This is a genomic window from Stenotrophomonas sp. CS3K5, assembly GCF_059515225.1.
This window is the reverse complement of record NZ_JCAKRX010000002.1, coordinates 228,842-340,501: the sequence shown is the minus strand read 5'-3', so window position 1 is coordinate 340,501 and position 111,660 is coordinate 228,842. Positions and strand designations below refer to the sequence as shown.

The following is a 111,660-nucleotide window of genomic DNA, read 5'->3' as shown; positions in this document are numbered from 1 at the left end:
TTCGATCCCGGCTGGAACGGCGTGGTGGTGGCTGAGGATGGCAACGGGCTGCTGCCGTCCTATCTGGACCTGCGCTTCCCCGAGTCGGACATCCCGGCCCAGGCCCGCGAGCTGTATCGCCGCAACCGTGTACGCCTGATTGCCGACAACAATTACACGCCCGCCCCCCTGATGCGTGCCGAGCACCATCGCGACGCGCCCGCCACCGACCTGAGCCTGGCCGTGCTGCGCAGTGTTTCGCCGGTACACCTGCACTACATGCGCAACATGGGCACCGGCGCGTCGATGTCGGTCTCGCTGGTGCATGAAGGCCAGCTGTGGGGGCTGGTGTCCTGCCACACCGTGCTGCCGCGGCGCCTGCCGTACCACGTGCGCACCGCCTGCGAGTTCATGGGCCAGATCCTGTCACTGCAGATCGCCCTGAAGGAGCGCGCGCGCGCGATCGAAGAGCGCGTGGCGCGCCGTTCGGTGCTAGTCAAGCTGCTCGCACGCATGGCCGGCGATGAGGACTTCATGGCGGCGCTGCGTCACGATGAGGCCAGCCTGCTGTCGCTGACCGGTGCGGCCGGTGCCGCCATCGTGCACAAGGGCCAGTGCCTGCGCGTGGGACAGTGCCCCGCTGCCAACGATGTGCTGGCGCTGGCCGCATGGCTGGCCAGCCAGCAGGCCGGCCAGGAAACCTACTGCACCGAGCACCTGGCCGCTGACTGGGCCCCGGCAGCTGAACTCAGCGACGTGGCCAGTGGCGTGCTGGCCGTGTCCATTTCGCAGCTGCACGACAGCTATCTGATGTGGTTCCGGCCCGAAGTGGTGCGCACGGTGCGTTGGGGCGGAGACCCGCGCAAGACCGCTGCACCTGGCACGCCGCTGTCACCGCGCAACTCGTTCGATGCGTGGAAGGAAACCGTGCACCAGCGCAGCCTGCCCTGGAGCGATGCCGACTGCGACGCCGCGCACGAGATGCGAACTGCGATCGTCGACATCGTGCTGCGCAAGGCCGAGGAAATGGCTGAGCTCAACGAGCAGCTGTTGCGCAGCAACAAGGAGCTGGAAGCCTTCTCCTATTCGGTCAGCCACGACCTGCGCGCCCCCTTCCGTCACATCGTGGGCTATTCGGAGCTGCTGGGCAGCTCGGCCGGTGAGCGCCTCAACGATACCGAGCGCCGCTTCCTGGACACCATCGTGGAATCGGCCAAGTCGGCCGGCACGCTGGTGGATGACCTGCTGAGCTTCTCGCAGATGGGGCGCTCGACGCTCGGCCGGGTCCGCCTGGACATGGCCGCAGTGGTCCAGGATGTACGCCAGAGCCTGGCCCTGGACTATGCCGGCCGCGAGGTACAATGGCACATCGCGCCGCTGCCCGAGGTCGAGGCCGACCCGACGATGATCCGCCTGGTCTGGCAGAACCTGCTGGCCAATGCCATCAAGTTCACTCGCGAGCGTGACTCGACGCTGATCGAAGTCGGCCATGTGCGTGAGGCCGAGGAAGACCACTTCTTTGTGCGCGACAACGGCTGCGGCTTCGACATGCGCTACGTCGACAAGTTGTTTGGGGTGTTCCAGCGCCTGCATCACGTCGAGGAATTCGAAGGCACCGGCATCGGCCTGGCCAACGTACGCCGCATCATCGGCCGCCATGGCGGGCGCACCTGGGCCGAAGGCGAGCCCGGCAAGGGCGCCACCCTCCACTTCACCCTACCCCGTTCCACAGGAGATAACCCATGAGGGACCTGCGGCCGATCCTCCTGGTCGAGGACAGCCCCAAGGATGCCGAGCTGACCCTGGCCGCGCTGTCGCGCTGTCAGCTGCTGAACGATGTCATCCATGTACGCGACGGCGCCGAAGCGCTGGACTACCTGCGCTGCGAGGGTAAGTTTGCCGGCGCCAACCACGGCGGGCCGGTGGTGGTCCTGCTGGATCTGAAACTGCCCAAGATCAATGGGCTGGAAGTGCTGGAACACGTCCGCGGTGATCCGCAACTGAGCAGCACGCCCATCGTCATGCTGACTTCTTCCCGCGAAGAGCAGGATCTCGTGCGTAGTTACGAACTGGGCGTGAACGCCTTCGTGGTCAAGCCGGTGGATTTCAAGGAATTCTTCGACGCCATCCAGGGCCTGGGCATGTTCTGGGGCATCACCAACCAGCCACCGCCGCATCGTCCCAATGGCTCGGGGCAGCACAATGCATGATGGATCACGCCGCAGCGAGCGCCTGCGTATCCTCATGCTGGAGGACAGTGCGCTTGACGCGGAGTTGATCTCCGCGCAGCTGCAGCGTGCCGGCCTGGAGTTCGAGGCCGAGCGGCTGTGGACGCGCAACGCCTTCATCGAGGCGCTCGACAGCCGGCGCTTCGACGTGATCCTCGCCGATCACGTATTGCCCGGCTTCGATGGTGATGCCGCCTTGGCGCTGGCCCGCGAGCGGGTACCGCAGACGCCTTTCATCTTCGTTTCGGGCACCCTGACCGAAGAGCTGGCAGTGCAGGCGCTGACCCGAGGCGCGCGCGATTACGTGGTCAAGCAGCGCCTGCAGCGCCTGCCCGATGCGATCCGTCGTACCCAGCAGGAAGCCCGTGAGCGCAACCAGCTCGCGCAGGCGCAGGCGGCCCTGGATGACAGCCAGGCGCAGCTGCAGCAGGTCACCGACGCGGTGCCGGCACTGATCGCCCAGCTCGACAACGAACACCGCTACCGCTTCGCCAACAAGAGTTTCCTGGACTGGCACGGCATCAGCCTGGCTGAACTGCTCGGCCGCACCGCGCGCGAGGTCAGCGGCATTTCCGCGTTCGAACACGCCCTGCCCAGCCTGGAACGCGTGCTGCTGGGTGAGCGCACCCGCTTCCAGGTTGAGCTGGTGCATCGCAGTGGCCAGTCGCGCTTCGTGCAGATGGACTGCGTGCCGCAGCGCGGCACCGATGGCAACGTGGTCGGCTATATCTGCCTGGGCAGCGATGTCTCGGGCCTGAAACAGGCCGAACTTGCACTGCGTGAGGACAACCAGCTGCTTGAGCGCCAGGTACAGGCGCGCACGGCCGAGCTGCGCGGCAGCAAGCGGCGCCTGCAGGCGATCTTCGAATCCAGCTTCCAGCACCAGGTGCTGCTGGACCTGGACGGCCATGTGGTCGATGCCAACGTGGCTTCGCTGGCCTCTGTCCTGGCCGAGAAGCACGAAGTGGTTGGCCAGCGTTTCGGGCAATCGCCGTGGTTCGCCACCACCGACGACGTCGGCGCCAGGCTGGACCGTGCAGTTGCCGAGGCCGCGCAGGGCCGCAGCTCGTTGCATTCGCTCGACCTGGAGCTGCCCACCGGCCGGCGCAGTTTCGACTTTTCGTTGCGCCCGCTGCTCGATGGCGACGGTGCGGTCACCGCCGTGGTATCCGAGGCGGTGGAAACCACCGCCCGACTGCAGGCCGAGCACGCGCTGCGCCAGTCACAGAAGATCGAGGCTGTGGGCCAGCTGACCGGCGGCATCGCCCACGATTTCAACAACATCCTGACCGTCATCTCCGGCAACGTCGAGCACGCCATGCTGCTGAGCGAGCGCGCCGGCGAGACCGGCGTCATGGTCAGCCGCGCCCTGGACAACGCGCTGAAGGGGGTTGGCCGCGCCGCCAGCCTCACCCAGCGGCTGCTTGCATTCGCGCGGCGCCAGCCCCTGCACAGCCAGGCCGCCAACCTCAATGATCGCCTGATGGACATGCAGGACATGCTGCAACGTGCACTCGGCGAGCTGGTGCAGCTGGAGATCCGCGCAGCGGCCGATATCTGGTGCGTGGAGATCGATGTCAGCCAGCTGGAAGCCTCCGTGCTCAACCTGGCGGTCAACGCCCGCGACGCGATGCCGCACGGCGGGCGACTGACGATCGAGATCGACAACAGCCACCTCGACCACGATTACGCCGCCCTGTTCCCCGATGCACTGCCCGGCGAATACGTGATGCTGCGGGTGCGCGACAACGGCCACGGCATGGACGCCGATACGCTGGCCCGCGTGTTCGAGCCGTTCTTCACCACCAAACAGGTCGGCCGCGGCACCGGGCTGGGCCTGTCGATGGTGCATGGCTTCGTCAAGCAGTCCGGCGGCCACGTCCTCATCGACTCGGTTGAAGGCGGTGGCACCAGCATCACCATGATGTTCCCGCGCTCGGCGCTGGCGCTTCCCAGTGAGCCGGCGCCGGCGCTGCCCGGGCTGGCCGGCTACGAGCCACGCGAGGAAACGATCCTGGTGGCAGAGGACAACGACGATGTGCGCGCGCACACCGTGGATGCGCTCCGGCTGCTGGGCTACCGCGTACTGGAGGCGCATGACGGGCCGTCTGCACTGCGTCTGCTGGAACGGCCGGACACCCGGGTGGACCTGCTGTTCTCGGACGTGGTCATGCCCGGCATGTCAGGCTGGGAGCTTGTGCGCGAAGTGCGTGAGCGCTGGCCGGAGGTGGCCGTCCTGTTCACTTCAGGCTACCCGCGCGACCATGATGCGGTTGGCAGCCAGGGGCGCGTGGCCGCCCTGCTGCCCAAGCCGTTCACCCGCAGCGACCTCGCACAGGCCGTCAGGGGGGCACTGGACGGCGCGGCGCACTGAGTTCAGCCGGCCGGATCGCCTCTTCCGGCGGCGATCCGGTTGATCTCATCGCATTCCACCGCCTGCGGTGGGCGTTGCATGCCGGCCAGCGCGATCATCGCCCGTCCCAGCGCGAGGTTGCTGGTGACCAGCGATGGCGAGAGCGCCCCGGCCAGCTTCATCAACGGCGCACCGCCCCAGTACAGGGGCTTCAGCAGAGCATGACGGGTGCCGGTTCCTGGCACGGGCCGCACGCCTCCGGGACGCAGCATGACGGTACGCACCGGCAGTGCGCGTAGCGCCTCCTCGGCCTGGCCCTTGACCCGCAACGGCATCAAGCGGCTTCGCGGATTGGCACCGGCACCGGATACGTACAGGAAAGTACCCTGTGGATTTGCATCGGCCCAAGTGCGGGCAACAGCAACGGTGGTGTCCAAGGTCACCCTCCGATACTCATCTTCGCCCGTCCCGATCGGCGTGGCGCCGGCGCAATAGAAGCAGGCATCGAACCCCGCCAGATCATCGACCCGCGCATCGATGCGCAGGAAATCCGCCACGACCCGCTCGCTGCCGACCCCCTTGAGACCGCCCGGCCGCCTGACCAGCGCCGTCAGCGCAGCGACCTCGGCAGAGCGCTGGCACGCAAGCGCCACGCCCTGCCCGACCAGGCCTGTTGCGCCGACCAGCAGAACCCGCACTCGCCCTGCGTCGCCCATCACCCACCCGCCTACAGTTTCACGAAGCGCTGGATCTTCCGCGCCAACCAGCCACTGAACACCAGCGGTGCATCCAGCGCAGAGACGCAGATGCAGGGCACACCAGGAGCCGTCACCGGTTGATGCTCGATGTCCTCATCCAGATCGGCCATGTCGCCCGGGGTGAACAGGCCCAGCGCATCGTTGTAGGAGCCCTGCAGAATCTGGGTCAGTTCCGAGCGGCCATGGCTGTGCATCGGCAGGCACTTGCCGGGGGCGATCTTCAGCATGATCAGCGACGGCATCTGCTCGGCGCGGATGCAGTGCACGCCCGGCGCCATCCAGCGCCATGGCAGGCTGCGCAGCGAGCGGCCGAAATACGGATGCAGCGATGCCGGCAAGGCATCGGGATCCGCGCCGGGCTCGACGTGGCCCCGGGGCGCAGGCGCGCGGCCTGGGGCGGCCTCGCCGGCCAGGTCCAGCTGTGCGAGCATGGCGCCGCGCAACTGCGCATGCCGCGATTCCTGCGTCACCGGCTGGGTCTGTTCCAGCAGGGCCGCGCCGATGGCTTCGGCCTCACGCAGCCGCTGCCGGCAGTGTGGGCATTGCTCAAGATGGACGCCTGCCACCACGCTCAACGGCGCAGGCAAGGCGCCGGCGGCGTAGCTCATCAGAGTGGATTCGTGCAGGTGGTGGCGCGGGCTCATGCGCCACCCCCTATCCTCGCCTGCAACTGCAGGAATGCGCGCCGCAGGTGCGATTTCACCGTACCCAGCGGCATCCCCAGCGCCTGCGCGATCTCCGCATGGCTCTTGGCTTCGAAGTACGACATGCGCACCAGCCGCGCCTGTACGGCAGGCAGTTCATTGATGCGCTGGCGAAGCCGCATCTGGTCGGCGAACTGTTCTGCACTGCTGCGCTCCACCAGATCGGCGCTGGCGGCCTCCTCCACCGCCGCCTGCACCTGCATCCAGCCGCGCTCACGGCGCACCCGGTCGATGTGCAGGTTGCGCGCGATGCGGTACAGCCAGGTACTCAGTGCGCCCTGCGCCGGGTCGAAATCGGCCGCACGCAGCCACAGCCGCAGCAGGCATTCCTGGGCCAGTTCCTCGGCCACCGCAGCGGGTGCGCCCAGGCCACGCAGGTAGACGCACAGCCGCGGCATGAAGTGGTCGTAGATGCGCATGAAACAGTCGCGGTCGCGCAGGCGCGCGACACCGTCCATGTCGCCTGTCCAGTTCATCGGCTCGTTGCTCGGCTGCTGGGAACTGGACACGATGCGGGCGGTGTCGAAGTCAAGGGAGGTGGGGGCGGCGTCAGGGTACATCTGCGTTCGCAGCGGGCGGGTGAAGGTTTGCCTCCTCTACGGCAGAAGGGCGCAACTGGATGCAGGCCGCCGTTGCATCCATCTGCCTGGGCCAGCCGTAGGCTCTGCAATCCCCGCCGGAAGCAAGCGCATGCGTATTGTCTGGCTCCTGCTGTGCCTGCCCCAGATGGCCTGGTCCGCCCCGATGCTGCGAACCGAGGGGGTGGCCAGCCTCGCCGATGGCACGCCGGCCTATCGTGAGGTGCACTGGATGCAAAGCACCCAGGAAGGTGCCGAACGCTGGGTACAGTATCTGTGTCCGGAGGGCGCCCCCTTCGCCCGCAAGCGGCTGCCCTCCAGCCACGTGGTGCAGGCCCGCGGCTATCAGCTGCAGGACCGGCGCAGCGGCCAGGAGGCGAGCGTGCGTGTGGATGGCCCCAAGGTGCAGGTGTCATGGAAGGAATCGCAGTCCGCCACGCCGCGCTCGGGCGAGCTCGCGCTACCCGAGGGCGCGGTGGTCGATGCCGGGTTCGACGCCGCGATCCGCCTGCATTGGCAGGCGTTGATGCGCGGTGAGGTGCTGCGCATGCCCTTCCTCGTGCCAGGTCGGCAGCGCTTCTTTCCGGTCAAGGTTGTCCACCGCGGCGCGCTGCGCTGGAAGAACATCGCCGCGCAGTCCTTCGAGGTGGGCCTGGACGCGTGGTATGGAAGCGTCGCACCGCGGCTGGCACTGACCTATGCCGATGCCGATCGACGCCTGCTGGAATTCCGCGGCACCAGCAATCTGCGCGACGGCCAGGGCCGCTACCCGCAGGTTGTGGTGCGCTTTGCCACCGCCCCGGAGCCGCGCGACGAAGCGCAGTGGCGGCACGCATGGGAACAGCCGCTGGTCGCCACCTGCGCTGTTACGGAGAAGTGAATTCCACACGTTCTGCATCCAAACCCGCCGATGCTGCGTAGAGGATGCATACGCCAACCCGGATCGCATGATGGCCGCTGTCGAGTCCCTACCCCGTCGTCGCCATCGCCTGTTGCGCACACTGCAACGGTGGTTTGACACCGGCAGTGCGCCCGACGCTGCAGTCGAGTGCGGCGGGCGCATCGACTGGCTGCGTGCGGTGCCGTTCGCGCTGATGCACCTGGCTTGCCTGGCGGTGATCTGGGTCGGCATTTCGTGGACGGCGGTCATCGTCGCCGCGGCACTCTACGCGGTCCGCATGTTTGCCATCACCGCGTTCTACCACCGCTACTTCTCCCACCGTACCTTCCAGACCTCGCGTGGAGTGCAGTTCGTGTTCGCGGCCATCGGTGCCGCCAGCGTGCAGCGCGGGCCGCTATGGTGGGCCGCGCACCATCGCCACCACCACCGCCATGCCGACCAGCCGTTGGATCCGCACTCGCCGCGCGAGGGAGGCTTCTGGCGCAGCCACATGGGGTGGTTCCTGACCCGTGACGCCTTCGCGACCGATCTGTCACGGATACCGGATCTGGCGGTCTTTCCCGAGCTGCGTTGGCTGGACCGCTTCGATACGGCGGTACCTGTGCTGCTCGCGGCCAGCCTCTATGCCGCCGGTGAAGCATTGCAGCGCTGGGCGCCGGCATTGCACACCGATGGACCGCAACTGCTGGTGTGGGGCTTCTTCATCTCAACGGTGGTGCTGTTCCATGCCACCGTCACCATCAATTCACTGGCACATCGCTTCGGTCGCCGCCGTTTCGAAACCCGTGACGACAGCCGCAACAATCTCTGGCTGGCGTTGCTGACCTTTGGCGAAGGCTGGCACAACAATCATCACTTCTTCCCCGGCACCGTGCGCCAGGGGTTCCGCTGGTGGGAGGTGGACCTGACCTGGTACGGCCTGCGCGTGATGGCGCTGCTGGGCCTTGTGAAAGGACTCAAGCCGATTCCGGCCTGGGTGCTGGCCAAGGCGAGGTACTGACATGCGCATTGCCATTGTCGGATCGGGCATCGCAGGGTTGGCCAGCGCCTGGTGGCTGCACGGAGAACATGAGGTCACGCTTTTCGAGGCGGGCGACCATCTGGGCGGCCACACCCATACCCACGAGGTGGAAGTCGACGGCCTCCAACTGGCCGTGGATACCGGCTTCATCGTCTTCAACCCGCTGCATTACCCGCTGCTGACGGCACTGTTCGATGAACTGGGGGTAGCCTCGCAGCCGACCACGATGAGCTTCTCGATGCACAGCGAGCGCAGTGGCGTGGAGTACAACGCCACCTCGCTCGATGGTCTGTTCTGCCAACGCCGCAACCTGGTCTCGCCGCGCTTCTGGGGCATGCTCTCGGATCTGCGCCGGTTCTATCGTGATGCGCCACGATTGCTGACCGAGGCCGAAGGGCCGACGCTGGGGCAGTACCTGCGCAGCCAGCGTTACGGCAACGCCTTCGTCGAAGAGCACCTGCTGCCGATGGCATCGGCCCTGTGGTCCTCGCCCAGCGCGACCGTGGAGGCGTTTCCCGCCCGCTACCTGGCCCAGTTCATGGCCAATCACCAGATGCTGCAGATTCGCGGCCGCTCGCCGTGGCGGGTGGTCAGTGGCGGCTCCGCGCGGTATGTCGATGCGTTGCGCCAGCGCTGGCGGGTGCATGAACGGCTGAATTGCCCGGTCCATTCCATCGAGCGCATGGCGCACGGGGTGCAGGTGCGCAGCGCTGCCGGCCTGGAGGTCTTCGACCAGGTGATCCTGGCCTGCCACAGCGACCAGGCGCTGGCGCTGTTGACCGATGCCGACACCGCCGAGCGCGAGGTACTGGGCGCCATCCGCTACCAGGCCAACGAGGTGGTGCTGCATACCGACGCCTCGTTGCTGCCGCGCAACCGCAAGGCCTGGGCCGCCTGGAACGCCCATGTGCCGCGCGACACCTCTGGGGCCTGTACCGTCAGCTATTGCATGAACCTGCTGCAGGGCCTGCCGGGGCGCACGCCGCTGGTGGTCACGCTCAACCGCAGCCAGGCCATCGACCCGGACAAGGTGCTGCGCACTCTGCACTACGCCCACCCGGTACACGACCACGCTGCGGTGCGCGCGCAGCAGCGCTGGGTCGAGCTGCAGGGACGGCGCCATACGTGGTTCGCCGGGGCCTACTGGGGCTGGGGCTTCCACGAGGATGGCATCCGCAGTGCGCGCCAGGTGGTGGATGCGTTGCGCGGGCAGATGCAGCAACGTCCGGTGCCGGTACCGGGAGAGGTGGCTGCGTGAGCGCCAGCGCCCTCTACTTCGGCCAGGTGGTGCATCGCCGGCACCAGCCGCACCCCCATCAGTTCCGTTACCCGATCGCGCAGCTGCTGCTCGACCTGGACGAGCTGGAGTCGGTGTTCGCCGGCCGCTGGTTGTGGTCGGTGAACCGCCGCAACCTGGCCGAGTTCCGCCGCAGCGACTACTTCGGCGATGCGGCCAGGCCGTTGGCCGATGCGATTCGTGATCATGCCGCAGCCACCCTCGGCCATCGCCCGGCGGGGCCGGTGCGCCTGCTGACCCATCTACGTTATGGCGGGCATGTCTTCAATCCGGTCAGCTTCTACTACTGCTATGCCGCCGACGGCAGCACGCTGGAGTGCATCGTTGCCGAGATCACCAACACCCCATGGAAGGAGCGCCACGCCTACGTCCTGCCGGCGGCGACCGCCAGCCGCGAAGGCGCTTCGCTGCGCTGGCAGTTCGACAAGGGCTTCCATGTCTCGCCGTTCATGGCCATGGACTGCCGTTACGACTGGCGCTTCAGCATGCCCGGGCAGGATCTGCGCGTGCACATGCAGGTGCTGCAGCACGGCGTGCGCCAGTTCGACGCGACCCAGACCCTGCGGCGGCGCCCACTGGACGGGCGCGGCCTGGCGCGGGTACTGGCCTGCTATCCGCTGATGACCGTGCAGGTGGTGGCGGCCATCCATTGGCAGGCCCTGCGCCTGTGGTTCAAGCGCAACCCGGTACACGACCACCCTTCCCTTGCCGAGAAACCACGATGAACGACGTAACCCCCGCCGTGGCCCTGCCCCGGCCTGGCGCCCTGGATAGCTTCCTGCGCCGGCGACTGCTGGCACAACTGGCACCGATGCGTGGTGGATGCCTGTGTGTACGCGATGCGCTGGGCGAGGTCTGGCTGGGGGAAACGGACGCCGCGCTGCGGGTCACGCTGCACATCGACGATCCGACCTTCTTCCGCAGGGTGGCCGCGCAGGGCAGCGTCGGCGCCGGCGAGAGCTACATCCTGGGCGAATGGCAGTGCGATGACCTGGTCGGGCTGGTGCAGCTGCTGGTGCGCAACCGCGAACTGCTGGACGGCATGGAGCACGGCCCGGCCCGTATCGGCGGCTGGCTGCTTCGCGGATGGGGCCGGTTGCGCCGCAACAGCCGCGAAGGAAGCCGCCGCAACATCGCCGCACACTACGACCTGGGCAATGACTTCTTCAGTCTGTTCCTGTCGCCGGACCTGATGTACTCCTCGGCCCTGTTCGCCAGTGAAACCGAATCGCTGGAGGCGGCCTCGCAGCGCAAACTGGAACAGGTCTGCCGGCAGTTGCAGCTGGGGCCCGGGGACCGGGTGATCGAGATCGGCACCGGCTGGGGCGGTTTCGCCCTGCATGCCGCCCGCCATCATGGCTGCCATGTCACCACCACCACGCTTTCGGCCGAGCAGCACGCGTTGGCCACCGAGCGCGTGCACGCCGCTGGCCTGCAGGACCGCATCACGCTGTTGATGCAGGACTACCGTGACCTGGAGGGACAGTTTGACAAGCTGGTGTCCATTGAGATGATCGAGGCCATTGGCGCGGAGTATCTGGACACCTACATGGCCACCCTGCAGCGGCTGCTGAAGCCCGATGGCCTTGCGCTGCTGCAGGCGATCACCATCGAAGACCACCGCTACGAACAGGCGCGGCGCAGCGTGGACTACATCAAGCGCTACGTGTTTCCAGGCAGCTTCATTCCTTCGATCAACGCGATCATGGCCGCCAAGACCCGCGCCAGCGATCTGCAGCTGATCGCCCAGCAGGACTTCGGCCATTCCTATGCGCTGACCCTGCGCGCCTGGCGCCGGCGCTTCCTGGCCCAGCGGGCGGCGGTGCACGCGCAGGGGTTCGATAAGCGGTTCTGCCGCCTGTGGGAGTTCTACCTGGCGTACTGCGAGGGGGGCTTCCTGGAGCGCTCGATCGGGGTCTCGCACCTGCTGATGGCGCGGCCGGGTCACCGGCCCAGCCTGGCGCCAGGGCGGGAAGGCTGAGATGCGCCGGCCCTGGGTCAACCTGGTGGGCAACCAGCTGGTCTGGCTGTGCGCCGTGGCCGGCGCGGGCCGCGGCTTGCAGTGGCCTGCGCTGCTGGGTGCGGCGTTGTACATCGGCAGCCAGCTGTCGAGCTCTCCGCACGTCCGCCTGGACCTGCGGTTGATCCTGCTTGCCTTGGCGTGCGCCTGGCTGGTGGATGCCAGCGCCGCCGCCAGTGGCACCGTGCGCTATGCCGCAGCGCCGCTGGGCTGGGCGCCACCACCGTGGATCCTGGCGCTGTGGGCGGCGTTCGCGATGACGCTCACCTCGTCGATGCGCTTCCTGCAGCGCCATGCCGCGCTGCCGTTCCTGTTCGGTCTGCTGCTGGCACCGCTGGCCTATCTTTCCGCCGCGCGCGGCTTCGGTGCGGTGCAGTTCATCGCACCAGCCTGGCGTGGGGTGCTGCTGCTCGGCGCAGGCTGGAGCATCGCGCTTTCTTTGCTATGCCTTGCCGCCCGGCGCTGGGCAGCGGCGACGCCACCGCTGGCAGGAGTGTCACCATGAGCGCGCTGCTGTGGGTGCTGCTGTATGCGGTGCTGATCATGTGCTGGGGCTGGGCCTGGCAACGTCGCCACCGCAACATCGGCGTGGTCGATGTGCTGTGGGCCAAAGGCGTAGGCGCATCGGCCCTGCTGCTGGCGGTGCTGGGTGACGGCGCGCTGGCGCCACGGGTAACTCTGGGTGTGCTTGGCGGCCTGTGGGGCAGCCGGCTCGCGCTGCACCTGTGGCATCGCGTGCGCCATGAAAGCGAGGACGGTCGCTACCGCTACCTGCGCGAGCACTGGCAGGGTGATCAACGGCGGATCTTCGGCTTCTTCATGGCGCAGGCGCTGCTGGTGGCCATGTTCGCCCTGCCCTTTGTGGCCGCCGCCGCCCATCCGCGCCCAGGCCTGTCGCCCTGGCTGCTGGCGGCCGTGGCCGTATGGCTGCTGAGTGTGGGCGGTGAAGCACTGGCCGACCACCAGCTGGCACGCTTCCGCGCCGATCCGGCCAACCAGGGCCGGACCTGCCGTACCGGCCTGTGGCGGTACTCGCGGCATCCCAACTACTTCTTCGAATGGCTGCACTGGTTCACATACGTGCTGTTGGCGGTGGGTTCACCGCTGTGGTGGCTGGCCTGGACCGGGCCCCTGTTGATGTACGTGTTCCTGCGCTACCTGAGCGGCATCCCCTTTACCGAGAAACAGGCCCTGCGCAGCCGCGGCGACGACTATCGCGATTACCAGCGCAGCACGCCGATGTTCTTCCCGTGGTTTCCCCGTCGTACCCAGGAGCAGCCAGAATGACCGCCACCGTTGCATTGCCCGCCAACGACACGAAAGAGACCGGCCTGATCGGCTGGGCCGAGCGCGGCCTGGTGCCCGATGCGGCGCTGCGCGCGGGCATCCGCCGCCTGTGCGCGCAGCGACTGCATGAAGAAACACGCGGCGGCATCGAGGCGCAGTCCGCGCGCTTCCGGCAGCGCATTGCCGAGCTGGCCGGCAGCGCGGTGGCACTGCATACCGACGCGGCCAATCGCCAGCACTACGAGGTGCCTGCTGCCTTCTTCCAGGCCTGCCTGGGTAAACGCCTGAAGTACAGCAGCTGCTATTACGCCAGCGGGCAGGAGAGCCTGGACCAGGCCGAGGAAGCGATGCTGGCGCTGTATGGCGAGCGCGCTGCACTGGCCGATGGCCAACAGATCCTGGAGCTGGGCTGTGGCTGGGGCTCGCTGACGCTGTGGATGGCCGAGCGTTATCCAGATGCGCGGATCACCGCCGTTTCCAACTCGCACAGCCAGCGCGAGCACATCCTGGCGCAGTGCGCTGCACGTGGGCTGGGCAACGTGGAGGTGCTCACCTGTGACGTCAACCAGCTGGCGCTGCCCGACGCACGGTTCGACCGCTGCGTTTCGGTGGAGATGTTCGAGCACGTACGCAACTACCCGCAGCTGCTGCAGCGCATCGGCCGCTGGCTGAAGGCCGATGGCGCCCTGTTCGTGCACATCTTCGCGCACCGCACCCTGATGTACCCGTTCGAGACCGATGGCGGCGACAACTGGATGGGCCGTCACTTCTTCACCGGCGGCCTGATGCCGGCGGCCGATACCCTGCTGCATTTCCAGCGCGACCTGCGGCTGGAGCAGCGCTGGCTGCTCGATGGCACCCATTACCAGCGCACCGCCGAGCATTGGCTGGCCAACCAGGACGCGGCACGCGAGCGGGTGATGCCGGTGCTGATCGCCACCTACGGCGAGGCCGCCGCCCGGATCTGGTGGCAGCGCTGGCGGATGTTCTGGATGGCCTGTGCCGAGTTGTTCGGCTATGACGGCGGCCAGCAATGGCTGGTGGCCCACTACCTGTTCCGCCCTCGCTGAGGTGATCCATGCGCCTGTTCTCCTTGCTTCCGTTGCTGGCCGTGGGCCTGTTCGGTTCCGGCTGCAGTGCCCAGGACACCCGTGCGCTGCCACGCCCACCCTCGGTGGATGTGCCACGCTTCATGGGCGACTGGTACGTGATCGCGCACATTCCCTCGTGGCCGGAGCGCGAGGCCTACGACGCGGTTGAAAGCTACGCGTTGCGGCCGGACGGGCGCATCCAGACCACCTTCACCTATCGCAAGGGCAGCTTTGCCGCCCCTCAGCGGTCGATGCACCCGATCGGACGCGTGGAGAAAGAAGGCCAGGGCGCGGTCTGGGGCATGCAGTTCGTCTGGCCCATCCAGGCCGAGTACATCATCGCCTGGCTGGACGATGACTATGGCCAGACCATCGTCGCGCGCAGCAAGCGCGACTACGTCTGGTACATGGCGCGCACGCCGAAGGTGTCCGAGCAGGATTACCAGCAGGCCGTGCAGCGGATCGCGCAGATGGGCTACGACGTGGGCAGGCTGCGGCGCGTGCCGCAATCGATTCGATAGCCGCCAGGCGGCGCAATGCCGCCGCGGCAATCACCTTTTGAGCCCTGAGGCAACGCCCGGCCTGTCCAGGCCCGGGCGGCGCGCGTGCCTTGCCCGTACTTGGCCTGCGGCGAAATCAATGCATCGAATCGACCGGGTTCCGTCGAATCGCACCGCATTTTCCGTGGCTGGCGCCAATCGTCGCTTCCGACCGGCCCCTAGAGTGATCGCACGTCAATGCAACGTGCCGTGGTCCATCGCGCTGTGTTGCCGCCTCCACCCCTCAAGCCCGCAGGAGCGAGACATGGCAACCCCTTCGTGGAACCCGACAGCAGTGTGGTGCGCAGCCACCGTCCCTCATCGTCTTCTGCGAGTAGGAGGGTGATGCCATGAACCAGGTCTATGTCGCTTTATGGGATGGCGACCACTACCTGATCACCCGCAAGCGGGTGTTCAACAGCTGGTGGGGCAGCAACGCCGTCGTCGTGCTCTCTGCCGAGGCGATGGTCGCGGTGCTGGCCATCTGCACCTCCGGTACCGCGGCCACCGAACAGCAGTGGAACCAGGCGGCGGACCTGTTGTCCGATGCCCTGCGCGCCGCTGATTCCGTGGCGCGCGATGGCGAGCGTTCGCTGCCGCAGACCGGCGACGCGCTGGCGCAGGCCCGCGACAACGCGGATCACAGGGCCCCCATTGCCGAGGTGGCATTGCAGACCCTGGCCGCGCTTGAGTTGCTGTACACCGAGCGCCCGGAGACACCGCCGCCTGGAAGTGTGGCGCGCACCACCGTGGCTGAGTTGTCGGCGGCGTTGCAGCCCGAGGCGGGAACCGCGCCGGACTGGGCCGGCGCCCAGGTGCTGGCCGCGCGCCTGGTGGTGGAGGTTCGCGAATGGTCGGATGCGATCGTGCCGGTGCTGGTCAACCAGGCCGGCCAGTGGTCGTTGCCCGGCGGTGGGCGCCTGAACGACGAATGGCGCGAGCACACCGCACGCCGCGAGTTTGCCGAAGAGCTGGGCATCTGGCTGTCGCAGGGACACGCTGCGTGTGACCTGCGTGCACGCGTGTTCCCGGAAGGCGGCGGCAGTTTCTCGCTGGTCCGCTTCCGCACCACACCGCACGAGCTGCAACGGGTTGCGGATCTGGCCGCGCGCAACACCCGCGGCCTGCTCGGCAGTGCGCGCCCTGCGGCAACGGCTGTTTCGGACTGGGAAGTGGACACCGCCGTGCTGGTCGCCACCCGCGATCTGCGCCGGTATCTCGGTGTGCGCATACCGGTATCGGTACCGGGTGCGGCCCGCGCGTTGGCGCGCGCCCGGCGCAGCAGCCAGGCCATCGACTGGTACGGCGCGATCGCCGCACTGCTGGCCCCGCGCTGAGCCGCCCCCCCTGCCCCACTTTCCCTGCGAGGCTCCCCATGAAAGAAAGCACGCCGGAACGCGAGGCGCGTCGCCACATCAGCAAGCAGTTGACCGCGCAGATCAACAACGCCCAGGCGTACCCGGAGGTGCGCTCGGTGGTGGTCAAGGCCCTGTCGGACATCAAGGACCGCCTGCGCAGCCTGGTCAGCACGGTCCGCCGCGATTACAACCTGAGGCCTGAGCAGGCGCTGCTGTTCTTCTACGTAAAAGGTGGCAACGCCCTCGACGCGTTGATCGAACGCCCGGCAGAGCCGCCGCCGACCCTGTTCGACTTCGGCAGGTCCGACTGGGACACCCAGATGGTGATCAATCCCTGGATTCCGATTCCGGCCCAGGACGCCCTGCACGGAGGGGTGGAGGACATCGTGATCGAGGTGATGGGCCCGGCCGGTCTGAACATCGCGCTGGAGATCAGCCTCGCCCCGCCCGCGCAGAACCCCTTGTGCGGCCAGGTGGTGGATCTGACCACGGTCGACATCTACGTTCCGCCGGGCCAATCGTGCCTGGTGACCTGTGACAACCCGCAGACCTTCCGCAAGGTCTACGAGCGCGACCGCGCCGGGCTGCATCTGTTCACCAGCACGCCGTTGAAGGGTATCGGATCGACCAAGGCAGCGACCGCACCATCCAATGCGCCGGTGCTGCCGGCGCCGGCGCCGCAGGTGGTGCCGCCGGTGCAACCCGCGCCAGCACCCCCACCTCCACCTGGGATCATTCTCAACGATGGCATCAAGCCGTTCGTGCTGTATCGCCTGGGGTATACCTGGCATGCGCGTTGGGTGAAGGATCCGCGCGCACCCACCGGCGATGATCCAGTGACGCCACGGCCGATCCTGATGGAACTGATCGATGTCACCACGCCGCGCCGCGACACGGTTGAAGCCATCACGGTGTGGTCGGACATCGTGCGCAACCATCTGGTGATCACCGAAGATGCCGGTGCCGATGAGCGCTGGCGCTTGCCGCTGCCCAGCATGGAGTATCACCTCTGGGAAGGCTTGACGATGCTGTGCGAGATCGCGGCCTATCCGAACTGGCCCGGCGCCGACAAGCTGGACAAGCGCCGCCGCAACGTGCAGCGCATCCACGACTGGTATCTGAATCAGCAGCGTGATCTGTCGGTGTTCCAGCGGGTGATCGACGGCATCTCCGCCACGCCGGTCCATACCGTTGGCGCTGACTGCATGAAGCAGGTCGATGCCTGCATGACGGCGGTGAAGGACGCCATGCGCGACGCCATGGCAGGCGTCGAACAGGGTGCGCTGACCGTCCGGCAACGGAATCAGCTGATGGCGGGGCGCCAGTGGGGCATGCAATGGATGGAAACATTGCTGCAGCGCCTGGGCGCCCCCCTCGGTACCGCCTGCGGTTTCAGCGATGACCTGGCGCTGGTGGCAACACTGGCGCAGAACCCCTACCTGGACCTCAACCGGGTGCCGGTCTCCGGCGTGGACTACGCGGTGGTCATCCGCACCGACTACGCCACGCTGTGCCGTGCGACGATCGCCAACTGCATGCAGGCGCTGGACTGGATTGACGGCCGGCACGTGACCATCGAAGACACCCTGCACTCGACGGTGCGCCCCACCGGCATCAGCTACGAGCGCACGCTGGTGATCTTCCACGCCAAGCGCGCGCCCTCGGCACGCCTGGCCAAGGCGATCATCACCCTGACCACGGCCGATGCGGTGGGCTGCCCGTTCCGTGACTCCCCCACCGGGGCCGGACAGGTCGCCCCGCTGCTGGACATGGACAACCAGCGCAAGGTTGCCGCGTCGATCATCCAGGGCTTCGTGCAAAGGGCCACACTGTCCAAGCAGCACGAGGCGATCCGGACCCTGCTGCCACAGCCGCTCTGAGCTGTGGCATGCAGGCTGCCGGTGCGCCTCAGTGCAGCGGCACCTTCAGCAGCGAAGGCGACGCGGCCGGCGAGCTGAAGGTCACCGCTCCGCCCAGCTGGCTTATGCCGGCGTAGCGCAGATCCACCGTGTCGATCACCAGCGTCAAGCGGCTGCCGGCCGGCAGGCTCCAGCTGCTGGCCTCCAGGCGCAGGTCCAGGGTCTGTGCCTGGCCCGGCGTCGCATCGCGCAGCGTGTAGGGTTTGTGGCTGATCAGCTGTCCATTGCCAAGCACGTCTTCGGCGTAAAGGTAGGCATACAGCGTTGTATTGGCGCGGCTGGGCGTGACCGTGACGCGCAGCTCGGGCGTTCCATCGAGCCGGCGCGCGCTCCACTGCACTGGGCCCTGCCAGACGCCGGCGGCACTGCGGCCCACGAACGGAATGTACGCGCCCGGGGGCAGGTTGATCATCTGCAGGGCGCCTGATGCCATCGCCACGCCCGAGTTGGCAACGGTCAACAGGCCACTGCCGATGCGATAGTTCCAGCCGGTGCTGCGGCCGTTCTCGGCCAGGCCGCCGGTGGGCAGCAGCAGGCCGCCGGGTGCAGTGAGCGCGTAGCTGACGGCGCCATTGCCGGTGGCCTGCCAGCTGGGATAGCGGCTCCACAGGCCCTTCTGCGACTTCAGCTGCACCGCGGCCTGGCGATCGATGCCGTTGTCCACGCCCTTGAGGTAGTGATCGAACCAGTCGCCCGCCTGCTCATAGACTTCATTGGGAATACCCAGCGCACCGAGCAGCTCGTTGAGTGCGTGATCGCCGTGGCGCAGCTGCAGCTGCTTGGGCCCTTGCAGGCGGTTGAAGAAGTCCACCAGCTGGCCGGGCGGGAACAGGCTGTCATTGAAGGCGTTGGCGAGGAACACCGCCGGCCGGTTGGCGTTGATCTCATCCACGCTGCTGGCCGGGCTGCGCTGGGCCGCGACCGGCAACAGCGAATCGACTGCACCCTGGAAATTGCCCAGCAGCACGTTGCGGTTGATGGTGGCCAGCTCGGAGCCCGGGCGTCCGGTGGCCAGCCCGGCCGCCACCAGCAAGGCAATGCCCTGCGCGCTGGGGGTGCGGTTGCTGTACAGCGAGGCCTCCAGGTCGGCCCAGCCGCTCAAGGCGGCCACGACCTTGATGCGTGGATCGCGCGCGGCCGCCAGCAAGCTGGTGCCGGCGCCATAGGAGATACCCGAAACGCCGATCCGCGCCGGATCGGCGCGCGTGTTGTCCAGGGCCCAATCGATCAGCGCACTGACATCTTCGACCGTGGCCGGGCCGGCAATGTCGATGTTGCCGCCCGACTCCCAGAAGCCGCGTGAGCTGTAGCTGATGACGATGTAGCCTCGGCGGGCCAGGGCTTGCGCCACGCCCACGTACTCGGCGCTGGGCACAGCCCAGCTGCTGGGCATCACCAGCAGCGGGAACCGTCCGCTGCCGGCGTCCTGCGGCTCGATGACGAAGGCGCCAAGTGGCGTTCCGTCCCAGCTGTTGATGGTGGTATGGGTGGTCTTGACCGTGGCCGCCCAGGCGGAGGGTGCCAGGCCCGTCAGCAGGATCAACATCAGCACCAGCTTGCGCATCGTCGTCTCTCCCCGTTGTTGGTATGCAACGGGCTGGACCGTACCAGTGCGAATGGTGGCTGGCACCTTGCGACGCAACACGCCGTTGGAGGCATGTTGTCAGGCATTCAATGCTGAACAGGGGGCGTTACCCGCCCCCTGCCCGCGGCCCTCGACTACAGATCGACGCCGAAGCCCATGCCCGCGGACTTCTCGCCATTGCTGAAGGCCCCACCCAGCGAGAACGAAGCGCGCTCGCCGATGCGCTTGCCGTAGCCGATCGACAGCGCCTGCTCACCGCCCTGGAAGCCGGCACCCACCGCAATGCGACCGCGCGGGCTTTGCGAGCCAGCCGCATTGATGGCCATGTTCAACATCGCCGAACTCATGGCGCCCATGCGATCGATGCGCTGATCCTGGTGGCGCAGCCGGCGCTCCATCTCCTGGCGCAGGCCGTTGTTGTCCAATGCGAACTGGGCCAGGCGCTGATCGGTGTAGGCGTTGGCCGTGGTGACCGCCTGCGCCGATTTGGTGTCGGTGTAGCCATTGGCCGACGACAGCGTGGCTGCGCTGCTGGCATCGGTATAGGCGTTGGCGGTGGTGACGGCGGCCGCGGCGCGGGTGTCGGTGTAGCCGTTGGCCGAGGACAGCGTTGCCGCACTGCTGGCGTCGGTGTAGGCATTGGCCGTGGTGACGGCAGCGGCGGCCCGAGTGTCGGCATATCCGTTCGCCGACGACAGCGTGGCGGCGTTGCCGGCGTTCATCTGGTTGAGATTGACCGCATCGGTGCCCTGGGTGGCGGCGGCCACATTGGTCAATTGACGTTCGTTGCCGGCACTGCCGACCGACACCGAGTTGGCACGATCGGCCACCGAGCCGTTGCCGAGTGCAACGCTGTCGTTGGCCGAGGCCACGGCACCGTTGCCCAGTGCGCTGCTGTTGCTACCACTGGCTTCGGACAGACTGCCCACCGCGGTGCTGTTCTCGCCGCTGGCCGTGCTGCCGGCACCGGACGCCGTTGCGAACGAACCGGTGGCGGAGCTGCCGGAGCCGCTGGCGCTGCTGAAATCACCACTGGCGGTGCTGCTGTCACCGATCGCTGCGCTGTTGGCGCCGGACGCGGAGGCGCCCACGCCGACCGCCGCGCTCTGGTCGCCCGAGGCACTGCTGGCGGCACCGACGGCGGTGCTGCCGGTGCCGCTGGCGCTGGCGCCGGTACCAACGGCAGCGGACAGATCGCCACTGGCATCGGCTCCGTTGCCACAGGCCATCGACGCGGCGCCGCCGGCGGTCGCGCCACCACTGGAAACGCCGCCGAACCCATCGTCCAGCTGGCAGGTATCACCGGCCCACGCCGGCGCGGTTGCCATGGCCAGCGCCACGGCAAGGATGTGCTTGTGCATCGTCTTCACGGTACCCCCAAGGTCCATCAAGGAAGGTCTCCGGCCACGGCCGGAAACGCTGGAGAACGAGCCGGCCCCTGCGGGACCGGCCCGGATGCTGCGCGCGCCTTACGGTGTGACCGTCAACGCAACACGCACGGCGGTCTTCGGCGTGGTGGGGTCATTGCTGCCCACGCAGACGAAGCCGGAGTAGTTGCCTGGCGCCAGCCCACCGGCGTTGATCTGCACCTGCGTGGTCTGGTTGGCACCGGCCACGATGCGGCCAAGCGCACGCGAGGGCGTACCGATCCAGCCGGCACCGCAGGCGTTGCTGCCGCCCAGCCCGTAGGCCAGGCCCGGCGCACCGGTGGTGGCCGACCAGGCCCCGCTGCCGTCCGGGTTGATGATCGCGCCGCGGTACACGCTGTCGCCGCTGGTGGCGTTGAACCAGAACCAGCTGGTGGCCAGCGGTGCGCGCACCGATACCACCAGCCAGTAGCGGCCGGCAGGCAGGCTGACGTTCTGCCCGGCGGCGGCCATGTCCAGGTTGATGCTGGCCAGGGTGGCAGACGTGCTCACGCCCGCGCTGCCAACGGTTGCGGTATGCGACCACACTGCCAGTTGCGGGCTCGATTCCGGATTGCCTTCCGGGTTGCCGCCGACGTCGCGGAATATCGACCAGTTGAGGTTGGTCGAGGTGGCCAGCGAGCCGCCGTTGACGAAGCCATCGGCCACGATGCGGGTAATGCCGGTGGTCTCGCCGAGGGTGAAGTCATCGGCGGACAACTGCGCGCGCGCACCGACCGAAGCGGCATCGGTGAAGCGCGTGGAGCGGCGCCCGTTGGCGTTGTTCGGCGCCTGCGCGACCAGCGTGCGGGTGCCTACCCCGGAGTTGTCGATCTGCCATTCCAGCGGCGAACCGCCGGTGTTGGTGATCTGCAGGTTCACCGAGCCACTGCCTCCGGTGGGCAGGGTCAGCGAGCTGGTCGGCGGCGTGGCGGCGATCTGCGGCGGCGGCACCGAAACTGCAATCGGCAGGCGCAGCAACGGCTGGCTGGTGTCACCGCCCTGCGGCGCCACGGTCAGGCGTGCGAACCGCCAGCTGCCATCGTTGGGCACCGCACCGGTGGTGACGATCACCCGAACCGCCTTGCTTTCGCCCGGCGCCAGGGTAAACACCGACGGCGACACCACTGCCGTCAGGCCGGTCACCTTCGCCGTCCAGGTCTGCCGGGTCGGCAGCACGTTGCGGAACACACGGGTGAAGCTGCAGCTGTCCGGGCACTTGCGCTTGCCCATGCTGGCGATGTTGAGCGAGGCCACATCACCGCCGTTGGCGGGGTTGGCGGCCAGGAAGTTGGCCTTGGTCTCGTTCAGCACCAGACCGGCGCGCAGTGCCTGATCGACCTGGATGCGACCGGCGCCCATCGCGAACGGATCGGCCGGGGTGACGCCGTCTTCCTTCATCACCTCCTGGCGCGCGGTCATCATCAGCGCCGAACGCGCTTCCTGCACGGTCCAGTCCGGTCGTGCCTGGCGCAGCAGGGCGGCCGCACCGGCATGATGCGGTGAGGCCATCGAGGTGCCATCCATCAGACCGACCGCGTTCTCCGAGCCGGTCACGCTGGTACCGGCCACCACCGCCAGCACGCGCACGCCCGGCGCGGTCACGTCCGGCTTGACCAGATCGAACACGCCGGCCGGGCCGCGCGAGCTGAAATCACCGAGCACATCCGGTGTGTTGCTCACCTTGGTGGCCGGATAGGCGATGCCGCCGGTAGCGGCATTGCCCACGCTGTTGGCAAAGGTGCGCAGCGCATTGGCGTCGGCCTGGTCGATGGCGAAGGCCGGGATGGTGGCGCCCGCCACGTTGGGCAGGATCGGCGTGGGCTGGTTGTTGGCGATCAGCACCGCGATGGCGCCGGCACCGGCCGCATTGTTGACCTTGTCGCTGAAGTTGCACGAGCCACGCCGGACCACCGCGATCGCGCCCTGGAAGGTGTTGGCCGGGAATGCGGCGCAGCCATCATTGGCGGTGTCGATGCCGGCACTGACCCGCAGCGGCGTGCTGGCGGCAATGGGCGTGGTGAACGGCACGCCACCGGAGCCCTCGGTCAGCAGGATCACACTCAGCTCCGGCGGCACCACGCCAGGCCCGCTTACCGCGGCGTACAGCTCGATGTCGCCGCGCCCGTGGGTAGCCGCGGCGGTGCTGCCGGTCCAGGGTTCCAGATGCCCCAGGGTATTGGGGCCCGGGCCGGAGTTGCCGGCCGAGGTCGCCACATAGATGCCCGCATCGGACGCATTGAGGAAGGCCAGCGACACCGCTTCACCCCAGGGTGCGGTGCCGCCGGCAATGGAGTAATTGATGACATCGACCACGCCGTCGGCCAACGCCTGGTTCACGGCCGCCAGTGTCGAGGTGTTGGGGCACAGGCCACGGCCGCTGGACACCTCGGTGTAGCAGGCGTCGTAGGCGATCAGGTTGGCGCGCGGGGCCACACCGGAAATGTGGATCTGGTTGCCACGGTAGGACGCGGTGTGCGGATTGCCTGCCGCAGTCGACGCGGTGTGGCTGCCGTGGCCGTTGGTATCGCCGAATCCAGGCTCTTCGCGTACATCGGCCACGCCGCACTGGTTGCCCGGTGCGGTGCAGACAAAATCGTAGCCACCGATCAGCTTGCTGTTGCAGCGTCCCTCATCGACGCCACCGGGGGCACAGGTGCCCAGATAGGTGCCTGCGCCCAGCGGATTGATGTGCTCGTAGCCATCTTCGGCGCGGGCAGTGAAAGCCGGACTGCCGAAGTTGATGCCCGAGTCGATGACGCCGACCACGATGCCCTCGCCGCGATACGGCGTCGGGGTGGCATTCCACAGCGCGGTGGCACCGATCAGCCCCGGACCGACATCGGTGTCCTGTTCGTACTCCTTGTACTCCTCCACCAGCTCCACTTCGGGCAGCTGGCGCACCTGCTCGGCTTCCTGCGGATTCATCTGCAGCACCGAGGCGTTGATCGCGTGCTGCATCCGGCGCTCCACGCGCACGCTGCGGCCGAGCGTGGCGTTGATGCGCGCTTCGTGCTGCGCCTGGCGACCGGCCAGGAAGCGCACGTAGTCGCGCGAGCGTGCGCCCTGCACGGCGATGCGCGGGGTGGGCGTATTGCCGGTGGCCGCCGCGGCGCGTGCGGCACTGGCCGAGGGCCGCAGGCGTTCCGGCGCCGCCAGGCCCTGGATGTCGCCCTTGTAGGTGGCCAGCGGTTCCTCGCGGTAGACCACGATGTAGCGGTTGGACAGCTCGCCCAGGCTGCTGCCGGGGCCGGTGGCGGCCGGACCGGCAGGGTTGCCGGCACGCGCATCCACCGAGGGATTGCCGGTTTTCGACTGGGTGGTGGTACTACGCACGCCGACGGCGGCGGCCGCCAGAGCGGCACCGGCCACCAGTGTCAGCGCGACCCATTTGCTTCGTTTGATCCATGCATTGCGCATCGAATACCCCTTCAATGAAAGCCCGAGATGCACGCCGGCGCAGCGCCGGCGCTGTGGTGTCTGGTGCTTCAATTGCTGGTGCCGCGCGTCGTCCCCAACGCTGCACACCTCGCTGCGTCCCCGGCAGCGACCCCGACACTACCCTAAAATTTGACGTGTCGCACAGTTTTTGTCGCACGACGGCGCGGCGCCCCGCTGTACGCCCGGGTATGGACGGCGCCATCGCCCCGCCAACGGCGATCGGCCGCAACCGCTACCATGCGCGCACGCCACACACCGATGCAGGGATGCCATGGAGTTGCGACGTTACGCACTGATGTGCCTGTTGCCTTGCGTGATCGGGCGGGCGGGCGCGGTTGAAACACCGATGGCCGATGCTGCGGCGCATGCTGTTTTCAGGGAAGCCGATGCGCTGTGTCGCGCTGACGACGGCGCGCTGTGGGGCGCATCGCTCTGTGGACCGATGATGCTGGTCGATGCCGCCAGCCGTGAGCTGAAGGCATCGCAGCAGGATGCACAGGGCGCCCTGAGCGCGCGTGGCGCGGTCTTCGTCGGCCAGCTGCCCCCCGATGCACTGGTGGCCAACACCGCCATCGACTGGTCCGGCAAACGCTGGACACAACTGCTGTGGCCACTGCCACAGAATGACGCGCGGCGCCGCACGTTGCTGGCGCACGAGATGTTCCATCGCCTGCAGCCGGCACTACCCATCGCCAGGCCGGCCGAAGGCGGTAATGATCATCTCGACACCCTCGATGGGCGCTATCTGCTGCAACTGGAATGGCGCGCACTGGCCGCCGCACTGTCGGCCAACGACGGCGACGCCCGACGCGTCGCGCTGAGCGACGCCCTCGCCTTCCGGGCCGAGCGCCATCGACGTTTCCCCGCGGCCGCGAAGGAGGAAGCGGCGCTGGAATTGAACGAGGGCCTGGCTGAATACACCGGCGTGCGGGTCGGCAATCCGACACCGGCCGCACGTATCGAGGCCGCGCTGCACGATCTTCGCGCACACGTCGACGACCGCAGCTTCGTCCGATCGTTCGCCTATGCCACCGGCCCGGCCTACGGCCTGCTGCTGGACCAGGCCGCACCGCGTTGGCGCAGCGCGCTCGGCCAGCACGCCCGCGATCTCGGTACGCTGCTTGCGCAGGCGTCGCGCATCGAACCAGCCCTGGACGAACCGGCGATGCGCGCGGCGGCCAACCGCTACGACGGTGCAGCGCTTCACCGCGCTGAAACGCTGCGCGCGCAGCATCGGCAGGCACAGATTGAACGCAACCACGCGCGTTTCGTGACCGGGCCGGTGCTGCGGCTGGATCTGCGCCGCATGCGCATCCAGTTCGACCCCAACAGCGTGCAGCCGTTGCCGGGCAGCGGCGCGGTGTATCCGACGCTGCGCCTGACCGATGACTGGGGCACGCTGCAGGTGACCGACGGTGCGCTGATGCAGAGCGACTGGAAAGCCGTGCTCGTGCAGGCCCCGGCAACGGGCGGGCCGCTTCTGCAGGGTGACGGGTGGTCGCTGCAGCTCGCGCCGGGCTGGGCGGTGGTGGCCGGTGCACGCGCTGGCGACTACATGCTGAAGGCGCAGCCCTGATCTGTTCGGCAGGCAATGCCGGGCCTTAGCACGCGCGCATTTCACCCACCCATCGCCTGATCTGACACGTCGCCAGTGCTTGCGCACTGTCACAGGTTCGCCTTTTCCTCGTTGACCGAAAGACGACAGCTTGTGACGCTTGTGGCACCGCGCGGCCGGTCTGGCCGCTTCGCCGCGGTCACGCTCCACCGCAATCGGCAGCACCCGCATTCCGCATCCGCAGTGCCTCCCCAACGACCTGGCTACGGCCAGGGCGAGGTGGACCGCTGCGCCCTGAATCTTCTGCTGGAGAACTGCAATGCGCCTTGCAAGCTTCGTCTTCGCGTTCGTCCTCAGCGCCTTCGCCGGCGCCACCCAGGCCCAGGTCGTCACCCTCAACAAGGGCGGCTTCGTGCTGACCTACGATTGCAGCATCCACAGCGCCACCCGCTACGAATACACGCTCACCGCTGACACCGGTTCGGCGGCGCGGCCGTCCAGCTTCTACAAGGACCCGGACCTGCCGGCCGGTTGCCTGGGCCAGAACAGTACCGCCTCCTACGCCAGCATCAAGTCCGGCTACGACCGCGGCCATCTGGTCACCTCCAACCACATGGACTACAACGCGACCTACATCCGTCGCGCCAACTACATGACCAACATCGTTCCGCAGGTGTCCAGCTTCAACCAGGGCATCTGGGTGAAGGCCGAGAATGTGGCCGAGTGCTACCGCGACATCGCGCCGGTGGACGTCTACGGTGGCGTGGTCTACGGCGATGCCGCCAACGACTACTTCCTGGCCAGCCATGGCATTCCGACGCCGGAGTTCTTCTGGAAGACGATCATCACCCGCGACCCGAACACCGGTACCGCCAAGGCGATCAGCTGGATCATCCCCAATGAAGCCAACCTGGGCAGCCTGGACAGCTACCTGGTGACCATCGCCGATCTGGAGGAGCTGCTGGGTGCCAGCTACGTGGCCATCAACGCACCGGCCTCGCTGAAGAACATGCTGCCGGCCACCACCTGGCCGCAGCCGGCCGGCTGCGACCTGGGCTGAACGGCGCAAGGGCGGCATCCGGGCATGCGGCCCTGAGCGCATGCCCGGCTTCGGCCGCTGTGGGACAATGGCCGGTCATGGCAGCGCAGCCTTGTTCCAGGAGCTTCAGATGTCCCCCTACCCCTTCGATGCCGTGTTGTTCGACTGTGACGGCGTGCTGGTCGATTCCGAGCCGCTGGTGGCCCGCGTGCTCTCGGAAATGCTGACCGAGCGCGGCTGGCCATTGACCCCGGCCCAGGCCGGCGAGGTCTTCCTCGGCCAGTCGGTGGCCCACCTGGCCGGGCTGATCGAAGAACGCACCGGCAAGCCGTTTACCGAGGCATGGCTGGAGCAATTCCGCCAGCAGCGCAACATCGCACTGGAACGCGACCTGCAAGCCATCCAGGGCGCGCCGGCGGCGGTGCGCGCGATCGCCGCAGCGACCGGCGGGCGTATTGCCTGCGCCTCCGGTGCCGACCTGCACAAGGTCCAGCTGCAGCTGGGCAAGGTCGGCATCCTCGACGCCTTCGGGGGCCACGTCTACAGCGGCCAGGACCAGCCGAACACCAAGCCGCACCCGGACGTCTACCTGGCCGCCGCGGCCGCGCTGGGCGTGGACCCGAAGCGCTGCGCGGTCATCGAAGACACCGTGACCGGCGCGACCGCCGGCGTTGCGGCCGGTGCCACCGTGTTCGGCTTCAGCGAAGGCGGCCCGCACCACAGCACGCCGGAGGCACTGCGTGCGGCCGGTGCGCAGGTGATCTTCCAACGCATGGAGGATCTTCCGGCGCTGCTGGCTTCCTACGCCGCCGACGCTGCGGCCTGAGCCTGCATCACCCCGCAGCACCGGGCGCGGTGCTGCGCCGTCTGCCTGCGTAATGCAACGCGAACAGGTACAGGCCGGTGAACAATTGCAGGAACAACGGCGGCAACGGCGAATAGGTGATCCACGCCGCCGGCTCCCCCTGCCCCAGGCCTCGGGCGATGAAATTGGCGATCACCGCCACAGTGAACACGATCGAGGTCCAGCGATGCACCGGTCGCGACCAGCTGCCGCGGCTCATTGCCGCTGCCTCATTTCGGAACGGGCTTCAATCATCTTCCAGCCGTTGCCGGAGGGGTCACGGAATCCGGCATCGATCGCACCGAAGCGCTCGATCGGTTCCTGGGTGAACTCCACGCCCTGCGCCTGCCATTGCGCATGGCGCGCCCGGCAATCCTCCACGGCCAGCACCAGCGGCGGCATCGCGCCCTTGGCCACCAGCTGCTGCAGGGACAGTGCCGTCGCCGCATCGTGGGTCGGCGGTCCGGGCACGAACAGGCCCAGCTGGAATCCGTCCTGGCCGGGACTGCGCACAGTCAGCCAGCGATAGCTGCCGTTGCGGACATCGCTATGGACTTCGAAGCCCAGTTTGCCAACGTAGAAATCGAGCGCTTCATCCTGGTCGCGTACATACAGGCCGACCGTGTTCACGGTGTTCGTCATGGGACCTCCCTCAGGTGGAGTCCACGTTAGCAACCGCCTGGCGGCGACGCTTCTCCAAAACTGCGATGTTGAGGTCCGGGCGCTGCGCGGCGCGGGCGTGGCATTCGGGAACGTGATCGGCACCTGCATGGCCGGACCGCTCGCGCAGGCGCACATTGCCTGGGCTGTCGCCGGTGATGTCACGGAAGATCCGGCCGAAGGTGCCGAGGCTGGCCCAGCCGGTCTGCGCCGCGATCTCGGTGACCGGCAGATCGGTCTCGCGCAGCAGCGCCACCGCCCGCTCGATGCGGCGGCTGAGCAGATAACGATGCGGCGGCAGGCCGAAGGCCTGTTTGAAGGCCCGCGCGAAATGCGCGGTCGACACCGCACTGACCTCGGCCAGGCGCGAGACCGGCCAGTCTTCGTGGCTGGCACGGTCCATGCGGTCCTTGGCACGCAGCAGGCGGCGCAGCAGTTCCGGGCTCTGGCTCATGGCATCACCGCGCGGGCCAGGTGCTGGCGTGCCGCACGCCGGGCCTGGTCAGCCTGCTCGCCGAGCCAGTCACGGAATGCGCAGACCTTTCCGCTGCGACTACGTGCAGACGGGGCCACGAACCAGAAGCTGCGCCCGTCGCTGGCCACGCCCGGATGTGCCTGCAGCAGGCGTCCACTGTCGAGCTCGGCCTGGAACAGGATCGGCGACCCCAGGGCGATGCCCTGCCCCGCAATCGCAGCCCCGATATCCAGATGCTCGGCGGCAAACGGGCTGACCACGCTCTCCGGCGCTGGCGCCGGAATATGCCCGTGCGCGGCAAACCACAGGGCCCACCAGTCGGGCCGCCCGAGCAGCGGAACATCCAATACCCGACGTCCAAGATCCGCAGCCGCAGGCAGCAGGGAGGGCGCGCACAGCGGAGTGAAAATGCTGGGAAACAGCGGCGTGGCCTGCAGCCCGGGCCACTGGCCATGCCCGTTGCGGATGGCCGCATCGAAGCGCCCGGCGGCCAGGTCCTGCGGCTCGGCCGACAGGTCCAGTTCCAGCACGATCTGCCGATGGCGCGCGCGGAAGCTGCCCAGGCGCGGCGTCAACCAGCTGGTACCAAGTGTCGGCAGCGCGGAGAGGCGCAGATGCGACGCATCCATGCCCGCCGCACGCATGAAGCCGGCACGAAGCGCATCAAAGGCCCGTGTGGCCTCCTGCGCGGCGCTGGCACCGGCTGCGGTCAGTTCCACATGCTGCGCATGTCGCAGGAACAGGCAGGTGCCCGTCTGCGCCTCCAGCCGCCGTACGTGGTAGCTCACCGACGCCGCGCTGGTGTCCAGTTCCTCGGCGGCACGGGCGAAACTGCCCAGCCGCGCCGCCGCCTCGAAGGCGCGGATGGCGACAAGCGATGGCAGCTGGCGTTGGTTCACCATAAGTGTGGCTTAGCCTGAGCCCCGATACCTGTGTGGTCAATCCCCCCCTGCCACCGCAAGCATGGGGCATCTTCGGCGCAGGATCACGCACATGGATCGACGGCAGTTCCTGGCCTCCCTGGCCATCGCAGCGGCCACCCGTGCGCTGCCCTCCGGCACCGCGCCCGCAGGCCCCGCCGAGGATTGGCGATGGCTGCAGGGCAACTGGCAGGTACGCCACCAGCGGCTGAAGGAGCGCCTGGTGGGCGATACGCGCTGGGAGTCTTTCGCTGGCAGCAGTGCGGTCTGGCTGACCCTGGGCGGACGGGGAACCATCGATGACAACGTGATGGCTCTGCCTTCAGGCGCCTATCGCGGCCTCGGCGTGCGCGCCTTTGATCCGGTGTCATCCACCTGGTCGATCTGGTGGATCGATGGACGCAACCCTGGGCGCATCGAGCCGCCCGTACGGGGGCGCTTCGACGCAAACGGCGGCACCTTCCATGGCACCGATCGGCTCGACGGAAGGCCGATCGACGTGCGGTTCCGCTGGCACGACATCCATGGCAAGGAACCGTGGTGGGAGCAGGCCTTCTCCGCCGATGGAGGCATGCACTGGGAGATCAACTGGCGCAACTGGTTCCGCCGAACCGCTGCGGCACCAGCTCCCCTTTCGACGCTACCCGATGCCCCGGCTGATTTCGACTTCCTGGTGGGCCACTGGAACGTCCACCATCGCCGCCTGCGTGCACGCCTGGTAGGCAGCGATGCCTGGGAGCATTTCAACGGAACCCTGCACAACTGGCCGGTACTGGGCGGGTACGGCAACGTGGGCGACAACCTGATGGACGTGCCTGCCGCGCCAGTGCGCGGAATGGGCATCCGCGCCTGGAACGCGCGCAGGCGGCACTGGCTGAGCTGGTGGCTGGATGGTCGCGCACCCACCCGGATCGGCGCCCCCCTGCGAGGCGCCTTCGAGCGCGGTGTCGGAAGGTTCTTCGGTGAAGACCAGCACAACGGTCACGCGGTGCAGACACGCGTGGTCTGGTCGCGCATCACCCCACGGTCGGCGCGCTGGGAGCAGGCCGCCTCCATCGATGGTGGACGCAGTTGGGAAACCAACTGGGTGAGCGATTTCGAGCGACAGGCATGAAGGCGCTGCTGGCCACGGTGCTGCTGGCATCGACGGTGCTCGTGCCCTCACCCTCCCGGGTGCTGAAGTTCCTCGATCCGGTCGAACGTTTCGCGCCCGGCGTTGCATCCACGCGCTATGACGAGGTGCGGCTGACGTTGAGCCCCGACGGCAACACCGCGCTGTGGTTCAGCCGCAACCGCCCCGGCGGTCCCGGCGGCCATGACATCTGGATCTCGCGGCGCGATGGAGAGCGCTGGCGACCGGCGACGCCGGCGCCGTTCAACACGCCTGGGCGTGATTTCGATCCCGCATTCTCTGCAGACGGGCGCGCGGTGTACTTCTGTTCGGACCGCGCAGGCGGCCAGGGCGGTGACGACCTGTACCGGGTCAGCATGGATGGCGACGGCCGCTTCGGCCACCCCGAGAATCTGGGGTCCGCAGTGAACAGCGCAGCAGACGAGTTCGCGCCGATGCTCTCGCCGGACGGTCGTACGCTGTTGTTCTCCAGCGATCGGGCGGGCGGCGCCGGTGGACATGATCTCTACAGCGCCGGCATGCAGGACGGGAAGGCTGCGCCTGCGCGGCGGCTGCCAGGAGACATCAACACCGCCGCGCAGGAGTTCGATGCTACCTTCCTCGACGATGGCCACACGGTGGTGTTCGCGCGCGCCCTGGACTTCGGCAAGGCACCGGTCCGCCAGTTCATCGCCTCCGCATACGGCGGCCGCTACGGCGCGGGCCAGCCCTTGCCCTCGCCGGTGAACGAACCCACTGGCGACAGCTACGGCGCCATGCTGGATGGTTCGCACCCCCGCACGCTGACCTACTCAGCACGACGTCCCGGTGGCGAAGGGCTGGACCTGTACCGGGTCCGCTACCGCATCGAGCCGCCTTGAAGGCGGCTGTTGTCGATGTCTGGCATGGCGGTTCGTCGAGAAGGTGAACACCCCAGGAGAAGATGCAGATGCCGTCTCAACAGTTGCTGGCCTGCGCCTGCGGCCAGGTGCGCCTGACCGTCACAGGCAGTCCCATCGCCACCGTCGAATGCTGCTGCGACAGCTGCCGCAGGGCGGGTGTGCAGCTGCAGTCGCGGCCCGGCGCCCCCGAGGTGCTGGGGCTGCATGGCGAGACGCTGTTCGTCATGCATCGCAAGGATCGCGTCAGCATTGACGCAGGGCACTCCCTGCTGAGCGCGCTCCGGCCATCGACCCAGGGCGGCAGTCGTCGCGTGCTGGCACGCTGTTGCAACACACCGCTGTTCCTGGAGTTCAGCGGCGGCCACTGGCTGAGCCTGTACGGACTGCTTTGGCCCGCATCGGCAAGACCGGCCGTGGAAATGCGCACGATGGTCGGTGACCTTCCCGATTCCTCGGCCCTTCCCAACGATGTGCCGAACCTGAAGACCCGCTCCCTGTGCTTCTACGCCCGCCTGATGAAAGCATGGATCGCCATGGGCCTGCGCAGTCCGCGCATCGAGATCGCCGAAGACCCTCATGGCTGAGTCCGGGCGGATCGAGATCGAGAGCATCACCACGCCCGGCCACACCCAGCGCGTGGATCGCGCCAAGTACATGGCCATGCGCAATGCCCTGCTGGACGCGCTGCCAAAGCAACCGCCGGGGATGACGGTGGCGCAGGCCAAGCAGGCGCTGCTGCCGGGGCTGCCCGCATCGCTGTTCCCGGCCGGTGCAACGGCCGGATGGTGGTTGAAGGCCGTGCAGCTGGACCTGGAAGCCAAGGGCGTGATCGAACGTGTCCCAGGCAAACCGCTTCGACTGTTCAAGCACAGGGCCGCGGACTGATCAGCGCTGCGCAGGCAGCTCCAGCCGGTGCTTGCGGCACAGGCGGTACACCGTCACCCGCGAAATCTGCATCTGCCGGGCGCATTCGGACACGTTGTAACCGGTCTGGCGCAGGGTCTGCAGCAGCACATCACGCTCGGCCTGGCCGCGCGCATCGTGCAGCACCGCACCGGGCAGCACCTGCACCGGTGCGCCCAGCTCCAGATCACGCTCGTTGATCAGCTCGCCCTCGGCCATGATCGCCGCCCGCTGTACCCGGTTCAGCAGCTCTCGGACATTGCCGGGCCAGTCGAAGCGGCGCATCGCCTGGATCGCCGCCGGCGAGAAGCCACGCGCGCGGACGGCATGGCGCAGGCGGAAGCAACGCAGGAAGTGCTCGGCCAGCAGCTGTACATCGGCGCCACGCTCGCGCAAGGGCGGCATCAGCAAGCGCAGCACGTTGAGGCGGTAATAGAGATCACTGCGGAAGCGGCCGTGGGCCACCGCGTGCTCCAGTTCGACGTGGGTCGCGGCCAGCACCCGCACATCGGCGCGCAACGGCTGGCTGCTGCCGACCCGCTCGAAGGTGCCTTCCTGCAGCACCCGCAGCAGGCTGGTCTGCGCCTCCGCAGGCAGGTCCCCCACTTCGTCGAGGAAGACCGTGCCGCCCTGCGCGGATTCGAAGACACCGATCTGCCGCTTGTCGGCGCCGGTGAACGAGCCGCGCTCGTGACCGAACAGCTCCGACTGCACCAGATTGGCCGGAATCGCCCCGCAGTTGACCGCGATGAACGGCTTGCCCGCGCGCCCCGACAGCGCGTGCAGCGCGTGTGCGGCCAGTTCCTTGCCGGTGCCGGTCTCACCGGTCACCAGCACCGGCAGCTCCACCGGAGCAAACTTGTGCAGCACCGTGCGCACCGCATGCAGCGCCGGGCTCTCGCCGATCAGGGCGCGCGGCCCCTGACCGCTGCACCCCGCCTCAGCGGGCGGCTGGTCCGCATCGAACTGCTGGCGCATCGCGCTGACCAGATCCTGCAACCCGAATGGCAGCGTGAAGCGTGCCAGGCAGTGCTGCAGCAACGGCAGCCACGCTGCCGGCATCGCACCTGCGCTGGGCGGCAGAACCGCCAGCCAGGGCAGATGCTGGTGCTGCTCGATCCACGGCATCAGCAGCTGCAACGCGGCTGCATCCAGGTGGCGAAGGTCCAGCACGGCCAGCAGCCGGTCACGCCCGCGCAGCCCGATGGCCATGCCCGGATCAGGATGGATGCTGCGCACGTACCAGCCTGCGGCCGCCAGCGCACTGCGCTCAATCGCCAGCGGTTCACCAAACCAGAGTACGCAACGCGATGTAGAAGCTTCCGGGACCGCCGCCATGCTTCCCCCAGCAACCGGACACCGTCGGCGGACTGTCGAGCAATCACCGGCGTGCCGCCCCCCCACCGGGACTTCCAACGGCCACCACGGCGGCCTTTGTCTGGCGGATCCTAGCGCTGCGCTAAACGGCTGCGCAATGAGCGCCGCGTCAAGATCTCGCCAGCTGAAGCGGCACCGTTGCAGTCGGCGGCCGCACCTGTAACAGGAATGCGACAGGCCGCGCCCCGCCTTGCCCTGCGGCACTTGGTGCTGCGCAATCCCAACACTTTTCCCACACGGTTGTAACACCCTGGCGCCACCCCGGGCGCGCGCGCCGTGGCCATCTGTTGGCGGGCGGGCTTCGTGAAGTTGGCACGGTTGATGCGTCCCTCCGCCGCACCCACCGCGGGAGATCGGCATGGACGGCACTACCCTCATTCGCAGCCTGGCAGCCGCACTGGCGCTGGCCTCGTTGTCGGCTGCCCCAGGCGTCGGCGCCTCCGGTGCCCGCCAGGGGGTGAAGGCGCAGCCGGGCGAAATTGTCCTGTTGCGCGATGTGGCGGCGCGGCCGGCATACCGGATGGCCCCGCCGGGCATGGCCCTGATCGCCGACCCGAAGCCCCAGCGCGAAATTGCCACCTCACTGGGCACCGGAGCCGCAGGCGGCGGAATGGATGAACTCAGCGAGGAAGACTACGCCGGCATGGGCGCCGGCCGCAGCGCCGGGCCTGCAGCGCCACACGGCACCACCGTCGAGCGGGAGACCCAGCAGGCCCTGGGCGGCACGCTCGGCCGCAGCAGCGAGGGCATGCTCGGCAGCAGCCTCGGTGGCGCCATGAGCGGTCCACTGGGCGCGGTCGGCAACAGCACACGCGGCATCGGCGATACCGTCCGCGGTGCGCTTGCGCAGTTCCCGCTGCAGGGCCCGGCCCCGGCAGGTGGCAAGTGAAACGCCACTGCTGGCCGCTGCTGATGGTGGCCCTGGCGCCGCTGCAGGCACACGCCGATGACTACACCGGCATGCTGGCCTACCTCGACGTGACCCGCATCGACGGCCGCGCCCTGGCCGGCGCCAACGGCGCGATCGCGGTGAACCAGGCCGCCGGCGATCTCAACCTGCAGGGCAATCTGCGCGGCATCGCCAGCGGCGCGCGCGCCGACGTGGCCATCAACGCGCAGCAGGTCCAAGGCGGCAACCGCGTGCTGTCGGCGCCGCTGCATGCACGCGCCGACATCGGCGGCGATGCACTGGCGGGCGCCAGCGGCATCGCATCAATCAACCAGGCCAGCGGCATCGCCAACACGACGCTCAACGTCGTCAGCGCGACGCTGGCCCGACAGGGCATACGCGAAACCGACGACACGGCCTTGGCCGCCGAAGGTTCCGCGTTGGCAGGGGGGCGGGACGACGCCGGTCGCGGCGTTGCGACGGGCACCCGCAGCGCCGGTGTAGCCAGCACCGCGCTGCGGGGATTCGACGGAGTCCTGCAACTCAATCAGGTCGCGGGCAGCGGCAACGATACGGCCAACGTACTGGGCCTGGTCGTGCAGGACCGCCCGTGACAACCACCCAAGCGATGCACCATCCGATGAGAGAGAGGGCACCATGAAAGCGACCGTCAAACAGACCATGCTCGCCATGGCGATTGCCACTGCCTCGACCGCCGCTGCGGCCAATGGCTGGGACAACCAGAACGCCAACGCGAACATCAACCACAACCACACCGTCAGCGAGACCCGCAACGACACCCACAACCACACCGACAACGACGTGCGCAACCGCACCGTCAATGTCAACGTACAGAAGCACAGCAACATCCAGGCCGACGAACGCAAGGAAAAGAACAACCACGGCGTCGACGTGAACCTGGAAAAGGACCTGCGCCTGAGTACCGACGTCAATTTCTCCGGTGATCCGAGCATCAGTGGCGACATCGACCTGGACTCGGCCGCGATCGCGGTTATCGACAACCGGCAGTCGATCAGCAACAACGCCACCAGCAACAGCCTGGTCACCAACAGTGCGTCGATCGGTGACAGCGTGGGCGCCGGTGCCTCGGGCAACCTGGGCTTCAACGTCGTCTCCGGCGACAACAATGCGCAGGACAACGCGGCCTCGCTGTCGGCGGCCGACGCCTCCTTCAGCTTCGGCATGGCCGACGCCGAAGTGTTCGTCAACCAGGCCGGCTTCGGCAACGCCACCATGAACTCCGGTGTGACCAACGCCGCGGCGCTGGGTGGCAATGCCTTTGGCGGCGCGTCGGGCAACATCGGGGTGAACATCGCCTCGGGCAACAACAACGAGCAGAAGAACGCACTGGCCGCATCGGTGGCCACCACCGCCGTTGCCCAGTCCAGCATCAGTTCCAACCAGGTCTCCACCGGCAACACGGTCAGCAATGCCGGCTTCGTGCAGTCCTACACCGATACGGTGCAGGTCGGCATGCGCGGTGGCGTCAGTGGCCTGACCCTGGCCTACGGCGCCGGCACCTACCGTGGCACCGGCAACGCCTACCAGATGGCCAACTACTACCTGGATACGTGGAGTGGCGATCTGCCGCACCCGGGTGGCAACAGCACCGGCCACATCGATCTGGACAACGAGATCCAGAACGCCACGATGAACCCCAACCGGCCGGGGGTGGGCGGCCTGGGCTTCGATACGCGTGAAAGCGGCACCAGCCAGTTCGTCGAACTGGGGGTGGCCGACCTGTACGCCAGCCTCAGCGGCACGGTCAGCACCACGCGCTGGGTGAATGTCAATGCGACCAACACCTCGGCACTGTCGGGCAGTGCGTTCTCCGGCGCCTCCGGCAACATCGGTGTGAACGTGGCCGCCGGCACCGGCAACCTGCAGGCCAACAGCCTCGCCCTGGCGGTCGCCCAGCCCAGTACGGGCGGCGGTGGTGGCAACGGCGAGTAAGCGCAACACCCCGGCCGTCCGCCAATGGCCGGGTCCCCGGGAGCCCCTGTTCCTCCTCCCCCTTGGAACAGGGGCTCCCCCCTGCTGACGGAGAACGACATGTCCGGTTGCCGCGCGTGGTTGCTGCTGATGACCCTGTTGCTGCTGGGCACGGGCCCGGCGTGGGCGGGCGATGTGCGCTTCAGCGGCGTGCTGCCCAACGGCGCGCTGCTGCAGCAGAAGGTGGAGAGCATGCAGGAGCGGCGCTACCGCAACGTGGTGCGCCAGCACACTGACTACAGCTGCGGTGCGGCGGCGCTGGCCACCATCCTGCGCCATGCCTACCACCTGCAGACCGATGAAGCGACGGTGATCGAAGGGATGATGGGGGTATCGGATCCTGCGCTGGTAGCCGAGCGCGGCTTCTCGCTGCTGGACATCAAGCGCTACGTGGAGTCGCTGGGCATGCGCGGGCGTGGCTATCGCATCGACGAGGCGCGGCTGCGCACGCTGCGCGTTCCCGGCCTGGTGCTGATGGATGTGCGCGGCTTCCGCCACTTCGTGGTGCTCAAGCAGGTGCGCGACGGCTACGTGGAGGTGGCCGACCCGATTCTCGGCAATCGCAGCCTGGCCCTGCCCGACTTTCTGGCGGCCTGGCCATCACGCGCCGTGTTCGTGGTGATCGGCAGTGATTTCGACCGCAACACCGTACTGCTGCAACCCAGCGAACGGCCCAGTGCACGCGCGCTCTACGCGCGGCAGGGGCCGATCACCGATGCGGAACTGGTCGACTTCGGCTTCAGCCACGCCGATCTGTTCTGAAGGAGGCATGCACATGTTTCGTCAATGTTGCTGGATGGCCCTTCTGCTGGCGACGCCTGCCCTGCCGATCCGGGCAGCGGAGGCCGCCCCCGGCCGTGGCCTGACCGAGATTCCAGACCCGGAACTGAACCTGATGCGGGGGCGCTACACCGTGGGCGGCAACACGGTGGCCTGGTTCGGGGTGACCATGGTGTCGCAGTGGCAGGCCGGCAATGGCGCCGCACTGCAGGGCGCACTGACGCTGGGCATGGATTTCCGCGGCGGCGGCGCCCCCCGGCTGAGCTTCCAGCCCAGCGTGCAGGTCACCGCGGCCGATGCGCCGCTGCCGGACACCTCCGGCCGCAGCATCGACAGCAGCGGGCTGGCCAATGCCAGCGGACTGGTGCAGAGCGTACAGGTGGCCGGCGACGGCAACGTGGCGCGCAATGCGACCACGCTGACCGTGCGCGATGGCGCCGTGCCCGCCGGCTTCACCGACGGCGCGCATTCGGCCAGCGCACAGCAGGCCGGCATCAATGCCACTGCGGCATTGGATGGCAACCAGGCGCGCCTGCTGCTGCAGGTGGATGGGCAGGGCCTGGTGCAGCAGTGGATACGCAACGGCAGTGTCGGCCAGGGCATTGCCCTGGTGGGCGATGGCCAGAGCGCCAGCAACCAGCTGCGGCTGGAGCTGGTACGCGATACCGCGGGTGGCAACCTGCCGTTGAGCCAGAACGTGGCCCAGGCGATTGCACTGAACCGCGGCATGGGGCCGGGCCAGTAACAGCGGCCCGGCATTGGGGGAAGCGAGTCACAACGCAGGGCACGAACATGCACACCCTACTGAGGATCACCCCGCTGGCGCTGGCGGCGCTGGCAGGCACCGCGCTTGCCGCGCCGCCCACACCCGGCGCTGGCGCCGACGACGGCGCCGACGTGCAGGCACTGGCCAACCAGCTGGAGCAGCTGAAGAGCAACTACGCCCAGGAAGTGCGACGGCTGCGCGAATTGGACATGCAGGTACAGGCGATGCAGGCCCGCCTGGCGGGCCGGGCCGGGCCGGACGCCGCCGCTCCTGCGGCGCCGCTGGCACAGGCCGCGGCCGCCGCCGTTCCTCCCAGCAGTGAAGGCTATGCCAGCACTGCCGCCGAGGCACAGCAGGCCAAGCAGGAATCGCGACGCAGCGTGGATGATGTGAAGCAGCAGCAATCGGCGCTGTTCTCGCGTCGCTTCACCCTCGAAAACAGCCTTACTTACGCGCGCTACGATCGCAAGCAGCTCACCCTCAACGGCTTCCTGGCGCTGGATGCGATCTTCCTGGGCAACATCGCCATCGAGAACGTGGAGTCCGATTCGCTCACCTACAACCTGGCGGCGCGCTGGGGCGTCAGCCCGAACCTGACGTTGAACCTGGACGTGCCGTACCTGGCGCGACGCACTGTCTACCAGAAAGGCGGTGCCGGTGGCGCGGCGGCGGCGATCGCCCAGGAAGAGACCAACGGCAATGGCCTGGGTGACATCGGCCTGAGTGCGAACTACCGGTTGTTCGGGGAGCGTGGCTGGCGCCCGGAAACCGTGCTCACCGCAGGGGTGACCGCCCCCACCGGGCGCGCACCGTATGGCCTGGACTGGAAAGTGATCGAACGCGATGACGATGACTACATCCGCTTCGCGGTGCCTCGCGAGCAACCCACCGGCAACGGCGTCTGGCAGGCCAACCTGGGCCTGTCGATGGTGAAGACCGCCGATCCGGCCATCCTGTTTGCCAATGTGGGCTACGTGCACTCGTTCGCGCGCAGTTTCGACGATATCGACAGCAACCCCGACACGGTCAATCCCGGTGAAGTGAAGCTGGGCGGTTCGGTGTACTTCGGCGCGGGCGTGGCCTTCGCCTTCAACGAGCGCACCAGCCTCAGCCTGTCCTTCAGCGACCGCATCAGCGCCCGCGCCTCGACCCGCTTCGAGGGCGGCCAGTGGGTGAAGGTGATCGGCAGCGACGCCAACGCCGCGTCGCTGAACCTGGGCGTGACCTATGCGCTGAACCAGCACACCACCCTGGTGACGCTGCTGGGCATCGGCCTGACGCCGGATGCACCCGACTTCACCCTGGCGTTCAAGATCCCGTACATGCTCTAGCAGCCCCTGCGCTGCACCGGCAGGGGGCGCACGGCCCCCTGCCCCGCGGCATCGACGGTGCCGATCAGCAGATCCGCCGCATCCCGGCCGCGCCTTCACGGGGATCGCCCCGCATTCTTCGTCGATTCCGCCAATCCGGCGGCGTCGTCATTTCCTACGCTGGGCCCACGGTGAAGCACAGGCAGTTCCCCCCAACGCACCGTGACTACCCCGCACTTCCACTTTCCGCAGGAGCAGCACATGGCATTTCCAACCGCGGTAAACGACCAGATCACCGACTCGGTCACCCAGGCCAACACCAAGGTGCTGGGCGATGCGCCCGCCGTGGCAGTGGGCAATCTCTACCAGGCCACCGCACAGGCGCTGGCCAACGCTGCCCACAACGCCACCAACGCGCAGCAGCAGTCCTACGTGACCGCGCAGTCGGCGACCACCATGGGCGTGGCCACGCTGTACTCGATCGATACCGCCACCACCGCTGTGGCCAGCAAGGAAATCCTCAGCACCCGCGTGCGCGGGCTGGGTTCCTGATCCGTCGTCCCGCCGCTGACCCGCCAACCCAAAGGAGCAAGACATGGCATTCCCGACCGCTGTCAACGACCAGATCACCGATTCGGTCACCCAGGCCAACACCAAGGTGCTGGGTGACGCCCCCGCCGTGGCGATGGGCAATCTCTACCAGGCCACCGCGCAGGCGCTGGCCAATGCCGCCCACAACGCGACCAACGCGCAGCAGCAGTCCTATGTGACCGCGCAGGCAGCCACCACCATGGGCGTGGCCACGCTGTACTCGATCGACACGGCCACCACCGGCGTGGCCACCAAGCAGATCCTCGGCGCGTAACGCGCCGGCAGGCAAGGAGCTGATCCATGGCGTTTCCCACGGCCGTCAACGACCAGGTCACCGATTCGGTCACCCAGGCCAACCTGCAGATGCTGGGCGTGGCACCGGCCACGGCGATGGGCACCTTGTACCAGGCCACCGCCCAGGCCCTGGCCAATGCCGCCCACAACGCGACGCTGGCCCAGCAGCAGATGTATGTCACCGCCCAGGCGGCCACCACGATGGGCGTGGCCCTGCTCTATGCCGTCGATACCGGCGCCACCGGCGCCGCAACCCGGAAGATCCTCGGCTGATCCAGCTGAATGTCGTCGATCTCCGTTCCTGTAGTGCAGTCCATCCAAGGAGCTTTCATCATGGCATTTCCCACCGCCGTCAACAGCCAGATCACCGACTCGGTCTCGCAGGTCAACACCAAGGTTCTCGGTGATGCGCCGGCGATCGCAATGGGCAACCTGTTCGTGGCCACCAGCCAGGCGCTGTCCAACGCCGCCCACAACGCCACCAACAACCAGCAGCAGTCCTACGTGACCATGCAGGCGTCGACCACCCAGGGGGTGTCCACGCTGTATGCGATCGACACCGCCTCCAATGGCGTGGCCACCCGCGAAATCCTGGGCCTGCGCTGACGTGTTGGCCCGGCGTGACGTCGCCCACCGCGCCCCCGCCCCGGGTGGCGTCACGCCGGGCCCCTGATTGATGGCCGCGCCGCCTGCCATCGGCTACCTGCTGGATGCCACCAGCAGTGGGTCCGCGCTGGCGATCGGCCTTGCCCCGTCGTTTGCGATGTCCGCCACCTACCTGGCGATGGCCGACAGCATCGGCCTGGCGATGCAGAACGCGGTGGCGAACCAACAACGTGGCCAGGTGACCGCCGGCGCGAGCCTGGCCCAGGTCCTGGCCCTGATCATCCAGAAGGGAGCCGTTCCATCATGAGCAGTGACAACACGGTCAACAGCCAGATCGTCGACAGCGTCAGCGCCGCCGCCACGTTGCTGGTCGGCCAGGCGCCGGCGCAGGCCTTCGGCATGCTGGACATGGTGATGCTGGAGACCCTGGGCACGGCCATGCACAACGCGGTCGCGCGCCAGCAGGGCGCCGGCATGGTCAGCTCGGCGGCGGTGACCGCCGCCTGCGCGAAGATGATCAACGCGCCGTGGCCGGTACCGCCGCCCCCGCCCGCGCCGGCACCGCCCCCGCCACCGAACGTGATCCCGCTGCCCGGCCCGGTGCCGGCCCCACCCTCGCCGACGGCGGTAATCGCCGCGGCCACCGCAGAAGGAAAGACCGCCATCAGCGTCCTGCAGGCACAGACCCACGGTGCCACCGCCGACGCTGCGGCCGCCACCGCCAGCCTGCACACGCTTGAACAGCTTGCAGGCGAAGGCGCGGCGCCCGCGCCCGGCCCTGCGCTCGACTCCACGCCCGGTCCGGATCCGGCAGCGGGTCCCGCCCAGGACCCCGCGCCCGACTCCCCTTCCACCCCGGCGAGCGACGGCACTGATCCCGCCGCGTGACGCCGCGCCGGATGCGTCCGGCCGCCCACCGCCCCTCAAGGAGCCTGTATGGACCCGAGCAACGTCAACGCCCAGGTCATCGATGTGATCAACCAGGTGCAGACGGCCACCATGGCCAGCACCGTGGTCAAGACCAGCGGTGCCGGCAAGGCCTACCAGTCGGTCGCGCAGTCGGCGGCGATCGCCGTCCAGGACGCCGCCGATGCGCTTCGCAACGTCTCCACCATCGCCACCACCGCCGCCGGTGTGGCCATGGCCCAGTACCTGGCGACGGGAGACGAAAAGTATGCGAGGGTACTGACCCAGGCGCAGACCATGATGCAAGGGGCTACCGACGACTTCACACGGGTCGGCAGTGCGGCTGCGACCGTCCTCAAGGATTTTCCGGCCGCATAGGGCCGCAAGGAGAGCCACGCATGAGCGTTTTCATTGACGGTCGTTCCATTCCTCACCTCGGCCAGCTCGGTCCACGCACCCGGCGCGTGCTGCACTTCATCGACGGCGGCCACTACTGGCTGCAATGGGCGATCGATTCCCACGAGCATCGCTACATGTTCCCCGACGAAGGCACGATGCTGGACGGCGTACAGCAGGGCCTGCATGGTTCGCGCATGACGTGGTTGCCGCAGGCTGGCCTGCAGGTCAGCCCCATCAAGCTGCTCAGCCTGGGGAACGACGAACTGGATGTGCTGCGCCAGCTTGAAATGGGCCCGTCCAGCAGCCCGCTCGTCAACGAGACTCACGCGGTACTGACCCGCCACGGTCTGCTGAGCAACACGCAGCTGGAGGCCTTCCGCCCGTTCCTGGTGGCCGTCGACGCCGGCGATGCGCCGCTGCTGCGCCAGCTCGATTTCCGTGAGTCGCTGGCGTTGTACCAGCTGGCCGCTGAGCAGGGCAGCGCGGGCCAGGCGACCGAGGCCCAGGCCGAGGCCGCGCGGTTCGCCCTGCTGCATGCGCGCAGGCCGATCGAGTTCGCCGACTACTATCGCTTCTACCAGCGCGTGCACCCGACCGGCAGCAGCAGCGAACTGCGCATGGAGCGCGCTACGCATGCGCTGCAGACGCTGCTGCCGATGTTGTTCGGTTACCTGGATGGACCGCAGCTTCCCAGCCTGCCGTCGCCGGACCAGGTGCGCGCGGCGATTGCCGAGACCCTGGCCGCGAACCGCCAGATCGGCTACGCGCGCATCTCGCTGGCGGCGCAACAGGTCGCCCTGTTCCTCAACGATGGTTCGGGGCTGCCGCCGGACGGTGAGCGCCTGCGCGAGGCCACACGGCGGCAGCTGCGCAGCGCGCAGGTCTTCCTCAATGAACACCCGGTTGCCCGTGGCCAGCTTGGCCAGGATGGGGCAAGCCTGCTGTTTGCGATCGATGGTTCCAAGGAACAGGCGCGGGTGCAGGTGGAGGACAACGTCATCACCCTGCAGGACTATCGGCGTATCCGTCATTTCACCCACGATGAAGCCGAGCAGGGCTTCGAGGCGGGCGCAGTGTGAGCCCGGACCAGCCTGCCGCGCCCGAAGACGGCGTTCCGGCCGCCACCGCCGCTCTGGCCAGCGCCGCCGGTGTGGCCGTGGCCGCTGGCCGGCTTGCGGCGCGGCAACAGGCGCAACAGATCCTGGCCGATGCCCAGGCGGCATTGCGCCACATCCTGGGCGGCCACCGCGACGGCGCCCCATCCCCAGCCCCAGAAGGAGTTCCTGCGATGACCTTCCCGACCCCGCTGCCCTCACCACCCACCCCGGACAACCCGGGTGGCAAGACACCGATGCAGATCGCGCAGGAGATGGCCGACGCGGCCATGGCCGCCAGCGAGGCCGGCATCCGCGCGGCGATGGCGGTCTCTCAGCAGGCGATCGAGGCCGCCAACGAAGCGGCGCGGCGTGCCGACGAGGCAGCCGAAGAAGCGGTCCGCCGGGCAACCGAAGCGAACGCCAGGTAGCGCCCGCTGCGGCGGTGACTCGGCCCGGCCAGGCTTCCGCCTGCGCCGGGCTTCTTCATTGCTCCGGCGTGCGGCGGTAACTGCGCGGGCTCACCCCGACCACCCGGCGGAAGCTCTTCTCGAAATGGCTCAGGTCACCGAAGCCGACCTGCAGGGCGACATCGGTGATCCGCAGGCGCTGGCCGCCGCGCAGCAGCTGCTTGGCATGTTCGATGCGCAGTTGCTGCAGCAGCAGTTTGAAGGTGGTGCCCAGTTCGCTGCGGAACAGGAACCCCAGGTGCGACTGGCTCACATGCGCCTGGCGGGCCAGGTCGCCCAGGGTCACCGGCTCGGCGGCATGGTCCTTCAGATAGGCCAGCGCCCGTTTCAGGCCGTCATGCAGCCCTTCATGTGCCGACACCGGCGCGGCCGACGCGTCGTCCTGGCGGGTGGCCTCGGCCGCAGGCGGGTCGATCGCCTGCGATTCCGGTACTGGGGCCGCCGCATCGGCGCTGGCCACCAGCCCCGGTGCGTGGCGCAGCACGTCCTCGCGACGGATGCTGCGTCCACCGGTCATCACCGCCAGCCGCACCACCACCCGTTCCATTTCCAGCAGGTTGCCGGGCCAGTGGTGGCTGCGCAGGGTGTCCAGCACGTCACCACCGATGACCTGCGGGTTGAACCCATGCATCTGCAGCGAGCGCGCCACCAGGGCACCGATGTCTTCGGTGCGCTCGCGCAGCGGCGGAATGTCCACGGTGAGGAATTCCAGCCCGGCCAGCAGCGCACGCGAGAACTGCCGCTCGCGCACGCGCTGTTCCAGGTCGGCGCTGGTGGAAGCGATGACCCGGATGGCGTGCACCGGGTCGGCGTCGACCGTTGCCGCCTGCAGGCCGCGGATGCTGTGCGAAAGCTGGCCCTGCAAAGCGGCTGGCAGCTCATCCACTTCATGCAGGTAGAGGGTGCCGCCGCCGGCACGGCTGAACCAATCGGCCGGCTCACCCTGGGGGTGCGCACAGTTGATCTCCACGAACGGCCCGCGCCGTCTCGGCCCGCCGCTGTGCAGTGCCGCGGCCAGCTCCATCTTCTCGGTGCCGAACTCACCGCGCAGCAATACCGGCAGACGACTGGCGGCTGCGCGCTCGACAAACTCTTCCATCCGCTTCAGCGCGTCACAGGCACCGACCAGCAGCAGCGGCCGGCTCAGGGCCTGCTCGGCCCAGGCCTGCGCTTCGTAGCGCTTGATCAGATGCGCACAACGGTGCGCGAACAGCTCGCCCAGCGCCAGCGCCCGGCTGTCCAGACCGCCGGGCTCTCCCTCCAGCTGCAGCTCACCCAGCACCTCCCCGCCGTAGCGGATCGGCACGCGTTGGCTGGCACCGGGTGCCTGCGGCGGCGCTGCAGTCGCGGCGTCCTCCGCGCTGCCGGTGCCGGTGCCACGCAGATGCACGCGCCCACCGCGCAGGGCCTGATGCTGCGAAAACTCCCTCACGAACGCGCCCAGCAGATCGGGCAGGGACCGGTGTGGCCGATAGGCGCGCTGCAACATCTCACTGACTTGCCTGTGCATTGAAACTCCCCTTTCGAATGGCGACCCGGTGCCGTTGCACCAGCCGATCGCGCAATGCGTAGCGTTCTGGCCTCATTGCGTGATGCTGCGATGCCGTCGCCGCACCCCGCGCCAGCCGTTGCATACGCAGATCAACGTTCACGCTGTCCGCCCCCATGCCCCCAGGGAGTTGCCGTCGGTAGCTCGACGATGCGGACGTCGGACGGATCGGGATACCTGCAACACCCTGGCCGGCGTCGCTGCTCCCGATTATCGAAAGCGAGTTTCAGGAAAATCGTGATGATAATCACGTGAATATTCAGAACCGGCTTGGCGCCTCTCGTAGTGGAGGCACCAATGGCAGGCCGAGACGTTGCTTTGGCGCCTGCCAGTGATGACTGGCCATTGCTCAGCGTTCAGCCCGTTTCCAGCGCCGTACGCGCCGTACATAATCCGCGACCCAATCACGGAGATTCACTGCATGGAACGTACCACCGGCACCACCACGGCCCCGAAGAACTACCTGATGTGGGCCATCCTGAGCATCTTCGGTGGCTTCTGGCCGTTCGGCATCGTCGCCACGGTCTACGCCAACCGCACCTCGTCACTGCTGGCCGCCGGCCAGATCGGTGCCGCCACCGTGGCCTCGCGCAAGGCACTGCGCTGGCTGATCGCTTCATTCGTCACGCTTCCGTTGTGCGTACTGCTGCTGGTGGGTTACGCGCTGGTCCTGCGCGCCGGCGCCTGAGCCAGGCAGGACCGTTCTGCGGCATGATGGGCGCCCTGCCATGATCCGGAGTCTGTCATGCCTGTTGGATTCATCGGCCTTGGCGTGATGGGAACGCCGATGGCGGGTCACCTGGCGCGCGCAGGCACCGCCGTGCTGGGCTGGTCGCGCTCCGGGCGTACCTATCCTGCTGCACAGGCGGCGGGCATCGCGGTGTGCGCATCGCTCGACGAGGTGTTCGCGGCGTGCGACACCCTGATCCTGATGCTGGCCCATGACGAGGCCATCGACAGCGTGCTGGACCGTCACGGCGCGGCCTTCCGCCAACGCGTGCAGGGCCGCCTGCTGATCAACATGGGCACCAGTTCCGCCGCGTTTTCACAGGCCCTGTGCGAACAGGTACGCGGTGCGGGCGGGCGCTACGTGGAGGCGCCGGTGTCCGGATCGCGCGTGCAGGCCGAGGCCGCACAGCTGGTCATCCTTCTGGCCGGGGCACCGACCGATATCGAGCAGGCCACAGCCCTGCTGGCGCCACTGGGCCGGCAATGCGTCGCCTGCGGCCCTGTTCCGTCGGCGCTGCGCATGAAGCTGGCGGTGAACCTGTACCTCATCACGCTGGTCACCGGGCTGGCCGAGGCAGTGCACTTCGCCGAAAAGCACGGCATCGCGCTGGAGCGCTTCGCCGAGGTGCTCAATGCCGGCCCGATGGCCAGCGACGTGTCGCGGATCAAGCTGGACAAGATGATCCGCGACGATTTCCAGGTGCAGGCATCGATCACCGATGTACTGAAGAACAGCGGACTGGTGGCCGGTGCGGCGCGCGAGGCCGGCATGCACGCCGCGCTGATCGAGGACAGCGACGCGCTGTTCGCCCGTGCCCAGCAGATGGGTCTTGGTGAGTTGGACATGGCCGCCGTACTGCTGGCCATCCGTGCCGGACGGGCCGGCACCGACCGGCACTGACCCGCGCTGGCCCGGGTTCATCTTCCGGCACCACAGCGGTCGGCGCCCGCTGCTATATTCGGTCCAGCTTGGCAGGCATGGTGCCTGCCTACGAATCTCAGGGAGCGGATCATGGGTCTGGTGCAGGCAGTGAAGGGTGCAGTCGGCGGCGTGCTGGCCGACCAGTGGAAGGACTTCTACACCGTGCCGACGGGGCTGCCGTCCACCGCCGCACTGTTCGCCGCGGTGGCCCAGGGTACCAATGGCGGCCGGGGCTCCAACACCAGCGGCTCGTCCAACATCATCAGCAACGGCTCGAAGATCATTGTGCCGGAGGGCTATGGCCTGCTGCTGTTCCAGGACGGTGCCATTACCGCGTTCGTTGCCGAACCCGGCGGCTACGAGTGGCGCTCGGACGATCTGAATTCGCAGTCGATCTTCGCCGGTGACGGCCTGGTCAGCACCTTCATCAAGCAGAGCTGGGAACGCTTCAAGTTCGGTGGCCAGCCGGGCTCGCAGCAGGCCGCCTATTTCGTGTCGCTGAAGGAACTACCGGACAACCGCTTCGGCACCCAGTCGGAAATCTATTGGGACGACGGTTTCCTCAACACCCAGGTCGGCGCGGTCACGCGCGGTTCGTACACGCTGAAGATCGTTGACCCGATCCTGTTCGTGAAGAACTTCGTACCGGCCAGCTACCTGCGGCCGGGCCAGGTGTTCGACTTCACCGACCTGGACAATGCGGCGGCCAGCCAGCTGTTCAATGAAGTGGTCGGTTCGCTGGCGCCGGCGTTCAGCCTGTATACCAACGATCCCGGCAAGGGCAACCGCATCACCAAGCTGCAGCAGGATTCGCTGGGCTTCGCGCAGAGCCTGTCGGCCGCGGTGGAACAGGGCTACCAGTGGAAGTCCGACCGCGGCCTGGCCATCGTCAAGACCGCGATCGTCTCCATCGAGTACGACGCCAACACCCGCGAACTGCTGAAGACCGTGCAGCGCGCCGATGCGCTGTCCGGTTCGCGCGGCAATTCCAACCTGCAGGCCAGCGTAGCCCAGGGCATCCAGTCGGCCGGCGAGAACGGTGGCGCGGCGGGCCTGGTGGGCGTCGGCATGGCCTCGGGCATGTTCGGCGTGGGCGGCATGCAGCAGCCGGTGACGCCGGCCGCCGATGACCCGGTGGCCAAGCTGAAGAAGGCCAAGGAGATGCTGGATCTGGGCCTGATCACCCAGAGCGACTACGACGCGCTGAAGGCCAAGGCACTGGGCCTGTAACCGGCAGGACGCACGACGATCATGTCCGATTCCCGAAACGGCCCACCGCCGCTGCCCGGATCCGCGCCTGCGACACCGCCGCCGCTGCCGGCGGCGTCGCTCGATGGCCCGGGTTCGCCGCAGGACGTACCTCCCCTGCCCGGCAGCTTTCCGCTGGATACCTCGAAACTGCCACAGGCGATCCGCGATGAAGTGGAAGCGCCCGACCCGCTGGCCATCGATACCTCGGCCCGCGAACTGAAGGACGGCCTCAACCGCTGTCCCAAGTGCGGCGCCACCGACATCCGGCCCAAGCCCGGCACCGACATCCTCATCTGCCTGTACTGCCGTCACCAATGGCAGGGCGAGCGGGTGGAAGAGGCATTCGGGCTGGGCGAGGACATCGACCAGCTGCGCGGCACCGTCATCGCCTCCGGTGCGCGTGACATCGATACCGACACCTCAGCGCTGATGACCTTCAAGTGCAGCGGCTGTGGTGCCGAGGTGACGGTCAACACCGAAAGCACCATGACCGCACGCTGCCATTGGTGCCGGCATGTGTTCGGCGTCAACGAGCAGATCGCCAACGGTGCCGTGCCCGATGCCGTGCTGCCCTTCCATATCAGCAAGGACGATGCGGTGGCGCGCATCCGCCAGTTCGTGGACAAGCGCCGGCTGTTCGCGCTGAAGGCCTTCAAGCAGCAGTTCACCCCGGAAAACGTGGTGGGCGTGTACCTGCCCTACATGATTGTCGACAGCAATGTCAGCGCAGCGGTGGCCGGCAAGGGCGAGATCCAGACCCGCCGCTACGAAGTGGGCAACGACAAGAACAAGCGCACCGTGTATGACGCCGATGTCTACCAGATCGAGCGCCAGGTCGATTTCACCGTCGACGATCTGCAGATGGAATCCTCGGCCGAGCGCGGCAACCTGGATGTCAGCGCCAACACCAACAACATCATCAACACCATCCTGCCGTTCGACACCAAGAACGCGGTGAAGTGGAACGCCTCCTACCTGGCCGGCTTCACCTCGGAGAAGCGCAACGTGGACGTGGAGAAACTGCGTCCGCGGCTGGAGGACCAGCTGCTGTCGATCGCGCGCTCGCAGGTGGAAGCGTCGGTACGCGGCTACAACCGCGGCGTGCGCTGGGAGCAGGAGCAGCTGGAAGTCCACGGCACCCGCTGGGTATCGATGTACCTGCCGGTCTGGCTTTACTCCTACCACCAGCCTGGCCGCAATGGCGGCATGCTGCACTACATCGCAGTGAACGGCCGCACCGGCGAAACCATGGGCAGCGTGCCGGTGCAGCAATGGAAGATGCTGCTGGCGGCACTGGCCGCCGGCACCGTCATCGAAACCCTCGCAATTGCAATCCTGATGGCAACCTCATGAGCGACGACAGTGGCCTCTGGCTGTTGGCGGCAGGCCCGGCCGGCGCAACCGCGCTGTACTGGGCGCTGTACCGCTACTACCGCAATACCGACAAATCGCACGCCTTCGAGCACGAGACCGAGGTCAAGGCCAAACCGGTCACCGGCTCCAACCAGAAGGTGGGCCAGGTGCGGGGCACTGAAGCCACGCGCATCGACGGCGACAACGTGTACGAGTATCGACGGCGCGTGGTCCGCGTGAAACCGGAGCCGTAGAGCCAGGCCGTGCCTGGCTGAGATCCGAAGACGCCCCGACGACGACGGTGAACAGCTTCAGCCGCGGCGCGGTGCGCGCGCCGCTGTCTGTGGCTTGCTTCGCAGATCGTCGCGAAGGCGCATGCCTATACTACCGCCGCTTCCACCCCGGCCATCACTGCGCCAGCCGGTGGAAGCGGCGGGGCTGGATGGCCCCGTCGGGCCGGCCGCCCAGCTGCCGCCGGCCCTGCCAGTGATTTGTAACCCAACGCGGTTCAACCAATCACCAGGGGGAAGGCCATGCGCTACACACGTCGTAATTTTCTTGCCAGCACCGCCAGTGCGTCACTGGCGTCACTGATCGCACCCGGGGCCTGGGCTAGCGGCGCCGCGCCGGCCGACAAGGCCGTGCAGGCTCGCTACCACCGCTACAGCGTCACCAGCCCCGAAGGCCAGGGCATGCTGAAAAGCTACGCGCGCGGCATCGAGGCCATGCTGAAACTGCCGGCGAATGATCCGCGCAACTGGTTCCGCAATGCCTTCGTGCACCTGATGGACTGCCCGCACGGCAACTGGTGGTTCTACGTCTGGCACCGTGGCTATGTGGGCTACTTCGAGCAGACCATCCGCACGCTCAGTGGTGATCCGCAGTTCGCGATGCCCTACTGGGACTGGACCGAGCTGCCGCGCATTCCGCCGGCGATGTTCGATGGGGTGCTGTCGCCTACTGACAGCGCCTATGCCCCCTACACGCGCAACCTGGCGGTGTTCACCCGCTTCATGCGGCCGGCGCTGCAGCGTTACTGGGATTCGCTCGATGCCGGGCAGCGCGGACAACTCAAGCTGCGCGGCTATCTCACCGCAGACGATGTCTGGAACGATGTGACCGGCTACAGCGCCACCGAGAAGACCGGCATCTCCGGCAACGCGGCCTACGCGATCACCTGCGGCGCGCGCTATCTGTGGCGGGAAAACCCCGGCTTCGACGACAAGACGCGCTCGGCGGTTTCACCCGACACCCTCCATGCCGGGCTGTCGCCGGTGGAGTTCTACAACGCCGATGTCAGCCGCAGCTTCACCAGTTCGCGCACGGCCTCACACGTGGTGCAACCGGATGGCGCCACGAAATTCTCGGTGCTCGAAGGCTTCCCGCACAACAAGGTGCACAACTGCATCGGCGGTGTCGGCGCGGTCGATCCCGGCCCGTACGGCAACATGACCAACTTCCTGTCGCCGCTGGATCCGATCTTCTACCTGCACCACGCCAACATGGACCGCCTGTGGGATGTGTGGACGCAGCTGCAGTACCAGCGAGGCAAGCCGATCATGCCGGTGGACGTCGAGCAGCGGCGCCAGTTCATGAACGAGCCGTTCCGCTTCTTCGTCAACGCGCAGGGGGGCTTCGTCGGCGAGCGTCCGGCCAGTGCGTTCTTCTCCACCACGGCCTTCGACTACGACTACATCTACCCGGGCCGCAACGCCCTGCTGAAGACCGCCGCGCAACCGGCCGCCGCCGGTGCGGTGCGGCTGGTGCGCGGCACGCGTTCCGACGGCGCGGTGCGCGTGGCCATCCCCGATGAGGCGGTGCGCGCGCACCTGGCATCGGCAGGGCCACGTCAGCTGATCGCCGAGGTGACGCTGGAACGACCACGCGGGTTGAACAACACCCGCGAGTTCGACGTGCTGATCAACGCGCCCGCAGGCACCACCTCGGTAGCGGCCGACAGCCCCTACTACGCGGGCACCGTATCGTTCTTTGGCCCAAGCATGCCCGGCATGGACCACAGTCATCCCACCACGTTTGCGGTGCCGTTGCCGCAGAAACTGGGGGCACTACAGGCACTCAACGCCGCCGCTGGCGGGGCGAGGACGCTGGAGATCCGTCTGGTTGCGTCGTCCGGCCAGGCGCCGCAGACATTCCCGGTGCTGGATGCGTCCATTCTTGTGGCACCGCAGCAGCCATGATGGCGTACGGCAGGTGCCGGCACTGTCCGGCACCTGCCTTCGGCACGCCGGCCAGGTCCAGCAGCAGGCCGGCAATGATGCCGGTGCGGTCCGTGTCGGCCATGCAATGGAACGTCACCGCGCCATCCTGCTGTGCGGCGATGCCCTGGAACACCTGCCTGGGCGGCGGTTGGCTGTGGCCCAGCCTCTGCACATCGGCCTCGCCGAGAAAATCGGGGAAGTGGGTCATCATCGTCGGCGGCCACGGGCTTCACGTTGGCGGCAGTAGCCTGGGGCGCGACGGCCTGCGGTGCATCGGCGACCAGCGCCTGGGCAAGTCCATCGACGAGGAACGGATCGCCGGCCGCACCCTGCTGCTGCGTGTGCTGGTGGAGGGCCTGGCGATGCGCGCAGTGCGCGATCCGGACCTACCGCCAACCAGGGTGCGCGCCCTGCTGGCCGATGCCATCGGCTGGGTGATGGCCGATTGAGAGCGGCGACCACGGTGGCTCGGAACGCATCGATGTACCATCACGCGTTCTCCCGCCCCGCCGGCCGGATACTCGCCCGGACTCCCGCCCGAGGATCCGGCGATGGCTGCCGTGCTTGCCCGTACCTGCCTGTCCGCACTGTGCTGTCTGGCACTGCCCGCCCTGGCCCAGGACGCCTCGTTCGGCGTGGGCAAACAGACCACCCGCACCGACCAGACTACACAGACCAGCAGCACCCAGACCCAGAGCACTGACGTCTCCGCCGCCGGCAACAGTGGTGCGATGACCACCCAGACCACCACACAGGGCAGCTCACATACCGAGTCACGCAGCGAAAGCAGCGGCATGGATGTCGAGGTCGGTTTCCACGACCGGAGTGACGACTGGGGGCATGAGCACCGCCGCAATGAACGCGATGTACGCGACGGCGATCTGTTCGGCCGCTGGACGCTGGGCCAGGAAAACGGCAGCAGCTGCACCATCGAACTGAAGAACAACGAGTGGTTTGGCGGCTACAGCGCCTACGTGCCCGCCGGCTGCCCGGACGGCTTCTTCTCGGCCAACCGCTGGCTGCTGTCGGGCAACCAGCTGCTGCTGACCGATACCAACAACACCGTGCTGGGCCGATTCCGTGCCTCCGGTGGGGGGCGCTGGTCCGGCGCCCGCGAATCGGACGGGGCGCGCCTGTATCTGAACCCGACGGGGCGCTGACATGTTGCGCAGGCTGCATCTGTTTCCGGCCGGCATTGCCTGCGCACTGCATGCCGCCCTGCTGCTGCCCGTCCTGTCTGGCGCCGGCGCGGCCGCTGCGGCGCCGGCGCTGGCCCCGGTTGAGGCGCGCGTACCGTTCGCCCCCTCGCCGTTCACCGGCAGCGACGGCGCGCGCCACCTGGCCTATGAACTGCACATCAGCAACTTCTACGGGGATACCGGCGCGCTGGCACCGCAGGGACTGGAGGTGCGTGCAGACACCTCCGCATCGCCGTTGCTGCAGCTGGATGCTGCGGCATTGTCAGCATGGGCGCGTCCGGCCGCCGCAGAAGGCGCACCGTTGTCGATCGCTGCCGGCAAGCGCCTGACCCTGTTCATCTGGCTGAGCCTGCCGGCCGATGCACCGCTTCCGCACGTTCTCAGCCACCACATCGATTTCACCACGGACAAGGGCGCCACCGTCTCCCTCGACGGCGCTGCGGTGACCGTCGCTGCGCAGTCACCGCCGCAGCTGGGCCCTCCACTGAAGGGAGGGCGCTGGCTCGCGCACGAAGGCCCCGGGGCGGCGCAGTCGCATCACTGGGGCAGCCTGGTGGCGGTGAACGGTGCGCTGACCATCCCGCAGCGGTTCGCGCTCGATCTGGTGGGGGTGGACGCACAGGGCCGCGCGGTGCACGCCGCCGCCGAGCGCCTGCAGCACACCCGCCACCAGGACTGGGTCGGCTACGCGGCACCGGTCATTGCGGTGGCCCACGGCGTAGTGCGCGATGCCCGCGATGGCGAAACGGAGCATGCACCGCTCACCGCGCAGCCGGAGCCCACATCGCTTACCGCAGCCGGCCTGTTCGGCAACTACGTGGTACTGGAAATCGCGCCCGGCGTGTTCGCCAGCTATGCCCATCTGCGCAAGGGCAGCATCAAGGTCAGGCTCGGGCAAGCGGTGCAGCGCGGGCAGGCCCTGGCCGAACTCGGCCAATCGGGTAACTCGGCGGCTCCGCACCTGCATTTCCAGCTGAGCAACAGCGTGCACTTCGAGGGCTCGGAGGGGATTCCCTATGTCTTCGATCGTTTCCAGTACTTCGGTCCGGAATCGGAGGCGCAGCTGTTCGGGCAAGGGCCAGCCTGGAACAGCCCGTCGCCGCAGCCACGCCGGCAGCAGCTGCCGCTCAACGATGTGGTGATCGGCTTCTGATCGAGGCGATGCGCGCGGACCAAAGACCGCCCTCGCCTCACACTGGCATCACCCGTGCTTGGCACTAGATAACTCCGGGGGCGCTAGCATCGCCGGTGCCGTCGCAGCCTCCCGCCCACGCCCCTGCCCTGTCACGCACCATGGACGAAGCCGACCGACTGCTTGAAATCGACCGACTGAGCCTTCTGGATACGCCGCCGGAGCCGGTGTTCGACGCCATCGTCGCAGCGGCCCGTTCCGCCACCGGAATGACCATGGGGCTGATCTCGGTGGTCGCCGAGCAGCGCCAGTGGTTCAAGGCCAACATCGGCCTGGAAGGTGTCAGCGAGACCTCGCGCGACATCTCGTTCTGTACCCATGCCATCGAGCAGGACACCCTGTTCGAAGTCGCCGATACGCGCCAGGACCCCCGCTTCTCCAGCAATCCGCTGGTCACCGGCGGCCCGTGCATCCGCCACTACGTTGGCATCGCGCTCGGCTCGGCCTACGGCGCCCGCATCGGCACCCTGTGCCTGCTCGACCCGATGCCCGGCGTGCTGTCACCCTCGCAGCGCGAACTGATGGTGCACCTGGCGCGGGTCACCACCCAGGTGCTGGAACAGCGCAGCGCACTGCTGGCACAGGTCGGCCAGGCCAAGGCACTGCATCGCGAACTCAAGCGCAGCGAGGATTTCCTCGAGCGCACCAACCGCGCCGCGCGCGTGGGGGGCTGGGAGCTGGACCTGCACAGCAACGTGGTGCGCTGGACCCGCGAAACCAAGCATATCCACGGCGTCCGCGGCAATTACCAGCCCACACTGGAATCGGCATTGTCGTTCTATCGCGCCGACAGCCGCAGCATCATGCAGAGCGCGGTGCAGCGCTGCATAGACGAAGGCACACCCTGGGAAATACAGGTACCGATGACCACCGCCGACCATCGCGACATCTGGGTGCGCGTGGTGGGCGGGCGGCAGCAGGTCGATGGCCACACACGCCTGGTCGGCGCGATCCAGGACATCACCGACGAGCGCGCCGTGCTGGATGCGCTGGAAGCCAGCGAAACACGCTATCGGCGCCTGTTCCATTACAGCCTGGGCCTGATCTGCACGCATACCCTGGACGGCACGCTGACCTCGGTGAACCCGGCGGCCGTGCAGTCGCTGGGTTTCGAGGAGAGCCAGATGGTCGGGCGCAGCCTCGGCGCGCTGATGCCCGCAGATCGCCGCGACGCGTTCGACGCCTACCTGGCACGCATCGCCGCGGCGCACACCGATTCGGGCGTGATCGAGCTGATCGGCGCCGATGGCCATCGCCGCTACTGGGCCTACCACAATGTGCTCGACGAAGAGGCCGATCCGCCCTATGTGCTCGGGCATGCGCAGGACGTCACTGCGCTGCGCCAACAGGAGCGCATCCTGCGCGAGCTGTCCCAGCGCGACCCGCTGACCCACTGCCACAACCGCCGCTACCTGCATCGGCTCGAGGCCCTGGTTGACGCGAACTGGGCCTGCCTGCTGTTCGACCTGGACCATTTCAAGCAGATCAACGATCTGCAGGGGCATCGGCGCGGCGACGCGGTGCTGGTGGAGTTCGCCACCTTCCTGCGCCGGCCGCTGGCCGAACGCGAAGTCGTGGTGCGGCTGGGCGGCGATGAGTTCCTGGTCGTGCTGGATGCCCCGCCCGCGCGCCTGGCCGCGCTGGAAGGCTGGTACCGGCAGCATGCCGCCGCCGCACCCACGCAGTTCTCGATGGGCAGCGCCGAGCACCGCCCGGGTGAGGCTTTGGCCGAGACCATCCATCGCGCAGATACCCAGCTGTACCGGACACGCGCCCGCATCCGCCAGCAGATGCGTCCGGCGCAGGCGCCCGATTCCGGGCACTGAACGCCGCCTCCCCTGCCGCCGGTGCTAGCGCCCGGCCGCCTCCAGGAACACGCGCATCCGCTCCAGCTCGTCCTGCAACGCCTGGCCAAACACCCGATCGCGCGCCAGCGATCGCCCGGCATAGCCCACGCTCGAGGCCAGCTCGCCGTCGCGCACGCTGAGATTGGCCCAGCCCACCACCTGGTCGTGCCACAACAGCGGCAGGGCGTAGTAGCCGTACTGGCGCTTGGGTGCAGGCGTGTACGCCTCGAACCGGTAGACCCAGCCCCACAACTGCTCGAAGCGGCGGCGATCCCACACCACCGGATCGAACGGTGCCAGCAGGCGCACCTGCTCGTCCGGCGCGTGGCGGCGGGAGCGTGGATTCTCATCCGCCGGCCAGTACCACGTGGTGCCGTCCAGCGTGCAACTGGCAAGTTGCTGCCTGGCCAGTTTCAGCGCGTGCCGGGTCTGCTCGGCCAGATGTGGTGCGCCATAGCCCAGCAGGCGCACCAGATAGGTCAGGCTGGCCGACGGCAGAGGCGCGTACTTGCGCACCACCAGGTTGACCAGCGCCGCCGCGCGCTCGATCTGCGCAGCCTCGCTGGCATCGGCCTCGGCGTGTTCGGCCAACGTGTAGATGCGCGTGCCACTGTCGCGGCGCTGCACGCGCAACAGTCCGCGGTAATGCATGCCGTCAAGCAACTGGGTGCTGGCATTGCTGGTGCCACCCCAGTAGTTGGTCACCCGGCCATGCGCGAAGGCCTGATCGACTTCACGCGGGTGCACACTGCCGCGTTCGCGCACAAAGGCCAGCACATCGGCTGCACGGCGCCGGGTCTGCGCATCCCACACGCGCCGGGACACGCGCGGATGCATCAGCGCCAGATGCTCACGCGGCAGGAAACCGTAGTTGACCAGGCAGTCTTCTTCCACCGGCAGGCGCGCGTAGCGCCGCTCCAGATCTCCCGCGCGGTAGTCCTTCACCCGGTGTCGCAGGGTCAGGTCCTGCGCACGCGCCGGGGCGCGGATCGGGTCGGCCTGTACGAAGCCGAGCCGCCGGATCGCCGCCATCAGCGTGGTGGGTGCGAACAGGGTGCGCGCCACAGCGAAGCGGCGCAGGTCATCGAGGGTGGGCGTGGCAGGCATGGCCGCATTGTAGATCCACGCCATGCGTGGATGGGGTCACGGCGATCGGTCCGCGCCGTCCTCTTTCAAGACCTGCAACGACCCGATCACCAGCGCACGCAGACCCTGCCTGAACTCGGTGATGACCTGGCCATCCTCATCGTCGGCGATCGCGTAGATGGTGTCGGCACCAGCGATGCAGTGGAACGCCAGGGTCGCCAACAACCAGCGCGCCTTGTCGATCGGCAGCCCGTACACCTCGGCCACATGCACCTGGTGGGCGGCGATCTTTTCCAGCATCGGCGTGGTCGCCACCGAACGCCGCAGCAGATACGGCGGCAGCCCGGGATGCGCCTTCACCAGCTCGCACAGCGACGCCACAAACGTCAGCAGGTAGCCCTGCAGTCCGCCCGCGGCATCACGCGATGCGCGCGGGATCTGCCAGCGCTGGAACACGGCATCGGCCACCAGCCGTTTCAACGCCTCCAGATTGGCCACGCGCTTGTACAGCGCGGCCTGGCTCACCGCCAGTTCGGCGGCAACGGTGGCCATGGTCAGGCCGGGCAGCCCCAGGCGGATGCCGATGTCGGCCAGACGCTCGGGGGTGATGGTGGGCGGCCGGCCACGGGGCGGCAGTGCGGGGTCGGGTTGCGTACTCATAGCGTTGGCAGGGTGACAGCAAAGGGACCCTCTTGTCCGCTTCCTGTGATTTAGTTTACTTTACTCAACTAAATGGAAGTGCGCCCGGCTCGTCACCGTGGCCCACACCCGAATCGAGCCGCTGGCTCATCTCCCGCCAGGTCCCCACCCAGCCAACAACCGTGCGCTGCGCCCTCTCCCCGTGCTTGCCGATGGCAGCGCGCCAGGCGCGTTCGCGCCTGCGATCTACAGGAACCTGGCATGACCGTGTTTGATCTACCCGCTTCGCCCGTCCGTCCGGCCATGGCCGCTGCGCGGCTGCCGACACCTCCGCCGCGCGCGGACCAGCGCCATCGCGTTTCGGCCCTCGCGCTGGGCCTGCTGGCCCCGTTCGCCGCGTTGGCCGAATCTGCTGAATCTGCCGAATCGGCACCGTCCACCCTGCCCTCGGTGCAGGTGCAGGAACAGCGGCGGGTCACCAGCGACTACGCGGGCGGACAGGTGGCCGGCGGCGGCCGTGTCGGCCTGCTCGGTGACAAGGACTTCATGGACACACCGTTCAGCACGGTCAGCTATACCGAAGCGTTCATCCGCGACCGTCAGGCCCGGGACATCACCGAGGTCATCGCCGCCACCGACCCCACGGTGTTCAGCAACGGCGTCACCGGCTCGTGGAGCGAGAACTACGCCATCCGTGGCTTCGCCTCCAGTACCAGCGACACCACCTTCAACGGTCTCAGCGGCATGGCGCCGTTCTACCGCACCTCGCCGGAAATGTTCGAGCGCATCGAGGTGCTCAAGGGCCCGTCGGCGTTGCTCAACGGCATGCCGCCGGGCGGCTCGGTGGGCGGCGCGGTGAACCTGGTGCCCAAGCGTGCCGGCGAGCAGCCGCTGCTGCGGGTCAGTGCCAACTTCGCCTCCGATGCGCAGTTCGGCACCCATGTGGACCTCGGCCGCCGGCTGGGCACCGACAGGCAGTTCGGCATCCGCTTCAACGGCGCCTGGCGTGATGGCGACGGCGCCGTCGGCAAGCAGCGCAAGAAGGTGCAGCTGGGGTCGCTGGCACTGGACTGGCGCGGCAGCCGTGCGCGCCTGTCGGCCGATCTGTACAGCGCCGACGACCGCGTTGACGGCCCGGCGCGCGGGGTCGGTCTGGCCCCGGGGGTGGCGATTCCGCGCCCGCCGCGCGGCGATACCCTGATCAACCCGGACTGGGCGTACGTGGACAGCCGGGACAAGGGCGCGATGCTGCGCGGCGAGCTGGACATGAATGACAGCCTGATGGCCTACCTGGCCTATGGCACCAGCAGGACCGACTACCGCTACAACGGCTCGATCAGCGCACAGGTGCTCAACCCGGCCGGCGATTTCAGCACAGTGATCGGCCAGCTGGCGTTCGATATCCGCAAGCAGTCCGGTGATGCCGGCCTGCGCGGCACGTTCCGTACCGGCAGCGTCGGCCACCAGTGGGCCGCCAATGTGACCCACTACCAGCACACCCAGAACGACTATGGCCGCCGCAGCGTGCCGGGCTGGGACTGGACCACCCACCTCTACCACCCGGTGTGGGGGCCGGCCGCGCCGTTCATCGCGCCGCACATCTCGCACACCGAGCTGCGCCTGGACAGCCTCGGCGTCGCCGATACCCTGTCCTTCGCCGATGAGCGCGTGCAGCTGACGCTGGGCGTGCGTCGCCAGCAGGTACTCAGCGAGACCTTCAACGTGGCCACCGGTGCGCGCACCTCGCGCTATGACCAGAGCGCCACCACCCCGGCGACCGCGTTGCTGGTGAAAGCCAGCGAGAACGTCTCGGTCTACACCAACTACATCGAAGGCCTCAGCCAGGGCGCCACCGCACCGATGACCGCGGCCAACGCCGGCGATGTGTTCGCACCCTTCCGCACCAAGCAGAAGGAGCTGGGCCTGAAGCTGGACCAGGGCAGTTTCGCGCACACCTTCAGCGTGTACGAAATCAAGCGTCCGAGCAGCTACACCGACCCGGTCACCAACATCTTCTCGTTTGGTGGCGAGCAACGTAACCGTGGCCTGGAATGGGGCTTCTTCGGTTCACCGCTGGACGGCGTGCGCATGATGGGTGGCCTGGCCTATGTGCAACCGAAGCTGACCCGTACCGCCGGCGGCGTGAATGAGGGCCGCATCGCCACTGCCGTGGCCCAGCGCCAGGCCAAGCTGGGCGTGGAATGGGATGTGCCGGTGCTGCAGGGGCTGACCCTGACCGGGAATGCGACGGCCATGTCCAAGCAGTACATCAGTGCCGACAACCGCCTGTCGGTGCCGGGCCGCACGCTGTTCGATGTGGGCGCGCGCTACAGCACGACGCTGGCGGGCCGGCCGTTTGCGCTGCGTGCCACGGTGAACAACGTGGCCAACAAGGCGTACTGGGGCATGCCGTTGCTGTCGAGCCTGGCACTGGGTGCGCCGAGAACGGTGCTGCTCTCGGCCACGATGGATTTCTGAGGCGCCTGGCCCGTCCAGGACGCGACGTTGCCGGGCGCCGCACCGGCAACGTCGCGGGATCATGCGCCAGGTGCCGGCGACGGCTCGAGCAGTTCATCCAGCATCAGCAGGCGACGGCGGCGGTTCTGCAGTCGATCCAGGAACACACCAATGCCGGAGCCCCCCATGCCGAAGTCGTTGCAGAGGCGATAGTGTGCCGGCCCGGCAAAGGCGATGCCTCCCTCGCAGTCGATCGCGTGTGGCAGGATCGCCTCGGCCTGGTAGAAGGCGGCATGGCCGAAGCGCTCATCGCCGAGAAAATGCGCCATGTCCAGCATGAACTCACCGAAGCCGGCATTGCCGCTGTCCTGCCAGATCTTGTTGGTGACCCGTGGCCGCACCGAATGCGCGCAGTCCAGCGCCGCCTCGCGGAAACGCTCACTGCCGGTAGCGACGAAGTGACGCACGCAGGCCATGCCGATGCCTGCCGATCCGAAACGGGTATGCGGGCTGGCCGGCGCGGCCGGTCCGCTTTCAACGTGCGTGGGCCATACCGTTCTCCCGGCAATGCGCAGGCCATGGGCGAGATCGAAATCCAGTGCATCGGCGGCGGCATCGAGATAGCGCTGCGCGCCGGTCGCCTTGCCCAGATAGGTGAGAAACAGCGCGATACCACTCTGTCCATCGCCCAGCCCCAGGCCGGTGCGGTCCCCGGCCTTCCAGTACACGCCGACGGCACCGCGCTGCCCCTGCTGCAACAACGCATCGCCGATGCGCGCAGCCGCCTCAAGGTAGGCCGGGTCGCGCAACGACCGCCAGGCGTGCAGATTCAGCAGGCCCAGTCCCGCGGCGCCGAAGTACAGCCCGGGCAGCACCCGCGCGGCCGGGTCATCGTTGATCTCGGCCAGCAGGCGGCGCGCCGTGTCCGGGCGGCCTGCGCACATCATCAGCAAGGCGACGCCGCCGCGGCCGGAGTACAGCCCGCTCGGGCATCGTTGCGGGGTGGCGCCGCGTTCGATCCAGTCCAGCACAGCCGGCTGTAGTTGGCCGCCCCGTTGCAACAGGAACATCGCAACGCCGGTCGCGCCGAACTGCAGCGAGACCGGGTTGGTCATGAACATCTGCAGGCCCGCCGGCCACAGGCGATCGCTGCGTGAGAGATCGCAGGTCGAGGCGAGGTAGCGTTCGTAGCCGTCCAGTACGGCAGCAATGCGCGCTCGCGTCTGCGCTGCCGGCGCGGCCACTTCCAGCAGTTGCGCGCGTGTCGGGAACATCAATCTGTCCGGTGCGGGCGCCGGCGCCTTGGCCAGGTGCGCCAACGCACGCGCGATGCTCCAGCGTTCTTCCACGTCCTGAAGCGTCAGGCCCGTCACGATCTCGTGCAGATCGGCGGGCAGGCCCAGATCATCCAGCACCTGGCGCAGCTTGCGCTCAAGCAGGGCCTGTCGGCACAGATCCAGGCCGGAGGCACAGAAGGTGATCATGTCCAGAATGAGCGCGCCGAACGCGTAGTGATCCTCCTGCACCGTAGGGCGCTGCGCTTCCAGCTGCTGCTGCGAGGCGTAGCCCGGCGTCCAGCCCTTGGCCCAGCGCGAGTCGACACCGATCTCGTGCGCGAACTCCAGATCAATGAACTTCACTTCCCCATCAGCGGTGAACATCACGTTGCTGCGGGTCAGGTCGCGCAGCACGACGTCGTGGTCGTGAACGCACTGCAGCGCCTCGCCGATCTGGCGTATCTTCGTGCGGATACGCTCAAAACCGTCGCGCGACCGCTGATCCTCATCGGCGAAGTAGAACGCCATCGCACTGTCCCACAGTGTGATCGCCTCCAGCTGCTCCTGGACCAGGAACCAGTTGTTCCATTCCTTGAACAGGTCCACATACACCGGCACCCGTCCGGTCCCGGACAGTTTCTGCAGGATCCGGGCCTCGCGCTGTATCGCATTGACCATGCCGTTGGGCACATCGCTGCCATCGGCGGCGGAAAAGCCACGTACCTCGCGGATGACGACCTTGCGCCCGGTCGCGGTATCGCGCCCGTGATAGATGCCGCCGGTACCGTTGAACTTCAGCACCCCCTTCACTTCATAGCGGCCGTTGAGGGTGATCGGCCCCTGCGGTGACTGCGGCGCCGCTTCGGCGGCGCGGGTGACCGGATCGATGACGCCGGGCGGCAGCCGGAATGCCGGGCCACGCACGTCTTCCTGCCATGCGCCGTCACTGAGCGGGTAGCCCTGCTGCAGACTGCCGTAGGGATCCGGCCGCGATACGCCGGCATGCGCGCCATACCGGTAGTAGACCACCGTGCTGTCGGCGTAGGGGCGATCGGTCAGCACATGCGGGCCGGCCAGATCGCAGGTGGCCTGATGCAGCTGTGGCAGCAACGCCTGGAACTGCTGCGGGTCCTGCGGGTAGATCGTGATGAACTTGCCCACCTGGAAGCGCGACCATCCCTTGCCCAGCGAAAGCCCGAGCATGAAAGGATCGGAGCAGAACTTGAACGCCACGCCGGCCTCCAGCACCACCGGCAGGATCGCAGACAGTGTGCGTTCGGCGTTTTCAGGAATACTGGACAGATGGATCTTCCAGCCGTGGCTGGCCGCTACGCTCTGTGGGGGACGACAGGTGGTCCAGAAGCCCCGCGCCTGCATCGTCCAGCTGGATGGCAAGCGGCTGCGCGCGATCGCTGCATACTCATCGGTCGGCCGGTAGCGGTCCGGCGATTCAAAATGCAGGCTGTCAGCCAGCGTGTACAGACGTGCCGTTACCTCACTCACTCCACACCTCCTTGTCGACACGGCGGGATCCGCCGTGTCCGCATCGCACGCGCCGCCAGACTGCACCGTCCACCCAGGTGAACGGCGCAGCGACTTCAACCGTTGAAGACTTCGCCACCGGCGCGGCGGAGGCCGGCCGGTGGCAGAAGGTTCAGGGCAGCCCGAGGGACTACGCCTTGTCCGAACCTTCGTCGATGCCCAGGCCCGAGCTGTACCAGGACAGGCAGACCACACACTCGGCTTCAGCTTCCAGCGACTCGATTTCCAGCGACTGCAGAGCAAGTACGTTGTTCATTCTTCACTTCCTTATTTTGTTGGGAGATGAACACTGCTGAATGCGGCGTCGTGATTGATCCTTGTCAACGCCGCCTGAAACTTATAAGCGCGACTCCAAATGCTGTCAAACGCGCTTGCAGCAATTTCAGTTGCGCATGCATCGCACCGTGTGTACGCGCATCGACCAGTGCATTTACAGCATCGGCAACGTGGCATGCCCTGTGCGGGCACGCTGGGGGCGCTATGCTGGCGGCCCCGTTCGTGAGACGCCTGCCATGCGCACCCTGTATCCCGCCATCGCGCCCTACCGCGAGTTCATGCTGCCGGTCAGCGATCTGCACACTCTGCATGTCGAAGAATGCGGCACGCCCGATGGCATCGCGGTGGTGTACCTGCACGGTGGGCCCGGCGCTGGCATCTCGCCCACTCATCGACGCTTCTTCGACCCGGCGCGCTACCGCATCGTGCTGATCGACCAGCGCGGCAGCGGCCGCTCTACCCCGTTCGGCGAACTGCGCGACAACACCACGCAGGATCTGGTGGCCGATATCGAGAAGGTGCGCGAGCACCTGGGCATCGAGCGCTGGCTGGTCTACGGCGGCTCGTGGGGTTCCACGCTGTCGCTGGCCTATGCGCAGGCGCATCCCGAGCGGGCCACCGGGCTGATCGTGCGCGGCGTGTTTCTCGGCCGCGAGATCGAGAACCGCTGGTTCGCCGAAGTCGATGGCGGTGCGCGCTGGATCTTCCCGGAGCGCTGGGACCGCTACGAGGCCCATATTCCCGAGGCCGAGCGCGGCAACATGATCGAGGCGTACTGGGCGCGGCTGGACAGCCCGGATGAGGCGACCCGCATCGCCGCGGCCCAGGCCTGGCTGGGCTGGGAAGACAACGCCGCCACGCTGCAACACCAGGTGGACGCCGAATCCAGCGATGACCCGCTCGATACGCTGGCCAAGGCACGCATCGAAGCGCACTACTTCCGCAATGGCATTTTCCTGGAGCCGGACCAGCTGCTGCACGGTATCGACCGCATCCGCCACCTGCCGGGCGTGATCGTGCAGGGGCGCTACGACATCATCTGCCCCCCGCGCAGCGCCTGGGATCTGGCCAAGGCCTGGCCGGAAGCGCAGCTGCTGATGGTGACCTCGGGCCACAGCGCCAATGAAGCGGCCACGACCGATGCACTGGTGCGCGCCACCGATGCGTTTGCGGACAGATTCTGACGGGGCATCGAGGGCGAACAGCCGCGGATCTTCGGAGAACTCGTGAAGAATGGGCCGGGGACATGGCTGGCGCCCCGCTCCTGGCAGGGTCGAGCACTGGTCGACTCTACCCAGCTGGATTCCTTCAGCCGACACTGAACCCCACCGTGGTCAGCCCGTCCTGGCTGGCCACGAATACTTCACCGCCGTGCAGCATGGCGATGGCCTTGACGATGGACAGGCCCAGCCCGTGGTGACGCTCGCCTCGGTACTCGCGGGCTTCATCCACCCGGTAGAAGCGCTCGAACAGCAACGGCAAGTGTTCGCGGGCGATGCCGTCGCCCTCGTTCAGCACCGCAATGCGGGCACCGCTGCCTTCGGCCTGCAGCTGCACCCGCACCACGCTGCCAGGCCGCGCGTGCTGCACGGCGTTGTGCAGCAGGTTGGTCAATGCACGCCTCAGCAGCGACGGATCGATGCGTGCGCTGGCGTCACCTTCAATGCGCAGGGTCAGCCCCGCCTCCTCGAACAGCAACTCGAGGAACTCCCCGGCCGTGGCCACCTCCTCGGCCAGGGACACGGTGCGGGTGTCCATGGCGATGTCACCCTGCCCGGCACGCGACAAGAAAAGCATGTCGTTGACGATGGCGCGCAGGCGCTCCAGCTCTTCCAGATTCGACTGCATCACTTCCTGCAGGTCGGCGTTATCGCGCGGCCGCGACAGCGCGACCTGGGTCTGGCCCATCAGGTTGGCCAGAGGCGTGCGCAGTTCATGCGCCACGTCCGCATTGAAGGCATCCAGCCGCGTATAGGCGGCTTCCAGTCGATCCAGCGCGCCATTGAAGGCACCGGTCAGGTGACCCAGCTCGGCCGGCAGCCCCGCAGTGTCCAGCCGCTGCGACAGCCGCTGAGGACTGAGTGAGCGCGCTTCGTCGGACAGCGCCCGCAATGGCGCCAATCCCAGCCGCGCGATCCAGTAGCCCAGGCCGGCCACCAGCAGCACGCCCAGCACACCGGCCACCCACAGTGCTACAGCAAACCGCTGCAGTGCATGCGTATAGGGCTCGGAGTCGATGCCGATCCACAGGTCCACCGGCGGCCGCACGCCTTTGCCGGGCACGCGCTCGTAGAGCGTGCGCAGCGGGTGCGCACCCTCACGCTGCAGGGTCCCCATGCCATCGTCATGACTGCCGGGCGGTTGTACCTGCGGCTGCGCGCTGCCGATGCGGAAGGTCGGGTCATCGCTCCAGGCCCACACCAATGTGTCGCGGTCACCAGAAATCAGGTTGCCGACCTTCTCGCGCACCTTGGTCCAGCGCTCACGGGTATCGCACATCGCCACGCTGCCGCTCACCGCGTGCAGCTTGGTCTGCAGCTCGGCATGCTGATAACGCACGACCTGCCGTTCGAGCACGCCATACACACCGATGCCGAGCAGGGTGAACACCAGCAGCGCGGCCACTGCGAACATCGCCGACAGGCGCTGCGCGATCGACCACCTCATCGCGGCCCGTCCTCGTCTTCGCGCACTTCCAGCACATAGCCCATGCCGCGCACGGTGTGCAGCAGCTTGCTGGGGTATGGGCCATCGAGCTTGCCGCGCAAGCGCTTGATCGCCACTTCCACCACGTTGGTATTGCTGTCGAAGTTGATGTCCCAGACCTGCGCGGCAATCACCGTCTTGGACAGGATCTGTCCACGCCGCTGCGCCAGCAGGGCCAGCAGCGCGAACTCCTTGCCGGTCAGGTCCAGGCGTGCGCCGTCACGATAGGCGCGACGTGCCAGCAGATTCACCTGCAGGTCACCCACCTGCAGTTCGGTCGGCTCCTGCTGCCGGCCACGTCGCACCAGTGCCTGCAGCCGTGCCAGCAGCTCGATGAACGAGAACGGTTTGACCAGATAGTCATCGGCGCCCTGCCCCAGCCCGTGCACGCGGTCATCCACGCGATCACGCGCGGTCAGCATGATCACCGGGGTCTGCTTGCTGCGGCGCAGCTCGCGCAGCACGTTGAAGCCATCCATGCCCGGCAGCATCACGTCCAGCACGATCACGTCGTAGTCGAATTCGCGGGCCAGGTGCAGGCCGGTCACGCCGTCGGCAGCCAGGTCCACCGCCCAGCCCTGCTCACCCAGGCCGGTGCGCAGGTAATGGGCGGTCTTGCTCTCATCCTCGACAATCAGCAGTTTCATCCGGGCTCCGTCAGCGCAGCACCTTCCTCTGCCCTGCGCTCGCGACGACGTTGCAGGAACAGCCGGTCCAGGGCCAGGTAGATCACCGGGGTACTGTACAGGGTCAGCAGCTGGCTGATCAGCAGGCCGCCGACCACTGCCACGCCCAGAGGCTGGCGCAGCTCCGAACCGGTGCCAAACCCGATCATCAACGGAATGGCGCCCAGCAGCGCGGCCAGCGTGGTCATCATGATCGGGCGGAAACGGGTCAGGCAGGCCTCGTGGATCGCCTGCAACGGCGACAATCCGCGGTTGCGTTGCGCGTCCAGCGCGAAGTCGACCATCAGGATGCCGTTCTTCTTGACGATGCCGATCAACAGCACGATGCCGATCAACGCCATGATCGAAAACTCCAGCCCCCACAGCCACAGCATCAGCACCGCGCCGATGCCGGCCGAAGGCAGCGTGGACAGGATCGTGAGCGGGTGCACGAAGCTCTCGTACAGCACGCCGAGGATGATGTAGACCGCCAGCAGCGCGGCCAGGATCAGCCATGGCTGGCTGGCCAGCGATTCCTGGAACGCCTGCGCGGTGCCCTGGAAGCGGCCGCTGATGCTGGCGGGCATGCCCAGCTGGACCTGGGCCTGTTCAACCAGCTGCACCGCCTCGCCCAGCGATACACCCGGGGCCAGATTGAACGACAGATTCACCGCTGGCAGCATGCCGTTGTGGCTGATCGACAGCGGCCCGTTGCCCGGCGGCTGTACCTGGGCCACCGCCGACAGCGGCACCATCTGCCCGGTCAATGGCGAGCGCAGGTGGAAGTAGGACAGCGCGTCGACCTCGCCGAGCAGGCCCGGCGCGATCTCCAGGATCACCCGGTACTGGTTGGTCTCGGTCTGGAACTCGTTGATCTGGCGCTGGCCGAACGCATCGTAGAGCACCTGGTCGATGTCGTTGGCGGTCAATCCGAACCGCGCCGCAGCGGTGCGATCGATCTGCAAGCGGGTGACACTGGCGCCGACCTGCTGGTCGTTGGATACATCGCGCAGCTGCGGCAGGCCACGCAGGCGTTCGGTCAGCAGTTCGGCCCAGCGCGACAGTTCGCGACTGTCCTGTCCGCGCAATGCGTACTGGTACTGCGTGCGCGCCGGCCCTGCGCCCAGATTGATGTCCTGCGCGGCGCGCATGTACACGGTGATGCCCGGCACGCTGGCCATCTTCGCGCGCAGTCGGTCGATGAACGCATGCACGTCCACATCGCGGTCGCCGCGATCCTTCAGCACGAACCAGAAGCGGCCGTTGGACAGGGTCTGGCTGCCGCCGGTGGCGCCCACCGCATGATTGTAGGCCTGCAACGCCGGGTCCTCGGCAGCGATGGCGGCCAGCTGCCGGTGCTTGGCAGCCATCTGCTCGTAGCCGATATCCTGCGCCGCCTCGGTGGTGGCGATCACGAAGGCGGTGTCCTGCAACGGGAAGAAGCCCTTGGGGATCATCACGTAGGAGGCCACCGCCGCCGCCACTGTGGCGCCGAAGCCGAGCAGCACCGTACGTTGATGGCCCAGCGCCCATTGCAGGCTGCGGTCGTAGCCGGCCAACAGGCGACCGGCCAGCGTGTCCTGGCCGTCACGATGGGCGGGCATGCGTTTCATCAGGTGCGCGGCCATCATCGGCGCCAGCGTCAGCGAGGCCACGATCGAAATCAGGATCGCCACCGTGATGGTCAGCGCGAACTCGGCGAACAGGCGGCCGACCACGCCGCCCATGAACAGCAACGGGATGAACGCGGCGATCAGTGACAGGCTGATCGAGACCACGGTGAAGCCGATCTCGCCGGCGCCCTTCAGCGCCGCTTCCATCGGTCCCAATCCGGCCTCGCGATGGCGGTGTATGTTCTCCACCACCACGATCGCATCGTCCACCACGAAGCCGACCGCGACCACCAGCGCGACCAGGGTGAGGTTGTTCAGGCTGAAACCGGCCACGTACATCGCCGCGAACGTGGCCACCAACGCGACCACCAGCACCGCACCGACGATCAGCGTGGCCGACAGCTGGCGCAGGAACAGCCCCATCACCAGCACCACCAGCACGATGGTCAGCACCAGGGTCACTTCCACTTCATGCAGCGAGGCGCGGATGGTGCGTGTGCGGTCATTGAGCACCTCCACGTCGACACTGGCCGGCAGATTGGCACGCAGCGCCGGCAACGCGGCCAGCACCGCGTCGGTGGTGCGCACGATGTTGGCCCCTGGCTGGCGGCTGATGATCAGGCCCACTCCCGGCTGCCCGTTCGGCCACGCCTGCACATACGCGTTCTCGGCACCGTCGACCACCTGCGCCACATCGCCGAGCGTTACCGGCGAGCCGTCACGGTAGGCCACCACCAGCTGCCGATAGGCCTGCGCGTCGAACAACTGGTCGTTGGCCTCGAAGGTGGACGTGCGCTGGCCGCCCATCAGCGCACCCTTGGCCTGGTTGAGGCTGGCGTTCTGAGCCACGCCGCGCAGATCCGACAGGGTCATGCCCATCGCCGCCAGCCGCTCGGGCTGGGCCTGGATGCGGATGGCCGGGCGCTGCTGGCCGACGATGTTGACCTCGGACACGCCACTGATCTGGCTGATCGAGCGCGCCAGCCGGCTTTCAGCCAGATCGCTCAGTTCGGTCATCGACATCTGCGCCGAGACCACGCTGAGCACCAGGATCGGGCTGTCGGCCGGGTTGACCTTGCGCCAGGTCGGCAGGTTCGGCAGATCGCTGGGCAGGCGCCCGGCGGCAGCATTGATCGCCGCCTGCACTTCCTGCGCGGCAGTGTCGATGTCCTTTTCCAGATCGAACTGCAGGGTGATCGAGGTGCTGCCCAGCGCACTGGTGGAGGTCATCTCGATGATGCCGGGCACGCCGGTCAGCTGCGTCTCCAACGGCGTGGCGACCGCCGAGGCCATCGTCTCGGCGCTGGCTCCGGGCAGGTTGGCATTGACCCGGATGGTGGGAAATTCCGCTTCTGGCAGCGGCGCCACCGGCAACCGCGGCAACGCGGCCACGCCGAGCAGGATCACCGCCAGCGTCAGCAGCGTGGTGGCCACCGGATGCCTGACGAACCAGCTGGACAGCGAAACCCGCGCGCTCACGGTGCGGCCCCGCGCTTGGCTGCCGGCGCAGACGCGGCCTCGGCAACCACCACGCCCGGGCGCAACCGCGACTGGCCATCACGGACGATCACATCGCCCACCCGCAGCTCGCCCTGCACCGCCACTTTGCCGTTCTCGGATTCACCGACGCTGACCGGCAGCACTTCGACGCTGCCATCGGCCACCACCCGATACACAAAGCTGCCCTCGATGCCGCGCTGGATCGCGGCGGCGTCCACCACCAGCGTGGCCGCGCTCTGCCCGGTACGCACGCGCACGCTGACCAGCTGGCCTGGCCACAGGCGATCATCGGCATTGGCAAAGCGTGCGCGCAGGCGCACGGTGCCGGAGGTTTCCTCCACCTGGTTGTCGATCACCTGCAAACTGCCTTCGGCCAGCAGCTGGCCGCCATCGCGGTCCAGCGCCTGCACCGGCACCACCCCGACCGCAAGGGCCTGGCGCAGCTGCGGTAGCGTGTCCTGCGGCAGCGCGAAGACCACCGAGATCGGATCGGTCTGCTGTACGGTCACCAGGCCCTGGGTATCGCTGGCGCGCACCAGGTTGCCCGGGTCGACCTGGCGCAGGCCGATGCGGCCGTCCATCGGCGCCAGGATGCGGGTATACGACAGCTGCACCTGGGCGGCATCCACCGCCGCCTGGTTGCCACGCCCGGTGGCCTGCAGCTGCTGCACGGTGGCGGCCTGCTGCTCCAGCATCTGCCGCGACACCAGCTGGTCGCTGGACAGGTGCTGCAGGCGCGCCAGATCGGAGCGCGCGGCATCCAGCGTGGCCCGGTCACGGGCTACCGCGGCCTGCGCCCCACCCAGATCGGCGCGGATCGCCCGATCATCGATGCGTGCCAGCAGCTGCCCCTTGCGTACCTTCTGACCTTCCTCGAACAGCACCTCGGTCAGCACGCCATCCACCTGCGGCCGCAACACCGTGCTCTGCAGCGACTGCACGGTGCCCAGGCCATTTCGCCAATGGGCGATGTCCTGTTGTTCGACCCGGCCGGTGACCACCGGCACCGGCGGTGGCGCGCTGGCCGGTTGCGCATCTCCGCGCGACACACCATGGAACAGCATCAGCAGCGAGAGCACGACCAGCAGCAGCGCCCCCAAAGCCAAGTGACGACGACGCAATCGTGCGGACAGCAGCGGAATTCGCATTGTGGGGGTCCATGCCGGTGCCGGCGCGGGGGCTGCGCGGGCCTGTTGCCATCCTCTCCGGCCGGCTCGGGCACCCTGCTGTCGCCTGCCTGACAATTTCGACAGGTGGATCTCCGATAGCTGCGCGCAGGCGCGGGTGAACGGGGTCCCAATGCCAGCGCCGGCAGCGCACGATTCTTCGCGTACCCCTTACAGATCGGCGCCGATCATCCGGCGGTGGGCGCCGTGGTGGCTGCCCCCGCCAACAGGAGCACGCCATGACCGGTTTCCGTTTCGTTCCCGCCGCCCTCGTTGTTGCATCCGGCCTGCTGCTGGGGGCGTGTTCCAAGCCACAGGAGCCCAGCAAGACCGCCGCCGATGAGGTAACCGAGGTAAAGCTGATTCCGCCGTATGAATCGCTGGACAAGGACAAGGACGGCATCGTCACCCTGGCCGAGGTCGATGCGGTGGCACCCGATTGGGCACAGCGCCTGCACGCCTGCGATACCGACCGTGACAAGACGCTGACCCGCGGGGAGTACGACGTGTGCAGGAACACCAGCGGTTCGCACTGATCACGATTATGGCGCGGCCCGGCAGCCGGCTATACCAAGGTATAGCCCGGCTAACCCACGGGCCTCTAGGACTGTCCCATTCAGCGGCGGACAATAGCGCCACTGGCCAGGGCAACCCCGGCCCGCCCCTTCCCTCAAGGAGACGCAGATGGACCCCGACCCTGCCGGGCGCGATGCGCCCCGCACGCCCGCTTGCTGCCTGTTCCTGGTGCCTGGCCGCCGGTCCCTGCCTGCCTGAGTGACGGGGGATCGCCAGGCGCCGCCTGCCTGGAGATCGCCCCATGTCCTACAAGATCCTCTACATCACGTTGCGCCGCCTGATCGGTGAGCGCGATGTCGCCGCCCTGCGCAGCCAGCTGCTGCAGCACGGCCCGGTCATGTTCGCCCGCGCCCTGTCGCTGGGCTCGCCACGCGTGGTGGCCGATGCGCTGTCACTGCTGCCGATCAGCGAGCGCATCAACGTGCTGCGCCACCTGCCCTACCCGCTGCGCGATGCGATGAAGCCGCTGTGCATCGGCGGCAGCCAGCGCCTGCACATGCAGCCATGGTCGCCGGCCGTGCTGGCCATGCGCCACGCCTGAGCTGTTCCATCCCATCCGTTCGTGTTCCGGCCGCGGCCGGCTCTGACATTCGAGGAGTTCCCATGAGCCTGCTCAACGCCTGGTTCAATGCCTTCCTGCGCAGCCGTCGCGCAGGCAATCTGTTCCGCCGCCGCGCAATGCCCGAGGCTGGTTTCGGCCCGGGCAGCGCGGACGCTGCACCGTTCACGCTGACCACCGGCCTGGTCACCCTCGCCCAGCAGGATGAAGTTCGATTGCTGGACACGCTGGCCTCGCATGCCGATGGCCTCAGCGCGCATGAAGCCGAGGCACGCTTGGCCTCGCTCGGCCCCAACGAGGTGGATCACGAAAAGCCGCTGCCGTGGTGGCGGCACCTGTGGCAGTGCTACCGCAATCCGTTCAACCTGCTGTTGAGTGTGCTGGCAGCCGTGTCGTGGCTGACCGAGGACGTCAAGGCGACGATCGTGATCGGTGCGATGGTGCTGCTCTCCACCCTGATCCGCTTCGTGCAGGAAGGCCGTTCCAACCGGGCCGCCGAGCGGCTGAAGGCGCTGGTCGGCAACACCGCGCGCGTGCTGCGACGCAATCCGGGCACCGAGGCGGCCGATGTGGCCGACCAGTACTTCGGCGCGCATCTGCACAGCCGAGGCCCGGCGCGGCTGTTGGACCTGCCGATCCGCGAGCTGGTGCCTGGTGACCACATCGTGCTGTCGGCCGGCGACATGATTCCCGCCGACTGCCGCGTGCTGACCGCCAAGGATCTGTTCGTCGCACAGGCGGCGATGACCGGCGAGTCGCTGCCGGTAGAGAAGTTTGCCCACCCGGGCGACGGCCTGGCCGGCCTGCTGGAGCAGCACAACCTGTTGTTCATGGGCACCAATGTGGTCTCGGGCACCGCCACCGCGGTGGTGCTGGCCACCGGCAACCGCACCTACTTCGGCACGCTGGCCCAGCGCAGCACCGCCACCGACCGTGCGCCGACCGCCTTCCAGGCCGGCGTCAACAGCGTCAGCTGGCTGTTGATCCGTTTTGCGCTGGTGATGGTGCCGTTCGTGCTGCTGATCAACGGCTGGACCAAGGGTGACTGGACCGAAGCCTTCCTGTTCGCGCTGTCGGTGGCGGTGGGCCTGACCCCGGAGATGCTGCCGATGATCGTCACCTCCACCCTCGCCAAGGGCGCGGTGCTGCTGTCGCGGCGCAAGGTGATCGTCAAGCGCCTGGACGCGATCCAGAACTTCGGCGCGATGGAGGTGTTGTGCACCGACAAGACCGGCACCCTCACCCAGGACCGGATCGCGCTGGAGCGGCACACCGATGTGTTCGGCCATGACTCGGAGGACGTGCTGAAGTTCGCCTACCTCAACAGCCACTTCCAGACCGGGCTGATCAACCTGCTCGACCGCGCGGTGCTGGAGCACGTGGAGCTGCAGAGCTCGCTGCGGCTGTCGCAGGACTACCACAAGGTGGATGAGATCCCGTTCGACTTCCAGCGCCGCCGCATGTCGGTGGTGGTCTCCGAACGCGAGGACCACCATGAGCTGATCTGCAAGGGCGCGGTGGAGGAGATGCTGGCGGTGTGCAGCACCGTGCGCGAGAACGGCCAGGACATGCCGCTGGACGAGCAGCGCCTGGCCCGCGTGCGGCAGACCACCGAAGAACTGAACGAACAGGGCCTGCGCGTGGTGGCGGTGGCGATGAAGGAGACCGCCGCCAGCCAGAGCGTGTACTCGCAGGCCGATGAGTGTGCGCTGACCCTGGTCGGCTACGTCGCCTTCCTCGACCCGCCGAAGGAATCGGCCGCACAGGCGCTGCAGGCACTTGCCACGCACGGGGTGGAGGTGAAGGTATTCACCGGCGACAACGAGCTGGTCACCGCCCGCGTGTGCGCCCAGGTCGGGCTGGATGCCGACACCATCCTGACCGGCCCGCAGATCGAGCGCATGGATGACGGCGCGTTGTCGCGGGCGCTGCACCACCACCGCGTGTTCGCCCGGCTGACGCCGCTGCACAAGGAGCGCCTGGTGCGCGAGCTGCGCGCCCAGGGAAAGGTGGTCGGTTTCCTCGGTGACGGCATCAACGACGCCCCGGCGCTGCGTGCGGCCGACATCGGCATCAGCGTGGACAGCGCCGTGGACATTGCCAAGGAGGCCGCCGACATCATCCTGCTGGAAAAGAACCTGATGGTGCTGGAGGAAGGCGTCATCCAGGGCCGGCGCACGTTCAACAACATGCTCAAGTACATCCGCATGACCGCCAGCTCCAACTTCGGCAATGTGTTCTCGGTGCTGGTGGCCTCGGCGTTCCTGCCGTTCCTGCCGATGCTGCCGTTGCAGCTGCTGGTGCAGAACCTGCTGTACGACATCTCGCAGATCGCCATTCCGTTCGACAACGTGGATGAAGAGCTCGTGCGCAGGCCGCTGAAGTGGAATCCGGCCGATATCGGGCGCTTCATGGTGTTCTTCGGGCCGATCAGTTCGATCTTCGACCTGACCTGCTTTGCGCTGATGTGGTACGTGTTCGACGCGCGTACCGCCGCCGACCAGAGCCTGTTCCAGTCCGGCTGGTTCGTGGTTGGCCTGCTGACCCAGACCCTGATCGTGCACATGATCCGCACCCCGAAGCTGCCGTTCCTGCAGAGCATCGCTGCGCCGCCGCTGCTGCTGATGACCGGCTTGATCATGGCCGTGGGCGTGGCGTTGCCGATGAGCCCGTTGGCCGGCTACTTCAAGCTGCAGGCCCTGCCGGCCGGCTACTGGCCGTTCCTGGTGGCGATCCTGTTCGGCTATGCGGTGCTGACCACCGCGCTGAAACGCTTCTACATCCGTCGCTACGGCTGGCAGTAACGGCCCGGCGCCCTGTCCAGGGAGAAACATATTGGACATCAATCCGAACCTGCCGGCGTTCAACGCCGGCGCGACCCTCAGCTCGCTGATCAGCCTGTCGGTGGCCTTCGTGCTGGGCACGGTCATCGGCCTGGAGCGGCAGCTGCGCCAGCGCACCGCCGGCCTGCGCACCAACACGCTGGTGGCAGTGGGCGCAGCGGTGTTCGTCGACCTGGCCGTACGCTTCCATGACCTGTATGGCGGCCCGCCGTCGCCGCTGCATGTGGTGGCCTACGTGATCTCCGGCGTCGGCTTCCTCGGTGCCGGCGCGATCATGAAGGATGGCGCGCAGGTGTCCGGCCTGAACACCGCCGCCACCCTGTGGGGTTCGGCAGCAGTGGGCGCATGTGCCGGCATCAAGCTGCTGCCGGAAGCGGTGATGGCTGCCGTGTTCGTGCTGGCCGCCAATACCCTGCTGCGACCGGTGGTGAACCGCATCCAGCGGCAACCGCTCCCGGAAGCCTTCAGCGAGGCGACCTATGCGATCAACGTGGTCTGCCAGCGCGAGCAGCAGGCCGAGGTGCTCGACCAGCTGTTGCTGCTGCTGGAGCAGGCGCAGTACCCGGTGCGTGCGGTGGACCAGCGCCCCTTCGGCGAACGGGATGTTGAACTCGAAGCGGTGCTGTACGCCACCACGGTCGATGCCGCCGAGCTGGATGCGGTGCTGGCAACCCTGGCCACCACGCCCGGCGTGCTGCAGGGATTCTGGAACGCCAGCCTTGACGGGTAGTGCCGGCCGCCGGCCGGCAACCTCATGGACTCCGGCAACACCATGCAGCTGCCGGCCAGCGGCCGGCACTACCGGGCGCGCGCGTGCCGGCCGACGGCGCTTTGCTATCCTTTCCACCCACGCCAGGGAGCTGTTCCGATGCCATCGCTGTCGCCCCGTCGCCCGCTGGTGCTGCTGGCCCTGATCGTCGTGATGGCGGCGATCTTCCTGCTCGATACCCTCACTGATTATGCCGTCGCGGCGGCCTGCTTCTACGCTGCGGTCATTCTTGCCGCCTCGCGCGTGCTGGGCGCGCGCGGGCTGATCACCCTGGCCATCGCCTGCGTCGCACTCACCGCGCTGAGCTTCTTCCTGACCCGCTTCGGCACCTACCGCATCGGCCTGGTCAATTCGGTGATCGGCATGCTGGTCATCGGCATCACCACCTACCTCGCGCTGAACATGGAAGCGGCCAAGGCGGCGGTGCAGGAAGCGCAGGGCCGGCTGCTGCGGGTCGCGCGGGCGTCCACCGTGGGCGAGCTGACCACCTCCATCGCGCATGAAGTGAACCAGCCGCTGGCGGCCATCGCCAGCAGTGCCGAGGCGTGCCAGCGCTGGCTGGCACAAGACCCGCCGAACGTGAACAAGGCGCGGCAGACCGTGGCCCGGATCCTGGCCGACGCGCACCGCGCCGGCGATGTGATCGCCCGCATCCGTGGCCTGACCCAGGGCGCGGCGCCGGAACGTCGCGCCTTCGACCTGAACCAGGCCGTCGAGGAAATGCTCGCACTCTCGCGCAGCGAGCTGGATCGGCATGGCGTAGTCGTCGCCCTGCTACTGGAGGCCGATCTGCCCCCCGTGCGAGCCGATCGTGTGCAGGTGCAGCAGGTCATCGGCAACCTGATCCTCAACGCCGTGGACGCCATGGAGCCAGTGCCCACCGCCGACAGGCGCCTGTCGCTGCACACCCGGCGCGACGGCCCCTGGATCAGCCTCAGCGTGCGCGACCGCGGCGTGGGCCTGCCGGCCGACCAGCCCGAGCGGGTGTTCGATGCGTTCTGGACCACCAAGTCACACGGGCTTGGGCTCGGCCTGAGCCTGAGCCGTTCGATGATCGAGGCCAACCACGGCCGGATCCGAGCTGAGCGACCCGCCGGTGGTGGCGCCTGCTTCGTGTTCGAGCTGCCCATCGCCACGGAAGCGCCCCATGCGTAAGCCTGCTGCCCCCCCCGCCGATCCGGCACCCATCGTCTACGTGGTCGACGACGATCCGTCGGTGCGCGCCGCGCTGGAAGACCTGCTGGCCTCGATGGGCTTGCAGGTTCGGGCCTTCGCCTCGACCCAGGCCTTCCTCGAGCACGAACGGGAAGATGCACCGGCCTGCCTGGTGCTGGACGTGCGCATGCCCGGCCAGAGTGGTCTGGAGTTCCATCGCACGATGGGCAACCTCGGCCTGCAGCTGCCCGTGGTGTTCATCACCGGCCACGGTGACATCGCGATGGGCGTCAACGCGATCAAGGACGGCGCCATCGAGTTCCTGACCAAACCGTTCCGTGACCAGGAACTGCTGGATGCGATCCACAAGGGCATCGACATCGACCGCCAGCGGCGCCGCGAAGGCGAGGCGCTGGACGCGCTGCAGCAGCGCTGGAACACGCTCAACCCAGGCGAGCGCGAGGTGGTTGATGGCGTGGTGCGCGGCCGCCTCAACAAGCAGATCGCCGGCGACCTCGGGGTCAGCGAAATCACGGTGAAGGTGCGTCGCGCGCAGGTGATGCGCAAGATGGGCGCGCGCACCCTGGTCGATCTGGTGCGCATGTACGACCGCTTGCAGGCAGGCCCGGGCTGACTGCGGTCAGCCGTCTAGCCCGCATCCGGCAGGCTGTACAGCAGCCGGTAGTCGTGGCGTCCCTGGGTGATGCTGATCTCCAGCGTCCCGGCCAGGCCCTGCAGGCCATCGCTGCCCGAATCAGGCACCACCACCACGCTCAGCTCGGGCACGTACCCGGCCGAGCCTTCCACCGGCGTGCGGAATGCCAGCATCTGGCCGACGCTGCTGCCCTGCAGATCGCCATGGAAGATCTTGTCGATCGACAGCACGCCGATCGGGCCGTCGTTGCCGCCGATCGGCAGCAGAGTCACCTCAAAGGTCCCGCGTGCTTCGCCCTGCATCCCGCACCCCCGGTTGATGGATGGATTCCGGCTACTTCTTCGTCGCCAGTACGATCACCCCGGCCAGCACCAGGCCGATGCCGCTCCATTCGCGCAGGCTCGGCCGCTCATCCAGCAGCAGGTAGGCCAGCACGATCACCAGCACTACGCTGAACTTGTCGACCACCGCCACCTTGGCCAGTTCGCCACCCTGCAGCGCACGGAAGTAGAACAACCACGAGGCGCCGGTCGCCAGCGCCGACAGTACCAGGAACAACTGGGTACGCCCGGGCAGCAACAACGGGTTGGACCATTTACCGGTCATCACCACCATCGGCACGATCACCGCAGCGACCACCAATGTGCGGAGGGCCATGGCCAGGTCCGAATCGACCCCCTTGACGCCAATCTTGGCGAACAACGCGGTCAGCGCCGCGAACACGGCAGACAACCCGGCCCACACCAGCCACTGCGGTAGGTTCTGCACGGTCGCCTCGCAGGTCGCCCTCGATGGACGTCCGGCAAACGCTACTCCACCCTGCCATCGGTGGGGCTTCACCTGACCCTCACCCTCGCTACAATGGGCCCAGAATCGCCAGGGGGCGATCTGCAGGGAACGCGTCATCCATGCTCGACCAGGACACCCTCCCCGCCCGCATCGGGCCGGTGGCCCTTGCCCGGGCCACCCTGCCGCGCAGCCGATGGCTGCCGCGCCCCATTCCCTTCGTTGCGCAGCACCCTGCCCGCTCGGCGCGGCAGGTTCCTCATTGCACGCCCTGACCGGAGCCATCGACATGTCCGACAACACCCTCCTTGCCACGCCGGCCGCTGCGGCGCCGATCAAGTACCTGGACCGCGCCATGGCCACCCTGCGCAGCCTGGGCCTGGCTGCACCGCAGGAGAACAACGCGCCTGCCGTCGCGCTGGTCTCGCAGCTGGCGACGCTGGACCAGGGCCGCGTGGTGGCGATCGCACGCGTGCTGCAGCAGTCGGGGCACTTCAATGCCGTGATGCGTGATGAAATCAGCTCGGCCAAGGTCTCCGACCGCTACACCGAGATCATCCGCGCCTTCGACAGCATCCGTGACGATGCCAGCAACATGGTCAAGCAGGTCAGCGACGGCAAGATCGACATGGGCGAGCGCCTGCAGAACCTGTGGATGAAGGTCACCCGCGGCGACATTCCCAGCCGCTTCGAAAAGATCCGCCACACTTTCCTTGACGTCAGCCGCGATTCGGCCGAGCAGCTGCAGCGCGAGTCGCGCGTACTGGAGATGTACGGCGATTTCCGCCTGTCGATCAAGGACGCCGAAATCCAGGCCCACGAGCTGCTGAAACTACAGGAACAGGCGCTGGCCGATGCGCGCGACGTACTGAAGCAGGCCCAGCAGCGCGTGGAATCCGCCGACCCGGCCGCCGATGCCGCCGACACCGGGCGCCTGGTGATGGCGCGCGATGAGGCCCTGCGCAATCAGCAGAACGAGGAATCGCGCTTCCAGCTGGCCAAGGACCTGGCAGAGAACCTGCAGGTCAACTACGCCACCTCCGAGGCGATCATGCTGCGCGTGCACCAGTCGCACGAGGTCAAGCGCCGCGTCAACGAGCGTTCGGTGGTGTTCTTTTCCACCAATGAAACCAGCTTCACCGCCTTGAACCTGGCCTTCACCACGCAGATGGGCCTGCACGAATCCACCCAGGCGCTCAACGCAATGACCGAGGGCACCTCCAAGGGCCTGGAGGCGGTCGCCGGCATCGGCGACGAGGTACTGCACCAGGGCCTGAAGGCCGGCTACGGCGGCACCATCGGTGTCGATTCGGTACGCAAGCTGGTCGATGCGGTGGTGCGTTTCCAGGAGACGTCGCTGCAGGAGATCGAGCAGCTGCGCAGCCAGGCCAGCCGCGATTCGGCGGAAATCGCCAGCTATGTCGAACAGGGCAAGCAGCGCTTCGCCGCTCTGCTGCAGGCACCGCCGAGCCCGGAGCCGCGCTGACGTGAGTGCGACGATGGCACCTGCCGAGCTGCAGGATGCGCTGCTGACCATGGATGTGGTCGACCAGCTGCGCTACCGCAATGCCGAGATGAAGGCACTGGCCGACAGTGGCCACGACAACGCGACGCTGAAGCAACGCCTGCTCGAGCTGTACCGCTCGCAGGGCATCGAGGTTTCCGACGAGATCCTTGAGGCCGGCATCGGGGCCCAGCGCGAACAGCGCTACGTGTACACCGCGCCGCGTGGCTGGAAGGCGTGGCTGGCCAGGCGCTGGATCGATCGCAGGCGGGTGCTCAGATGGGCGCTGATCGTCGCGGCGGCGCTGCTGGCACTCGGCATGGTGCTGCTGCTTGCGCGCGGCTTCGGCGCCTTCGTGCGTGAGGTCAACATCGAGAAGAATGTCCAGGTACTCAACGCCAGGGTCACCGCGCAGCAGCAGGCCATCGGTCTCGCTCGCCACGCGCTGGCCGCGCAGGAACAGGCGCTGCAGGGGCTGTTGCCGCGTACCACGGCCAGCGGTGAGCGCCTGCAACCGCTGACCGAGGGGGCACAGGCCGCGCTGTCTGAAGCGCAGCGGCGCTTCGCCGAGGTGCCGGCAGCGGACACTTTGCTGCCAACCCTGGTGCGCCGCGACCAGGTCACACGGGTCAGCCACGGCAGCACGGCCACCGCCGGCCAGGCCGCTGATTGGGTGGAACAGCAGCGCCAGGCCGCCGAGCAGGCGCTGACGCGGGCACAGCAAGCCCTGCCGGTACTGAGCGAACGGGTCGGCACGCTTGGCAAGGCCGCCGATGCAAGCGAACTGCTCGATGCCACCAACCTGGCCGCCAAGGCCGCACGGCTGACCCCGGATGCCGAACGGCTGCGCGCCCGCATCTACACCGACGGCGACGTGGCCCTGCGTGCTGGCGACATCGCAACAGCTGGCCAGGCCACGGCCACCCTCAAGGAGCTGATCGGCAGTGCCGGCAAGCTGGCCGCGCTCAATGAGCGCCTGGCCCAGCTCAGGACCGACGGCCTGGCCACCGGGGTTGCCGGCGACGACCGCAAGCGCCTGCAGCGTGCGCTGGATCATGCGGCCACCCTGATCCGCGTCGAGACACTGGCCGACGCCGGGCCGGCGCTGGACCAGGTCGCCGGGCTGGTGGCGATGCTGCAGCAGACCCTGGTCTACCGCATCGTCAACCGCGACGATGAGCGCACCGGCGTCTGGCGATACAACGAGAACGCCAATGGCGGGCGCAACTACTACCTGGTGACCGAGGCGCTGGACGAATCAGGCAACGCCGCCACCATCACCGTCCGCAACGAGGAAACCGGCAAGGACGAACAGGTCACGCTGTTTGGCGTGCGCGTGCCACAGGCCACCTACAACCGTGTGGCGGCCGACAAGCAGGACAACGGCATCATCGAAGACGACCAGATCGGCAGCAAGCCGCGCGGCAGCCTGTCGCCGCGCTTCCGCATGCCCACCACCGGCGGCTACATCACCCAATGGTGATGCCTGAGGAACTGACATGACTGACTTGAATACCGCGTTGGCCGACGTCGAAACCGAGATCGCCGACCTGCAGGCCCGCCTGGCCAGCCAGGGCAACCAATGTCGGGAGCTGGTCAAGGAACAGGACGTGCTGCGCGAGCAGACCCGTGCCGATTTCGATGCACTGGCCCGGCTGCAGGCCGAGGCCAGCAACGAGGTTGAACCTGCCGTTGCCCGCGATCTGCTGCTGCAGTCGCGTGCCGACCTGGACCGCCGTGAACGCAAAGGCCGTACGCTGGACGACGAACTGAAGCGGCTGCTGGATGAGGAGCAGGCATTGCAGCAGCGCTCGCTCGATGCCGCAGCCGCGCGTGATGCCGCCGGCGAGCGGCTGCAGCAGCTGCGGGATCAGGTGGAGGCCACACTGCGCAGTGACAGCGACTTCCTGGCCCAGCTGGACACGCTGCAGCTGGCACAGGCGCGATGGGATACCGCTGAGCGCATGGCCGCTTCGGCCCATGCCGAACATGACGCCAAGGCTGGTGCCTACCAGGCCGACCCGATCTTCATGTACCTGCTGTCGCGCGACTTCGGCGGCAGCGGCTACCGTGGCTGGCCGCTGCTGCGCACCGTCGATGGATGGCTGGCCGAGCTGTGCGGCTACGACCGTGCCCGCCGCGAGTACCGTACCCTGACCGAGCTGCCGGGCTACCTGCAACAGCATGCGGCGCAGGCCCGCGAAGAAGCCGAGCAGGCGCACGCCCCGGTACAGGCCGCCCGCGATTCAGCCGCGGCGCTGTCCGGTGGCGGTGTGCTGAGCAGCATCCTGCGGGATGCGCAGGGTGCCTTGGCCCAGGCACTGCTGGACGAACAGCGGCAACGCCAGGCGGTGGATGCCCAGCAGGCGAGGATCACCGACTTCCGCAGCTGGTCCGACACCGAGGGCCGTTCGGTGCTGGTCACCCTGGCGCGCGCCCTGTCCTCGCGCAACCTCGACGATCTGTACCGCCGCGTCGCCGCTACTGCCACGGCCGAGGACGATGCGGTGCTGGAGCGGATCCATGCCCGTCGCCTGCGCCTGGCAGAGATCGAAGGAAGCGTCGGCCAGCACACGAGCGACATGGAGACGCTGAAGGCGTCGCTGGCATCGCTGCAGGCCACCCGCCGCAGCTACCAGCTGGCGCTCGATGCCGAGCGCAGCAGCTATCGCGCCCCGGCCCGCAGCGTCGCCGAGCCGATCATGACCTCGCTGTTCGCCACCGCCAGCAGCCGCCCGCGGCGCTCCAGCACCACCTCTTCCGGCGGCCTGTTCGATTGGGGATCGAGCAGTTCCAGCAGCTCGGACTCCCGTTCGAGTTTCTGGTCGGGCTCCAGTTCCAGTTCCAGCACCCGCTCGGACTCCGGTTCCAGCAGCGGCGGCTTCCGCAGCGGTGGCGGTATCAGCGGCGGTGGCGGCTTCAAGACCGGGGGCGGCTTCTAGCCGCTTGCCTGCTGGATGCGCCGCTTCAGTCGTGTATCCAGCAGCCCCACACCCAGCAGCACCAGGCTGGTCAACCAGCCGGCTGCCAGCAGGTGGGTAAGTGGCAGCAGCAGGCCCAGCACGAGCAGTGCCACGGCGCCGTACAGATGCGAGCGTGGCGCCCGGCCATACACCACGCGCTTGTACAGCGCGCTGCCCAGCAGGTAGATCAGCGGGCCAGCCACCATCAGCGCGGCGTACGCCGGCGTCACCGCCGCCTCCGGGTGGTCCATCACCAGGTCGTTGCCGACCGCGGTGGCAATGATGCCGGCGATCAGCAGCGCATGCACATAGTGGAAGTTGGCGCCCATCCGCCCCGGATCGTCGGCATGGGTGATCGCCTCGGTGGCGTCGCCGCTGGAGATGCCGAAATACAGCCACCACATGGCGAGGGTTCCGGCGAAGGTGGCCAGCACGGCAGACACCACCGCACCGCTCCAGTGCTCCACCTCGCTGAGCACACCGCCGGTGGCCAGCAATGTCTCTCCCAGCGCGACGATGACGAACAGCTGGCAGCGCTCGGCCAGATGCCCACCTTCGATGGTCCATTCGCGGGTGTGCGAGCGGCCCAGCCCGGGAAAGGCAAAACCGAACATCGGCGAAACGTACTCGCAGGCCACCGCCAGCACCCACAGCGCCAGCCGTGCATGGCCCTCGGCCGCCGCACCGGCCAGCCAGAAACAGGCCGACACGCACACCCAGGCCAGCATGCGGCGGAAGTTCGGCGCCAACGCATGCGTGCCTCCCACCTCGTACAGCACAAAGGCGGTGCGCCCCACCTGCATCGTCGCGTAGGCCCCGGCGAACACCCAGGCGCGGTCGGCAAAGGCCTCGGGAATGGAGGAGGACATCAGCAGTGCCAGCAGCATCGTGGCAAACAACAGCCCGCGGATGCGCGGCGCCTGCGGGTCGAACCAGTTGCTGACCCAGCAGGCGTACTGCCAGCCCAGCCAGACCGCAAACCACAGCACCAGCGTCTGCAGCACCCCGGCCAGCCCCAGGTGGTGCAGCAGGTGGTGGCTGAGCTGGGTGACCGCGAACACGTACACCAGATCGAAGAACAGCTCTTCGTAGGTGACCCGGGCGTGGTGGCCATCGCGCTGGCGCAGCGCCGGCAGGCGCAGGGGTGTGCTCATCGGACGCCCTCAGCGCGCCAGGCGCCAGTAGACAAGACCGGCCAGCAGCGCCGGCACCGCAAACACCAGCAGCAGGATCGGTACCTCTTCCCTGAAGGCGTAGCCGGCCCGGCAGACCCCCACCCACAGATTGGCCAGCGCCAGCACCAGCCAGGTGGCAACGAAGGCCAGCAACGCCGCCGGCAACTGCGAGCTGCCCACGCTCCAGAGACGCCCGAACAGCATGAACACCGCCAGCAGCAACACACCGGCGATGATGACCAGAAGTACGTGCATGTCTCACTCCCCTCAGCCCGGGTGCAGGCTGGCACGGGCCGATTCTGCGCGCCAGACGATGATCGTGTTTTCACCCTCCAGGCCCACCGAACAATGGCCTGCATCCGGCATGGATAGCAAATGCGAACCGTTCCCATTAATATCCCATCACCGCGCAGGGATCGTCCTGTTGCGCGCCCCGCCTTTCACCCTCGCCCGTTCCGGATGCACGAGTCGCCCTCATCGCCACTGCCCGCCGCACCGCTGCTGTCGTCACTGGTGCGCCACTACGAGGAACTGGTCGACTACCTGCGCCGTCGCTTCCGCTCGCCCGGATTGGCCCGCGAAGTGGTGCACGAGGTCTGTCTGCGCCTGCTTGAGCGCCCGGCCGTGCAGGACGCACGGCAACCGATCGCGCTGTTGCGCCGCATCGCCCACGATGCTGCGGTCGACCGTTGCCGTGCCGAAGACCTGCGCCGGCACTGGGTGGAGCCGCGCGCCGAACTGCCCGATGGCGCCTGCGCGCGACCCGGGCCGGAACAGCGGGCGCAAGGACAGCAGGCGCTGCAGCGCCTGAGCACCACCATTGAACGCATGCCCTGCCGGCGCCAGCAGGTGTTCATCCTGCACAAGATCCACGAACTGCCGCAGGCCGAAGTGGCACAGCGCATGGGGATCGGCCTGAAGGCGGTCGAGCGCCACCTGCGCCTGGCCATGGCCGATTGCCGACTGCACGCCGGGCCGCAATGAAGCCGGTACCTCCACCGCAGCCGCCGACCGAGCCGGCTGCCACCGAACAGGTGCTGGAGCAGCACCGCGACGCGCTGAAGCAGCGCTTTCCGCTGCCGCCGCCGGCCGCCCTGCAGCGCCGACGCGGCGGACGCATCGCAAAGATCGTCCTGCCCGCGCTGCTGGTGGCCATCAGCGCCGTGTACATCGCCGACCCGGCCTGGCAGGTGCGCGACTACCAGACCGCCGTGGGCGAACGGCGCCAGATCACGCTGCCCGATGACAGCCATGTGCTGCTCGATGCCGGTACCCGGCTGCAGGTACGCCGCCACCTGCGTTCGCGGCAGGTGCTGCTGGCACAGGGCCAGGCGCGCTTCGACGTGCAGCATTCGGCGTGGCGGCCGTTCCAGGTCGAGGCCGGGCCGGTGCACGTGCGCAACTACGGCACCGTGTTCGATGTTGACCGCCAGGGCGACCTGAGCGAGGTGACCCTGTGGCGCGGTGAGGTCGGCGTGCGCGTGGAGGGCGGCGGCGCCGAACAGCGGCTGAAGCCTGGGCAGCGCGTGCTCGCGCAGGCGGGCTCACTGTCGCCGCCGGAGCCGGCCAGCCCGGATCGCGCCGACTGGACCCGCGGCCGCCTGCAGTTCGATCGCCTGCCGCTGTCCGAAGTGCTGCGCATCCTGCAGCGCTATCACGACCGCCCGATCGTGCTGGACGATCCGGCGCTGGGCCCGTTGCAGGTCTCCGGCGTGTTCGATGCCGACCGCGCCGAAACCGCCGTGGCGCTGTTGCCGGAGATCCTGCCGGTGCAGGTGCTTACCGCCGCCGACGGCAGCCTGCACCTGCGCGCGCGCCGGTGATCCTCCCTGCAAGGCCGAGGGTGGGTTGCGCGCCGTCCCATCCGGCAGGTGCTTGAACCCCTCCGAAGGACCCTGCATGACCCGCCCCGTTCCGCCCGCCGCCCTGCGCCGGCTGGCCCCCGCCCTGCTCGCGGCCTGCCTGTGCGCCGCGCTGCCCGTTGCCGCGCAGACCCGCGCCCCCGCCACCGTGGAGTTGCACCTGCCGGCCGGTCCACTGCAGGCGTCGCTGAACGCACTGGCCCGGCAGAGCGGCATCCAGCTGCTGTTTGCCGCCGACAGCACCCGCGGCCGCAATGCGCCCGCGCTGGAGGGCCGCTACACCCCGCGCGACGCGCTGCAACGTCTGCTGGCCGGCCACGCGCTGACCCTGCAGGAACGTTCGCCCGGCGTGTTCGTGGTGAGTGCCGCTGCGGCACCGGCACCGGCACCGGCCCCCGCCAAGGCCAGCGCCCCGGCGCGGGCCACCCCGGCCGCGGGCCCGACCTCGCTGGCACGCGTCACGGTCTCGGCTTCCACCGCGCGCATGCCGCAGGGTGAAACCGCCATGCCCAACACCATCACCGTGCTCACCCGCGAGGACATCGCCCAGCAGCTGGCGCTGGGCTCGGACGTATCGCGCGTGCTGTCGGCGCAGATTCCGGCCTTCGCGCCCGCGCGCGAGAAGATGTCCAACTACGGCGAGAGCATGCGTGGCCGCGGCATCCTCTACATGGTCGACGGCGTGCCGCAGTCCACCCCGCTGCGTGATGGCTCGCGCGATTCGCACACCATCGACCCGGCGATGATCGAGCGCATCGAGGTCATCCACGGTGCCAACGCGTTGCAGGGCATCGGCGGCACCGGCGGCATCGTCAACATCATCACCCGCAGTGCCCCCACCGAGCCCGGCGCGTTCCTGCTGGACAGCAACCTGACCTACAGCAGCGCCCTGCCCAATCGCCATGATGACAACGGCCAGCGTGCCTCGGCCCTGGTGGGCGTGCGCGGCGATCGTTTCGACCTCGTCGCCGGCCTCGCCTACGAGCGCCAGGGCCTGTTCCATGACGGCGAAGGCCGCTCGATCGGTACCAATGCGCAGGGCGAGCTGATGGACTCGACCTCCTCCAACGTGTTCGCCAAGCTGGGCTGGAACCTGGCCGAGGGCCATCGCCTGCAGGTGATGGCCAATCGCTACGAGCTGCGCGGGCTGGACAACTACGTGGCGGTGAATGGTGATTTCCGCACCGGCCGGCCGACCCTTTCGGTGCCCGGCGATACGCCGCTGGACCCGCCGATGAACCGCTCGCGTTCACTGACCGTGGATTACAGCGCCGCCGATCTGCTGGGTGGCCGCTTCCAGGCCCAGGCCTTCGCGGTGGATTTCGAAGGACGCTATGGCGCCAGCCAGTGGGATCCGTGGGGCAATACCGGTGCCAGCGCGGCCTGGGACCAGACCCAGAACGAATCGGACAAGCGCGGCTTCAAGCTGACCCAGAGCTGGACCCGCATTGCCGATACCACGCTGGATGTGACCGTGGGCCTGGATGGCCTGCGCGATCGTACCCACCAGGTGCTGCTGGCCAGCGGCATGAACTGGGTACCGTTGACCACCTACCAGAGCCTGTCGCCGCTGCTGCAGCTGCACTGGTGGCCGACCGATCACCTGATGCTGTCCGGCGGCCTGCGTTACGAGAAGGGCGAGCTGGAAGTGGGTGACTACACCACCCTGCCGCGCTACGGCGCGCGCAAGGTGGCCGGTGGCAAGCCGACCATGAGCGAGACGCTGCCCAACATCGGCGCAGTCTGGTACATCAACGACCGCCTCAATGCCTACGCCTCGTATTCGGAAGGCTACACGGTGGCCGACGTCGGCCGCGTGCTGCGCGCGATCAACCGCGACGGCCAGCGCGTGGACACCCTGGTCGACCTGTCGCCGGTGGTGTCGGACAACCGCGAGATCGGCCTGGAGTACGACGACGGCCGCTTCAGCGGTGACATTGCCTACTACACCTCCGAATCGAAGCTCGGTTCGGTGCTGGTCTACGATGCGGGCATCGACGCCTACAACGTGCAGCGCCAGGCCACCCGCGTGGAAGGCTTCGAAAGCAACCTGCGCGTGCGCCTGGGTGATGCCCGCCTGGGCCTGGGCTATGCGCGCGCCAACGGACGCTACGACGCCAACGTCGATGGCCGCCTGGACAGCGACCTGGCCGGTGTCAACATCGCGCCGAACCGGCTGACCGCGTTCTGGGAACAGAACTGGACCCCGCAGCTGAGTACGCGCCTGCAGGCCAGCCATGCCTTCAACCGTGATTTCGACCAGCTCGGCAACCGCGTGGCGACGTTCAACGGCTACACCACGATGGACCTGGTGGCGCGCTACGCGTTGGACAAGCACAGCTTCACCCTGGGCGTGCAGAACCTGGCCAACAGGCAGTACATCAGCTACTACTCGCAGACCACGCCGTCGAATCCGAGCTACTTCGCCGGCCGTGGACGGGTGCTGAGCCTGGGCTGGCAGTACCGGTACTGAGCCATGGCGCCCTTATGGGAGCCATGAAATCTATGCGCGACGTGATGAAGGAGGCCCATGCTAGTTTCTGGGCCTCCTTCATACGAACATGCATCATGCGCAGTTCCCTGCTTGCTTTCGCCCTCACTGCCACACTGCCTGCCACCCAGACGCATGCCAATGAGGCGCCGCTGCCGCAGCTGCGGGCGTACACCGTGGACGCGTCCTGGCTGCAGCCGATGGCACCGCTGCAGATTGCCGACCACACCTGGCAGATCGGCACCGAGAACCTGACCGCGCTGCTGGTACAGACCAGCGAAGGTGCGGTGCTGCTGGACGGCGGCATGCCGCAGATGGCCGACCACCTGCTGGCCAACATGAAAACACGTGGGGTGGCCCCGCAGGATCTGCGATGGATCCTGCTCAGTCATGCGCATGCCGATCACGCAGGACCGGTGGCGGAACTGAAGCGGCGTACCGCTGCGCATCTGGTCGCCAATGCTGAATCGGCCGTGCTGCTGGTGCGCGGCGGCAGCAACGATCTGCACTTCGGCGATGGGATCACCTACCCGCCGGCCAGCGCCGACCGCATCGTCATGGACGGTGAGACTGTCTCCCTCGGTGGCATCACCTTCACCGCCCACTTCATGCCCGGCCACACCCCGGGCAGCACCGCCTGGACCTGGACCGACACCCGCGATGGCAAGCCGTTGCGCATCGCCTACGCCGACAGCCTGAGTGCACCGGGCTACCAGCTGCGTGGCAACGCCCGCTATCCCCGCATGGTCGAGGACTACCGACGCAGCTTCGCTACGGTGCGCGGCCTGCCCTGCGACCTGTTGCTGACCCCGCATCCGGGCGCCAGCCGCTGGGATTATGCGGCCGGCAGCAAGGCGGCGGTCAACGCAATGAGCTGCAACGCCTACGCCGATGAGGCCGAGAAGAAATTCGACGCGCAGCTGGCCAAGGAAACCGCATCGCACTGATCCTGCAGAGCCGAGCCGATGCTCGGCTTGCCGGCCGCAGACAGCCGAGCGTGGGCTCGGCTCTACAGGGAAGGCGATTACGGGTGCTGGGCGAACGGCTCGGTGCCGCCATCGGTGCGCACCAACTCGACGGTGTATGGCTGCACGTAGCCATCGGGCATTTCCATGCCCGGCGAACCGGCCGGCATGCCCGGCAACACCAGCCCACGCGCAGCCGGGCGTTCGGCCAGCAGGCGCTTGATGTCCGCAGCCGGAATGTGGCCTTCCACCACATAGCCGCCGATCTCGGCGGTGTGGCAGGAGGCCTTGCCGACCGGCACGCCGAGGCGGACCTTGATCGGGTTCATGTCGTCGGTATCGCGCACATCCACCTGGAAGCCGGCGGCTTTCAGGTGGTCCACCCAGACGCCGCAGCAGCCACAGCTGGCGGTCTTGTGCACGATCGCAACCGGCAATGCCGGATCGACCTGGGCCACGACGGCCGGTGCAGGTGCAGGTGCAGGTGCAGGTGCAGCTTCGCTGGCGACCGGAGCGACGCTGGATTCGTCGGCAGCGCGCGCGCAGGCGGCGGTGGTAAGAACGGTGCCCAGCAGCAGGCCGAGGGAGAGAGAACGGTTCATGGAATGATTCCTTTGCAGTAGCGGGCAACGCAGCCCGCCGCCCGCGCGTTGAAGGCACAGGCAGAGACAAGAATGTGTCGTGCAATCGAGACGGACGCAGCACGCCCGCAGGGAATCAACCGATGGGGGGGCGCAACGGATCGAGCATCGGCGGCGGCGCGCGTTGCGATGAACTCGCCGCCAGCGGAGCCTCGCGCCAGGGCGAGGCCGGTGTTCGATTCGCGGTCGCCAGCATGCCCAGGCAGGCAGGCGGGCACTCACACTCTCCGCTCTGGCAGGCCATCGAAGCCGCATCATCGCAGCAGCCAGCCGCGGTCATCGCGGCCGAGTGCGGTGCGGCACAGTGCTCCTGCCCGGCTGTTCCGCTGTATGCAGGCAAGGCAAACGCCAGCGCCGGTGCATTCAGCACCAGGGCAACGAGCAGCATCCATCGCAGCAGCAGGCCAGGCAGGTTCACCCGCCGATGATAGCCGATGCAGATGTCACGCAGAGACCGTTGCCATCGCCCGCATCCGCACTGGAATCGACTTGGCCGCCGGGGTGCCACTGATCCGGTCATGGTAATCCAGCGGCAGCAGCGGATTCAGTTCCGGGTAGTAGCCTGCCAATGCACCGCGCGGCATCGGGTAGTCCAGCACGGTGAGCCCCTCGATGCGCCGGTCCACGCCGTCGGCGCTGATCGTTTCCAGGCTGACCAGTGCTTCCTTGGCCAACCCGCGTGCCAGCCGGTCTTCGATGTTCATGAACAGCACCATGCGGTCGTTGTACACGCCACGGTAGCGATCGTTGTAGCTGTAGATGGTGGTGTTGTACTGGTCATGCGAGCGCACGGTAGCCAGCCGCAGCATCTCCGGGTCGTCCACCGGGTCATCCACGTCCAGCCCGGGCATCAGCAGGATGTTGGCCTTGCCATTGGGCGTGGGCCACACCCGGCGGCGCGGCGGGATGTCCAGATGGAAACCGTGCGCCTGCTGGATGCGCGTGTTGAAGCCGGTATAGATCTCCGGGTACACCGCAGCAATCAGCTCGCGGATGGGCGCATAGTCGTACATGCAGCCTGCCCAGTCGACCCGGCTGTGCGGCAATGTGGCCATCGCCATGCGGCAGACGATCTCCACTTCGGGCAGTACTTCGGCACTGACCGGCTCCAGCACGCCGCGCGATGCGGTGACGTTCGACATCGCATCCTCGATGGTGACGAACTGCTCGCCGGCGGGCGTCACGATACGTTCCGAGCGTGCCACCACCGGCAGGATCAGAGCATCACGGCCATGCACCAGATGCCCGCGGTTGAGCTTGGTGGCGATGCCCACGGTCAGCTCCAGGCCGCGCATCGCCTCATAGGCGCGTGGTGTATCGGGCACGGCATGGATGAAGTTGCCGCCCAGACCGATGAATACCTTGGCGCTGCCGTCCAGCATCGCCTCGATCGACTCGACCACATGATGGCCATGTTCGCGCGGCGGATCGAAACCGAACACCTGCTGCACCCGGTCCAGATAGGCCGGCTTGGGCTTCTCGTCGATGCCCACGGTGCGATCGCCCTGCACATTGGAATGCCCGCGGATCGGGCCGATGCCCGCGCCGGGCTTGCCGAAATTGCCGCGCAGCATCAGCAGGTTGGCCACCTGCTGAAGCAGGCGCGAGCCGTACTGGTGCTGGGTCAGGCCCATTCCATAGCAGATTACCGTGGCCTTGGAGCGGATGTAGATTTCCGCACAGCGGCGGATCTGCGCCTGCGAAATGCCGGAGACCCGCACGATCTCCTCCCAGTCCTGCCCCATCACATCCTCGCGCAGCGCCTCCAGGCCCACTGTGTGTTCGGCCAGGAAGTCGTGGTCGAGCACCCGTTCGCCCTGCGCTTCACGCTCGAACATCACCTTCATCATGCCCTTGATCAGCGCCAGGTCGCCGCCGATGCGGATGTGCACGAATTCGCTGGTGATCTCGGTCGAACCGAACGTAGCCATCTGCACCACGTCCTGCGGCTCGGCGAAGCGGATCAGGGCGCGCTCGGGCATCGGGTTGACCGCCACGATTGGAATGCCGCGTTTACGCGCCTCGACCAGGTTGCTCATCATCCGTGGCGAATTGGTGCCGGTGTTCTGGCCGATCACGAAGATCGCCTCGGCGTGCTCGAAGTCCTGCAGCACGATGGTGCCCTTGCCCACCCCGATGGCCGGCGGCAGACCCCGGCTGGTCGGCTCATGGCACATGTTCGAGCAGTCCGGGAAATTGTTGGTGCCGAACTCGCGCACGAAGATCGAATACAGGAACGCCGCTTCGTTGGGCGTGCGCCCGGAGGTGTAGAACTCGGCCTGATGCGGGCTGTCCAGCGCCTGCAGATGACGACCGATCAGCGCGAACGCCTCGTCCCAGCTGCACGGCACGTAGTGATCGGTGGTCGCGTCGTAGCGCATCGGCTCGGTCAGCCGGCCCTGCATCTCCAGCCAGTAGTCGCTCTGCGCCATCAGCTCGGTGACCGTGTGCTGCGCGAACAGCTCGCGACCAGCGCGGAACTGCGTTGCCTCCCAGGCCAGGGCCTTGGCGCCGTTCTCGCAGAACTCCAGCTTCTTGCGCTGGTCGGCATCGGGAAATGCGCAGCTGGGGCATTTGAATCCGCCCGGCTGGTTCATCGCCAGCAGCGCCTTGGAACCCTTGCCGATCACGCTCTGCTGCAGCAGCACCTTGGCGGTGGCGCCGGCGGCACCCCAGCCACCGGCCGGTTGGTTGTAGGGCTTGTAACGCGGCGGCTTCTGCTCGGACATGTTCGGCGACCCGGTCTGAGGAACTCCACGACGAACGGCCGCACAGTATCGGCCGCCTGCGGGCGCCTTGCCCGCCGCTTCAGTCAATCACGGCGCCCTGCCAGCGCGCCAGAGGGCCGTGCTGCTTTGCGGCCAGCCTGGCATGGCAACGGTTACACCCGCGTCAGCGGTCGGGTACTGCGCTATCCTCGATTTCGCAGGCACTTCGTTGCCTGCGCACCTTCCCTGCCCGGATGCGCTGCATGCCCGACCCGACGCCGCCACACACCCCGCCTGCGGGCACGGCCCAGCGCCCGCTGCATCGCTGGCGTGGCGGACTCCCGCAGCCGCAGCTGGACGTGGTGGCCGAGGAGGTACCGGTTGCGATGCGTTACAACGGTGCCGCGTTCTCGGTGATGATGGCCACGCCGTGTGACCTGGAGGACTTCGCGCTGGGCTTCTCGCTCAGCGAGGGCTTGATCACGGCGCCCGCGCAGCTGCTGGCGGTCGAGGTGAGGCCGCAGCTGGAAGGTATCGAACTGCAGATGACCGTGGCCGCGGATGCGCCCGGCGCCGCGCTGGATCCGGATGAAGAACGCCTGCTGCCCGGTCGTGGCGGCTGCGGTCTGTGCGGTACGCGCCAGCTTGAGGATGTGCTGCGGCCCCTGCCGCCGATCCGCGAACGCCGCACCTACGCACCGGCTGCGCTGCAGCGTGCCCTGGCCGAACTGGCACAGCACCAGCCGATGAATGCGGCGAGCGGCGCCATTCACGCCGCGGCCTGGGCCGACGCCAGCGGGCGGATCGGCTGGGTGCGCGAAGATGTTGGCCGCCACAACGCGCTGGACAAGCTGATCGGCGCCTTGCACCACAACGAGCACGCCATCGACGGCGGCCTGCTGGTGATTTCCAGCCGCGCCAGCTACGAGATGGTCAGCAAGGCAGTGCGTGCCGGCGCCAGCGTGCTGGCCGCCGTGTCGGCGCCGACCGCACTGGCGATCGACCTGGCCCGCAGCGCCGGGCTGTGCCTGATTGGGTTTGCGCGTGAGAGCGGGTTCAATGTGTACACCCATCCAGAGCGGCTGCAGGCCGACGAACCATCTCGGTAGAGTCGACCGTTGGTCGGCCAACTGAGCGAAAGGCAGTCGACCAGCGGTCGACTCTACCGGAACGCGGAACGGTGGGTCAGCGCAATGCCACCTTCGGGAAATCCACCGGCACATCGAAGGCTACGTTGACGTAGTTGGTGAACAGGTTGAGCGCCACGTGCGCCAGGATCTCCACGATCTGCTCATCATCAAAGCCCGCCGCGCGCAGCCCCTGCACGTCGCCGTCTGCGATCTGTGCACGCTGCTGGACCACCTTCAGCGCGAACACCAGCGCTGCCGCAGTGGCCGGATCGCTGGACTGGCCGATCTGTGCGGCCGCCATCTGCTCGCTGCTGGCCCCGGCCTTGCGGCCCAGCGCGGTGTGCGCGGCCAGGCAGTACTCACAGGCGTTGCGGTTGGCGATGGCCACGGCAATCTGCTCACCCAGCAGCGGCGACAGTCGCCCGCCTGCCAAGGCGCCGAACGAAGCCCACATGCTCTGCAGGGCGGCCGGCGAGTTGGCCACGGCGCGGAACATCGCCGGGGTGGCGCCAAAGGCGGCGTGGACCTGGCCCAGCAGGGCCTGGCGATCGGCGGTGGTGTGGGTGGCATCGATCAGGGGGATACGGGACATGGGGAATCTCCTTGGAAACGCGCCCGGGATTGGACGACCCGGCCATCCTAGGTAGACTCCATGGACGATACGTGCCCTATAAGCCACATCCATTGTCCATTCGTCCATGACCTTCTCCGCCGACCCCGTTGGCCGCCCGGCGCCTGATCGCCTCTCCTCCCTGCTGGAGCGCTTCCGCGTGCAGGCCGCGCTGTACCACAGCGGGCCACTGTGCGGGCGTCATGACTTCGCGCCGCAGCCCGGGCGCGCCTTCCTGCACATCCTCCGCCAGGGACAGATGGAAGTCCGGCACCCCGATGGGGATGCGGTCCTGCCACGGCTGAAGATCGACACCCCCAGCCTGCTGCTGTACCCGCAGCCGCTGCACCATGTGTTCCACAACGCACCGCTGGATGGCCCGGACTTCACCTGCGCCACGCTGGATTTCGATGGTGGCGCGCGCAACCCGATCGTGCAGTCGCTGCCGCCGGTGATGGTGGTACCGCTGGCCGCCGTCGGCGAGCTGGACGACACCCTGCGCCTGTTGTTTGCCGAGGCCGACCGCCAGCGCTGCGGGTCGCGGTTGCTGACCAATCGCCTGTTCGAAGTGGCATTGATCCAGATCCTGCGCTGGGTGGTCGATCATCCGGATGCGGCCGGGGTCAGCCATGGGTTGATGCGCGGGCTGTCCGATGCGCGGCTGGCACGCACGCTGGTGGCGATGCACCAGGCGCCCCAGGACGAATGGACGCTGCCACGCATGACTGCAACCGCCGGGATGTCTCGCAGCGCCTTCGCTGCGGTGTTCAAGGAGGTGATGCAGGCCACACCGGCCAGTTATCTGCTGGACTGGCGGCTGAGCCTGGCGTGCGCGCAGTTGCGGGCCGGCGTGGCGGTCAAGCAGGTGGCGATCGAGGTGGGGTTTGCCGATACCGCGTCACTGTCCAAAGCCTTCCGCAAGCGGCTGGGCGCATCGCCGCGTGCGTGGTTGGCCGCAAGCGCAGCACAGGCTGGGTAGATGGATGACAGGTAGAGTCGACCGCTGGTCGACTATCGCGCGAAGCGCGGGGTTTTCGTGGCCTGACCGGAAGGCAGTCGAGCATGGCTCGACTCTAAGTGGCAGCCGACCAGCGGTCGCCTCTGCCACAAGCGATGTCCGCGCGTTGGCCCATGGCCTAACTGGCCTCCCCGTGGTTCTTCGCCAGCAACCCGGCGATGCGCTCGGCCACCTGCGCGCGCACCGCTTCATCCAGCTGGCCTTCGTACATTGCTTCGTAGATCCACAGGCCATCGGCCGCCAGCCGCGCCACGAAATTGTCGAGCGCGGTGGAATCAACACGACCTGCCTCCGGCGCGGAGGGTGCCCAGCGCCGTACCGCCGGCCCCCATGGGCGCTCATCGGCCTGCGGGTCGGCCGATTCGAGCATGAACATCAACTCGGCGCGGGTGGCGCTCTGCGCCGACACCCGCACGAAGGTCTGGTAACGCTCCAGTGCGGTCGCCTCATCCGCACGCTTGCCCAGCAGCGCCTCCATCGACGCCTCCCAGGCCTGCACCAGATGCTCGTCAATGCCGCGCAGCAACGCTTCGCGCGACGGGAAGTGGTACAGCAGGCCACCGCGGGTCAGCTGGGCTTCGGCCGCTACCGACTCGAAGGTCACCGCACGCACCCCGTCACGATTGATCACGTTGACGGCGGCGTCGAGGATACGGTCGCGCTTGCTGGTTCTCATCGCGTCATTTTACGCGATCGGCCGCACCCTCGCGGCCACCGACCCGGCCACGCAGCAGGCGCGCGATGATCGTCGCGCCTGCGGCCAGTACCACGGTGATCGCCAGCAGCACGATCTGGTAACCGCGGTCATAGGCCGCCGCGGCCAGCGCGAACCACTCGCCCTGCCCGCCCGCACGCGCGGCATGCAGCGCCTGGGTGAAGCCTTCGCGGGCCAGCGCCGGCATATCGGCCGAGACCGGCAGGAACGCGCTGTACATCGCCGCGCTGAGGCTGCCGAGCATCGCCACTGCCAACAACCCACCGAATTCGTAGGACACCTCTTCCACCGACGAGGCCATGCCCGCACGGTGGGGCGGCACGTTGTTGAGGATGGCCGTGGACGCCACCGAGATCGCCGCGCCCATGCCCAGGCCGGTGATCGCCATGCCCGCCACCACCCATTCCAGGCCATGCGGGAAGCCGAAGGCCACCACCGCCACACCCAGTGCGCCGGCCGCCAGGCCGCAGCAGATCAGCGGGCGCAGGCCAACCCGATGCAGGATGCTGCCGCCCAGCAGCGCGCTGGGCAGGCTGCCCAACGCTGCCACCGACACCAGCAGGCCAGCCTGCAGGGGCGTGAAACCTGCCACCAGCTGGAAGCGCTGGGTGGTGAGCAGCTGCAGCCCGGCCATCGCGAACAGGGTGAACACCGCCGACAGCGTGCCGGCCAGGAACGCCGGATTGCGGAAGATCGCAAAATCCAGCAACGGGTACGGCAGCTGCTGCTGGCGGCGTGCGAACGCCGCGCCGGAAACCATGGCCAGCAGCAGTGCACCGGCGCCCAACAAGTACGACGGCGGCGTGGCGATCAGCGATTTGATCGCCAGCACCAGCCCGGACAGCGCCGCCAGTGCCAGCAGCGAGGACAGCAGATCCCACCGGCGCGCGGTGTCGCGCTGTCCTTCCGGCGCCAGCAGCACGGTGGCCACGAAGGCGACCACCACCACCGGCACGTTGACCAGGAACACCGAGCCCCACCAGAAGTACTGCAGCAACCAGCCGCCGATGATCGGGCCCAGTGCTGCACCGACAATCGCCACCGAGCCCCAGATGGCGATGGCGATATTGCGCTCGCGTTCTTCGTGGAAGCTCAGACCGATCAGCGCCAGGGTGGCCGGCATCATCGCCGCCGCGCCCACCGCCAGAAATGCACGTGCCGCTATCAGCTGCGCCGCGCTGCCAGCGAAGGCCGCGCCCAGCGAGGCGATGCCGAACACCACCAGGCCGATCAGGAACATGCGGCGATGGCCGATGCGGTCGCCCAGCGTGCCTGCACCCAGCAACAGGCCGGCCATCACCAGCGGATAGGCGTTGATGATCCACAGCGCCTGCCCAGCACTGGCCGAAAGTTCTTCGGTCAGCGTGGGCAGCGCGGTGTACAGCACGGAGTTGTCGAGCGTCACCAGCAACAAGCCGGCGGCAACGCTGAACAACAGCGCCCAGCGACGGGCGCGCGACAGGGCCGGAGCACCGGCCAAGGGCTGGGACAAAGCCATGGGACAACCTGACAAGGAGGGATACCGCCATAACTATACAGGACGTCCTGTATAGTTATGAGGCATCAGTGCAGCGATTCAGGTTGGCTGGCGGGCAATGTTCATGTTCCAGCGCAACCCGGCGTCACCGACAGTCCTGCGGCAACGCAACGATCGCCGCCACCACCGCCGCCTGCATGCCCTGACCCACGGCCGGGTCCAGCTCACCGTCGATGCCGCCATGCTGGCGACGCAGCTCGTCCTCGCACAGACCCCGCACCCGCGCGCGTGCATTGGCGCGCAGGCTGCTGCACCGCCAATAGGTACCGCCCAGCGGCAGCACCGAGTACACCACGCTGTTGCAGGCGTTGTCGGCCCGCTGTTGCAGCGGCAACCCTGCGAAGTCGCGCGGCTCACTGCTGCGCTGCGGGTCGAAGTAGCTGTCGGGGAAGGTACGCGCGTACTGCTCGACATCCACCGCCATGCTGCCACCGGCTGCCAGCGGCATCCGCAGCGGCTGGCCACACCGCACCTGGTCTGCGCGATGCTGGATGTACTGGTAGATCGGCCGATCCAGGGTGGGATCCTGCGACGTCACCGCGCTGACCGCCGCCAGCACCGGCAATGACGCACGGTTGGCCATGCGCGCCAGCAGACCTGCCTGCGCCGGTTGGCAGCGGTCGCGCAGCGTGGCCGCCAACAGGAACAGCACGTCGTTGCGGAAGGCGATGTCTTCCACCAGCCGCTGTTGGATGCGCCGCGCGGCGTCGGCGGCCGGCGCAGGAAATGGCACCGCCATGGGCCGTGGCCAGCACGCCACCAGCACCGCAGCCGCTGCCAGCAGGCCCGCAGCCAGGATCCAGCGCGCACGCATCAGGTGCCGATCGCCGTCAGCGTCGCCGCTGCCGCATCGTAGGAGGCACTGGCGATGTCCGCATCGAAGCGCTTGATCTGCAGGCGCCCGGCCAGCCGGTACGGATCCCACAGGTTACCCAGCGCAATCGGTGTGGCCAGGGTTACATGGATGATCTGGTTCGGCGGCGGTGGTGGCACATGGATGCAGGCCCCATAGAACGGCACGAACAGAAGCTCGTCCACCAACCCGGCATCATTGGTACCCAGCGGCACCACAAAGCCGTCCAGATCCACCGTGCGACCGTCGAGAGCATCGACCACGCGCGAAGAACCGAACTGCCTGGCCCGCTCCGGGCTGGAATGGTCGATCGCCTGACCGGGCGGCGTACCGGAACCGGTGTCGTCGATCAGGCCGCCCACGCCGTCCATGCCGTTGCGCGACAGGCCGATCTGCGGCGGCGGTCGCTGGTAGGTCACCTCATCGGGGCGCAATGCATCCCAGCGCTCGATGGCGGCATCGTGTGCGTCTGCGCTGGCCGCAGGTGCAGCCCGTGCTGCTGTCACGTCATCATCAACGCGCGGCCCGCAGCCGGCCAACGCCAGGCAGCCTGCGAGTACCAACAGATGTCTACGGTTCATACGCCCTCAGCTGCGCATCGCGCATCGTGTAGGCCGAACCGGCCAGTTCGTCATCCAGCCGCTCGGCCTGCAGGGTGCCGGCCAGGAAGAACGGCGAATACATGTCCGGCATCGCGATCGGTCGCGACAGCAGCACATGCACGATCTGGTTCGGCGGTGGCGGCGGCACGTGGATGCAGGCGCCGTAGTACGGCACGAACAGGAATTCGGTCAGGCGCCCGTCCTGCGCAGTGGCCAGTGGCACCACGTAGCCCGGCAACCGCACCGGCCGCTGCAGCACCGCGCCCACGGTGCGGAAGGTGCCGAACTGCGGCATGCGCCGGTTGCCGTTGTGTTCGACCTGCGGGCCCTCGCCGCGCTCCAGCGCCGCCAGCTCGTCACCGGGCATCATCTGCAGCCAATCCAGTTCCTGCTCCTGCATCGCCGCCGCAGGTTCGTGATCGACCACCGGCGACGGTGGCAACGCCTGCACACCGGTATCGACCGGTCGCTGGCAGGCCGCCAGCACCAGCATCATCGGCAGCAGCCGCAGTACGCGCATGCTCAGGCTCCCGGCGACAGGCCATCGGCCAGGGTACGGCGGTAGGCCAGCCACGCAGGCAACAACCCGGCCAGCGCGCTGATCGCCAGTACGCCTGCCACCCAGGCCAGCTCGCGCAGCTCCGGCCAGACATGGGTGATCGACAGGCCGAAGGTGGCCAGGGCCCAGCCGCGCCCAGCAACGCTGGCGGCCACCAGAAGCGCCAACGCCAGCACACAGGCCACCGCGCTGGTGGCCACCGCTTCCACCACCAGCAGGCCGGCGATATAACCCGGCCGCGCGCCGATGGCACGCAGCACCGCCATCTCACGACGTCGCTCCTGCAGCGTGGAAACCAGCAGTGCCACCAGCGAGACCATGCCCAGCAGCACCACCATCGCGCTGATCAGCTGCAACGCCCGCTCGGCCGTGCCCAGCGACTGCCACAACTGCTGCAGGGTCACACCGGGCAATATCGCCAGCATGGCTTCGTCGGGATACTCGTTGATCCTGCGCTGCACCGAGAAGGTCGCCACGCGCGAGTTCAGCCCGAGCATGAAGGCGGTGATGCTGGTCGGGGTCAGATCCAGCTGTCGGGCCTGGTCGGCGCTGACATGCTGGCCGGGCAGCTGCACCCCGGAACGCCAATCGATATGGATCGCCTCGATGGCTGGCAGCGATACCAGCAGCGATGAATCGACCGGCGTGCCCGTGCGCTGCAGGATGCCCGCCACCCGGAACGGCTTGTCGGCATGCCTGGCCAGGGTCACCGTACCGGTGCCGTGGGCCAGTACCACCTCATCACCGATGCCGATCTTCTGCGCGCGCGCTACCTCTGCGCCGATCACCGCATCGTACAGATCGTCGAACGCATGCCCGCGCGTGAATGCCAGTGCGTGGCCCGCGCCGTAGCGGTAGTGCTCGAAGAAGCCGTCGCTGGTGCCGACCACCCGGAAGCCGCGCCAGGAATCGCCCAGCGACAGCGGCACCGCCCACTTCACCTGCGGCAGCGATGTCAGTGCCTGGTAGGACTGCCAGGACACATTGTTGGTCGGGTCGCCGATGTGGAACACCGAGTACAGCAGCAGATTCACCGGCCCCGAACGCGCGCCGACGATCAGATCGGTACCCGAGACGGTGCTGGCGAACCCTTCGTGTGCCTGCGTGCGCACGCGTTCGACGCCCAGCAACAGCACCACGCTGAGGGTGATCACCAGTACCGAAAGGCCCACGCTCAACGCACGACTGCGCAGGCTGGCCCAGGCAAGCTCAAGCATGGGCCGCCCCTGCCTGATTGATCGCCGACAGCGCGACCGTACGGTCGAACAGCGGTTCCAGGCTGTCGTCATGGCTGACCACCAGCACGGTGGTGCCGGCGGCCTGGCATTGCGAGGACATCAGCCGCAGGAACGCGGCGGCCGCCTCACGGTCGAGCGCCGAGGTCGGTTCGTCGGCCAGCAGCAGCGCCGGACGACCGATCAGCGCACGTGCGGCGGCCACCCGCTGCTGCTGGCCGACACTGAGCGTGCCGGCCGGGCGCCGCATCAGCGCCGGGTCCAGTTGCAGGGCGCGCAGCAGGCGCACGATCTCGTGATCCAGCGGTCCACTGATGCGCGCACTGCGCAGCGGAGAGAAACGCAATCCCAGCGCGATGTTGTCGCGCACGCTGAGGAAGGGCAGCAGATTGAACTGCTGGAAGATCACCCCCAGGTGGTCGGCACGGAAACGGTCGCGTGCCGGCCCGCGCATGCCCGGCAGCGCGTGACCGGCCACTTCCAGCCTTCCCCGGCTCGGCAGCAGCACCCCGGCCAGCAGACCCAGCAGGGTGCTCTTGCCGCCCCCGCTGATACCGCGCAGCAGCACGCTGCTGCCCTGTTCAATCCACAGCCGCGGAATATCCAGTACCAGACGCAGCCCGTAGCCGAACTGCACCTCCTCCAGCGCGATCACCGGCCGTACGCTCACGGCGCCAGCACCACGCGCAGATTGCCCGCGTTGAGCACGCTGCGACCCTGGCCACGGTCGGTGGCGGTATGGACGATGACCTCGTGCAGGCCCGGGAACAGTGTCGGCAAGCGCACGACCAGAGCGCGCAACGCCAGCGGGTTCGCACAGCGATACCGCAGGCTGGCGCTGAAGCCGGCATGGCGGTGCTGCCCGGCCGCGGCGGTTGCTTCAAAGCCCTCGGCCTTCGCGCTGCTGCGGGACAGGCGGCAGTGCGCTGCGGTGGGCAGGGTCACCCAGCTGCCACTGCTGAGCACAGCGGTGGCGCGTGCCAGCGCCGCGCGCTCGGCAGCGGTGGCCGGTGCGCGCTCGAAATCGACGATGCCGATACCAGGCGCCTGCAGCTCCAGCGCGAGGGTGGCCTGGTCCAGCGCCAGATCGACGGTGGCCTGGCCGTGGACGTGCGCACCCAGATGGCGAAGTTCGTGGGCCTGCGCGGTGCTGGCAACCAGCAGCAGAAAAAGAGCAGCAGGGCATTTCATGGGGGAGGCTCCAAGTGTTACTATGTAACATTATGGACCACAACCCCACGACGCCCGCAAGAGCCCTGCCCCAGCCGCCAGCATCGGCACGCTGGCATCCCCGCTTCGATCTGGCTGGCGCCGGGCTGTCCCTGGCCTGTGCCGCGCACTGCGTCGCGCTGCCCCTGCTGCTGGCCTTCGTGCCGGCAGCGATGATGGCGCTTCGTTCGTTCCAGCATCCCGGCCACGCGCTGATGACCACCCTGCTGCTGATGTCGCGTTGGGAATGGCTGTTCGCGCTGCTGGCCTCGGTGATCGCCCTTGTCAGCACCCTCGCCGGTTCGCACCGCCACGGCCAACGCTGGCCCCGGCGGCTGGCGGTGGCCGGCACCACGCTGCTGCTGTCCGCATCGCTTTACCCGCCGTTGAAGGAATCGCTGCTCTGGCATGGCCTGGCGACCGCCTGTGGCGGCGTGCTGCTGGCGGCGGCGCACCTGGCGAACCGAAGCGCATTGCGCAGCCGGTAGTGCCGGCCGCTGGCCGGCAGGAATCCGGCATCCCCGCATGGCGTGGCTCTGCCGCAGCCAACGGCCAACGCCGGCCAGCGGCCGGCTCTACCCATCTCTATTCGTCGAACGGGCGCTGCCCCAGCGTCTGCGTCACGTGGTCGACGAAACAGGTGATGCGCCGGTGGGTCGCACTCGTGCTTGCGGCCACAGCCCTGGCCAGTCTGTCCTGGAATGGGCACGCCGCCGCCGGCGATGGGTTGGGCGGCGTTCTGCGGCAGACGGCAGGCATCGTCCACCTGCTGGCGGCCGGCGCCTGGGTCGGCGCGATCGCCGCCATCCTGCAATTGGCGCTGCGCCAGCAGGGCCTGCGCCTGCGCGAACGCACCCATGCGCTGTGGCAGGCCGCGCATGGGTTTGCGCTGCCCGGCACGATCATTGTTGCCACCCTGGCGATGACAGGCACCTACACCTATGTCGATCTCGGTGGCTCCGCACAGACCCTGACCGGCACCGCGCATGGGCGCTGGCTGCTGTTGAAGCTGGCCCTGGTGACCGGCATGCTGGCACGCCTGCAGCAGGACTTCGCGCGGCTGACCGGGTTCTCCGGTGATCTGGCCCACGAACTGCGCACGCCCATCACCAATATGCTCACCCAGGTGCAGGTGGTGCTGGCGCACCCCCGCAGCAACGAGGCCTATCGCGAAACCCTGGCGTCCTGCGCCGAAGAGCTGCAGCAGCTGGCCCAGACCGTGGGTGACCTTCTGTACCTGGCGCAGGCCGAAGCACCCGGTGCCCTGCCCTCACGCGAGCCGGTGCCGCTGGATGCCGTGGCGGACGCGCTGCTGGAGTTCTACGAGCCGCTGGCCGAGGATCGGCAGTTGACGCTGCGCCGGGAAGGCATGGCGAGGGTCAACGGCAACCGGCTGATGCCGCACCGGGCGATTGCCAACCTGCTTTCCAACGCACTGAAGCACGCCGCTGCCGGCAGTGAGGTGCGGATGCGGCTGGCCGAAGCCGAAGGCCTGTGCAGGATCAGCGTTCATAACATCGGCATGCCGATAGCCATCGAGGCGCTGCTGCGCCTGTTCGACCGCTTCTACCGCGGCGAGCGTGGCCGGCATGAAGGCGCCGGGCTTGGCCTGGCGATCACCCGTGCCATCGCGCAGGCGCACGGCGGCAGCGTGAGTGTTGTCTCCGACGAGGCGGGTACCGTGTTCGAGATGGTGCTGCCGGTCGCGCAGCGGCAGGCTCCCTCCACGCATGGCGTGGATCTACTGTAGAGCCGAGCCACGCTCGGCTGCTTTTCGTGCGGAGGCCAGAAGCAGCCGAGTGGGGGCTCGGCTCTACAGTCTGGCCTCCCGTCGCCGGTGCACCCAGTAATACAGCGTCGGCAGCACCAGCAACGTCAGCAGCATCGCCGACAGCAGACCACCAATCACCACCACCGCCAGCGGCTTCTGGGTCTCGGCACCGATCGCATGCGAGGTAGCCATCGGCACCAGTCCGAACATTGCCAGCAGCGCGGTCATCAGCACCGTGCGCAGGCGCTGCAGCGAGCCCTGCACCACCGACTGCAGCAGGTCAATGCCCTGCTCGCGCAGCTGCGCAAACCGACTGAGCATCACCACCCCGTTCAAGACCGCCTGCCCAAACAAGGCAATGAACCCAATCGCCGCCGACACCGACAGCGGAATACCGGTCAACCACAAGGCCAGGATGCCGCCGATCATCGCCAGCGGTACGTTGGCCAGAATCAGGGCCGCACTGCTGATGTCCTTGAAGGCGTCAAACAGCAGCACGAAGATCAGCAGTACCGACAACGGAATCACCCAGCCCAGCCGCTTCATCGCACGCTGCTGATTCTCGAACTCACCGGACCACTCCAGCCCATAGCCCTCGGTCAGCGGCACGTTCGCATCCACGCGCTTGCGCATGTCGGCCACCACGCTACCCATGTCGCGCCCGGCGATGAAGATGCTGACCGCCTTCACCCGCTGTGCGTTCTCACGCGAGATATTGATCGCGCCGCTGGCCATGCGGAAGTCAGCCACGTCGGACAGCGTCACCGTATGCCCATCGCCGATACCCACCGGCACCGTGCGCAGCCGTTGCAGGTCGCGGTCGGCGTCGTCCAGGCGCAGGGTGATCGGGAACCTGCGGTCGCCCTCCCACAGCTCGCCCACCTGGCGTCCGCCCAGCGCGGTCTCGATCACCTCGTCGACGTCGCGTACGTTCAGGCCGTAGCGCGCGGCACGGTCACGGTCGATCTCGATCTGCAGCTGTGGCAGCGAACCGTCGCGGTCGATGAAGGCACTCTCCACGCCATCCACGCCGCGCACCTGGGCCAGGATGGCCTGTGCCTGCCGGTTCAGCACGTCCAGGTCCGAGCCTCTGACCTTGATCACCACCTGGCCCTTGATCTGCGAAATGCTCTCCAGGATGTTGTCGCGCACCGGCTGCGAGATCGAGAACTCCGGCCCCGGAATGCGTTGCTCGAGTGTACGCTGCAGGTCGCTCACCAGCTGCCGCTTGTCCACGCCCTTCGGCCATTCCTTCTCCGGCTTCAACGCCACCAGCGCCTCGATCTGGTTGGCGCCCTTGGCATCGGAGCCGTCTTCCGGGCGGCCGAGCTTGGCCACCACCGTGGACACCTGCGGGAAGGTGCCGACCAGCTCACGGATACGCCGCGACTGCTGCTGTGCCTCGGCCAGGCTGGTGCTGGGATCGAGTGTGGCGGTCAGCCAGATCGAACCCTCGTCCAGTTCCGGCAGGAACTCGGAGCCCAGTCGCGTACCCAGCGCCAGCGTCGCGACCAGCAGCGCCACCGCCGTCAGCACCACCGCACGCGGTCGCGCCAGGGCGCGCTCCAGCACCGGCTTGTACCAACCGCTGAGGCGGTCCATCAGCGGGTTGCCGTCACGCATGCGGTCGCGCCGCAGCCACCAGAAGCAGAACAGCGGCACCACGGTCAGCGCCAGGATCAACGCACCGATCAGCGCCGAGGTCACCGAGTAGGCCATCGGTGCGAACATGCGGCCTTCCTGGCGCTGCAGGGTGAAGATCGGGATGTGCGCGGCGATGATGATCAGCATCGAGAAGAACGTCGGCCGGCCCACTTCCGATGCCGCCGAGAGGATGGTCGAGAAGCGCGTCTTCCGGTCGGCGTCGGGGGGCAGTCTCGATAGTCGCGAAACGATGTGCTCGGTCACGATCACCGCGCCATCGATGATGATGCCGAAGTCCATCGCGCCCAGTGACAGCAGATTGGCCGGCACGCCCCACAGGTGCAGGCCGAGGAACGTCGACAGCAGCGCCAACGGCATCATCGCCGCCACGATCAACGCCGCGCGGGCGTTGTACAGGAACAGCCACAGCACCAGGAACACCAGCACCGCGCCCTCCAGAAGATTGCGGAACACCGTCTTCAGCGTGGTCGAGACCAGCCATGAGCGGTCATAGAACGGCTCGATGCTGACCCCGGCCGGCAGCTGGTTCGCTTCGATCTCGGCGATGCGCTTATGCAGGGCGTCGAGCACATCGGACGGATTCTCGCCCTTGCGCATCAGCACCATGCCGAACACCGCATCATCGTTGTCATCCTGGCCAACCAGGCCCTGTCGGGACAGGCCGGTATCGGCGATGCCAGCCAGATCGCGCACCAGCACCGGCGTGCCCCCACGCTGCGCCACCACCACGTTGCCGATGTCGGCCGGCGAACGCATCAGGCCGACGCCGCGGATCAGGAACTGCTGCTGGCCGCGCTCGACGTAGCCACCGCCCGCATTCGAACTGCCCTTCTCCAGCGCTTCGGCGAACTCGCCGAGGCTGATACCGCGGTCACGCAACTTGTCCAGGTCCGGCTTGACCTGGAACGTGCGCGCGAAGCCACCGAAGCTGATCACATCGGCCACGCCCGGCACCGTGCGCAGGCTGCGCTCCATCACCCATTCCTGCGTGGTGCGCAGCTGGGTGGACGTCATGTGCGGGCCCTTCAGCACGTAGCGGTAGATCTCGCCTACCGCCGAACTCATCGCCTCCAGTTCCGGGGTCACCCCTTCCGGCAGTTCCACGCCCTGCAGGCGCTCGAGCACCTGCTGGCGCGCGAAATAGTCATCGGCCTTGTCATCGAAGGTCAGGATGATCATCGACAGGCCGAACTGCGTATGCGAGAACACCCGCACCGAATGCGGAATGCCGGACAACGCCACCTCCAGTGGCATCGTCACCTCGCGCTCCACTTCCTCGGCGGCACGACCGGGATGCAGCGACACCACGGTCACCTGGGTATCGGAAACGTCCGGGAAGGCTTCCACCGGCAGCACGCGGAACGCGGCGATGCCCGCGCCGATGAACAACAGCAACGCCAGCATCACCATCAACGGCTGGCGCAGGCAATAGGCAATCAGGCGATCGATCATGGCGCGGCATGCCCCGTGCCACTACCGGTGCCCGCAGCAGCCCGCGCGCTGTCCACCAGCTGCTGCAGCAGCAGCCCGCCCTCGACCACCACCCGGCTGCCTGCAGCCAGGCCCTCGCGTACCCACAGGCGACCATCACCGAGTTCCTCGGCATGCACAGCATGGCGCACGAAGCGACCCTTGCCCTCTTCCACGAACACCACCTGCTTGCCATCGATCAGCAGCACCGCCGCATCCGGCAGGCTGACGCCCCCCTCGGCCGGCAACGCCACCTGTGCGCGCACGTACTGCCCGGCCTTGAATCCGCGCGTGCGGTTGTCCAGCTCGGCGCGTGCCTGCACCACGCGGCGCTCGCTGTCGACGAAGTCGTCCACGTGCTGCAACGTGGCGTGCAACGGCGTGCCGTCGGCGCCGGGCACGCTCACCTGCATGCCGGCCTTCAGGCGCCCGGCCAGGCTTTCGGGAACGTCCAGCAGCAGCCACAGGCGGTCCGGGTCACCGATCACCGCCAACGGCTGCTCGCTGTCCGGGCTGACCGTCATGCCCGGGCTCATCCGCCGCTCCACCAGCACGCCATTGATGGGCGCGCGCAACGGCAGGCGCTGATCCACGTGCTGGCCATTGCCATAGGCCTTGGCGAAGGCGGTTGCGCGCGCATGATCGGCCTGGCTGCCGGCGAAGTTCGCCTCGGCCTCATCCAGCTCGCGCCCGGATGCTACGCCTGCGGCGTGCAGCTCGCGGGTGCGTTCCAGTTCCTTGCGCGCCTGCTGCAGTTCGGCGCGGCCACGTGCGCCCTCGGCCTGGGCCTGGCCGAACTCCGGCGAGGTAATCCAGGCGATGACCTGGCCGGCCTTCACCTGCTGTCCCGGCTGCGCCTCGATGCGCGCCACCTGCCCGGGCAGCGGCGTGCGCAGTGCACTGGAGCGCGATTCATCCCAGACCACCCGGCCCGGCAGCTGCAGGCTGGCGCTGGCACCGGCAGTCACCGCCTCGCTGCGCAGCACATCCAGCAGGCGGCTGTCGGCAGGGAACTGGATCTGCCCGGCACTGACCTGCGGCGCATCCTCGCTGTACGACGCCGGCTCACGACCGCAGCCGCTGAGCAGGGTCAGCGCCAGCAACGTCGGGAGCACGGCATGTCGCGCCCGCAGGCAATGGGCGACGGTGGACTTCATCGGGATTCTCCTTCAGCAACGGATGTGGCCGCTTCCCAGCGCGCCAGGGCAATGGCATGGTCGGCGCGCGCTTCGATCAGCGCGGCCTCGAAGTCGCGCCAGCTACGGCGCGCATCCAGCAGATCGGTCAGGCTGGCAGCACCGCGGCGGTAGGCCAGCTCGATGCCCTGCACCGCCTTGAGTGCGGCGTCGGCGTGCAAGCCTTCATAGTCGGTGCGGCGCTGCGCGGCGGCCTGCGCGCTGGCCAGCAGCTGGTCCAGCTCCGCACGCGCTTCACGCTGCAGTACCTGTAGCTCCAGCGCGGCAGTCTCCCGATCGGCTTCGGCGCGCTGGATCGCGCCGCGTGCACGCGACGGGCCGCCCAGCGGAATGGTCAACGACACACCCCAGGTGACACCACTGATATCGGACGGCTCACGTTCGGCCTCCACACCCAGCTGGATATCGCGATGGCGCTCGCTGCGTGCCAGCGCCACACCGGCATCGGCGGCGGCCAGGCGCGAACGCGCGGCCCGCAGGTCGGCACGCTGCTGCGGATCGAATGCTCGTGCATCGGCCACACCGGCGGCGTCCGGCCACGGGTCATCGGCACACAGCTCGCCGCTGTCGTCGCGGCCGAGCAACAGGCCCAGCGTGTGCCGCGCATCGCGCAGGTCCAGCGCCGCCTCGCGTGCGGCGTCGGCCACGGCCAGATCGTCCACCGCCAGCCGCGCGCGGTCCACCGGCGCCATCGCACCGGTGGCCACCTGCTTGTCCGCCGCCGCCATCTGCTGGGCCGAGCTCTGCCGGTTGGCCTCGGCAATCTGCGCCCGCTCCTGCGCGCCCTTCAGCCCGAAATAGGCTTCGTGCAATGCCACCTGCTGGCGGCGACGGGTATCGAGCATCTCCAGCCCGGCCACCTGCAGCAACGCATCGGCCTGGCGGATGCGCAGCGCTCGCTTGCCGCCACGCTCCCAGGTCCAGCCCAGGCCCAGCGTGCTGTCCACACGCTTGTCCTGCCAGCGACCGGGGCCGATGCCATGCTTCGGGCTGATCTTGCTGCTGCCCATCGAAAGCTCGGCTACCGGCCGCAGCGCGGCGCTCTGCGCATCGCCCTGGACCCCGCGCAGCTCCAGTGCCGCCGCACGCAGGTCCGGGTTGTGGGCGTCCATCGCACGCTGCGCGTCGGCCAGCGACAACGCTGACGCCGTGGGTGCGCACACAAGGGCGGCCAGCACGGCCGCAACATGAAGGGAGAAATTCATGCACGTCACGTTAAGGTGACGCACTTGCGCCAAACTTGCCCCAACCTTGCACGAAGCTTGCAATGCGAATCCTGCTGATCGAAGACGACGCCGCCCTGGCCGATGGGCTGATCCGCGCCCTGCAGGGTGCCGGCCATCTGTGCGACCACCTGTCGCGTGGGCTGCATGCACCGGCGGCACTGGCCAGTGCGCCGTATGACGTGATGGTGCTGGACCTCTCGCTGCCCGACGTGGACGGGCTCGATCTGCTGTCGCGGCTGCGCAACGATGGCGTCACCCTGCCGGTGTTGATCCTTACCGCACGCGACGGCGTAGAAGACCGCATCCTCGGGCTGGACCGCGGTGGCGACGATTACCTTGCAAAGCCCTTCGCGCTCGGCGAACTGGAAGCGCGGCTGCGTGCGCTGTCACGCCGGCGCAGCGATGCACCGGCACAGAAACGGCTGGGCCGCTTGTGCTTCGACAGCATCCGCAACGAGGTGCAGGTGGAGGGCCAGCGTGTCGAGCTGACCGCGCGCGAGCTGGCGCTGGTCGAGGCGCTGATGCAGCACCCCGGTCGCACTGTGACCAAGCAGCGCCTGTTCGACGCGTTGTACAGCTGGGACCACGAGGCCAACCTGTCGGTGATCGAGGTGCATGTCAGCCGCCTGCGTCGCAAGCTGGAACAGGCCCGCGCTGGCGTAGGCATCCGCATGCTGCGCGGCCTCGGCTATCGCCTGGAGGCCGGTGGTGACTGAGCGCGTGCACAGCCTGCGCGGCCTGCTGCTGCGCCGCCTGTGGCTGCCGCTGCTGGTACTGATGCTGTGCAGCGCGGTCGGTTCGTTCGCGCTGGCCCGCTTCTATGCCGGCCAGGTCTACGACCGCTGGCTGCTGGACTCGGCGATGTCGTTGTCCGAGCTGGTGAGGGTGCAGGACGACCGCGTCTCCATCGAGATCACGCCGGCGGTCTCGCGCATGTTCACCTGGGACACCGCCGACGAAGTGCATGGCGAGGTGGTCGATGCCGCCGGCGGGCGACTGTATGGGGATCTGCCCGAGGCATTGCCGCGCCCAGCGCTCGCCGCCGACGGCAATGACGCGGTCTACTACGACGCTCGTCTGCGCGGCCAAGCCGTACGCATGGTGGAGGTGGTGGTCAGCGCCGGGCCCGGCCATGAGATCCGCCTGCGCGTGGCCGAGACACTGCGCAAGCGCCATCGGCTGGAGCGCAAACTGCTGATGACCAGCGTTCCGTTCCAGGCCGCGATCCTGGCGCTCGCTGCATGGCTGGCCTGGTCCGGCACCGGCGCTGCCGCACGCCATGCCAACCAGGTCGCGCGCCGGCTGGCGAGCCCCCGCCCGGACCCGTTGGCGCCACTGGACCCTGCACAGGAAGCACCGCGCGAACTGTGGCCAGCGGTGGAAGCCTACAACGCCCTGCTGCAACGCCTGGACGCGATGCAGGACGCACAGCGGCGTTTCGTCAGCAATGCCGCCCACCAGCTGCGCACACCGTTGGCGGCCATGCAGGTGGAACTGGAGAGTTCGCTGCGCCAGCACGACCCGCACGCGCAGCAACTGGCGTTGTCCGGCACCCTGGCCGGGCTGGCGCGGCTGCAACACCTGGTCAATCAGTTGCTGATGCTGAGCCGCTCCGAGGATTCGCAGGGCAGCGTGCTGTCATTGCAGCCCGTTGA

Annotated in this window: 103 protein-coding genes and 3 pseudogenes (2 of these 106 only partly in view); 66 read left to right on the top strand and 40 right to left on the bottom strand. The window is 67.8% G+C overall.

All coding sequences use genetic code 11. The annotated features are described in order from the left end of the window. The 3 genes in view from AC5YGJ_RS04135 to AC5YGJ_RS04125 are tightly spaced (each overlapping or abutting the next) and all read left to right on the top strand, a layout consistent with a single transcriptional unit that may run on beyond the window. Positions 1-1,725, top strand: partial view of an ATP-binding protein gene (locus tag AC5YGJ_RS04135; protein ID WP_496185815.1) — the 3' portion only. It extends 513 nt beyond the left edge of the window; the window shows 1,725 of its 2,238 coding nt (coding positions 514-2,238); the start codon falls outside the window, past its left edge; its stop codon occupies positions 1,723-1,725. After that, a complete protein-coding gene (locus tag AC5YGJ_RS04130) occupies positions 1,722-2,189 on the top strand; it encodes a response regulator (protein WP_496185814.1) in 468 nt (155 codons plus the stop codon). Before AC5YGJ_RS04135 ends, AC5YGJ_RS04130 begins: the two co-directional genes overlap by 4 nt. Continuing rightward, positions 2,182-4,581, top strand: coding sequence for a PAS domain-containing hybrid sensor histidine kinase/response regulator (locus AC5YGJ_RS04125; protein ID WP_496185813.1), 2,400 nt, complete (start codon positions 2,182-2,184; stop codon positions 4,579-4,581). Before AC5YGJ_RS04130 ends, AC5YGJ_RS04125 begins: the two co-directional genes overlap by 8 nt. Positions 4,582-4,583: 2 nt before the next feature. Here the strand turns inward: AC5YGJ_RS04125 and AC5YGJ_RS04120 are convergent, their stop codons facing one another. Genes AC5YGJ_RS04120 through AC5YGJ_RS04110 form a run of 3 tightly spaced genes read right to left on the bottom strand, consistent with a single transcriptional unit; the run spans position 4,584 to position 6,582 of the window. Next, a complete protein-coding gene (locus AC5YGJ_RS04120) occupies positions 4,584-5,276 on the bottom strand; it encodes an NAD(P)H-binding protein (protein ID WP_249843969.1) in 693 nt (230 codons plus the stop codon). Positions 5,277-5,287: 11 nt separating this feature from the next. After that, positions 5,288-5,962 (bottom strand): ChrR family anti-sigma-E factor, encoded by a 675-nt coding sequence (locus tag AC5YGJ_RS04115; protein ID WP_496185812.1) that lies wholly within the window; start codon positions 5,960-5,962, stop codon positions 5,288-5,290. Further along, a complete protein-coding gene (locus AC5YGJ_RS04110; RefSeq protein WP_496185811.1) occupies positions 5,959-6,582 on the bottom strand; it encodes a sigma-70 family RNA polymerase sigma factor in 624 nt (207 codons plus the stop codon). The genes AC5YGJ_RS04115 and AC5YGJ_RS04110 overlap by 4 nt, the downstream gene beginning before the upstream one ends. Between AC5YGJ_RS04110 and AC5YGJ_RS04105 the strand changes: the two genes are divergently transcribed. From AC5YGJ_RS04105 to AC5YGJ_RS04055, 11 genes are all read left to right on the top strand, one after another. Next, positions 6,479-7,480 carry a hypothetical protein gene (locus tag AC5YGJ_RS04105; RefSeq protein WP_496185951.1) on the top strand — a complete coding sequence of 334 codons (1,002 nt, stop codon included), beginning with the start codon at positions 6,479-6,481 and terminating at the stop codon, positions 7,478-7,480. The two genes, AC5YGJ_RS04110 and AC5YGJ_RS04105, sit on opposite strands and share 104 nt — an antisense overlap. Before the next feature lie 70 nt (positions 7,481-7,550). Continuing rightward, positions 7,551-8,501: an acyl-CoA desaturase gene (locus tag AC5YGJ_RS04100; RefSeq protein ID WP_496185810.1), complete on the top strand. Its 951-nt coding sequence runs from the start codon at positions 7,551-7,553 to the stop codon at positions 8,499-8,501. Position 8,502: 1 nt separating this feature from the next. Beyond that, positions 8,503-9,780, top strand: a complete 1,278-nt coding sequence (locus tag AC5YGJ_RS04095) for an NAD(P)/FAD-dependent oxidoreductase (protein ID WP_496185809.1) — start codon at positions 8,503-8,505, stop codon at positions 9,778-9,780. Continuing rightward, positions 9,777-10,544: a DUF1365 domain-containing protein gene (locus tag AC5YGJ_RS04090; RefSeq protein ID WP_249843963.1), complete on the top strand. Its 768-nt coding sequence runs from the start codon at positions 9,777-9,779 to the stop codon at positions 10,542-10,544. The genes AC5YGJ_RS04095 and AC5YGJ_RS04090 overlap by 4 nt, the downstream gene beginning before the upstream one ends. Beyond that, positions 10,541-11,800: a class I SAM-dependent methyltransferase gene (locus AC5YGJ_RS04085; protein WP_496185808.1), complete on the top strand. Its 1,260-nt coding sequence runs from the start codon at positions 10,541-10,543 to the stop codon at positions 11,798-11,800. Before AC5YGJ_RS04090 ends, AC5YGJ_RS04085 begins: the two co-directional genes overlap by 4 nt. Before the next feature lies 1 nt (position 11,801). Further along, on the top strand, positions 11,802-12,344 hold the full coding sequence (locus tag AC5YGJ_RS04080) for a DUF2878 domain-containing protein (RefSeq protein ID WP_496185807.1): 543 nt from the start codon (positions 11,802-11,804) through the stop codon (positions 12,342-12,344). After that, entirely contained in the window at positions 12,341-13,126 is a 786-nt protein-coding gene (locus AC5YGJ_RS04075) for a DUF1295 domain-containing protein (RefSeq protein ID WP_496185806.1), read from the top strand. Before AC5YGJ_RS04080 ends, AC5YGJ_RS04075 begins: the two co-directional genes overlap by 4 nt. Continuing rightward, positions 13,123-14,196, top strand: a complete 1,074-nt coding sequence (locus tag AC5YGJ_RS04070) for an SAM-dependent methyltransferase (protein WP_309340834.1) — start codon at positions 13,123-13,125, stop codon at positions 14,194-14,196. Before AC5YGJ_RS04075 ends, AC5YGJ_RS04070 begins: the two co-directional genes overlap by 4 nt. An 8-nt stretch (positions 14,197-14,204) precedes the next feature. Next, positions 14,205-14,738, top strand: coding sequence for a lipocalin family protein (locus AC5YGJ_RS04065; protein ID WP_409460012.1), 534 nt, complete (start codon positions 14,205-14,207; stop codon positions 14,736-14,738). Between the two features lie 368 nt (positions 14,739-15,106). Then, a complete protein-coding gene (locus AC5YGJ_RS04060) occupies positions 15,107-16,093 on the top strand; it encodes an NUDIX hydrolase (protein ID WP_249843957.1) in 987 nt (328 codons plus the stop codon). Between the two features lie 38 nt (positions 16,094-16,131). Continuing rightward, on the top strand, positions 16,132-17,994 hold the full coding sequence (locus AC5YGJ_RS04055; protein WP_496185805.1) for a hypothetical protein: 1,863 nt from the start codon (positions 16,132-16,134) through the stop codon (positions 17,992-17,994). Positions 17,995-18,022: 28 nt separating this feature from the next. Here the strand turns inward: AC5YGJ_RS04055 and AC5YGJ_RS04050 are convergent, their stop codons facing one another. The 4 genes and pseudogenes from AC5YGJ_RS04050 to AC5YGJ_RS04035 all read right to left on the bottom strand — a co-directional run bounded on the left by AC5YGJ_RS04050 (position 18,023) and on the right by AC5YGJ_RS04035 (position 24,444). Then, positions 18,023-19,597 carry a CocE/NonD family hydrolase gene (locus AC5YGJ_RS04050; RefSeq protein WP_496185804.1) on the bottom strand — a complete coding sequence of 525 codons (1,575 nt, stop codon included), beginning with the start codon at positions 19,595-19,597 and terminating at the stop codon, positions 18,023-18,025. A 155-nt stretch (positions 19,598-19,752) separates the two neighbouring features. Next, positions 19,753-19,992: pseudogene (locus AC5YGJ_RS04045) on the bottom strand (YadA-like family protein); the annotation flags it as partial. Between the two features lie 291 nt (positions 19,993-20,283). Beyond that, positions 20,284-20,847 (bottom strand): annotated as a pseudogene (locus tag AC5YGJ_RS04040) (YadA family autotransporter adhesin); the annotation flags it as partial. A gap of 240 nt (positions 20,848-21,087) precedes the next feature. Continuing rightward, the gene (locus tag AC5YGJ_RS04035) at positions 21,088-24,444 is read right to left on the bottom strand and encodes a S8 family serine peptidase (protein ID WP_496185803.1); all 3,357 of its coding nucleotides are present in this window, start codon (positions 24,442-24,444) and stop codon (positions 21,088-21,090) included. A gap of 292 nt (positions 24,445-24,736) precedes the next feature. Here AC5YGJ_RS04035 and AC5YGJ_RS04030 point away from each other — a divergent pair, with 292 nt between their 5' ends. From AC5YGJ_RS04030 to AC5YGJ_RS04020, 3 genes are all read left to right on the top strand, one after another. Beyond that, complete coding sequence (locus AC5YGJ_RS04030; protein ID WP_496185802.1) at positions 24,737-26,041, top strand: hypothetical protein; 1,305 nt, start codon at positions 24,737-24,739, stop codon at positions 26,039-26,041. Positions 26,042-26,339: 298 nt separating this feature from the next. Next, a complete protein-coding gene (locus AC5YGJ_RS04025) occupies positions 26,340-27,080 on the top strand; it encodes a DNA/RNA non-specific endonuclease (protein ID WP_496185801.1) in 741 nt (246 codons plus the stop codon). 109 nt (positions 27,081-27,189) lie between these two features. Then, positions 27,190-27,885 carry an HAD family hydrolase gene (locus AC5YGJ_RS04020; RefSeq protein ID WP_249843950.1) on the top strand — a complete coding sequence of 232 codons (696 nt, stop codon included), beginning with the start codon at positions 27,190-27,192 and terminating at the stop codon, positions 27,883-27,885. Positions 27,886-27,892: 7 nt separating this feature from the next. On the opposite strand, the gene AC5YGJ_RS04015 is transcribed toward AC5YGJ_RS04020, so the two are convergent. Genes AC5YGJ_RS04015 through AC5YGJ_RS04000 form a run of 4 tightly spaced genes read right to left on the bottom strand, consistent with a single transcriptional unit; the run spans position 27,893 to position 29,940 of the window. Next, on the bottom strand, positions 27,893-28,123 hold the full coding sequence (locus AC5YGJ_RS04015; RefSeq protein WP_309340851.1) for a hypothetical protein: 231 nt from the start codon (positions 28,121-28,123) through the stop codon (positions 27,893-27,895). After that, complete coding sequence (locus AC5YGJ_RS04010) at positions 28,120-28,545, bottom strand: VOC family protein (RefSeq protein ID WP_496185800.1); 426 nt, start codon at positions 28,543-28,545, stop codon at positions 28,120-28,122. Before AC5YGJ_RS04010 ends, AC5YGJ_RS04015 begins: the two co-directional genes overlap by 4 nt. Positions 28,546-28,555: 10 nt before the next feature. Next, entirely contained in the window at positions 28,556-29,017 is a 462-nt protein-coding gene (locus AC5YGJ_RS04005) for a helix-turn-helix domain-containing protein (protein ID WP_249843947.1), read from the bottom strand. Further along, positions 29,014-29,940 carry a LysR substrate-binding domain-containing protein gene (locus tag AC5YGJ_RS04000; RefSeq protein ID WP_496185799.1) on the bottom strand — a complete coding sequence of 309 codons (927 nt, stop codon included), beginning with the start codon at positions 29,938-29,940 and terminating at the stop codon, positions 29,014-29,016. The genes AC5YGJ_RS04005 and AC5YGJ_RS04000 overlap by 4 nt, the downstream gene beginning before the upstream one ends. Before the next feature lie 91 nt (positions 29,941-30,031). Here AC5YGJ_RS04000 and AC5YGJ_RS03995 point away from each other — a divergent pair, with 91 nt between their 5' ends. From AC5YGJ_RS03995 to AC5YGJ_RS03980, 4 genes are all read left to right on the top strand, one after another. Further along, positions 30,032-31,072 carry a hypothetical protein gene (locus AC5YGJ_RS03995; protein ID WP_496185798.1) on the top strand — a complete coding sequence of 347 codons (1,041 nt, stop codon included), beginning with the start codon at positions 30,032-30,034 and terminating at the stop codon, positions 31,070-31,072. Further along, positions 31,069-31,950: a TolB family protein gene (locus AC5YGJ_RS03990; RefSeq protein WP_496185797.1), complete on the top strand. Its 882-nt coding sequence runs from the start codon at positions 31,069-31,071 to the stop codon at positions 31,948-31,950. The genes AC5YGJ_RS03995 and AC5YGJ_RS03990 overlap by 4 nt, the downstream gene beginning before the upstream one ends. A gap of 62 nt (positions 31,951-32,012) precedes the next feature. Then, a complete protein-coding gene (locus AC5YGJ_RS03985) occupies positions 32,013-32,555 on the top strand; it encodes a GFA family protein (RefSeq protein ID WP_496185796.1) in 543 nt (180 codons plus the stop codon). Further along, on the top strand, positions 32,548-32,856 hold the full coding sequence (locus AC5YGJ_RS03980; RefSeq protein WP_249843942.1) for a DUF6958 family protein: 309 nt from the start codon (positions 32,548-32,550) through the stop codon (positions 32,854-32,856). Before AC5YGJ_RS03985 ends, AC5YGJ_RS03980 begins: the two co-directional genes overlap by 8 nt. Here AC5YGJ_RS03980 and AC5YGJ_RS03975 read toward each other — a convergent pair whose 3' ends face one another. Then, positions 32,857-34,212, bottom strand: a complete 1,356-nt coding sequence (locus AC5YGJ_RS03975) for a sigma-54 interaction domain-containing protein (RefSeq protein WP_496185795.1) — start codon at positions 34,210-34,212, stop codon at positions 32,857-32,859. It abuts the gene before it with no gap. Between the two features lie 397 nt (positions 34,213-34,609). Between AC5YGJ_RS03975 and AC5YGJ_RS03970 the strand changes: the two genes are divergently transcribed. The 15 genes from AC5YGJ_RS03970 (at position 34,610) to AC5YGJ_RS03900 (ending at position 44,330) form a co-directional block, all read left to right on the top strand. Next, entirely contained in the window at positions 34,610-35,140 is a 531-nt protein-coding gene (locus AC5YGJ_RS03970; RefSeq protein WP_496185794.1) for a FapA family amyloid fibril periplasmic chaperone, read from the top strand. A gap of 23 nt (positions 35,141-35,163) precedes the next feature. Further along, entirely contained in the window at positions 35,164-35,754 is a 591-nt protein-coding gene (locus AC5YGJ_RS03965) for a FapB/FapC family functional amyloid domain-containing protein (RefSeq protein ID WP_249844989.1), read from the top strand. 43 nt (positions 35,755-35,797) lie between these two features. Beyond that, the gene (locus AC5YGJ_RS03960) at positions 35,798-37,114 is read left to right on the top strand and encodes a FapB/FapC family functional amyloid domain-containing protein (RefSeq protein WP_249843939.1); all 1,317 of its coding nucleotides are present in this window, start codon (positions 35,798-35,800) and stop codon (positions 37,112-37,114) included. Between the two features lie 99 nt (positions 37,115-37,213). Beyond that, the gene (locus AC5YGJ_RS03955; protein ID WP_107230622.1) at positions 37,214-37,915 is read left to right on the top strand and encodes a C39 family peptidase; all 702 of its coding nucleotides are present in this window, start codon (positions 37,214-37,216) and stop codon (positions 37,913-37,915) included. Positions 37,916-37,928: 13 nt separating this feature from the next. Then, positions 37,929-38,678: a hypothetical protein gene (locus AC5YGJ_RS03950; RefSeq protein WP_496185793.1), complete on the top strand. Its 750-nt coding sequence runs from the start codon at positions 37,929-37,931 to the stop codon at positions 38,676-38,678. A gap of 47 nt (positions 38,679-38,725) precedes the next feature. Further along, positions 38,726-40,030 carry a transporter gene (locus AC5YGJ_RS03945; protein ID WP_107230624.1) on the top strand — a complete coding sequence of 435 codons (1,305 nt, stop codon included), beginning with the start codon at positions 38,726-38,728 and terminating at the stop codon, positions 40,028-40,030. A 240-nt stretch (positions 40,031-40,270) separates the two neighbouring features. Further along, positions 40,271-40,561, top strand: coding sequence for a RebB family R body protein (locus AC5YGJ_RS03940; RefSeq protein ID WP_005416648.1), 291 nt, complete (start codon positions 40,271-40,273; stop codon positions 40,559-40,561). A gap of 43 nt (positions 40,562-40,604) precedes the next feature. Beyond that, positions 40,605-40,874 carry a RebB family R body protein gene (locus tag AC5YGJ_RS03935; RefSeq protein ID WP_005416649.1) on the top strand — a complete coding sequence of 90 codons (270 nt, stop codon included), beginning with the start codon at positions 40,605-40,607 and terminating at the stop codon, positions 40,872-40,874. Positions 40,875-40,900: 26 nt separating this feature from the next. Beyond that, positions 40,901-41,167 (top strand): RebB family R body protein, encoded by a 267-nt coding sequence (locus tag AC5YGJ_RS03930; protein ID WP_496185792.1) that lies wholly within the window; start codon positions 40,901-40,903, stop codon positions 41,165-41,167. A gap of 60 nt (positions 41,168-41,227) precedes the next feature. Then, the gene (locus AC5YGJ_RS03925; protein ID WP_005416651.1) at positions 41,228-41,500 is read left to right on the top strand and encodes a RebB family R body protein; all 273 of its coding nucleotides are present in this window, start codon (positions 41,228-41,230) and stop codon (positions 41,498-41,500) included. Positions 41,501-41,570: 70 nt separating this feature from the next. Next, positions 41,571-41,807, top strand: a complete 237-nt coding sequence (locus tag AC5YGJ_RS03920; RefSeq protein WP_107230626.1) for a RebB family R body protein — start codon at positions 41,571-41,573, stop codon at positions 41,805-41,807. Then, positions 41,804-42,388, top strand: coding sequence for a RebB family R body protein (locus AC5YGJ_RS03915; protein WP_496185791.1), 585 nt, complete (start codon positions 41,804-41,806; stop codon positions 42,386-42,388). Before AC5YGJ_RS03920 ends, AC5YGJ_RS03915 begins: the two co-directional genes overlap by 4 nt. A 48-nt stretch (positions 42,389-42,436) precedes the next feature. After that, positions 42,437-42,784: a hypothetical protein gene (locus AC5YGJ_RS03910; RefSeq protein ID WP_107230628.1), complete on the top strand. Its 348-nt coding sequence runs from the start codon at positions 42,437-42,439 to the stop codon at positions 42,782-42,784. A 20-nt stretch (positions 42,785-42,804) separates the two neighbouring features. After that, a complete protein-coding gene (locus AC5YGJ_RS03905) occupies positions 42,805-43,884 on the top strand; it encodes a hypothetical protein (protein ID WP_496185790.1) in 1,080 nt (359 codons plus the stop codon). Further along, the gene (locus AC5YGJ_RS03900) at positions 43,881-44,330 is read left to right on the top strand and encodes a hypothetical protein (RefSeq protein WP_496185789.1); all 450 of its coding nucleotides are present in this window, start codon (positions 43,881-43,883) and stop codon (positions 44,328-44,330) included. The genes AC5YGJ_RS03905 and AC5YGJ_RS03900 overlap by 4 nt, the downstream gene beginning before the upstream one ends. A gap of 55 nt (positions 44,331-44,385) precedes the next feature. On the opposite strand, the gene AC5YGJ_RS03895 is transcribed toward AC5YGJ_RS03900, so the two are convergent. Then, positions 44,386-45,879, bottom strand: coding sequence for a helix-turn-helix domain-containing protein (locus AC5YGJ_RS03895; RefSeq protein WP_496185788.1), 1,494 nt, complete (start codon positions 45,877-45,879; stop codon positions 44,386-44,388). A 460-nt stretch (positions 45,880-46,339) separates the two neighbouring features. Here AC5YGJ_RS03895 and AC5YGJ_RS03890 point away from each other — a divergent pair, with 460 nt between their 5' ends. The 6 genes from AC5YGJ_RS03890 to AC5YGJ_RS03865 all read left to right on the top strand — a co-directional run bounded on the left by AC5YGJ_RS03890 (position 46,340) and on the right by AC5YGJ_RS03865 (position 52,371). Next, positions 46,340-46,606: a CD225/dispanin family protein gene (locus AC5YGJ_RS03890; RefSeq protein WP_496185787.1), complete on the top strand. Its 267-nt coding sequence runs from the start codon at positions 46,340-46,342 to the stop codon at positions 46,604-46,606. 57 nt (positions 46,607-46,663) lie between these two features. Next, entirely contained in the window at positions 46,664-47,548 is an 885-nt protein-coding gene (locus tag AC5YGJ_RS03885) for an NAD(P)-dependent oxidoreductase (RefSeq protein ID WP_496185786.1), read from the top strand. Positions 47,549-47,659: 111 nt separating this feature from the next. Further along, complete coding sequence (locus AC5YGJ_RS03880) at positions 47,660-48,799, top strand: SPFH domain-containing protein (protein ID WP_249843929.1); 1,140 nt, start codon at positions 47,660-47,662, stop codon at positions 48,797-48,799. 21 nt (positions 48,800-48,820) lie between these two features. Continuing rightward, positions 48,821-50,173, top strand: a complete 1,353-nt coding sequence (locus tag AC5YGJ_RS03875; RefSeq protein WP_496185785.1) for a TFIIB-type zinc ribbon-containing protein — start codon at positions 48,821-48,823, stop codon at positions 50,171-50,173. After that, on the top strand, positions 50,170-50,427 hold the full coding sequence (locus tag AC5YGJ_RS03870) for a hypothetical protein (RefSeq protein ID WP_249843927.1): 258 nt from the start codon (positions 50,170-50,172) through the stop codon (positions 50,425-50,427). The genes AC5YGJ_RS03875 and AC5YGJ_RS03870 overlap by 4 nt, the downstream gene beginning before the upstream one ends. Before the next feature lie 279 nt (positions 50,428-50,706). Next, positions 50,707-52,371, top strand: a complete 1,665-nt coding sequence (locus tag AC5YGJ_RS03865; protein WP_496185784.1) for a tyrosinase family protein — start codon at positions 50,707-50,709, stop codon at positions 52,369-52,371. 97 nt (positions 52,372-52,468) lie between these two features. Here AC5YGJ_RS03865 and AC5YGJ_RS03860 read toward each other — a convergent pair. Then, a pseudogene (locus AC5YGJ_RS03860) lies at positions 52,469-52,600 on the bottom strand (tyrosine-protein phosphatase); the annotation flags it as partial. A gap of 343 nt (positions 52,601-52,943) precedes the next feature. Here AC5YGJ_RS03860 and AC5YGJ_RS03855 point away from each other — a divergent pair. The 3 genes from AC5YGJ_RS03855 (at position 52,944) to AC5YGJ_RS03845 (ending at position 56,609) form a co-directional block, all read left to right on the top strand. Then, the gene (locus AC5YGJ_RS03855; protein WP_496185783.1) at positions 52,944-53,552 is read left to right on the top strand and encodes an AprI/Inh family metalloprotease inhibitor; all 609 of its coding nucleotides are present in this window, start codon (positions 52,944-52,946) and stop codon (positions 53,550-53,552) included. A gap of 1 nt (position 53,553) precedes the next feature. Continuing rightward, positions 53,554-54,744, top strand: coding sequence for a M23 family metallopeptidase (locus tag AC5YGJ_RS03850; RefSeq protein WP_496185782.1), 1,191 nt, complete (start codon positions 53,554-53,556; stop codon positions 54,742-54,744). 140 nt (positions 54,745-54,884) lie between these two features. After that, the gene (locus AC5YGJ_RS03845) at positions 54,885-56,609 is read left to right on the top strand and encodes a sensor domain-containing diguanylate cyclase (RefSeq protein ID WP_496185781.1); all 1,725 of its coding nucleotides are present in this window, start codon (positions 54,885-54,887) and stop codon (positions 56,607-56,609) included. 24 nt (positions 56,610-56,633) lie between these two features. Here AC5YGJ_RS03845 and AC5YGJ_RS03840 read toward each other — a convergent pair whose 3' ends face one another. Further along, complete coding sequence (locus AC5YGJ_RS03840; RefSeq protein WP_249843921.1) at positions 56,634-57,761, bottom strand: DNA glycosylase AlkZ-like family protein; 1,128 nt, start codon at positions 57,759-57,761, stop codon at positions 56,634-56,636. Between the two features lie 12 nt (positions 57,762-57,773). Continuing rightward, complete coding sequence (locus AC5YGJ_RS03835) at positions 57,774-58,376, bottom strand: TetR/AcrR family transcriptional regulator (RefSeq protein ID WP_496185780.1); 603 nt, start codon at positions 58,374-58,376, stop codon at positions 57,774-57,776. Between the two features lie 282 nt (positions 58,377-58,658). On the opposite strand from AC5YGJ_RS03835, the gene AC5YGJ_RS03830 reads away from it, so the two are divergent. After that, on the top strand, positions 58,659-60,833 hold the full coding sequence (locus AC5YGJ_RS03830) for a TonB-dependent receptor (RefSeq protein ID WP_496185941.1): 2,175 nt from the start codon (positions 58,659-58,661) through the stop codon (positions 60,831-60,833). Positions 60,834-60,892: 59 nt separating this feature from the next. Here the strand turns inward: AC5YGJ_RS03830 and lanKC are convergent, their stop codons facing one another. Together lanKC and AC5YGJ_RS03820 are read right to left on the bottom strand one after the other, a co-directional pair. Beyond that, complete coding sequence (gene lanKC, locus AC5YGJ_RS03825) at positions 60,893-63,592, bottom strand: class III lanthionine synthetase LanKC (protein WP_496185779.1); 2,700 nt, start codon at positions 63,590-63,592, stop codon at positions 60,893-60,895. A 169-nt stretch (positions 63,593-63,761) separates the two neighbouring features. Continuing rightward, positions 63,762-63,887, bottom strand: coding sequence for a hypothetical protein (locus tag AC5YGJ_RS03820; RefSeq protein WP_012511180.1), 126 nt, complete (start codon positions 63,885-63,887; stop codon positions 63,762-63,764). Positions 63,888-64,143: 256 nt separating this feature from the next. Here AC5YGJ_RS03820 and pip point away from each other — a divergent pair, with 256 nt between their 5' ends. Beyond that, positions 64,144-65,091: a prolyl aminopeptidase gene (pip, locus tag AC5YGJ_RS03815; RefSeq protein ID WP_496185778.1), complete on the top strand. Its 948-nt coding sequence runs from the start codon at positions 64,144-64,146 to the stop codon at positions 65,089-65,091. 124 nt (positions 65,092-65,215) lie between these two features. On the opposite strand, the gene AC5YGJ_RS03810 is transcribed toward pip, so the two are convergent. Genes AC5YGJ_RS03810 through AC5YGJ_RS03795 form a run of 4 tightly spaced genes read right to left on the bottom strand, consistent with a single transcriptional unit; the run spans position 65,216 to position 71,539 of the window. After that, the gene (locus AC5YGJ_RS03810; protein ID WP_409460030.1) at positions 65,216-66,574 is read right to left on the bottom strand and encodes a heavy metal sensor histidine kinase; all 1,359 of its coding nucleotides are present in this window, start codon (positions 66,572-66,574) and stop codon (positions 65,216-65,218) included. Then, positions 66,571-67,260 (bottom strand): heavy metal response regulator transcription factor, encoded by a 690-nt coding sequence (locus AC5YGJ_RS03805; protein WP_107230645.1) that lies wholly within the window; start codon positions 67,258-67,260, stop codon positions 66,571-66,573. Before AC5YGJ_RS03805 ends, AC5YGJ_RS03810 begins: the two co-directional genes overlap by 4 nt. Continuing rightward, positions 67,257-70,370 (bottom strand): multidrug efflux RND transporter permease subunit, encoded by a 3,114-nt coding sequence (locus tag AC5YGJ_RS03800; protein ID WP_496185777.1) that lies wholly within the window; start codon positions 70,368-70,370, stop codon positions 67,257-67,259. Before AC5YGJ_RS03800 ends, AC5YGJ_RS03805 begins: the two co-directional genes overlap by 4 nt. Continuing rightward, a complete protein-coding gene (locus tag AC5YGJ_RS03795; protein ID WP_496185776.1) occupies positions 70,367-71,539 on the bottom strand; it encodes an efflux RND transporter periplasmic adaptor subunit in 1,173 nt (390 codons plus the stop codon). Before AC5YGJ_RS03795 ends, AC5YGJ_RS03800 begins: the two co-directional genes overlap by 4 nt. Positions 71,540-71,796: 257 nt before the next feature. Here AC5YGJ_RS03795 and AC5YGJ_RS03790 point away from each other — a divergent pair, with 257 nt between their 5' ends. The 6 genes from AC5YGJ_RS03790 to AC5YGJ_RS03765 all read left to right on the top strand — a co-directional run bounded on the left by AC5YGJ_RS03790 (position 71,797) and on the right by AC5YGJ_RS03765 (position 78,093). After that, positions 71,797-72,093 carry an EF-hand domain-containing protein gene (locus tag AC5YGJ_RS03790; RefSeq protein ID WP_496185775.1) on the top strand — a complete coding sequence of 99 codons (297 nt, stop codon included), beginning with the start codon at positions 71,797-71,799 and terminating at the stop codon, positions 72,091-72,093. A gap of 281 nt (positions 72,094-72,374) precedes the next feature. Next, positions 72,375-72,674 (top strand): hypothetical protein, encoded by a 300-nt coding sequence (locus tag AC5YGJ_RS03785; RefSeq protein ID WP_107230649.1) that lies wholly within the window; start codon positions 72,375-72,377, stop codon positions 72,672-72,674. Between the two features lie 62 nt (positions 72,675-72,736). Beyond that, a complete protein-coding gene (gene mgtA / locus AC5YGJ_RS03780) occupies positions 72,737-75,496 on the top strand; it encodes a magnesium-translocating P-type ATPase (protein WP_496185774.1) in 2,760 nt (919 codons plus the stop codon). Positions 75,497-75,527: 31 nt separating this feature from the next. Beyond that, on the top strand, positions 75,528-76,265 hold the full coding sequence (locus AC5YGJ_RS03775; protein WP_496185773.1) for an MgtC/SapB family protein: 738 nt from the start codon (positions 75,528-75,530) through the stop codon (positions 76,263-76,265). A 138-nt stretch (positions 76,266-76,403) separates the two neighbouring features. Then, complete coding sequence (locus AC5YGJ_RS03770) at positions 76,404-77,459, top strand: sensor histidine kinase (protein WP_496185772.1); 1,056 nt, start codon at positions 76,404-76,406, stop codon at positions 77,457-77,459. After that, complete coding sequence (locus AC5YGJ_RS03765; protein WP_249843909.1) at positions 77,452-78,093, top strand: response regulator transcription factor; 642 nt, start codon at positions 77,452-77,454, stop codon at positions 78,091-78,093. The genes AC5YGJ_RS03770 and AC5YGJ_RS03765 overlap by 8 nt, the downstream gene beginning before the upstream one ends. A 14-nt stretch (positions 78,094-78,107) precedes the next feature. Here AC5YGJ_RS03765 and AC5YGJ_RS03760 read toward each other — a convergent pair whose 3' ends face one another. Continuing rightward, positions 78,108-78,416 (bottom strand): DUF3224 domain-containing protein, encoded by a 309-nt coding sequence (locus AC5YGJ_RS03760; RefSeq protein ID WP_496185771.1) that lies wholly within the window; start codon positions 78,414-78,416, stop codon positions 78,108-78,110. A gap of 31 nt (positions 78,417-78,447) precedes the next feature. Next, positions 78,448-78,882, bottom strand: coding sequence for an EamA family transporter (locus AC5YGJ_RS03755; protein ID WP_249843907.1), 435 nt, complete (start codon positions 78,880-78,882; stop codon positions 78,448-78,450). Between the two features lie 307 nt (positions 78,883-79,189). On the opposite strand from AC5YGJ_RS03755, the gene AC5YGJ_RS03750 reads away from it, so the two are divergent. The 3 genes from AC5YGJ_RS03750 to AC5YGJ_RS03740 are packed head-to-tail and all read left to right on the top strand — an operon-like array spanning position 79,190 to position 83,346. Next, a complete protein-coding gene (locus AC5YGJ_RS03750; protein WP_409460037.1) occupies positions 79,190-80,386 on the top strand; it encodes a cell surface protein in 1,197 nt (398 codons plus the stop codon). 1 nt (position 80,387) lies between these two features. After that, a complete protein-coding gene (locus AC5YGJ_RS03745; protein ID WP_496185770.1) occupies positions 80,388-81,887 on the top strand; it encodes a DUF6384 family protein in 1,500 nt (499 codons plus the stop codon). A 16-nt stretch (positions 81,888-81,903) separates the two neighbouring features. Then, on the top strand, positions 81,904-83,346 hold the full coding sequence (locus AC5YGJ_RS03740) for a hypothetical protein (protein WP_496185769.1): 1,443 nt from the start codon (positions 81,904-81,906) through the stop codon (positions 83,344-83,346). On the opposite strand, the gene AC5YGJ_RS03735 is transcribed toward AC5YGJ_RS03740, so the two are convergent. Both AC5YGJ_RS03735 and AC5YGJ_RS03730 read right to left on the bottom strand, forming a co-directional pair. Then, on the bottom strand, positions 83,343-84,521 hold the full coding sequence (locus tag AC5YGJ_RS03735) for a low temperature requirement protein A (RefSeq protein WP_496185768.1): 1,179 nt from the start codon (positions 84,519-84,521) through the stop codon (positions 83,343-83,345). The two genes, AC5YGJ_RS03740 and AC5YGJ_RS03735, sit on opposite strands and share 4 nt — an antisense overlap. 9 nt (positions 84,522-84,530) lie before the next feature. Further along, positions 84,531-84,797, bottom strand: a complete 267-nt coding sequence (locus AC5YGJ_RS03730; protein WP_496185767.1) for a hypothetical protein — start codon at positions 84,795-84,797, stop codon at positions 84,531-84,533. A 204-nt stretch (positions 84,798-85,001) separates the two neighbouring features. Between AC5YGJ_RS03730 and AC5YGJ_RS03725 the strand changes: the two genes are divergently transcribed. From AC5YGJ_RS03725 to blaL1, 4 genes are all read left to right on the top strand, one after another. Continuing rightward, the gene (locus tag AC5YGJ_RS03725; protein ID WP_496185766.1) at positions 85,002-85,526 is read left to right on the top strand and encodes an RNA polymerase sigma factor; all 525 of its coding nucleotides are present in this window, start codon (positions 85,002-85,004) and stop codon (positions 85,524-85,526) included. Beyond that, a complete protein-coding gene (locus AC5YGJ_RS03720; protein WP_496185765.1) occupies positions 85,523-86,365 on the top strand; it encodes a FecR family protein in 843 nt (280 codons plus the stop codon). The genes AC5YGJ_RS03725 and AC5YGJ_RS03720 overlap by 4 nt, the downstream gene beginning before the upstream one ends. 76 nt (positions 86,366-86,441) lie before the next feature. Next, positions 86,442-88,877 (top strand): TonB-dependent receptor, encoded by a 2,436-nt coding sequence (locus AC5YGJ_RS03715; RefSeq protein WP_496185764.1) that lies wholly within the window; start codon positions 86,442-86,444, stop codon positions 88,875-88,877. 95 nt (positions 88,878-88,972) lie between these two features. Beyond that, the gene (blaL1, locus tag AC5YGJ_RS03710; protein ID WP_496185763.1) at positions 88,973-89,842 is read left to right on the top strand and encodes a L1 family subclass B3 metallo-beta-lactamase; all 870 of its coding nucleotides are present in this window, start codon (positions 88,973-88,975) and stop codon (positions 89,840-89,842) included. 77 nt (positions 89,843-89,919) lie between these two features. Here blaL1 and AC5YGJ_RS03705 read toward each other — a convergent pair whose 3' ends face one another. Both AC5YGJ_RS03705 and AC5YGJ_RS03700 read right to left on the bottom strand, forming a co-directional pair. Beyond that, on the bottom strand, positions 89,920-90,462 hold the full coding sequence (locus tag AC5YGJ_RS03705; RefSeq protein WP_496185762.1) for a DUF411 domain-containing protein: 543 nt from the start codon (positions 90,460-90,462) through the stop codon (positions 89,920-89,922). 482 nt (positions 90,463-90,944) lie between these two features. After that, positions 90,945-93,230 (bottom strand): FdhF/YdeP family oxidoreductase, encoded by a 2,286-nt coding sequence (locus tag AC5YGJ_RS03700; protein WP_249843897.1) that lies wholly within the window; start codon positions 93,228-93,230, stop codon positions 90,945-90,947. Between the two features lie 242 nt (positions 93,231-93,472). On the opposite strand from AC5YGJ_RS03700, the gene fdhD reads away from it, so the two are divergent. Continuing rightward, positions 93,473-94,318, top strand: coding sequence for a formate dehydrogenase accessory sulfurtransferase FdhD (fdhD, locus tag AC5YGJ_RS03695; RefSeq protein WP_309340946.1), 846 nt, complete (start codon positions 93,473-93,475; stop codon positions 94,316-94,318). 76 nt (positions 94,319-94,394) lie between these two features. Here the strand turns inward: fdhD and AC5YGJ_RS03690 are convergent, their stop codons facing one another. Further along, on the bottom strand, positions 94,395-94,931 hold the full coding sequence (locus AC5YGJ_RS03690) for a carboxymuconolactone decarboxylase family protein (RefSeq protein WP_496185761.1): 537 nt from the start codon (positions 94,929-94,931) through the stop codon (positions 94,395-94,397). Positions 94,932-95,037: 106 nt separating this feature from the next. Here AC5YGJ_RS03690 and AC5YGJ_RS03685 point away from each other — a divergent pair, with 106 nt between their 5' ends. After that, the gene (locus AC5YGJ_RS03685; RefSeq protein ID WP_496185760.1) at positions 95,038-95,928 is read left to right on the top strand and encodes an AraC family transcriptional regulator; all 891 of its coding nucleotides are present in this window, start codon (positions 95,038-95,040) and stop codon (positions 95,926-95,928) included. A 157-nt stretch (positions 95,929-96,085) separates the two neighbouring features. On the opposite strand, the gene AC5YGJ_RS03680 is transcribed toward AC5YGJ_RS03685, so the two are convergent. The 8 genes from AC5YGJ_RS03680 to AC5YGJ_RS03645 form a co-directional block, all read right to left on the bottom strand. Then, positions 96,086-96,643, bottom strand: a complete 558-nt coding sequence (locus AC5YGJ_RS03680; RefSeq protein ID WP_496185759.1) for a TetR/AcrR family transcriptional regulator — start codon at positions 96,641-96,643, stop codon at positions 96,086-96,088. 4 nt (positions 96,644-96,647) lie between these two features. Beyond that, positions 96,648-98,180 carry an MFS transporter gene (locus AC5YGJ_RS03675; protein WP_496185758.1) on the bottom strand — a complete coding sequence of 511 codons (1,533 nt, stop codon included), beginning with the start codon at positions 98,178-98,180 and terminating at the stop codon, positions 96,648-96,650. Between the two features lie 124 nt (positions 98,181-98,304). After that, a complete protein-coding gene (locus AC5YGJ_RS03670; RefSeq protein ID WP_496185757.1) occupies positions 98,305-99,033 on the bottom strand; it encodes a hypothetical protein in 729 nt (242 codons plus the stop codon). Beyond that, positions 99,033-99,653 carry a DUF3299 domain-containing protein gene (locus tag AC5YGJ_RS03665; RefSeq protein WP_496185756.1) on the bottom strand — a complete coding sequence of 207 codons (621 nt, stop codon included), beginning with the start codon at positions 99,651-99,653 and terminating at the stop codon, positions 99,033-99,035. The genes AC5YGJ_RS03670 and AC5YGJ_RS03665 overlap by 1 nt, the downstream gene beginning before the upstream one ends. Continuing rightward, positions 99,643-100,194 carry a DUF3299 domain-containing protein gene (locus tag AC5YGJ_RS03660; RefSeq protein WP_249843889.1) on the bottom strand — a complete coding sequence of 184 codons (552 nt, stop codon included), beginning with the start codon at positions 100,192-100,194 and terminating at the stop codon, positions 99,643-99,645. The genes AC5YGJ_RS03665 and AC5YGJ_RS03660 overlap by 11 nt, the downstream gene beginning before the upstream one ends. Before the next feature lie 2 nt (positions 100,195-100,196). After that, complete coding sequence (locus tag AC5YGJ_RS03655) at positions 100,197-101,450, bottom strand: ABC transporter permease (RefSeq protein ID WP_496185755.1); 1,254 nt, start codon at positions 101,448-101,450, stop codon at positions 100,197-100,199. Continuing rightward, a complete protein-coding gene (locus AC5YGJ_RS03650) occupies positions 101,443-102,138 on the bottom strand; it encodes an ATP-binding cassette domain-containing protein (RefSeq protein ID WP_496185754.1) in 696 nt (231 codons plus the stop codon). Before AC5YGJ_RS03650 ends, AC5YGJ_RS03655 begins: the two co-directional genes overlap by 8 nt. Further along, positions 102,135-102,659: a ZrgA family zinc uptake protein gene (locus AC5YGJ_RS03645; protein WP_496185753.1), complete on the bottom strand. Its 525-nt coding sequence runs from the start codon at positions 102,657-102,659 to the stop codon at positions 102,135-102,137. Before AC5YGJ_RS03645 ends, AC5YGJ_RS03650 begins: the two co-directional genes overlap by 4 nt. 32 nt (positions 102,660-102,691) lie before the next feature. Between AC5YGJ_RS03645 and AC5YGJ_RS03640 the strand changes: the two genes are divergently transcribed. Both AC5YGJ_RS03640 and AC5YGJ_RS03635 read left to right on the top strand, forming a co-directional pair. Beyond that, complete coding sequence (locus AC5YGJ_RS03640; RefSeq protein WP_496185752.1) at positions 102,692-103,165, top strand: MerC domain-containing protein; 474 nt, start codon at positions 102,692-102,694, stop codon at positions 103,163-103,165. A 155-nt stretch (positions 103,166-103,320) separates the two neighbouring features. Next, on the top strand, positions 103,321-104,427 hold the full coding sequence (locus tag AC5YGJ_RS03635; protein WP_496185751.1) for an ATP-binding protein: 1,107 nt from the start codon (positions 103,321-103,323) through the stop codon (positions 104,425-104,427). Between the two features lie 63 nt (positions 104,428-104,490). Here the strand turns inward: AC5YGJ_RS03635 and AC5YGJ_RS03630 are convergent, their stop codons facing one another. From AC5YGJ_RS03630 to AC5YGJ_RS03620, 3 genes are read right to left on the bottom strand one after another with little or no spacing between them, the layout of a single operon-like run. Further along, complete coding sequence (locus AC5YGJ_RS03630) at positions 104,491-107,565, bottom strand: efflux RND transporter permease subunit (protein WP_496185750.1); 3,075 nt, start codon at positions 107,563-107,565, stop codon at positions 104,491-104,493. After that, positions 107,562-108,740, bottom strand: coding sequence for an efflux RND transporter periplasmic adaptor subunit (locus AC5YGJ_RS03625; RefSeq protein WP_496185749.1), 1,179 nt, complete (start codon positions 108,738-108,740; stop codon positions 107,562-107,564). The genes AC5YGJ_RS03630 and AC5YGJ_RS03625 overlap by 4 nt, the downstream gene beginning before the upstream one ends. Further along, on the bottom strand, positions 108,737-109,984 hold the full coding sequence (locus tag AC5YGJ_RS03620) for a TolC family protein (protein ID WP_496185748.1): 1,248 nt from the start codon (positions 109,982-109,984) through the stop codon (positions 108,737-108,739). The genes AC5YGJ_RS03625 and AC5YGJ_RS03620 overlap by 4 nt, the downstream gene beginning before the upstream one ends. 62 nt (positions 109,985-110,046) lie before the next feature. Between AC5YGJ_RS03620 and AC5YGJ_RS03615 the strand changes: the two genes are divergently transcribed. Next, positions 110,047-110,721: a response regulator gene (locus AC5YGJ_RS03615; RefSeq protein WP_249843872.1), complete on the top strand. Its 675-nt coding sequence runs from the start codon at positions 110,047-110,049 to the stop codon at positions 110,719-110,721. Then, positions 110,714-111,660 carry the 5' portion of a sensor histidine kinase gene (locus AC5YGJ_RS03610; RefSeq protein WP_496185747.1) on the top strand. It continues 427 nt past the right edge of the window, so only the first 947 of its 1,374 coding nucleotides appear in the window; it begins with the start codon at positions 110,714-110,716; its stop codon lies beyond the right edge, outside the window. The genes AC5YGJ_RS03615 and AC5YGJ_RS03610 overlap by 8 nt, the downstream gene beginning before the upstream one ends.

Bases quoted from the DNA above. Each gene is read 5' to 3' on its own strand.
- AC5YGJ_RS04130 (WP_496185814.1), top strand. From the start codon at position 1,722: ATGAGGGACCTGCGGCCGATCCTCCTGGTCGAGGACAGCCCCAAGGAT.
- AC5YGJ_RS04125 (WP_496185813.1), top strand. From the start codon at position 2,182: ATGCATGATGGATCACGCCGCAGCGAGCGCCTGCGTATCCTCATGCTG.
- AC5YGJ_RS04120 (WP_249843969.1), bottom strand. From the start codon at position 5,276: ATGGGCGACGCAGGGCGAGTGCGGGTTCTGCTGGTCGGCGCAACAGGC.
- AC5YGJ_RS04115 (WP_496185812.1), bottom strand. From the start codon at position 5,962: ATGAGCCCGCGCCACCACCTGCACGAATCCACTCTGATGAGCTACGCC.
- AC5YGJ_RS04105 (WP_496185951.1), top strand. From the start codon at position 6,479: ATGTCGCCTGTCCAGTTCATCGGCTCGTTGCTCGGCTGCTGGGAACTG.
- AC5YGJ_RS04110 (WP_496185811.1), bottom strand. From the start codon at position 6,582: ATGTACCCTGACGCCGCCCCCACCTCCCTTGACTTCGACACCGCCCGC.
- AC5YGJ_RS04100 (WP_496185810.1), top strand. From the start codon at position 7,551: ATGGCCGCTGTCGAGTCCCTACCCCGTCGTCGCCATCGCCTGTTGCGC.
- AC5YGJ_RS04095 (WP_496185809.1), top strand. From the start codon at position 8,503: ATGCGCATTGCCATTGTCGGATCGGGCATCGCAGGGTTGGCCAGCGCC.
- AC5YGJ_RS04085 (WP_496185808.1), top strand. From the start codon at position 10,541: ATGAACGACGTAACCCCCGCCGTGGCCCTGCCCCGGCCTGGCGCCCTG.
- AC5YGJ_RS04080 (WP_496185807.1), top strand. From the start codon at position 11,802: ATGCGCCGGCCCTGGGTCAACCTGGTGGGCAACCAGCTGGTCTGGCTG.
- AC5YGJ_RS04075 (WP_496185806.1), top strand. From the start codon at position 12,341: ATGAGCGCGCTGCTGTGGGTGCTGCTGTATGCGGTGCTGATCATGTGC.
- AC5YGJ_RS04070 (WP_309340834.1), top strand. From the start codon at position 13,123: ATGACCGCCACCGTTGCATTGCCCGCCAACGACACGAAAGAGACCGGC.
- AC5YGJ_RS04065 (WP_409460012.1), top strand. From the start codon at position 14,205: ATGCGCCTGTTCTCCTTGCTTCCGTTGCTGGCCGTGGGCCTGTTCGGT.
- AC5YGJ_RS04060 (WP_249843957.1), top strand. From the start codon at position 15,107: ATGAACCAGGTCTATGTCGCTTTATGGGATGGCGACCACTACCTGATC.
- AC5YGJ_RS04055 (WP_496185805.1), top strand. From the start codon at position 16,132: ATGAAAGAAAGCACGCCGGAACGCGAGGCGCGTCGCCACATCAGCAAG.
- AC5YGJ_RS04050 (WP_496185804.1), bottom strand. From the start codon at position 19,597: ATGCGCAAGCTGGTGCTGATGTTGATCCTGCTGACGGGCCTGGCACCC.
- AC5YGJ_RS04035 (WP_496185803.1), bottom strand. From the start codon at position 24,444: ATGCGCAATGCATGGATCAAACGAAGCAAATGGGTCGCGCTGACACTG.
- AC5YGJ_RS04030 (WP_496185802.1), top strand. From the start codon at position 24,737: ATGGAGTTGCGACGTTACGCACTGATGTGCCTGTTGCCTTGCGTGATC.
- AC5YGJ_RS04025 (WP_496185801.1), top strand. From the start codon at position 26,340: ATGCGCCTTGCAAGCTTCGTCTTCGCGTTCGTCCTCAGCGCCTTCGCC.
- AC5YGJ_RS04020 (WP_249843950.1), top strand. From the start codon at position 27,190: ATGTCCCCCTACCCCTTCGATGCCGTGTTGTTCGACTGTGACGGCGTG.
- AC5YGJ_RS04015 (WP_309340851.1), bottom strand. From the start codon at position 28,123: ATGAGCCGCGGCAGCTGGTCGCGACCGGTGCATCGCTGGACCTCGATC.
- AC5YGJ_RS04010 (WP_496185800.1), bottom strand. From the start codon at position 28,545: ATGACGAACACCGTGAACACGGTCGGCCTGTATGTACGCGACCAGGAT.
- AC5YGJ_RS04005 (WP_249843947.1), bottom strand. From the start codon at position 29,017: ATGAGCCAGAGCCCGGAACTGCTGCGCCGCCTGCTGCGTGCCAAGGAC.
- AC5YGJ_RS04000 (WP_496185799.1), bottom strand. From the start codon at position 29,940: ATGGTGAACCAACGCCAGCTGCCATCGCTTGTCGCCATCCGCGCCTTC.
- AC5YGJ_RS03995 (WP_496185798.1), top strand. From the start codon at position 30,032: ATGGATCGACGGCAGTTCCTGGCCTCCCTGGCCATCGCAGCGGCCACC.
- AC5YGJ_RS03990 (WP_496185797.1), top strand. From the start codon at position 31,069: ATGAAGGCGCTGCTGGCCACGGTGCTGCTGGCATCGACGGTGCTCGTG.
- AC5YGJ_RS03985 (WP_496185796.1), top strand. From the start codon at position 32,013: ATGCAGATGCCGTCTCAACAGTTGCTGGCCTGCGCCTGCGGCCAGGTG.
- AC5YGJ_RS03980 (WP_249843942.1), top strand. From the start codon at position 32,548: ATGGCTGAGTCCGGGCGGATCGAGATCGAGAGCATCACCACGCCCGGC.
- AC5YGJ_RS03975 (WP_496185795.1), bottom strand. From the start codon at position 34,212: ATGGCGGCGGTCCCGGAAGCTTCTACATCGCGTTGCGTACTCTGGTTT.
- AC5YGJ_RS03970 (WP_496185794.1), top strand. From the start codon at position 34,610: ATGGACGGCACTACCCTCATTCGCAGCCTGGCAGCCGCACTGGCGCTG.
- AC5YGJ_RS03965 (WP_249844989.1), top strand. From the start codon at position 35,164: ATGGTGGCCCTGGCGCCGCTGCAGGCACACGCCGATGACTACACCGGC.
- AC5YGJ_RS03960 (WP_249843939.1), top strand. From the start codon at position 35,798: ATGAAAGCGACCGTCAAACAGACCATGCTCGCCATGGCGATTGCCACT.
- AC5YGJ_RS03955 (WP_107230622.1), top strand. From the start codon at position 37,214: ATGTCCGGTTGCCGCGCGTGGTTGCTGCTGATGACCCTGTTGCTGCTG.
- AC5YGJ_RS03950 (WP_496185793.1), top strand. From the start codon at position 37,929: ATGTTTCGTCAATGTTGCTGGATGGCCCTTCTGCTGGCGACGCCTGCC.
- AC5YGJ_RS03945 (WP_107230624.1), top strand. From the start codon at position 38,726: ATGCACACCCTACTGAGGATCACCCCGCTGGCGCTGGCGGCGCTGGCA.
- AC5YGJ_RS03940 (WP_005416648.1), top strand. From the start codon at position 40,271: ATGGCATTTCCAACCGCGGTAAACGACCAGATCACCGACTCGGTCACC.
- AC5YGJ_RS03935 (WP_005416649.1), top strand. From the start codon at position 40,605: ATGGCATTCCCGACCGCTGTCAACGACCAGATCACCGATTCGGTCACC.
- AC5YGJ_RS03930 (WP_496185792.1), top strand. From the start codon at position 40,901: ATGGCGTTTCCCACGGCCGTCAACGACCAGGTCACCGATTCGGTCACC.
- AC5YGJ_RS03925 (WP_005416651.1), top strand. From the start codon at position 41,228: ATGGCATTTCCCACCGCCGTCAACAGCCAGATCACCGACTCGGTCTCG.
- AC5YGJ_RS03920 (WP_107230626.1), top strand. From the start codon at position 41,571: ATGGCCGCGCCGCCTGCCATCGGCTACCTGCTGGATGCCACCAGCAGT.
- AC5YGJ_RS03915 (WP_496185791.1), top strand. From the start codon at position 41,804: ATGAGCAGTGACAACACGGTCAACAGCCAGATCGTCGACAGCGTCAGC.
- AC5YGJ_RS03910 (WP_107230628.1), top strand. From the start codon at position 42,437: ATGGACCCGAGCAACGTCAACGCCCAGGTCATCGATGTGATCAACCAG.
- AC5YGJ_RS03905 (WP_496185790.1), top strand. From the start codon at position 42,805: ATGAGCGTTTTCATTGACGGTCGTTCCATTCCTCACCTCGGCCAGCTC.
- AC5YGJ_RS03895 (WP_496185788.1), bottom strand. From the start codon at position 45,879: ATGCACAGGCAAGTCAGTGAGATGTTGCAGCGCGCCTATCGGCCACAC.
- AC5YGJ_RS03890 (WP_496185787.1), top strand. From the start codon at position 46,340: ATGGAACGTACCACCGGCACCACCACGGCCCCGAAGAACTACCTGATG.
- AC5YGJ_RS03885 (WP_496185786.1), top strand. From the start codon at position 46,664: ATGCCTGTTGGATTCATCGGCCTTGGCGTGATGGGAACGCCGATGGCG.
- AC5YGJ_RS03880 (WP_249843929.1), top strand. From the start codon at position 47,660: ATGGGTCTGGTGCAGGCAGTGAAGGGTGCAGTCGGCGGCGTGCTGGCC.
- AC5YGJ_RS03875 (WP_496185785.1), top strand. From the start codon at position 48,821: ATGTCCGATTCCCGAAACGGCCCACCGCCGCTGCCCGGATCCGCGCCT.
- AC5YGJ_RS03870 (WP_249843927.1), top strand. From the start codon at position 50,170: ATGAGCGACGACAGTGGCCTCTGGCTGTTGGCGGCAGGCCCGGCCGGC.
- AC5YGJ_RS03865 (WP_496185784.1), top strand. From the start codon at position 50,707: ATGCGCTACACACGTCGTAATTTTCTTGCCAGCACCGCCAGTGCGTCA.
- AC5YGJ_RS03855 (WP_496185783.1), top strand. From the start codon at position 52,944: ATGGCTGCCGTGCTTGCCCGTACCTGCCTGTCCGCACTGTGCTGTCTG.
- AC5YGJ_RS03850 (WP_496185782.1), top strand. From the start codon at position 53,554: ATGTTGCGCAGGCTGCATCTGTTTCCGGCCGGCATTGCCTGCGCACTG.
- AC5YGJ_RS03845 (WP_496185781.1), top strand. From the start codon at position 54,885: ATGGACGAAGCCGACCGACTGCTTGAAATCGACCGACTGAGCCTTCTG.
- AC5YGJ_RS03840 (WP_249843921.1), bottom strand. From the start codon at position 57,761: ATGGCGTGGATCTACAATGCGGCCATGCCTGCCACGCCCACCCTCGAT.
- AC5YGJ_RS03835 (WP_496185780.1), bottom strand. From the start codon at position 58,376: ATGAGTACGCAACCCGACCCCGCACTGCCGCCCCGTGGCCGGCCGCCC.
- AC5YGJ_RS03830 (WP_496185941.1), top strand. From the start codon at position 58,659: ATGGCCGCTGCGCGGCTGCCGACACCTCCGCCGCGCGCGGACCAGCGC.
- AC5YGJ_RS03820 (WP_012511180.1), bottom strand. From the start codon at position 63,887: ATGAACAACGTACTTGCTCTGCAGTCGCTGGAAATCGAGTCGCTGGAA.
- pip (WP_496185778.1), top strand. From the start codon at position 64,144: ATGCGCACCCTGTATCCCGCCATCGCGCCCTACCGCGAGTTCATGCTG.
- AC5YGJ_RS03810 (WP_409460030.1), bottom strand. From the start codon at position 66,574: ATGAGGTGGTCGATCGCGCAGCGCCTGTCGGCGATGTTCGCAGTGGCC.
- AC5YGJ_RS03805 (WP_107230645.1), bottom strand. From the start codon at position 67,260: ATGAAACTGCTGATTGTCGAGGATGAGAGCAAGACCGCCCATTACCTG.
- AC5YGJ_RS03795 (WP_496185776.1), bottom strand. From the start codon at position 71,539: ATGCGAATTCCGCTGCTGTCCGCACGATTGCGTCGTCGTCACTTGGCT.
- AC5YGJ_RS03790 (WP_496185775.1), top strand. From the start codon at position 71,797: ATGACCGGTTTCCGTTTCGTTCCCGCCGCCCTCGTTGTTGCATCCGGC.
- AC5YGJ_RS03785 (WP_107230649.1), top strand. From the start codon at position 72,375: ATGTCCTACAAGATCCTCTACATCACGTTGCGCCGCCTGATCGGTGAG.
- mgtA (WP_496185774.1), top strand. From the start codon at position 72,737: ATGAGCCTGCTCAACGCCTGGTTCAATGCCTTCCTGCGCAGCCGTCGC.
- AC5YGJ_RS03770 (WP_496185772.1), top strand. From the start codon at position 76,404: ATGCCATCGCTGTCGCCCCGTCGCCCGCTGGTGCTGCTGGCCCTGATC.
- AC5YGJ_RS03765 (WP_249843909.1), top strand. From the start codon at position 77,452: ATGCGTAAGCCTGCTGCCCCCCCCGCCGATCCGGCACCCATCGTCTAC.
- AC5YGJ_RS03760 (WP_496185771.1), bottom strand. From the start codon at position 78,416: ATGCAGGGCGAAGCACGCGGGACCTTTGAGGTGACTCTGCTGCCGATC.
- AC5YGJ_RS03750 (WP_409460037.1), top strand. From the start codon at position 79,190: ATGTCCGACAACACCCTCCTTGCCACGCCGGCCGCTGCGGCGCCGATC.
- AC5YGJ_RS03740 (WP_496185769.1), top strand. From the start codon at position 81,904: ATGACTGACTTGAATACCGCGTTGGCCGACGTCGAAACCGAGATCGCC.
- AC5YGJ_RS03735 (WP_496185768.1), bottom strand. From the start codon at position 84,521: ATGAGCACACCCCTGCGCCTGCCGGCGCTGCGCCAGCGCGATGGCCAC.
- AC5YGJ_RS03730 (WP_496185767.1), bottom strand. From the start codon at position 84,797: ATGCACGTACTTCTGGTCATCATCGCCGGTGTGTTGCTGCTGGCGGTG.
- AC5YGJ_RS03725 (WP_496185766.1), top strand. From the start codon at position 85,002: ATGCACGAGTCGCCCTCATCGCCACTGCCCGCCGCACCGCTGCTGTCG.
- AC5YGJ_RS03720 (WP_496185765.1), top strand. From the start codon at position 85,523: ATGAAGCCGGTACCTCCACCGCAGCCGCCGACCGAGCCGGCTGCCACC.
- AC5YGJ_RS03715 (WP_496185764.1), top strand. From the start codon at position 86,442: ATGACCCGCCCCGTTCCGCCCGCCGCCCTGCGCCGGCTGGCCCCCGCC.
- blaL1 (WP_496185763.1), top strand. From the start codon at position 88,973: ATGCGCAGTTCCCTGCTTGCTTTCGCCCTCACTGCCACACTGCCTGCC.
- AC5YGJ_RS03705 (WP_496185762.1), bottom strand. From the start codon at position 90,462: ATGAACCGTTCTCTCTCCCTCGGCCTGCTGCTGGGCACCGTTCTTACC.
- AC5YGJ_RS03700 (WP_249843897.1), bottom strand. From the start codon at position 93,230: ATGTCCGAGCAGAAGCCGCCGCGTTACAAGCCCTACAACCAACCGGCC.
- fdhD (WP_309340946.1), top strand. From the start codon at position 93,473: ATGCCCGACCCGACGCCGCCACACACCCCGCCTGCGGGCACGGCCCAG.
- AC5YGJ_RS03690 (WP_496185761.1), bottom strand. From the start codon at position 94,931: ATGTCCCGTATCCCCCTGATCGATGCCACCCACACCACCGCCGATCGC.
- AC5YGJ_RS03685 (WP_496185760.1), top strand. From the start codon at position 95,038: ATGACCTTCTCCGCCGACCCCGTTGGCCGCCCGGCGCCTGATCGCCTC.
- AC5YGJ_RS03680 (WP_496185759.1), bottom strand. From the start codon at position 96,643: ATGAGAACCAGCAAGCGCGACCGTATCCTCGACGCCGCCGTCAACGTG.
- AC5YGJ_RS03675 (WP_496185758.1), bottom strand. From the start codon at position 98,180: ATGGCTTTGTCCCAGCCCTTGGCCGGTGCTCCGGCCCTGTCGCGCGCC.
- AC5YGJ_RS03670 (WP_496185757.1), bottom strand. From the start codon at position 99,033: ATGCGTGCGCGCTGGATCCTGGCTGCGGGCCTGCTGGCAGCGGCTGCG.
- AC5YGJ_RS03665 (WP_496185756.1), bottom strand. From the start codon at position 99,653: ATGAACCGTAGACATCTGTTGGTACTCGCAGGCTGCCTGGCGTTGGCC.
- AC5YGJ_RS03660 (WP_249843889.1), bottom strand. From the start codon at position 100,194: ATGCGCGTACTGCGGCTGCTGCCGATGATGCTGGTGCTGGCGGCCTGC.
- AC5YGJ_RS03655 (WP_496185755.1), bottom strand. From the start codon at position 101,450: ATGCTTGAGCTTGCCTGGGCCAGCCTGCGCAGTCGTGCGTTGAGCGTG.
- AC5YGJ_RS03645 (WP_496185753.1), bottom strand. From the start codon at position 102,659: ATGAAATGCCCTGCTGCTCTTTTTCTGCTGCTGGTTGCCAGCACCGCG.
- AC5YGJ_RS03640 (WP_496185752.1), top strand. From the start codon at position 102,692: ATGGACCACAACCCCACGACGCCCGCAAGAGCCCTGCCCCAGCCGCCA.
- AC5YGJ_RS03635 (WP_496185751.1), top strand. From the start codon at position 103,321: ATGCGCCGGTGGGTCGCACTCGTGCTTGCGGCCACAGCCCTGGCCAGT.
- AC5YGJ_RS03630 (WP_496185750.1), bottom strand. From the start codon at position 107,565: ATGATCGATCGCCTGATTGCCTATTGCCTGCGCCAGCCGTTGATGGTG.
- AC5YGJ_RS03625 (WP_496185749.1), bottom strand. From the start codon at position 108,740: ATGAAGTCCACCGTCGCCCATTGCCTGCGGGCGCGACATGCCGTGCTC.
- AC5YGJ_RS03620 (WP_496185748.1), bottom strand. From the start codon at position 109,984: ATGAATTTCTCCCTTCATGTTGCGGCCGTGCTGGCCGCCCTTGTGTGC.
- AC5YGJ_RS03615 (WP_249843872.1), top strand. From the start codon at position 110,047: ATGCGAATCCTGCTGATCGAAGACGACGCCGCCCTGGCCGATGGGCTG.